Annotated in this window: 83 protein-coding genes, 1 tRNA gene and 1 rRNA gene; 47 read left to right on the top strand and 38 right to left on the bottom strand. The window is 61.0% G+C overall.

Features of this window, described 5'->3' with window-relative positions:
* Positions 1–641: EamA family transporter RarD (rarD, locus tag CBB63_RS07625; RefSeq protein WP_286698720.1), on the top strand; the 641-nt coding region annotated here is incomplete at its 5' end.
* A 56-nt stretch (positions 642–697) separates the two neighbouring features.
* Here rarD and CBB63_RS07620 read toward each other — a convergent pair.
* Entirely contained in the window at positions 698–1,108 is a 411-nt protein-coding gene (locus CBB63_RS07620) for a nuclear transport factor 2 family protein (RefSeq protein WP_037942746.1), read from the bottom strand.
* Positions 1,109–1,167: 59 nt separating this feature from the next.
* Between CBB63_RS07620 and CBB63_RS07615 the strand changes: the two genes are divergently transcribed.
* Positions 1,168–1,815: an RluA family pseudouridine synthase gene (locus tag CBB63_RS07615; RefSeq protein ID WP_005850315.1), complete on the top strand. Its 648-nt coding sequence runs from the start codon at positions 1,168–1,170 to the stop codon at positions 1,813–1,815.
* A 75-nt stretch (positions 1,816–1,890) separates the two neighbouring features.
* Here the strand turns inward: CBB63_RS07615 and CBB63_RS07610 are convergent, their stop codons facing one another.
* Positions 1,891–3,330, bottom strand: a complete 1,440-nt coding sequence (locus tag CBB63_RS07610; RefSeq protein WP_005850313.1) for an aldehyde dehydrogenase family protein — start codon at positions 3,328–3,330, stop codon at positions 1,891–1,893.
* Positions 3,331–3,495: 165 nt separating this feature from the next.
* On the opposite strand from CBB63_RS07610, the gene CBB63_RS07605 reads away from it, so the two are divergent.
* Positions 3,496–4,149, top strand: coding sequence for a peroxiredoxin (locus CBB63_RS07605; protein WP_037942750.1), 654 nt, complete (start codon positions 3,496–3,498; stop codon positions 4,147–4,149).
* Positions 4,150–4,159: 10 nt separating this feature from the next.
* On the opposite strand, the gene CBB63_RS07600 is transcribed toward CBB63_RS07605, so the two are convergent.
* The 11 genes from CBB63_RS07600 to CBB63_RS07550 form a co-directional block, all read right to left on the bottom strand.
* Positions 4,160–4,876, bottom strand: a complete 717-nt coding sequence (locus CBB63_RS07600; protein ID WP_286698719.1) for a glycosyltransferase family 25 protein — start codon at positions 4,874–4,876, stop codon at positions 4,160–4,162.
* 43 nt (positions 4,877–4,919) lie between these two features.
* Positions 4,920–5,720 carry an ABC transporter substrate-binding protein gene (locus CBB63_RS07595; RefSeq protein WP_286698718.1) on the bottom strand — a complete coding sequence of 267 codons (801 nt, stop codon included), beginning with the start codon at positions 5,718–5,720 and terminating at the stop codon, positions 4,920–4,922.
* Positions 5,717–6,433, bottom strand: a complete 717-nt coding sequence (locus CBB63_RS07590; RefSeq protein ID WP_286698717.1) for an ABC transporter ATP-binding protein — start codon at positions 6,431–6,433, stop codon at positions 5,717–5,719. The genes CBB63_RS07595 and CBB63_RS07590 overlap by 4 nt, the downstream gene beginning before the upstream one ends.
* Entirely contained in the window at positions 6,427–7,131 is a 705-nt protein-coding gene (locus CBB63_RS07585; RefSeq protein ID WP_286698716.1) for an ABC transporter permease, read from the bottom strand. Before CBB63_RS07585 ends, CBB63_RS07590 begins: the two co-directional genes overlap by 7 nt.
* 229 nt (positions 7,132–7,360) lie before the next feature.
* Positions 7,361–8,563: a formate dehydrogenase subunit gamma gene (locus CBB63_RS07580; RefSeq protein ID WP_286698715.1), complete on the bottom strand. Its 1,203-nt coding sequence runs from the start codon at positions 8,561–8,563 to the stop codon at positions 7,361–7,363.
* Between the two features lie 86 nt (positions 8,564–8,649).
* Positions 8,650–9,243, bottom strand: a complete 594-nt coding sequence (fdh3B, locus tag CBB63_RS07575; RefSeq protein WP_005850298.1) for a formate dehydrogenase FDH3 subunit beta — start codon at positions 9,241–9,243, stop codon at positions 8,650–8,652.
* 13 nt (positions 9,244–9,256) lie between these two features.
* Positions 9,257–12,235, bottom strand: a complete 2,979-nt coding sequence (locus CBB63_RS07570) for a formate dehydrogenase subunit alpha (protein ID WP_286698714.1) — start codon at positions 12,233–12,235, stop codon at positions 9,257–9,259.
* A gap of 101 nt (positions 12,236–12,336) precedes the next feature.
* The gene (locus CBB63_RS07565; protein ID WP_286698713.1) at positions 12,337–12,525 is read right to left on the bottom strand and encodes a twin-arginine translocation signal domain-containing protein; all 189 of its coding nucleotides are present in this window, start codon (positions 12,523–12,525) and stop codon (positions 12,337–12,339) included.
* Between the two features lie 56 nt (positions 12,526–12,581).
* Positions 12,582–13,190, bottom strand: coding sequence for a TorD/DmsD family molecular chaperone (locus tag CBB63_RS07560; RefSeq protein WP_009825482.1), 609 nt, complete (start codon positions 13,188–13,190; stop codon positions 12,582–12,584).
* Positions 13,187–13,804, bottom strand: a complete 618-nt coding sequence (locus tag CBB63_RS07555; protein ID WP_286698712.1) for a DUF3306 domain-containing protein — start codon at positions 13,802–13,804, stop codon at positions 13,187–13,189. Before CBB63_RS07555 ends, CBB63_RS07560 begins: the two co-directional genes overlap by 4 nt.
* A complete protein-coding gene (locus CBB63_RS07550; protein ID WP_005850288.1) occupies positions 13,801–14,337 on the bottom strand; it encodes a DUF3305 domain-containing protein in 537 nt (178 codons plus the stop codon). Before CBB63_RS07550 ends, CBB63_RS07555 begins: the two co-directional genes overlap by 4 nt.
* A 365-nt stretch (positions 14,338–14,702) precedes the next feature.
* On the opposite strand from CBB63_RS07550, the gene CBB63_RS07545 reads away from it, so the two are divergent.
* The 8 genes from CBB63_RS07545 (at position 14,703) to CBB63_RS07510 (ending at position 28,580) form a co-directional block, all read left to right on the top strand.
* Positions 14,703–16,655 carry a 4Fe-4S binding protein gene (locus CBB63_RS07545; protein WP_286698711.1) on the top strand — a complete coding sequence of 651 codons (1,953 nt, stop codon included), beginning with the start codon at positions 14,703–14,705 and terminating at the stop codon, positions 16,653–16,655.
* A gap of 37 nt (positions 16,656–16,692) precedes the next feature.
* A complete protein-coding gene (locus CBB63_RS07540; RefSeq protein WP_009825478.1) occupies positions 16,693–16,893 on the top strand; it encodes a DUF6494 family protein in 201 nt (66 codons plus the stop codon).
* Positions 16,890–17,957, top strand: a complete 1,068-nt coding sequence (locus CBB63_RS07535) for an Mrp/NBP35 family ATP-binding protein (RefSeq protein ID WP_286698710.1) — start codon at positions 16,890–16,892, stop codon at positions 17,955–17,957. Before CBB63_RS07540 ends, CBB63_RS07535 begins: the two co-directional genes overlap by 4 nt.
* Complete coding sequence (locus CBB63_RS07530; protein ID WP_286698709.1) at positions 17,954–18,655, top strand: biotin/lipoate--protein ligase family protein; 702 nt, start codon at positions 17,954–17,956, stop codon at positions 18,653–18,655. Before CBB63_RS07535 ends, CBB63_RS07530 begins: the two co-directional genes overlap by 4 nt.
* A complete protein-coding gene (locus CBB63_RS07525; RefSeq protein ID WP_286698708.1) occupies positions 18,652–19,170 on the top strand; it encodes a DUF6505 family protein in 519 nt (172 codons plus the stop codon). Before CBB63_RS07530 ends, CBB63_RS07525 begins: the two co-directional genes overlap by 4 nt.
* Before the next feature lie 368 nt (positions 19,171–19,538).
* Positions 19,539–20,051 carry a hypothetical protein gene (locus CBB63_RS07520; RefSeq protein ID WP_005850277.1) on the top strand — a complete coding sequence of 171 codons (513 nt, stop codon included), beginning with the start codon at positions 19,539–19,541 and terminating at the stop codon, positions 20,049–20,051.
* 47 nt (positions 20,052–20,098) lie between these two features.
* Positions 20,099–22,744 carry an NEW3 domain-containing protein gene (locus CBB63_RS07515; RefSeq protein ID WP_286698707.1) on the top strand — a complete coding sequence of 882 codons (2,646 nt, stop codon included), beginning with the start codon at positions 20,099–20,101 and terminating at the stop codon, positions 22,742–22,744.
* A gap of 97 nt (positions 22,745–22,841) precedes the next feature.
* Positions 22,842–28,580, top strand: coding sequence for a hypothetical protein (locus CBB63_RS07510; RefSeq protein WP_286698706.1), 5,739 nt, complete (start codon positions 22,842–22,844; stop codon positions 28,578–28,580).
* Positions 28,581–28,667: 87 nt separating this feature from the next.
* On the opposite strand, the gene pnp is transcribed toward CBB63_RS07510, so the two are convergent.
* The 8 genes from pnp to rbfA form a co-directional block, all read right to left on the bottom strand.
* A complete protein-coding gene (gene pnp, locus CBB63_RS07505; RefSeq protein ID WP_286698705.1) occupies positions 28,668–30,803 on the bottom strand; it encodes a polyribonucleotide nucleotidyltransferase in 2,136 nt (711 codons plus the stop codon).
* A 215-nt stretch (positions 30,804–31,018) separates the two neighbouring features.
* On the bottom strand, positions 31,019–31,492 hold the full coding sequence (locus CBB63_RS07500) for a GNAT family N-acetyltransferase (RefSeq protein WP_286698704.1): 474 nt from the start codon (positions 31,490–31,492) through the stop codon (positions 31,019–31,021).
* Positions 31,493–31,596: 104 nt separating this feature from the next.
* The gene (rpsO, locus tag CBB63_RS07495) at positions 31,597–31,866 is read right to left on the bottom strand and encodes a 30S ribosomal protein S15 (protein ID WP_005850267.1); all 270 of its coding nucleotides are present in this window, start codon (positions 31,864–31,866) and stop codon (positions 31,597–31,599) included.
* A gap of 194 nt (positions 31,867–32,060) precedes the next feature.
* The gene (locus CBB63_RS07490) at positions 32,061–32,984 is read right to left on the bottom strand and encodes a calcium-binding protein (protein WP_502695882.1); all 924 of its coding nucleotides are present in this window, start codon (positions 32,982–32,984) and stop codon (positions 32,061–32,063) included.
* Positions 32,985–33,110: 126 nt separating this feature from the next.
* Complete coding sequence (locus CBB63_RS07485; protein ID WP_286698702.1) at positions 33,111–33,620, bottom strand: DUF1643 domain-containing protein; 510 nt, start codon at positions 33,618–33,620, stop codon at positions 33,111–33,113.
* Positions 33,617–34,534, bottom strand: a complete 918-nt coding sequence (gene truB, locus CBB63_RS07480; RefSeq protein WP_005850261.1) for a tRNA pseudouridine(55) synthase TruB — start codon at positions 34,532–34,534, stop codon at positions 33,617–33,619. Before truB ends, CBB63_RS07485 begins: the two co-directional genes overlap by 4 nt.
* Positions 34,535–34,652: 118 nt before the next feature.
* Entirely contained in the window at positions 34,653–35,399 is a 747-nt protein-coding gene (locus CBB63_RS07475) for a phosphodiester glycosidase family protein (RefSeq protein ID WP_286698701.1), read from the bottom strand.
* The gene (gene rbfA / locus CBB63_RS07470; protein ID WP_037953962.1) at positions 35,396–35,815 is read right to left on the bottom strand and encodes a 30S ribosome-binding factor RbfA; all 420 of its coding nucleotides are present in this window, start codon (positions 35,813–35,815) and stop codon (positions 35,396–35,398) included. Before rbfA ends, CBB63_RS07475 begins: the two co-directional genes overlap by 4 nt.
* A gap of 79 nt (positions 35,816–35,894) precedes the next feature.
* Here rbfA and dapB point away from each other — a divergent pair, with 79 nt between their 5' ends.
* Together dapB and CBB63_RS07460 are read left to right on the top strand one after the other, a co-directional pair.
* Positions 35,895–36,710, top strand: coding sequence for a 4-hydroxy-tetrahydrodipicolinate reductase (gene dapB / locus CBB63_RS07465; protein WP_037953959.1), 816 nt, complete (start codon positions 35,895–35,897; stop codon positions 36,708–36,710).
* A gap of 90 nt (positions 36,711–36,800) precedes the next feature.
* The gene (locus tag CBB63_RS07460) at positions 36,801–37,157 is read left to right on the top strand and encodes a dihydrodipicolinate reductase (protein ID WP_474177419.1); all 357 of its coding nucleotides are present in this window, start codon (positions 36,801–36,803) and stop codon (positions 37,155–37,157) included.
* Between the two features lie 101 nt (positions 37,158–37,258).
* Here the strand turns inward: CBB63_RS07460 and CBB63_RS07455 are convergent, their stop codons facing one another.
* Complete coding sequence (locus tag CBB63_RS07455; RefSeq protein ID WP_197145971.1) at positions 37,259–37,432, bottom strand: DUF1674 domain-containing protein; 174 nt, start codon at positions 37,430–37,432, stop codon at positions 37,259–37,261.
* Between the two features lie 192 nt (positions 37,433–37,624).
* Between CBB63_RS07455 and CBB63_RS07450 the strand changes: the two genes are divergently transcribed.
* The 7 genes from CBB63_RS07450 (at position 37,625) to CBB63_RS07420 (ending at position 46,221) form a co-directional block, all read left to right on the top strand.
* The gene (locus CBB63_RS07450; RefSeq protein ID WP_286698699.1) at positions 37,625–38,896 is read left to right on the top strand and encodes an RsmB/NOP family class I SAM-dependent RNA methyltransferase; all 1,272 of its coding nucleotides are present in this window, start codon (positions 37,625–37,627) and stop codon (positions 38,894–38,896) included.
* 123 nt (positions 38,897–39,019) lie between these two features.
* The gene (locus CBB63_RS07445) at positions 39,020–40,768 is read left to right on the top strand and encodes a heparinase II/III family protein (protein ID WP_286698698.1); all 1,749 of its coding nucleotides are present in this window, start codon (positions 39,020–39,022) and stop codon (positions 40,766–40,768) included.
* A 17-nt stretch (positions 40,769–40,785) separates the two neighbouring features.
* Positions 40,786–42,372, top strand: a complete 1,587-nt coding sequence (gene purH, locus CBB63_RS07440) for a bifunctional phosphoribosylaminoimidazolecarboxamide formyltransferase/IMP cyclohydrolase (protein ID WP_037942799.1) — start codon at positions 40,786–40,788, stop codon at positions 42,370–42,372.
* Positions 42,373–42,390: 18 nt separating this feature from the next.
* Entirely contained in the window at positions 42,391–42,900 is a 510-nt protein-coding gene (gene lspA / locus CBB63_RS07435; RefSeq protein WP_009825463.1) for a signal peptidase II, read from the top strand.
* Between the two features lie 62 nt (positions 42,901–42,962).
* Complete coding sequence (locus CBB63_RS07430) at positions 42,963–43,466, top strand: DUF3035 domain-containing protein (RefSeq protein ID WP_286698697.1); 504 nt, start codon at positions 42,963–42,965, stop codon at positions 43,464–43,466.
* A 92-nt stretch (positions 43,467–43,558) separates the two neighbouring features.
* On the top strand, positions 43,559–44,902 hold the full coding sequence (locus CBB63_RS07425; RefSeq protein ID WP_286698696.1) for a M16 family metallopeptidase: 1,344 nt from the start codon (positions 43,559–43,561) through the stop codon (positions 44,900–44,902).
* A complete protein-coding gene (locus CBB63_RS07420) occupies positions 44,899–46,221 on the top strand; it encodes a M16 family metallopeptidase (protein ID WP_286698695.1) in 1,323 nt (440 codons plus the stop codon). The genes CBB63_RS07425 and CBB63_RS07420 overlap by 4 nt, the downstream gene beginning before the upstream one ends.
* Before the next feature lie 80 nt (positions 46,222–46,301).
* On the opposite strand, the gene CBB63_RS07415 is transcribed toward CBB63_RS07420, so the two are convergent.
* From CBB63_RS07415 to uraH, 3 genes are all read right to left on the bottom strand, one after another.
* Entirely contained in the window at positions 46,302–48,641 is a 2,340-nt protein-coding gene (locus CBB63_RS07415) for an aldehyde dehydrogenase family protein (protein WP_286698694.1), read from the bottom strand.
* A 49-nt stretch (positions 48,642–48,690) separates the two neighbouring features.
* The gene (gene deoC, locus CBB63_RS07410; RefSeq protein WP_286698693.1) at positions 48,691–49,692 is read right to left on the bottom strand and encodes a deoxyribose-phosphate aldolase; all 1,002 of its coding nucleotides are present in this window, start codon (positions 49,690–49,692) and stop codon (positions 48,691–48,693) included.
* Between the two features lie 93 nt (positions 49,693–49,785).
* Positions 49,786–50,145 carry a hydroxyisourate hydrolase gene (gene uraH, locus CBB63_RS07405; protein ID WP_286698692.1) on the bottom strand — a complete coding sequence of 120 codons (360 nt, stop codon included), beginning with the start codon at positions 50,143–50,145 and terminating at the stop codon, positions 49,786–49,788.
* Between the two features lie 603 nt (positions 50,146–50,748).
* On the opposite strand from uraH, the gene puuE reads away from it, so the two are divergent.
* From puuE to CBB63_RS07345, 12 genes are all read left to right on the top strand, one after another.
* Entirely contained in the window at positions 50,749–52,161 is a 1,413-nt protein-coding gene (gene puuE, locus CBB63_RS07400) for an allantoinase PuuE (RefSeq protein ID WP_286698691.1), read from the top strand.
* Positions 52,158–52,973, top strand: a complete 816-nt coding sequence (locus CBB63_RS07395; RefSeq protein ID WP_005850227.1) for a bifunctional allantoicase/(S)-ureidoglycine aminohydrolase — start codon at positions 52,158–52,160, stop codon at positions 52,971–52,973. The genes puuE and CBB63_RS07395 overlap by 4 nt, the downstream gene beginning before the upstream one ends.
* Complete coding sequence (locus CBB63_RS07390; protein WP_286698690.1) at positions 52,970–53,461, top strand: ureidoglycolate lyase; 492 nt, start codon at positions 52,970–52,972, stop codon at positions 53,459–53,461. The genes CBB63_RS07395 and CBB63_RS07390 overlap by 4 nt, the downstream gene beginning before the upstream one ends.
* 59 nt (positions 53,462–53,520) lie before the next feature.
* Positions 53,521–54,963, top strand: a complete 1,443-nt coding sequence (locus tag CBB63_RS07385; RefSeq protein ID WP_005850223.1) for a uracil-xanthine permease family protein — start codon at positions 53,521–53,523, stop codon at positions 54,961–54,963.
* An 11-nt stretch (positions 54,964–54,974) separates the two neighbouring features.
* Complete coding sequence (locus CBB63_RS07380) at positions 54,975–56,198, top strand: urate hydroxylase PuuD (RefSeq protein ID WP_005850221.1); 1,224 nt, start codon at positions 54,975–54,977, stop codon at positions 56,196–56,198.
* 73 nt (positions 56,199–56,271) lie between these two features.
* The gene (mutL, locus tag CBB63_RS07375; protein WP_286698689.1) at positions 56,272–58,179 is read left to right on the top strand and encodes a DNA mismatch repair endonuclease MutL; all 1,908 of its coding nucleotides are present in this window, start codon (positions 56,272–56,274) and stop codon (positions 58,177–58,179) included.
* Positions 58,176–59,417, top strand: coding sequence for a DNA recombination protein RmuC (locus tag CBB63_RS07370; RefSeq protein ID WP_286698688.1), 1,242 nt, complete (start codon positions 58,176–58,178; stop codon positions 59,415–59,417). Before mutL ends, CBB63_RS07370 begins: the two co-directional genes overlap by 4 nt.
* A 143-nt stretch (positions 59,418–59,560) precedes the next feature.
* A complete protein-coding gene (locus CBB63_RS07365) occupies positions 59,561–60,880 on the top strand; it encodes an NAD(P)/FAD-dependent oxidoreductase (RefSeq protein ID WP_286698687.1) in 1,320 nt (439 codons plus the stop codon).
* On the top strand, positions 60,877–61,638 hold the full coding sequence (locus CBB63_RS07360; RefSeq protein WP_286698686.1) for a DUF1365 domain-containing protein: 762 nt from the start codon (positions 60,877–60,879) through the stop codon (positions 61,636–61,638). The genes CBB63_RS07365 and CBB63_RS07360 overlap by 4 nt, the downstream gene beginning before the upstream one ends.
* Positions 61,635–62,876, top strand: coding sequence for an MFS transporter (locus tag CBB63_RS07355; protein ID WP_286698685.1), 1,242 nt, complete (start codon positions 61,635–61,637; stop codon positions 62,874–62,876). Before CBB63_RS07360 ends, CBB63_RS07355 begins: the two co-directional genes overlap by 4 nt.
* Entirely contained in the window at positions 62,873–63,436 is a 564-nt protein-coding gene (locus CBB63_RS07350; RefSeq protein WP_286698684.1) for a DUF3833 family protein, read from the top strand. The genes CBB63_RS07355 and CBB63_RS07350 overlap by 4 nt, the downstream gene beginning before the upstream one ends.
* Positions 63,433–64,164, top strand: coding sequence for an SDR family NAD(P)-dependent oxidoreductase (locus CBB63_RS07345; RefSeq protein ID WP_286698683.1), 732 nt, complete (start codon positions 63,433–63,435; stop codon positions 64,162–64,164). Before CBB63_RS07350 ends, CBB63_RS07345 begins: the two co-directional genes overlap by 4 nt.
* Here the strand turns inward: CBB63_RS07345 and CBB63_RS07340 are convergent.
* From CBB63_RS07340 to CBB63_RS07330, 3 genes are all read right to left on the bottom strand, one after another.
* Positions 64,153–65,256 carry a saccharopine dehydrogenase gene (locus tag CBB63_RS07340; RefSeq protein WP_286698682.1) on the bottom strand — a complete coding sequence of 368 codons (1,104 nt, stop codon included), beginning with the start codon at positions 65,254–65,256 and terminating at the stop codon, positions 64,153–64,155. The two genes, CBB63_RS07345 and CBB63_RS07340, sit on opposite strands and share 12 nt — an antisense overlap.
* The gene (locus CBB63_RS07335) at positions 65,253–65,873 is read right to left on the bottom strand and encodes a glutathione S-transferase family protein (RefSeq protein ID WP_286698681.1); all 621 of its coding nucleotides are present in this window, start codon (positions 65,871–65,873) and stop codon (positions 65,253–65,255) included. The genes CBB63_RS07340 and CBB63_RS07335 overlap by 4 nt, the downstream gene beginning before the upstream one ends.
* Positions 65,874–65,883: 10 nt before the next feature.
* Positions 65,884–66,537 (bottom strand): histidine phosphatase family protein, encoded by a 654-nt coding sequence (locus tag CBB63_RS07330; RefSeq protein ID WP_286698680.1) that lies wholly within the window; start codon positions 66,535–66,537, stop codon positions 65,884–65,886.
* A 210-nt stretch (positions 66,538–66,747) separates the two neighbouring features.
* Here CBB63_RS07330 and fdhF point away from each other — a divergent pair, with 210 nt between their 5' ends.
* Positions 66,748–69,516: a formate dehydrogenase subunit alpha gene (gene fdhF / locus CBB63_RS07325; protein WP_286698679.1), complete on the top strand. Its 2,769-nt coding sequence runs from the start codon at positions 66,748–66,750 to the stop codon at positions 69,514–69,516.
* Positions 69,517–69,518: 2 nt separating this feature from the next.
* The gene (locus CBB63_RS07320; protein ID WP_286698678.1) at positions 69,519–70,724 is read left to right on the top strand and encodes a hydantoinase/carbamoylase family amidase; all 1,206 of its coding nucleotides are present in this window, start codon (positions 69,519–69,521) and stop codon (positions 70,722–70,724) included.
* Here the strand turns inward: CBB63_RS07320 and CBB63_RS07315 are convergent.
* The 4 genes from CBB63_RS07315 to CBB63_RS07300 form a co-directional block, all read right to left on the bottom strand.
* On the bottom strand, positions 70,713–70,940 hold the full coding sequence (locus tag CBB63_RS07315) for a WGR domain-containing protein (RefSeq protein WP_286698677.1): 228 nt from the start codon (positions 70,938–70,940) through the stop codon (positions 70,713–70,715). The genes CBB63_RS07320 and CBB63_RS07315 overlap by 12 nt on opposite strands.
* Positions 70,941–71,046: 106 nt before the next feature.
* Positions 71,047–71,433, bottom strand: a complete 387-nt coding sequence (locus CBB63_RS07310) for a GNAT family N-acetyltransferase (protein WP_502695881.1) — start codon at positions 71,431–71,433, stop codon at positions 71,047–71,049.
* Positions 71,434–71,507: 74 nt separating this feature from the next.
* On the bottom strand, positions 71,508–72,209 hold the full coding sequence (locus CBB63_RS07305; RefSeq protein ID WP_286698675.1) for a response regulator transcription factor: 702 nt from the start codon (positions 72,207–72,209) through the stop codon (positions 71,508–71,510).
* Entirely contained in the window at positions 72,206–74,116 is a 1,911-nt protein-coding gene (locus CBB63_RS07300) for a PAS-domain containing protein (protein ID WP_286698674.1), read from the bottom strand. Before CBB63_RS07300 ends, CBB63_RS07305 begins: the two co-directional genes overlap by 4 nt.
* Before the next feature lie 220 nt (positions 74,117–74,336).
* Between CBB63_RS07300 and CBB63_RS07295 the strand changes: the two genes are divergently transcribed.
* The 8 genes from CBB63_RS07295 to CBB63_RS07260 all read left to right on the top strand — a co-directional run bounded on the left by CBB63_RS07295 (position 74,337) and on the right by CBB63_RS07260 (position 84,752).
* Positions 74,337–76,292, top strand: coding sequence for an AMP-binding protein (locus CBB63_RS07295; protein WP_502695880.1), 1,956 nt, complete (start codon positions 74,337–74,339; stop codon positions 76,290–76,292).
* 85 nt (positions 76,293–76,377) lie between these two features.
* Positions 76,378–77,187, top strand: coding sequence for an ABC transporter ATP-binding protein (locus CBB63_RS07290; RefSeq protein ID WP_286698721.1), 810 nt, complete (start codon positions 76,378–76,380; stop codon positions 77,185–77,187).
* A 35-nt stretch (positions 77,188–77,222) separates the two neighbouring features.
* Positions 77,223–78,212 (top strand): branched-chain amino acid ABC transporter permease, encoded by a 990-nt coding sequence (locus tag CBB63_RS07285; RefSeq protein WP_286698672.1) that lies wholly within the window; start codon positions 77,223–77,225, stop codon positions 78,210–78,212.
* Between the two features lie 75 nt (positions 78,213–78,287).
* On the top strand, positions 78,288–79,364 hold the full coding sequence (locus CBB63_RS07280; RefSeq protein WP_286698671.1) for a branched-chain amino acid ABC transporter permease: 1,077 nt from the start codon (positions 78,288–78,290) through the stop codon (positions 79,362–79,364).
* A 97-nt stretch (positions 79,365–79,461) separates the two neighbouring features.
* Positions 79,462–80,742 carry an ABC transporter substrate-binding protein gene (locus CBB63_RS07275; RefSeq protein WP_286698670.1) on the top strand — a complete coding sequence of 427 codons (1,281 nt, stop codon included), beginning with the start codon at positions 79,462–79,464 and terminating at the stop codon, positions 80,740–80,742.
* A gap of 76 nt (positions 80,743–80,818) precedes the next feature.
* Positions 80,819–81,655 (top strand): ABC transporter ATP-binding protein, encoded by an 837-nt coding sequence (locus CBB63_RS07270; RefSeq protein WP_286698669.1) that lies wholly within the window; start codon positions 80,819–80,821, stop codon positions 81,653–81,655.
* A 63-nt stretch (positions 81,656–81,718) separates the two neighbouring features.
* On the top strand, positions 81,719–82,945 hold the full coding sequence (locus CBB63_RS07265) for a phenylacetate--CoA ligase family protein (RefSeq protein WP_286698668.1): 1,227 nt from the start codon (positions 81,719–81,721) through the stop codon (positions 82,943–82,945).
* 136 nt (positions 82,946–83,081) lie between these two features.
* Complete coding sequence (locus CBB63_RS07260) at positions 83,082–84,752, top strand: ABC transporter permease (RefSeq protein ID WP_286698667.1); 1,671 nt, start codon at positions 83,082–83,084, stop codon at positions 84,750–84,752.
* Between the two features lie 84 nt (positions 84,753–84,836).
* Here CBB63_RS07260 and CBB63_RS07255 read toward each other — a convergent pair whose 3' ends face one another.
* The 4 genes from CBB63_RS07255 to CBB63_RS07240 all read right to left on the bottom strand — a co-directional run bounded on the left by CBB63_RS07255 (position 84,837) and on the right by CBB63_RS07240 (position 87,301).
* The gene (locus CBB63_RS07255; protein WP_286698666.1) at positions 84,837–85,853 is read right to left on the bottom strand and encodes a Fe(3+) ABC transporter substrate-binding protein; all 1,017 of its coding nucleotides are present in this window, start codon (positions 85,851–85,853) and stop codon (positions 84,837–84,839) included.
* Positions 85,854–85,983: 130 nt separating this feature from the next.
* On the bottom strand, positions 85,984–86,850 hold the full coding sequence (gene yghU / locus CBB63_RS07250; RefSeq protein ID WP_009825435.1) for a glutathione-dependent disulfide-bond oxidoreductase: 867 nt from the start codon (positions 86,848–86,850) through the stop codon (positions 85,984–85,986).
* Positions 86,851–87,024: 174 nt separating this feature from the next.
* Positions 87,025–87,150, bottom strand: coding sequence for a type B 50S ribosomal protein L36 (ykgO, locus tag CBB63_RS07245; RefSeq protein WP_005850168.1), 126 nt, complete (start codon positions 87,148–87,150; stop codon positions 87,025–87,027).
* 76 nt (positions 87,151–87,226) lie between these two features.
* Positions 87,227–87,301: transfer RNA gene (locus CBB63_RS07240), tRNA-Val, on the bottom strand.
* Between the two features lie 150 nt (positions 87,302–87,451).
* On the opposite strand from CBB63_RS07240, the gene CBB63_RS07235 reads away from it, so the two are divergent.
* A complete protein-coding gene (locus tag CBB63_RS07235; protein ID WP_005850159.1) occupies positions 87,452–88,312 on the top strand; it encodes an N-formylglutamate amidohydrolase in 861 nt (286 codons plus the stop codon).
* On the opposite strand, the gene CBB63_RS07230 is transcribed toward CBB63_RS07235, so the two are convergent.
* The gene (locus CBB63_RS07230; RefSeq protein WP_286698665.1) at positions 88,313–89,566 is read right to left on the bottom strand and encodes a DNA polymerase IV; all 1,254 of its coding nucleotides are present in this window, start codon (positions 89,564–89,566) and stop codon (positions 88,313–88,315) included.
* Positions 89,567–89,893: 327 nt separating this feature from the next.
* Positions 89,894–90,583, bottom strand: coding sequence for an orotidine-5'-phosphate decarboxylase (gene pyrF, locus CBB63_RS07225; protein ID WP_286698664.1), 690 nt, complete (start codon positions 90,581–90,583; stop codon positions 89,894–89,896).
* Positions 90,584–91,532: 949 nt separating this feature from the next.
* Here pyrF and clpB point away from each other — a divergent pair.
* The 4 genes from clpB to CBB63_RS07200 form a co-directional block, all read left to right on the top strand.
* A complete protein-coding gene (gene clpB / locus CBB63_RS07215; protein WP_286698662.1) occupies positions 91,533–94,148 on the top strand; it encodes an ATP-dependent chaperone ClpB in 2,616 nt (871 codons plus the stop codon).
* A 174-nt stretch (positions 94,149–94,322) separates the two neighbouring features.
* Positions 94,323–95,231, top strand: a complete 909-nt coding sequence (gene msrP, locus CBB63_RS07210) for a protein-methionine-sulfoxide reductase catalytic subunit MsrP (RefSeq protein WP_005850149.1) — start codon at positions 94,323–94,325, stop codon at positions 95,229–95,231.
* Positions 95,232–95,264: 33 nt separating this feature from the next.
* Positions 95,265–95,849: a protein-methionine-sulfoxide reductase heme-binding subunit MsrQ gene (gene msrQ / locus CBB63_RS07205; protein WP_278425053.1), complete on the top strand. Its 585-nt coding sequence runs from the start codon at positions 95,265–95,267 to the stop codon at positions 95,847–95,849.
* Positions 95,850–96,538: 689 nt separating this feature from the next.
* A 16S ribosomal RNA gene (locus CBB63_RS07200) occupies positions 96,539–96,628 on the top strand; the annotation flags it as partial.

Genomic DNA, 96,628 nt, shown 5'->3' with positions numbered 1-96,628 from the left:
CGGTCAACTGGGGTATCTACATCTGGGCGGTGAACTCGGGTCATGCGCTGGACGCGGCCTTGGGGTATTACATCAACCCGTTGTTCAGCATCCTGCTGGGGGCGCTGCTGCTTGGGGAGCGTCTGTCGAGGCTTCAGCTTGCGGCAATCGGGCTGGCGGCCGTCGCTGTCGCGATCCTGACGCTTGATTCCGGTCGCTTTCCTTGGGTCGCGCTGAGCCTGACGCTCACCTTCGGGCTGTATGCGCTGGCGAAAAAGCGGCTGCCGATCGGGCCAAACCAGGGTTTCCTGCTTGAGGTCTTGATCTTGCTCGCCCCCGCGCTGGCCTATCTGGTTTACCTGATCATGACGGGGCAAAACCACTTTGGTCAGGGCGTGCCGTTTAATACGTGGATGCTGGTGGGCTGCGGCGTGGTCACGGCGGTGCCGCTGATCTTTTACGCCAACGGAGCCAAGCGGCTGCGGCTGTCGACCATCGGCATCTTGCAGTATATCGCGCCGACGATGATCTTCCTTTGCGCGGTGCTGGTCTTTGACGAACCCTTTGGGCGGGCGCGCATGATTGCCTTTCCGCTGATCTGGGGTGCGCTGGTGATCTATTCGATCTCGCTGTTCCGGCAGATGCGGCACAAACCGGCGTGACAAGGGGGGAGGAGGGGCGCAGACATGTCGCGCCCCTCGATCCTTATATCATTCGCTCAGGACAGCGCGTCCTTGAAGGCGAGGAAGCTGGGGTCTTTCATCACCCGTGCATTCATCGCCTCGCGTAGGGCTCCGATGGATTTATAGGGGCGCATCACCACCTCGAATTTGGCGATCAGACCGTCGTCACCCAAGGTGATCAGATCGACGCCAACGGCATCCAGATCCCCGATCTTGCACTGGAACTCCAGCGCCCAATCTGTGCCTTCCCCCATGATCCGGCGGTACTTGAAATCGCTAAAGACATTGCCGACATGCCCCAGGACCGCTGCCACAGGGGCGCGGCCGGTCCAGGTCTTGTAATATGTCGGCGGCATGAAGGTGACGTCTTCCGCCAGCAGCGGGGCGATCTTTTCCGAATCCCCCTTGGCGACAACATCAATCATCTTGGTAATAGTAGGATGCATTCCGGGTCCTTTGGTACAGATTGGCTTGAAAACCTACCCTAACTCTGAGACGGACACTTATGGAAACAGAATATAATCCGCCCCAAGATCCGCTGGTTGTCCTGCATGAAGACGCCGAAGTGTTGCTGGTCGACAAGCCCGCGGGCTTGCTGTCGGTGCCGGGCAAGGGGCCGCATCTGGCCGATTGTCTCATCGCGCGGGTGCAGGACGCATTTCCGGACGCGCTGCTGGTGCATCGTCTGGATCGGGACACCTCGGGCGTGATGATCTTTGCGCTGACGCCCCATGCGCAGCGCCATCTGGGATTGCAGTTTGAAAAGCGGATGACGCGCAAGACCTATGTCGCGCGGGTCTGGGGGGTACCGCAGGAAAAGACCGGCACCATCGATCTGCCGCTGATCGTGGATTGGCCGAACCGCCCGCGCCAGATGGTCTGCCATGAAACGGGTAAACCCGCACAAACAGACTGGCGTGTGCTGAAAGACGAAGGCGACACCGCGCGGGTGCGCCTTAGCCCCAAGACAGGGCGCAGCCATCAGCTGCGGGTGCATATGTTGAGCCTCGGCCATCCGATTCTGGGCGATCCGTTTTACGCCACGGGGCCCGCGTTGGCGTATCCGCGCCTGATGCTCCATTCAGAGGAGCTGCGGTTCAACCATCCTCAGGGCGGGCATTCGACCAAGATCCGCGCCAAGGCACCGTTCTAAAGGCCATAGGGCGCAGACGAGAAAGGCCACCCCGCAGGGTGGCCTTGGTGTTTGTGGGGGGTGCCGAAGGACAGCTTATTCAGCGGCCCAACCCGAGACGGCCTTGATCTCGGTAAAGTCCTCGATCCCGTACATGCCACCCTCGCGCCCGTTGCCCGACTGCTTCATGCCGCCAAAGGGCGACCCTGCGGCGCGGCTTTGGCCGTTCATCTCGACCATGCCCGACCGCAGCTGACGCGCCAGACGGTTGCGACGCTCGCCATCTTGCGACTGGACATAGTTGGTCAGGCCGTAAACCGTGTCATTGGCGATCTGGACCGCTTGCTCTTCGCTGTCGAACTTCATGATCGACAGAACCGGCCCAAAGATTTCCTCGCGCGCGATGGTCATGTCGGGGGTCACGTCTGCAAAGACAGTGGGTTTGACAAAGAACCCGCGGTTCAAGCCGTCGGGACGTCCGGTGCCGCCCGCAACCAAACGCGCACCTTCGTCGATACCCTTCTGGATCAGGTCCTGAATCTTGTTGAACTGCGATTCATTGACCACGGGGCCAATGTGACGCCCATCTTCGGAGGCAGGACCAACGGTAACCTGCGACGCCACAGCGCCTGCTTCTTCGACGGCTTTGTCATAGACATCCGACTGCACCAGCATACGGCTGGGGGCGTTACACGACTGGCCGGTGTTGTTCATCATGTGCAGCACGCCGCGTTTGACAGCCTTGTCATCCGCATCGTTGAAGATGATGTTCGCGCCTTTGCCACCCAGTTCAAGGTGGACCTTTTTCAGCGTATCCGCCGCCGCTTTCGAGATCAGCGTGCCCGCGCGGGTGGAGCCGGTGAAGCTGATCATGTCGATGTCTTTATGCGACGACATCTGGCTGCCGACACCGACGCCATCGCCGTTCACAAGGTTGAACACCCCTTTGGGGAAGCCTGCCTCGTCAATCAACTCGGCAAAGATCATCGCGTCCAGCGGGCTTTCCTCGGAAGGTTTCAGCACCATCGTGCAGCCCGATACAATCGCCGCGCCGACCTTGAGCGTGATCTGGTTCATCGGCCAGTTCCACGGCGTGATCAGACCGGCAACGCCCACGGCTTCGCGGATGATCCGGTCATTCGGGGCGTGATCGCCAAGCGGCTGTTCGAATTTGAACTCTTTCGCGGCCTTGATGAAGTTGCTCAGGTGATAAGAGCCGGCACCAACCTGCGACGTGCGGGCCAGATCCATCGGCGCACCCATGGCCGTGCTCATCGCTTTGGCCAGATCCTCGGCGCGGGCCTGATAGACCTCTAGCAGCTTTTCCAGCAGGGCGATGCGTTCCGCCGGAGGCGTCGCCATCCAGCCGGGCAGGGCGGCCTTGGCAGCGGCAACCGCGGCATCGGTATCCGCCTGATCCCCAAGCGAGATGACCGCGCAGGGCTCCTCTGTGGTGGGGTCGATCACGTGATAGTCATTCGGCTTGGCGGGGGATACCCATTCACCGTTGATGTAAAACTCGCGCTTCTCCAGCATGGGAAAACTCCTTTTGTCATGCGGTGCCGGGGACGTTTCCCCCAGCCTGTTGCGCGTACCATGTCACCACATCTGGGGACCCGCAAGTGAGGGGGTGAAACCGGCAGCGCAACGTCCTACATAAGTAGAGAACGACAAACCGAAACCATGAAGCCGGAGAATATTATGTCCTTGCGCATCAACGATACCATCCCCGATCTGACTGTCGAAACCGATCAGGGCACGATCAGCCTGCACGACTGGGTGGGCGACAGCTGGGCGATCCTTTTTTCGCACCCAAAGGATTTCACGCCGGTCTGCACCACCGAATTCGGGGCAGTCGCACAGCTTGCCGACGAATGGGAAAAGCGCGGCACCAAGGTGATGGGCATTTCCGTGGACGGTGTTGAAGAGCACAAGAAATGGAAAGGCGATATCGAGACCTTCGCCGGTGCCAAAGCGGGCTTTCCGATCATCGCGGATAACGACCTGACCGTTGCCAAAGCCTTCGACATGCTGCCCGCCGACGCCTATATGCCCGATGGCCGCACCCCCAACGACAGCGCCACAGTCCGCGCCGTGTTCATCATCGGGCCGGACAAGCAGCTGAAGCTGTCGATGACCTACCCGATGACCGTGGGCCGCAACTTTGCCGAGGTCTTGCGCGCGCTGGACGGGCTGCAAACCTCGACCGGAAAGGGCGTGGCGACACCGGCGAACTGGAATGTCGGCGACGACGTAATCATCCCCGCAACCCTGTCGGACGATGACGCCAAGGCGAAGTTCGGCGACTTCAACAAGATCCTGCCCTACCTGCGCACGACCAAAGCGCCCAGCTAAGCGCGGGATCTCAGGCTTTCTGAGGTCGCAANTTAACCTGCGTGCGATACCACGCCCGCTTNAATTCCCGCATCAGCTTGCCGCTGGTGCGGGTTTTTTGCTGGATGGTTGACCCGCCGATCTGATTGGCGATTTCGCTTAGCCCATTGGGAAGCAGGGCGTGGAGCTTTTGCCCCGTCACCCAATGCATCTGCAGCCATGTATCGACAGGGCGGTCAATCTGGGTCGATCCGTCAAGCAAACGCTGCGCGGCNTCNCGCCCCACCACCTGACAGCAACACTGCAAGCCGATCCGCTTGGGCAGGATCAACGCCATATCGCCGTCNCGCGCCACGACATCTGCGGGCAGCTCTCGCATCTTGGGCGGCAGGCGCAGGTACATATCGGGCGTCATATTCTGGTGGATAAGCTGCAACGCGCGGTCCAGCTCTGGCCGCGACACGGCGAGGTCATCCTCGACAATCATCGCGTAATCCCAGCCCTGATCGACGATCATCTGCCAGCATTTGCGATGGCTTTGAAAGACGCCGATCTCGGCCGGTGTCAGGGCGAAGGGATAGGACGGGCTGTGCAGGTTGCCAGAGTGGGTGCGCACATCTGCGACCTGCGTAGGGTCGCGGCCATTCACCGCTTCGACGACCTGCGCATCGGGCAGATCCTGCAGCAACNGCGCGACATTGGCGTGCCGCGCGGTGCTGGTGGACATATGGATGATCAATGATTTCATACGGNTTGATACCGCGCNTGGNGANGTTCTCAAACCGTTTAAATCACTGCTCGGCGTTAAAGGTGAACAGCTTTTCGCCGTTGATCGTATAGCTGTCGATCAGGTCTTTGGCGCGGTCGCCGACCAGCCAGTCTTCCAACTGGGCCGCGGCNTCTTTGTTTACATGCGCNTGNTTNTCGGGGTTCACCGGAATATAGGCATATTGGTTGAACAGCACCGGATCGCCCGCAAAGAGGATTGCCAGATCGGCCTTGTTGTCAAAGTTCAGCCAGCTTGCNCGGTCGGACATGATATAGGCCCCCATCCCTGCAGCGGTGTTGAGGCTCGCGCCCATGCCCGCGCCNACAGCTTTGTACCATTCACCGAATGTCGCGGGGTCCAGATCAGCACCGGCCCAAAGCGAGAGTTCTTTCTTGTGGGTGCCGCTNTCGTCGCCACGGCTCACGAAAGGNGCCTCGGCNGCTTCGATCTTGNCCAGCGCGTCCTTCGCAGCCTCTGCGTCTTTGATCGCGGCGGGGTCGTCATTTGGGCCGATCAGGACGAAATCATTATACATGATCTCGCGGCGGTGGGTGCCATAGCCGTCGGCGACAAAGGCCTCTTCGGCTTTCTTGGAGTGNACCAGAATGGCATCGACGTCGCCTGCTTCGCCCAAGCGCAAGGCTTGACCGGTGCCGACGATCAGCAGTTGCACGTCAAGGTCGAGATCTTCTTTGATGGCGGGCAGCAGAACGTCGGACAGACCAGAGTTGTTGAAGGACGTGGTGACAGCCATTTTCATGGTGTCCGCCTGCGCAGCCGTGGTGCCAAGTGCGAGAACAAGAGCGGTAATCAAGGATTTCATATCAAAATATCTCCATTCAGGAACGATTTGAATTCCGGGGTCTGCGGGGCGTCAAACGCNTCGGGCGCCGGGCCAGCCTCGTGAATNCGACCTTTAAACAGAAACAATATTTCAGTTGCAAGGCGCCGCGCCTGACCCAGATCATGGGTCGCCATCACGATGCGNGTCCCTGACTGATGGGCAGANTGTAGCAGCGACTCTATATCCTTGACGGAGCGGCCATCNAGATTGGCGCAGGGCTCATCCAGCAGNAGCATNTCGGGGGTGCGGATCAAGGCGCGGGCNAGGGCGAGCTTTTGTTTCTCGCCACCGGACAACCCCGTCGCGGGGCGNTCCAGTGCGGGCGTCAGGCCGATGCGAGCCGCCCAAGCCTCTACCGCTTTGTTCACCTGCGCCTTGGGCTGGCCAAGTATCGCCAGCGGATAGCCCAGATTGGCGCGCACCGACCGGCGCAGCATCACGGGGCTTTGGAAGACATAGGCCTGTCGCATCCGCGCAAGGTCATCGGGCACGGCCCATGTGACCGCGCCCGTCGACAGCCGTTCAAGCCCGTGCAGCGCCTTGAGGAATGTCGTCTTGCCCGCGCCATTGGGGCCNAGCAGGATCGTGAAGCCGGTTTTGCCAAGGGTCAGGTCCACGGGGCCCAGCAATCGCTTGCCGCGGCGGGTGACGCTGACATCGCGCATATGGGCGGGCAGCAGGGGGGTCACCATCTGCCCTCTCTTTCTGTGCGCGACAGGGCGTGGATGATCAGGTTCACACTCAGCGCCAGCGCGATCAGCACAAAGCCCAGNCCAAGCGCCAGTGCGAAATCACCCTTGCCGGTTTCCAGCGCGATGGCGGTGGTCANCACGCGGGTGGCGTGGTCGATGTTGCCGCCCACNATCATGATCGCGCCGACCTCGCCGATGGCNCGGCCAAAGCCTGCCAGCGCCGCNGTCAACAAGGCCCGNCGNCCGTCCGAGATCAGCGTCAGGATGCGCCGCGTCGGGGTGGTGTTCAGCGANATCAGCAGATCGTGGTATTCGGCCCAAAGATCACGCATCGCCTGATGGGTGATAGAGGCGATGAGCGGCGTGATAATGATCACCTGCGCAATGATCATCGCCGTNGGCGTGAACAGCAGCCCCAGCACCCCGAAGGGACCGGCGCGCGACAGCAGCAGATAGACGATCAACCCCACCACGACGGGCGGTAATCCCATGAGTGAGTTCAGCACCGCAATCGCGGTACGGCGGAAGCGGAAACGGCGGATGGCGAGCCATGTGCCGAAGGGCAGCGCGATGGCCGAGGCAATGACCAGCGCCGTNAGGCTGACCTGCAACGACCTGAGCGTAATCTCGATCAGGTCGGGATCGCCGGTNACAACCAGCCAGAACGCAGAAGAAAGGCCCGCCCAGATATCATTCATCGGGCGGGCCGTCGGAGTTTGCTATGCATAGGATGCGGTCTTAGTCGCCCAGCCGGACATTGCGATCAGACGAGGTCTGCTCGGCCGCGGAGAACCCTGCGTTGTCCAACGCAAAGTTCATGCCCGCAGCAAGNATGACCAAGGCGACGATGGCAGTGATAAAAGCTTTCATTCCGTACCTCGTTGATGCGCATTGGCACGCTGGGTGGGGGGCGTTGGGTGCATCATATCACTCTGCCGGCTGCGTGCCAGAGGCAGGTTTACCCTGCTTCGCGACAACTTCNTCGGCCCAGATGCTGTGGTGCTCGCGNGCCCATTCAAGATCGACNTCGCCCGACCCCATCGCCTCGAACGCGCCTTCCATGCCGAGTGTCCCGATATAGATATGCGCGATGATCACCGCCATCAGAACAAAGCTGATAACGGCGTGCCACAGCTGGGCATATTGCATTTCCTCTTGNGGGGTCAGCGTGGCGTCTATTGTGCCAAGNCCCAACAGTTGCGGTACGCCCATGTCATTCAANAGCGCCAGCGTAGGTTCGAACATCGTCAGTTCGAACGGGAAGAGCAGCGAAATACCCGAGACAGAGATCGAGGTGCCCAGAATGATGACGGCCCAGAAGATCAGCTTCTGACCGGCGTTGAACTTCTTGGCGGGGGGGTGACCCTTGCCGAAGATCCCGCCGCCCTTGAGGATCCAGTTGATGTCTGTGCGATCCGGTAGATTGTGGACGATCCACATGACGAACACCATCACCAGCCCCAGCATAAAGGCCCATGACACGTTGTTGTGGATCCACTTGCTCGCGATGGCGAAGGTCGAAAACGCCTCGTGCCCGAACAGCGGGATCAGNAGTTTNCGCCCCGCAAGCGATAGCAGACCGGTGATGGCCAGCAGGATGAACGAGCTTGCGATCAGCCAGTGGCCGAAGCGTTCGATGAATTTGAACCGTTCGATGGTGATACCCGCGCGCCCGTGTTCGATACGGATACGTCCGCGGATCAGATAGAAAATCGCCATCAGCACGACGGTGACACCCAACAGCAGGCTGCCATANGTCAGCAGCGGGCCGTGACGGAAGTTCAGCCACCACATGCCACCGTCCTGCATCAGAACCTTGGCCGCAGGTCCGCGGTTGCTGGCGCGCGCGTCGGGCAGGGCGTCCGCCCGGATCTCGCGCCACAGGTCCGCGTCGGATGCGCNACCAAGCGGTCCNAGGTGAGATTCNGCCGNGGGNGGGTTGCCCTCAAGCGGNAAGGGAAGCTCGGCCCCAAAGGGCACGTCCTCGCCGCGTTGGCGGGCCATGATGTCTTCAAGCGACTGTTGGCCCGGTTGCANGACCGAGGCATCGCCCGAGGTNTCCTGCGCGGCGGANAGACCGGCAAAGGACACAAGAAATATGAGAGGCAGCAGAACGCGCAGCAATGTCATCGGGACCTCCGACAGGATAAAGATAGTTGGCCCGCCAGCAGCAGGTGCCAGCGGGCCAAGGAAAGCATGAATATGCGAAAGGGGGNTTAGCCGCCCTTTTGCTCGTATGCCGTGCCCCAGCCCCACGCGCCCGAGCCAAAGCCGCGCGCGACAACGCGTTCGCGGTAGATGCCCGAGACGACATCGCCGTCACCGGCCAGCAGCGCTTTGGTCGAACACATCTCGGCGCAGATCGGCAGCTTGCCTTCGGCGATCCGGTTGCGGCCGTACTTCTGGAATTCCGCTTCGGAGTGGTTTTCCTCGGGGCCACCGGCGCAGAAGGTACATTTGTCCATCTTGCCACGCGACCCGAAGTTGCCCGCCTGTGGATACTGCGGCGCGCCGAAGGGGCAGGCGTAGAAGCAGTAACCGCAGCCGATGCACAGGTCTTTTGAGTGCAGAACGATGCCGTCGTCGGTCTGGTAGAAGCAGTCTACAGGGCAGACCGCCATACAGGGCGCATCGGAACAATGCATACACGCAACCGAGATCGACCGCTCGCCGGGTTGGCCGTCCTGAATGGTGACGACCTTACGGCGGTTGATGCCCCACGGTACTTCGTGTTCGTTCTTACAGGCCGTGACGCAGGCGTTGCATTCGATGCAGCGTTCGGCGTCGCAGAGAAACTTTGCTCTTGCCATCTTNATAGTCTCCTTACGCTGTCCAGATTTTGCAGAGAGTCGCTTTGGTCTCTTGCATCTGAGTTACTGAGTCATAGCCATATGTTTGCGCGGTGTTGGTGGATTCACCCAGGACGTATGGGTCGGCCCCCTCTGGGTATCTGTCCCGCAAATCAACGCCTTCCATGTGGCCGCCAAAGTGGAATGGCATGAACGCCACGCCGCTTTCGACACGTTCCGTGACCATNGCCATCACCTTGACCTTGCCGCCTTCNGGGCCTTCGACCCAGACATCGGCNCCGTCACGCACNCCCAGATTGTTNGCGTCNCGCGGGTTGATCTCGATGAACATGTCCTGCTGAAGCTCGGCCAACCAGGGGTTGGATCGGGTTTCGTCGCCGCCACCTTCGTATTCNACGAGTCGACCNGAGGTCAGCACGATCGGATAGTCCTTGGAGAAGTCATTCTCCTGGATGGACTTNTACATGGTGGGCAGGCGCCAGAACTTCTTGTCGTCATAGGTCGGGTAGTCGGCGACCAGATCACGACGGTTGGTGTACAGCGGTTCGCGGTGGATTGGCACCGGATCGGGGAAGGTCCAGACCACGGCACGGGCCTTGGCGTTGCCGAAGGGGGCACAGCCATGCTTGATCGCGACACGCTGGATGCCGCCCGACAGGTCGGTCTTCCAGTTCACGCCACCGGTGTCGGCGATATAGTCCGACGGGGTCTCGCCGGTCTGGGATGTTTCACCGACTTCCTCGTCCGGCTTTGCGTTCGCNGGTTGGCCTTCGGGATANCCTGCAACATAGTTGATCACGGCCATCTCTTCGTCGGTNAGATCCTTGTCCCAGCCCAGTTCACGCAGCATGGACATGGTGAACTCGGGGTAGCCGTCCTTGATCTCGGAACCAGCGCTGTAGACGCCTTCGGCCAGCAGGTTGTCACCGTCACGTTCAACACCGAAACGGGCGCGGAAGGTCAGACCGCCTTCAGCAACGGGCAGCGACATATCGTACAGGTTCGCTGTGCCGGGGTGGTTCATCTCGGGGGTGCCCCATGCGGGCCAAGGCATACCATAGAAGTCCCCGTCGGCTGGTCCGCCTTTGGCGCGCAGCGTGGTGCGGTCAAAGGTGTGCTGGTTGGCCATGTGCATCTTCATGCGCTCGGGGCTTTGTGCGGTGTAACCGATGGTCCACATGCCGCGGTTGAACTCGCGGGTCAGGTCCTCGATGTTGGGTTCGTCCCCGTCCAGCGCGATGTTCTTGAACAGACGGTCGCTGAAACCGAACTTGTCCGCGAAGAGCTTGATGATCGTGTGGTCGGGCTTGGATTCGAACAGGGGCTCGACGACCTGATCACGCCACTGCAGCGACCGGTTGGACGCGGTGACAGAGCCGCGGGTTTCGAACTGGGTCGTTGCGGGCAACAGATACAGCCCGTCTTGGCGGTCCTGCATCACGGCGGACACCGTTGGATACGGATCGACAACGACCATCAGGTCGAGTTTCTCCATCGCGGTGACCATTTCCTTTTGACGGGTCTGAGAGTTGGGCGCGTGGCCCCACAGAACCATCGCGCGGGTGTTGTCCGGCTGGTCGATGTTTTCCTTGTCTTCCAGCACGCCGTCAATCCAGCGGCTCACGGGGATACCGGTCAGGTTCATCATCGAGGTGTCGTTGAACGACGCCTTGGAGAAGCGGGATTGCAGCCATTCAAGGTCTTCTTCCCAAACCCGCGCCCAGTGAGCCCATGCCCCTGCGGACAGACCATAGTAGCCCGGCAGCGTATCGGCCAGAACGCCCAGATCTGTGGCACCCTGCACGTTGTCGTGGCCGCGGAAGATGTTTGTGCCGCCGCCTGCGGTGCCCATGTTGCCAAGAGCCAGCTGCAGGATGCAGTACGCGCGGGTGTTGTTGTTGCCGTTGCTGTGCTGCGTGCCGCCCATGCACCAGATCACGGTGCCGGGACGGTTGTTGGCCAGGGTGCGCGCAACGCGTTCAAGCTGCGACGCAGGTGCGCCGGTGACGCGTTCGACTTCTTCGGGTGTCCATTTCGCGACTTCGTCACGGATCTGGTCCATGCCCCAAACGCGGGTGCGGATGAATTCCTTGTCTTCCCACCCGTTCTCGAAGATGTGCCAGAGGATACCCCAGACCAACGCCACGTCCGAACCGGGACGGAAGCGGACATATTCATCCGCGTGGGCCGCCGTACGGGTAAAGCGCGGATCGCACACGATCATCGGCGCGTTGTTCTGCTCTTTCGCTTTCAGCAGGTGCAGCAGCGACACGGGGTGCGCCTCGGCAGGGTTGCCGCCGATGACAAAGATCGCCTGGCTGTTGTGGATGTCGTTGTAGCTGTTGGTCATGGCGCCGTAGCCCCATGTGTTCGCAACGCCCGCAACGGTGGTGGAGTGACAGATACGCGCCTGGTGGTCGACGTTATTGGTGCCCCAATAGGCCGCGAACTTGCGGAACAGATACGCCTGTTCGTTGTTATGCTTGGCCGAGCCGAGCCAGTAGACGGAATCGGGACCGCTTTCTTCGCGGATCACGTTCATCTTGTCGCCGATCTCGTTGATCGCCTGTTCCCAGCTGATCCGGACCCACTGGCCACCCTCTTTTTTCATCGGGTATTTCAAGCGGCGTTCACCGTGGGCGTGTTCGCGTACCGACGCCCCTTTGGCGCAATGCGAGCCAAGGTTGAACGGGCTGTCCCAGCCGGGTTCCTGACCCGTCCAGACGCCGTTCGACACTTCGGCGATGACGGTGCAGCCAACCGAACAGTGGGTGCAGACAGATTTGATCGTCTCTACCGCGCCGCTGACGGCGGTGGCAGCTGACGCTTGTGTGACAGAGCCCGCGGTCGATGCGATCGCCGCAAGGCCGCCGATGGCCAGACCGGATCCACGCAGGAATGCGCGACGGTCAACGGATTTTTCCGCGATGTCGGATAGCATGCCCGCCCGCTGGGGCCGCCGTGCCATCCCGTTGGTCTTTTTCCGAAGCATAATAGTCTCCCTTGATGCCCGCGTGCTCTGACCGTGTGGGTCGGACCGGGGCTGAGTTTCCCTCCCGCGGTGGTTAGGCACGCGGGGTGATGATCACTGAATTAGAAGCGTGTGCTTTCCAGATAGGCGCGGGTGTGCGCGGTATCTTGCATCTTGTCCGATTGCAGATCGACTGGCTGCGCCTCGGCGGCGGTGCCGCTGCTGGCCACGGCAACGGCGGCTGCCGGTGTGGCTGTCCCTGCCAGTTTCAGGAAATTGCGGCGGTTGGTGCCTTTGGTATCCTGGGTCATGGGTTGTACCCCTTTCCTTGGTTATGCGGGGGGAAGCCCCGCCTGATGTGGTGCGGTTATCCCGCCGTCATACGAAATGCTTCGCGTTCAATGTCCATGAAGGCGCTGCCGACTGCGGCAACCCCGGCATATAGGACGGAGTTCTTGGCCCCTTGCAGGTCGGTAAAGAAGTGACCCGCCCAAGGCGCGATGTGTTTGTTGAAAAACGCCCGCTGCGTGGCGTCGCTGGCAGGAGCCCCAAAGCGCCCGACGATCATACCGCCCATCATCTCCATCAGGGATGCGATGTTGTCTTCGGGCTCAAAGACATTCTCGGCGCGGCTGATGCGCTGTGCGGCCATGTCGCTGCGCAGGGCGGCGAGGGGCTTTTCGTTCAGAAAACCGGTCAGGTAGTAGCTGGCATAGGGCAGCAGCTCGCCCCGACCAAGACCAATGAACAGCGCGTTGAATTCGGTTTGCACTTTCTTGGGGGTCATGGCCTTGGCCACGCGCGCAAGCCCGTTGATCGCCTCGCCCAACGGGCTGTCATCGCCGGACAGGCCGGCGGTCTGGTCCAGCAACATCTGATCCGCAGGGCGGGCCAGCATCACGCCAAGGTAATTGTACAGATCGGCGCGCAGGCGATCTTCGGCAGAGACTTGGGTGGCTTGGGCGGCAGCGGTCATGCGCTTTGCTCCTCAAAACGAAAGGCCATGCGGCGCGGGGGCAGGGCTGCGGGTTCTTCCATCGCTGTTTCGGCGACGGGGGGCTCTGCGGGGGTATCGGCTTGGGCCACGGCGACGGCGGGTGCGTCGACCTCTGCCGGAACGATGGACGGGGTCGGCTCTGTTTCAACAGGTGTTTCTGCCGCATCGGTGGCGGTGTCGAGCGCGGCCGCAGCCTTGCGCGCGACATCTTCGATATGACGGCGCAGCCCTTTGCCAACCTCATAGCTTGTAGTGAAATTCGTCACGGCAGAGGCTTGGGTATAGTCGTCAGCGTAGTCGACCAGATCATCCAGACAGGCCAGCGCCGGATCGGACACCCACAGTTTGCGCAGCGCACGGCGGCGCAGGTGCTCGGGGATGGCACGCGCCATAAAGGCCGAGAAATCATCGCCCGCTTTCAGCGTATCAGGGTCGGGCAGATCGAACTCTGCCAGCAGTTCGGCGTCGGATTTTTCCGCCAGCGCGGCCTGATGCTGCGCTTCTGCCTGCTCTGCGGCGGCTTGCTGCGCGGCGGCTTCCTCTGCCTTGACGGCAGCGCGGCGGCGATCCCAGAAGGATGTGTGACGGGTCATTGCGAGGACCCCGAACGCGACGTGCGCGGTGCGCGGTAGACATCGGTCGTCTGCGAGATGCGCGCGTCCCCGATCCCGTCTTGCTTCGGCTCTTGATATTTGTCGCGCCGACGCTTCACAAAGGCTTCTTCTTCGTGGTGCGTGTCGACATAGGCGCTGATCCAGGCATGGACCTGCGGGGTCATCATGACCTTTTCGACGATATCTTCGCCATTGTCGCTGTAATCCTGCGCCTCATAGGGAGAGGCTGTGACCATCACCACCTCAAGCGGGCGGGCAGGGTCGCGGGTTTCGCGGCAGATGACATAAAGACAGGGCACATTCGCGGCGAGCCCGTGCACATAGGCTTCGGTATCGGAGCGGTACAGCGTTAGCGGCACAGTGGTCACGTGATAGTCGGACACCTCGCCTTCGGTACGCAGCAGCTTCCAGTCGGCGGGGTCGGCACCGGGCAGGACACAAACCGCACGCCAAACGACCTTCGCCCATTTCGTCACGCCGGGTGACTTGCGAAGGACTACCCCGACGGGCATCGTTTGCGCTGATTTAAGCGGTGCGTTCAATTTGGTTTCCGATGATGTTTCAGGCGTTTCCGGCCTCATATTGACGTAATCATAACGCGTATCAAAGAGGATTCTAGGGTTGAATCACACAGTTTTGTGATTGCTGCAATGCGGCATTTCCCATGCGTCAGCATTTGCCATATTTGACTGGGGTTTCGGTCTTTCCGACTGTTTTTGTTGGGTAATTCGTGCCGTAGGTGCGAACGGCCCTTTTGCGGGACGCAGGGGCAATTAGGGGTTTGCGGCGGGTCGCGAACACCACTAGCTTGGCGTGCGAGCGCTGACAGCGCCTTGCCGCTTGACCCATCCCATCCGGTGCTGTCCCCGAGGAGATTATGGAAAAGACTTTTCTGCTGTGCGACTGTCTGGGCAGTCAGGATATTGACGCGCCTGCCTTGTCAAAGGCGACGGGTCTGCCGTGCTCCAAGGTCTATAGCTGTCTGTGCACCGACCAGATCGGCACCGCGGCAGAGGCGATGGCCGCGGGCAACACCGTGATCGCGTGCCAGCAGGAACGCCCCCGTTTCGAAGAGCTGGCCGCCGAGATCAACGCAGAGGTGCCCCAGTTCGTCGATATTCGCGATCGCGCCGGCTGGCACGACGATCAGGGCGACGCGACGCCCAAGATGGCCGCCCTGATGGCGGAGCAGCAGCTTGCCGCACCGGCACCACGGGTGATGGACGTCGTGTCTGAGGGCACGTGTCTGATCATGGCCCCGCCCGCTCTCGCGCTTGAGGTGGCAGAGATGGTGGCCGATACGCTTGCGGTGACGGTGCTGTGGCAGGGCGATTATGACGGGGCGGTTGATCCGCGTTTTGACGTGGTCAAAGGCGACCTGCGCAAGGCATCGGGCGCATTGGGCGATTTCAGCCTGACCTTTGACCAGTTGCAGATGTTGATCCCCGGTGGGCGCGGCGCGCCTTCGTTCACCGCGCCGCGGGACGGGGCCAAGTCGCAATGCGATATCATTCTGGATTTGACGGGGAATACATCGCTGTTTCCCGCGCCGCACAAACGTGACGGCTATCTGCGGGCCGATCCGGGCAGCAAGCCCGCCGTGGCAGAAGCCGTGCGCGAGGCCATGCAGATGGTCGGCACCTTTGAAAAGCCGCTTTACGTGCGGCTGAGTGAAAGTCTTTGCGCCCATTCGCGGGCCGGGCAGCCCGCCTGTTCCAACTGTCTGGACCTCTGCCCGACGGGGGCGATCACCTCGGCCGGGGAACATGTGGCGATTGACCCGATGATCTGCGCGGGTTGCGGTAGCTGTTCTGCGGTTTGCCCCTCGGGGGCGATCACCTATGACGCGCCGCCCGTAGATACCCTGTTCCGCCGGTTGTCGACGCTGGCATCGACCTATCGCAAGGCAGGCGGCATCGCGCCGCGCTTGCTGGTGCATGACGACGACCACGGGGCCGAAATGATCCGCCTTTACGCGCGTTTTGGCGCGGGCTTGCCGGTTGATGTCATCCCGCTGGCCGTGGATGCGCTGGCGGGGTTTGGCCATGCAGAAATGCTCGCCGCACTTGGCTGCGGCTTTGTGCATGTGGATGTATTGCTGTCGCCGCGTACAGAGCGTGAGGTGATCGAGGTGCAGGCCGAGATTGCCCGCGCGATCAGCGGCAGCGATACGATCCGTCTCATTGACGTAGCCGACCCCGATGCGCTGGAAACCGCACTGGTCACCGAAACCGCGCAGCCCGCGCATGACACGCTGCTGCCCCTTGGCACCCGCCGTCAGGTCGCACGGCTTGCAGGCAAGACCCTTCAGCCCGAGGCCAAGGTGATCGATCTGCCCGACGCCGCCCCCTATGGCGCGGTGCTGGTGGATACCGATGCCTGCACGCTCTGCCTGTCCTGTGTGTCGCTGTGCCCGTCCGGGGCGCTTGGCGATAACCCCGATCTGCCCCAGCTGCGCTTTCAGGAAGACGCCTGCCTGCAATGCGGGCTATGTGCGAACGTTTGCCCCGAGGATGCGATTACACTAAAGCCGCAGTTGAACCTGACCGCGCAGGCTTTCACCCAAGTGGTGCTGCACGAGGAAGAGCCCTTTGCCTGTATCGAGTGCGGGTCGCTTTTCGGCGTGAAATCCACGGTTGAGAAGATCACCGAAAAGCTGGCAGGAAAACACGCGATGTTCGCCTCCTCTGAGGCGGCGAAGATGATCCAGATGTGCGACAACTGCCGGATCAACGCGCAGTACCACGCGCAGAACAATCCGTTGGCTGGCAAAGAACGCCCGCGTGTGCGCACATCCGAAGACTATTTCAGCAAGCGCAAAGATCACTAAGTGCTGTGCCGATCCACCCAAAGAACAGGAGAAAATCATGAGCGATGATTTCAACATGTCGATGCGCAAGTTCCTCAAGCAGGTCGGTGTGACCTCGCAGCAGGCGATCGAAGAAGCGATGCGCGAAAACGGCGACACCGGCGGCAAGACATTCGAAGCCAAGGTGGTGCTGACCATCGACGGGCTGGACCTTGAACATGTCGTGACTGGCAAGATCCAAGGGCAGTCCGAAGCGTGAGCGTCACCCGTGATGCCGTACTGGCCTGCCTGAAAACCCTGAACGATCCCGTCTCCGGTAAGGATATTGTAGAGCTTGGGCTTGTGAAGGCACTGACCGTCGACGACGGCGCGGTGCGCTTTGTGCTTGAGGTCAACCCGAGCCACGCCGACGCCTACGCCAAGCTGCGCGACGAGGCCGACGCNGCTGTNAAGGCGCTTGAGGGCGTTGCCTCTGTCTCGGCCGTGCTGACGGCCCATTCCAAGCAGGCACCGCCGCCCGACCTGAANNTGGGGCGCAAGTCCGAACCCGCGGGGCCCGAGAAGATCCCCGGCGTGGACCGGATCATCGCTATTGCGTCAGGCAAGGGCGGGGTGGGTAAATCTACCGTTGCCGCGAACCTTGCCTGTGCGCTGGCCGCCGAAGGGCGTCGCGTGGGCATGCTGGATGCCGATGTCTANGGCCCCTCGCAGCCGCGGATGCTGGGCGTTTCCGGGCGGCCTGCGTCCCCCGATGGCAAGACGATCCTGCCCATGCGCAACTTTGGCGTGACGATGATGTCGATCGGGTTGATGACCAATGACGATCAGGCGGTCGTCTGGCGCGGCCCGATGCTGATGGGCGCGTTGCAGCAGATGATGATGCAGGTNCAATGGGGCGCGCTGGATGTGTTGATNGTTGATCTGCCCCCCGGCACCGGCGATGTGCAGATGACGCTGGCGCAAAAGGCCCATGTGGACGGCGCGATCATCGTCAGCACACCGCAGGANGTGGCGCTGCTGGATGCCCGTAAGGGGATCGACATGTTCAACCAGCTGAAGACCCCGATCCTCGGGATGATCGAGAACATGAGCACGCATATCTGCTCTAACTGCGGGCACGAGGAACATGTCTTTGGGCATGGGGGCGTCGCCGCCGAGGCTGAAAAGCTGGGCGTGCCTTTGTTGGCCGAGATTCCGTTGCATCTGGATATCCGTGTCGCGGCTGACGGGGGCGCGCCGATTGTGGTGTCGAAACCCGACAGCACGCAGGCCGAAGGCTTCCGCAAGGTGGCCAAGGCCCTGATCGCGGGCGGGCACGCATGAGCGACAGCCCCGTCTTCCCCCCTTTGTTNACCGGCGCACAGGCGGAGGACCCNTTCGCTCAGGCCTGCGCAGAGGCGCGGCAGGGGTGTGATGCGGGGCTNGTGCTGTATAATCTNGGGCCAAGCGTATTGCAGGCCGCCATCGTCTTTGCGCCCGAGGTGCCGTTGGCCCNNGCGATGNCGATGCTCCCGCTTTGTGCCGTGGGCTTCCAGAACGCGCTTGGCGCGCTCGCCCCGCCAGAGGTGGGGGTGCATCTCGCGTGGAACGGCGATCTGCGTTTGAACGGTGCGATCTGCGGCCAGATGCGGGCGGCGTCGTCTGATACAGANCCTCATCACGTGCCCGACTGGCTGGTCGTTTCGTTTCACGTGAAGCTATTGCCGCAATCCGACACGCCGGGCGAAACGCCGGATNTCACCACACTTTANGGCGAGGGGTGTGCCGAGGTNAGCCCGGTCGANCTGCTAGAGGCCTGGGCGCGGCATATGCTGGTGGCGCTGAACCGCTGGGATGACGAGGGCGCGGGCCCCTTGCANAAGGAATGGACCGGATTGGCCTGGGCCATGGGCGATCAGATCACCTATGGCGATCTGACGGGCGACTTTACCGGTATCGACGAAAACTTTGGCCTGCTGCTGAAAACCGATACGACCACGCATCTTATCCCTCTGACCGACCTGCTGGAGCCANCCCCATGAGCGATCTTTTCCTCGCCCGCGCCATCCACTTTGATGAAAGCGACCGCAATGTGTTCCACGCGCCCGCGCGCACGGGTGAATGGTGCGTCTCTGGCGGGTTCGAATTCTCGAACTGGTCCGAAGGTGATCTGACCGGCAAGGCGCGGCAGGCCTTCGCGAATGGCTGGATGGGCGTAGAGACGTTTGGCCGCGTCACCTTTGTTGCCGTGACCAAAGCCGAACCCTTCGAGGTTGAAGCGATCACCTTGCANCTGATGAAGCATTTCGTCGAGATCTATGGCGCGCCGTCGCCCGAAGCGGCNCGNCCCGTCGCGGAAGAGGAAGTCGCCCAGATGATGGAGCTTTGCGCCGACCANGCGCCAAACACCTTGCTGACCGTCGCACGCGAGCTTTCCGACAGNGGTGTGCGCGAAAGCTATCGNTTCATTGAACCGCAGGATGCGGGAATTGACCAGTTTGCGGTACACGGATCGTTAGACGATGACGATCATGGCGGGCACGGCCATTCTCACTGACAGNTAACTATACGAAACGCCCTGTCCGGCTATCCGGTCGGGGTTTTCCCTGATCNNGGCCCGGATCGGGCCAAACATTCCCCAAAATAAATAGAATCAANGCCCTTTTNCATGAGGGTGACTCGNCTGCTTTGCGCGGCGAGATGCGGGTTTNCGTCTGCAATCACCGCGCGAATTGCGTGTTTCGCCATCGAATTGATAGCGCCGCATATACGGACGGNTAGGGGGCTGCCCAGCAGATCAAAAACCTAGCCCTAAGCGAGAATGCACCCCGAGACATTTCCCCTGATGATGAGTTCAGGACAGCCCAAACACTGGGCCGGTTCATCAAAACCGCCGGCGGTGGTCGGCAACTAGGGGAAAAAATTATGACTTTCAAAACTCAACAAATCGCCCGTGCACTGCTTGCTGGTGTCGCGATTTCTGTCGCCGGCGTGCCGGCTTTTGCTGACGCACTTTCCAGCACATTTTCTTTCCGCATCGTCGAAACCAATGACGGTGGCGAAGAGCAGTTGATCGAGCGGGGCACCGTCCGCCCTGGCGAGGTCATCCAATACCAACTGCAGCACGAGAACACGACTGCAGACGCACTTGCGGGGATCGTTATTGCGGCGCCCGTACCCGAAGGGGTCACCCTGACGCTTGGCGCACAGAGCACATCGATCAAGGCCGTGTTCGAAGTCCAGGCTGATCTCGACCCTGAAAACGATGGCCTTGAATGGTCCACACTTCCCGCCACCCGCATGGTCGCCGGTGCAGATGGCACACTTCAACCAGAACCACTTCCTGAGGATCAGATTGCTGCCGTCCGTTGGACGCTCAGCGAACCTTTGGAGTCAGGCGAAATCGCACTCAACAGCTATCGGGTGCGCGTCAACTGATCGGGGGGAACCTGATCCAATTTACCTAATCTAGATAAATCTAAGGAATGACTAACGTGAAACATCAATCTTTCTTCATGCGCTCTGCAAGCGCGATGGCNGTNACNGCCGCATTTGGCGCAGCNGCTTTGGCCGCCGCACCAGAAGCCGGGTCCGTGATCGGCAACCAAGCGGTTGCGACCTATACGAACCAAGCCGGCGATACCATCACGGTCACGTCGAACACGGTTGAAACGATCGTTCAGCAGGTTGCTGGCGTGACATTGACNTCGGACAACAACGAAACCATCGCACCCGGTGGTAAAGCCTTCCTGCCGCACATTGTTACCAACGAAGGGAACGGCGCAGACTTCTTCGCACTGACCGCAGTAGAGACAGACACAGGCACGCTCGATACCTCTGCCATCGTCTTCTATCCGGATGCGAACATGGATGGTGTCGCGGATAGCGCCACACCGCTGACCGAAACGCCAACATTGGCACCGGGCGAGCAGTTCGGCGTCGTCATCGAAGTCTCTGTCCCCTCGAANGCAACAGGGTCGGACAGCATCACAGTGACCGCAAGGTCTGATCTTGACGGCACANNGACAGCCGTCAACACCGATACGCTAACCATCTCGAACGACGCGATTGTCGANCTGGTCAAGTCCATGGTCGCNGATGCAGCGTCCGGNGGTAACCCCAACATCGTCGATGCCGGCGATACCGTGAGCATCGAGCTGACATATTCCAGCACCGGTCTGGCTGCTGCGAACAACTATACCGTCGATGACATTCTGGACGGTCGCTTGGCCTATGTGCCCGGTTCGGCACGGTGGTCTGACGCCGCGGGTATTCTGGATGACGCCAACGGGTCTTCTTCGGTNGATGCGACCAATGGNTCGGGCGAGACAATCGCCTTTGATACCAACGGCCAGAGCGTCAACTTCAACATCTCGAGCGTCGGTTCCGGCCGCTCCGGTAGTGTGACGTTCCAAGCTGTGATCCTCGACACTGCTGATGCGGGTATCATTGAAAACGTCGCCACACAGGCAATCGATAACGTTGCCTTCCCACCCTCGAACACAGCTTCGATCATTGTGGATGACCAATTCGCGGTCTCCATCGCTGATACAGCCATCGACGGTGCTGGTGCAGCCGATCCAACGACNGCTTCGGCAACAGATGATGACGCGGCAAACAACGATGTCGTGACCGAAACTGGCGACGCGGCCCAGGGTGGCACAGTGAAGCATGAATTCGTGCTGACCAACCGGTCGAACCAGACCGACAGCCTGACGCTTGATGTCAGCAACGTCGACTACCCCGATGGCACAACCTTCCGGTTTGTGGGTGCAGACGGTGTGACACCGATCATCGGTTCCGTCGGTCCGCTTGCTGCGGGTGACAGCGCCAAGGTCACCTTGATCGCAACACTGCCAACAGATGTGNCCCCAACGGCTGCTGCCAACTTCAACGCCACCGTATCCACCACCTCCGATGCCTCGGGTGTTTCCGATACATCGACAGCGACCTTCACCGGTGCGATCCTTGCCTCTGCCGTTGATCTTGAGAACGCAGTCGCAGGCTCCGAAGGCGATGGCCTTGACCCCACCAACNGCGGCGCGCCTTGGGTGAACTATGCCACCGANCCCGGTGCACCGGTCACCTACGACATGGTCGTTGAAAACAACGGTCCGGTATCCGACAGCTACAACCTCTCGCTGGCACAAGCGCTGCCCGCCGGTTGGACCGTCGAATTCCGCTCCGCTGACGGGTCCGCGATCAGCAACACNGGGACCATCCCTGCTGGTGCAAGCGATACCTTCACCGTTGTGGTAACCCCGCCGGCAGATCAGGCACCGGGTGACACATTGGTCGACATCGCGCTGGTGTCCTCTGTCTCGGGCCAAGGCGACCGGATCGTCAACGAAGTGACCGTGAACGAGATCTACAACGTAGAGATCATCGATGACCAGAACGCCCAGGCCTCGCCCGGTGGTATCGTCGACATGGTGCACACCATCACCAACACCGGTAACGTTGCGATCACCGAAGGTGCGATCAACGACACAGGGTTGAACAACTTCTCGGGCGCTTTGTTCTGGGATGCCAACGGCAACGGTGTGATCGACCCTTCCGAGCTGGTGATCGACAACTTTGATGATCTGACGGACGGTGTATCGGCTGGTGTGAACGGGCTTGCCCCCGGTGAAAGCATCTCGGTCATCTACCGTGTGCAAACACCATCGACAGCGACAAGCGGTGTGACCGAAATCGGTACCATCAGCCTTGATCCCTCGCTGAACGGTGGCACAGCGACCGACGCGGATACTGCTGACAACGCAGTAGAAGACCGGATCGTGATCATCTCTGGCGACGTCACGCTGAGCAAGTACCAGTACATCGACGCCAACTGCGACGGCACCGTCGGGACCTTTACCAAGACCCGTCAGGACGTCTCTCCCGGTCAGTGCATCCGCTACAAAGTGGAAGCTGAAAACACCGGCTCCTCTCCCGCTGCAAGCGTCATCATTTCTGATGCCGCCCCTGCCTACACATCGGTAACCAACTGTGGTGGCACATGCAGCGAAACGCTCTTCCCGGCAGGTAGCACCGCCACAGTCACTCCGAGCAATATCTCGAGCGACCACGGCACGGTCCTTCCGGGTGGGTTCGCCACGCTAGAATTCACCGTTCAGGTGGATCAGTAAACGAACCCCAGGTTTCCCCGGAGCACCCTTCCCCCCCTCGCTCCGGGGGAACCACACTTCCTCTCCTCTTAGAAAAGATAGAACAGGGATTGATCAAATGGACCGCACCTTTCACAAAACCGCCCTCCGCATGATGTCGTGTTTCTGGATCGTCGCGCTGGTGATCTCCCTCCTGCCGCACGGCGCCGCTGCCAAGCAGGTACCCGCAGGAACCTTCATCCGGAACGTCGCGCAGACCACCTACTTTAACGAAGCGCTGGGCATCATCGAGACCGTATACTCGAACGCCGTAGACGCCAAAGTAGCCGCAGTGCCTGCGCTGGATGTCAACGGATACTCCGAACTGATGCTGACCCGTGGCGCGATGGCGCAATACTACTTCGAGGTCGCCAACATCGGGAATGTCCCGCTGAACGCCGCCATGACCATGCAGCACCAAGAGGGTGCCGCCATGATGAACGACGCCCGCCTTGTCTATGACGCGAATGCCAATGGTCGCATCGACAATGGCGAAGCCACGATCAGCTCGGGCGCGCCGATGTTCATGGATGTGGGCGACAGCGCTCAGCTCATCTACGAATTCCGCACCTCCTTCTATGCCACTCCCGCCACGCTGATGCAGTCGGTGCTGTCGGTATCCGCCACAAGCACAACAGGCTTCGCGGCCCGTCGCATCCTGAGGGGGGCCGCAGCTGGCAAGACCACCATAATGGGCAGTTCGCTTGAGCTGCAAAAGGAACAATCCGTCCGCGAGATGGAAGACGAAACACAGCTGACCTACACGCTGCGCCTGCGCAACGACTCGGACGGTGAAGTGCTGGCCTATGGTGACGTACACGGTGCCCAGATCCGCATCGACGGGGCCGCCGCCACAGGCGTTCTGCTGCGCGACGAGGTGCCACTGAACGCCCGTTTCCACAGCATCACCGACCCAAGCGGCATGGTTGCGCTGTATCACGCGGCAGGCGATGCGCGTCATGATTACCAGACGGCGCGCCCCGCTGGCGAGGTCGACGCCGTGGCTTTCTTTCACGAGGGCGACTACGAAATCGGTTTTGCCCGTGACCCCGCGTTCACCGTGACCGTGCCCATGAACCTGGGCGACGTAGAGGTCGCCAACACCGCCCGCAGCTTCGTGAAAATGGAAGATCGCACAGTTGATGTAGACTCTAACACAACGGTTTACAGCCGCGATGCTGCCGGGACCGGTGCCCTGCACTTTGAACATCCTGAAACCGCAGCAGACCAACCGCACGCCGTGCCAAACAGCGATACCCGCCTGCGTCTGACCGCCGGAGCATGCAACGAAACGATGTCCGCAGATCGTGCGATGATCACGCTGCGCAGCTTCCTGACCGGCGATGTAGAGCGTGTGACGGCCACGGAAACAGACCCTAACAACGGTGTTTTCCTTACCGCCGCCGTTCCTATGGCGCGGATGGATGTGCCCGTATCCGGCGACAATGTGATCGCGACCACCGACGGTGACCGTCTGATCGCCACTGCCGATTGTGCCGGTGCCGCGCTGCAAGACGAACTGCTGATCACCCCCGGTAACTTCCTGTTCAATGCGCTGACCAACGAGCCGATCGGTGATGTGGCCATCGCGCTGATGGACATGAACAGCGGTGCCGAAATGGCGCGCCGTATGACCGATGCCCGCGGCTTCTTCAGCTTCGGTGACATGCCTGCCGGTGAATACCAGTATGCCGTGATGAACGCCCCCGCATGGGAGGTTCCTTCCGTGCGCGCCGACTTCCCCGGCTTTAACCGTCGCGTTGCGGGGGCCGGTTATATGGCAAGCTTCCGCCACGCCGGTGGGATGCTCGATATCTCGGACATCCCTGCGGACCCACACTATGGTGTGCCGCTGGCGCTGGACAAGCAGGCCGACAAGGACATGGTCGGCGCGGGCGAGTTCGTGGTCTACACCCTGAACTTCACCAACAATATGAACCAGGCGCTGATCGGTGCCGAGATCATGGATCGCCCCGCCTTTGGCAGCCAGCTGGTTGCAGGGTCGGTGACCTTCAACGGCGAGACAATGGAAGACCCTGCCGTCGATGCGTCGGGTGACATGACCTATGACCTGGGCATGCTGGCCCCCCTGTCGAGCCACGAGCTGACCTATGTCATGCAGTTCACCGCAGCCGCCCGCGAAGGCCGCAACGAGAACACCGCGGTTCTGACGGGTCGTCAGGCGGGCACCGGTACCGTGATGCAGTCCCAGACTGCCCGCGCGATGGTCAAACTGAACAACAGCGGTGGCGTATTCGCCCGCGAAGCCACTGTCATCGGGTCGGTCTTTATGGACTGTGACAAAGACGGTATCCGTGGCGACCACACTGAACCAGGCATCCCCGGCGTCCGTATCGTGACCCAAGAGGGTCTGTCGGTTGTGACCGATATGGATGGTAAATACTCCCTTTTCGGTCTGCGCCCCGTGACCCATGCGTTCCTTGTGCAGGACGAAACCCTGCCCGTTGGTACCGAAGTGACCGTAACCCGCACCAACGATCTGCTGCGCGGAGGGTCGCGCCTGATCCCGCTGCGCAAAGGGGAACTGCGCGCCGAGCACTTCGCCGTGCTGGACTGCACCCCCGAAGCGATGGCCGAGGTTGACCAACGTCAGAAGTACTTTGCCGAGCAGCCGCAATCCAACGCGCTGACCGCTGCCGACCTGCCGATTGAAGGCCAGCGTGCGCCGGTACGTTCGGTGCGCAGCGAAGCCGGTGTGGCGACCACCACGCAGCTGACCTCGCGTCTGATGCAGCGTCTGGATGAAAACCGCGCGGCGAACTCCGTCTCTGAAAAAGCGTCTGGCAAGGCACAGCGCCAGTCGCTCGAGATGNTGATCAAAACGCTGGANGATGCACCCGGTTTCGTGGACCTGACCGACGGTCAGACACTGGATCGCCGCACCCAAAGCGTGCGCGTCAAGGGCAAGGGCGATCTGTCGCTGGGCCTGCTGGTGAANGGCCGCGAGCTGAGCAGCGACCGCGTGGGCGAGCGTACAAGCTTCGAGAAGAACAACACGCAGGCACTGGATTTTGTCGCGGTGAAACTGGACGCGGGGCNGAACACCCTGACGCTGGTCGGCCGTGACGGTTTCGGCATCGAACGTGTCCGNGAGGAAATCACCGTGGTTGCCCCCGGCAAGCCCGCCAANTTCGAGGTGATCATGCCCGACACCGCGCCCGCATCGCCGACCGATGTGATCCCGGTTGTGGTGCGTGTGCTGGATGCCCGTGGCATGCCTGTACCTGCCTCCGGTACNGTGACCCTTAGCGCCAAGCTGGCCCTGTGGGACGTGGCCGACATCCGCGAAGGCACCCCCGGCGTGCAGGTCTATCTGGACAACGGNGAGGCCACCTTTGGGCTGATCCCGCCACAGGTTGCAGGCACAGACCGTATCACCATCAGCGGTGCCTTTGGCCGCGCCGAAGAGACCATCACATTCACCCCCGATCTGGACCAGCGCATCATGGTTGGCGTGATCGAAGGGGCCGTGGCCTTGGGCGGNGCGAAGGGTGAGCTGCTNGACGCGGATCGTTTCAGCTCTTTCGAAGACACAACCACCGGTCTGCGGGGTGAAGTGTACCTCAAGGGCGTGATCTCGGGTGATGCGCTGCTGACACTGCGCTATAGCTCGGACCGTGANACCGAAGACCGNCTGTTCCGCGACATCCGTGGCGACGAGTTCTACCCTGTGTATGGNGACAACTCCGAACGTGGCTTCGACGCGCAATCCTCGGAAAACCTGTACGTTAAGGTCGAAAAGGGTCGTTCGTACATCCTTTACGGNGACATCGCGATCGAACCCGAAGCCAGCGCGNTGAAGCTTGACGGCATGCGTCGNGTGGTNACCGGTGCCAANGCCCATTGGGAAAACGACAAGGTCGGCGTGACCCTGTTCGGNGCCCGTACNGCCCAAGAGCAGCGCGTGCAGGAATTCCTCGGGCGTGGTGTGTCCGGCCCCTATGACCTGGATCTGGACGGCTATGTACAAGGCTCCGAGCGGGTTGAACTGCTGGTGCGCGANGAAGAGGGCGGGGATGTCATCTCGACCACGCCGCTGCGCCGCGGCAGCGACTACTTGCTGGACTTCTTTGGCAACTCGATCACTTTTGACGATGCGGTGCGTCAGTTCGACGGTCAGGGCAACCCTGTGTCGGTGCGCGTCACCTACGAAGTCGATGTGGAAGGGGCCGACCGCTACTGGCTCTATGGCGGTGAGGTGAACCTCGCGCTGACCGACCGCACCACCGTTGGCGCACGTATCGTGCATGCCGATGCCGACCGTGGCAANACNGCCCGCGAGCGTCTGCACTCTGCCTATATCCGTCACGAGGGGACGCAGGGTGGCGTGTGGGAAGCCGAGGCTGCGCGCTCCGAAGATGCAAATGGCGTATCGGATACCGCCTACCGTCTGTCCTATGACATCCGCAAGGAAACCGGACACTTCAACTTCGAAATGGTTCACACCGGCGAGAANTTTGNCTCGCGCGGCGGTCTGGCACTGCCCGGCACCACCCGCGCACGTCTGAACTACGGNTTTGAGATCGACGGGACCAGCGACTTTGTTCTTGGTGTGGACTATGTACGTGACCGCACCTCTGACATCGAGCGTCTGACCGTGGATGCTGTCTATGCCAAAGAGTTCAGCACNAACTTCAAAGGCTACATCGGGCTGGAGTATCGTCTGGATCACACCGCAACCTCGAAGAAGGCCCATCCCGGTCTGATCCTTGGCGGCCACTGGACCCCTGCGAACCGCCCCGGCACCGTCATCACCGCAGAGCTGCGTCACCCCTTTGGCGGCTCGGACCGTCCGACAGAGCTGACCCTGGGCATGTACCGAGAGCCCGTGCCCGGCTGGCGTGCCTATAGCGAGGTCGAAATGACCTTTGGCGACGACAGCATGGCCACACACTCCAAGCTGGGTTTCTCTTACGACCTGAATGACTGGCTGCGCGGGAGCACCGATTTCGTCAAAGGTCTGGGATCTTCGGACACCATGTTTACCCANGCGATGATGGGCAAATGGGCCATGAACGGGAACACCAGCTTCAGCTTCGGGATTGAACATTCCCGCAGCATGGAAAGCGACGATCACCGTCTGACCAGCGTTGCCCTTGGCGCGAAGTGGGGGTCCAGCGCGGAAAGCTGGGTGGGCGATGCCGATGCGGACACCACCTTTGAAGACAACGGCAACACCCATTACGCCAGCTTTGGCATCGCGGGTAAGGTCACACCTGACTTCACCGTGCTGGGCCGTACCCGTGTTGCACTGGACAAGCGCGACGGTCGTGACCACCGCCGGATCCGGTCGCGTGCGGGTATCGCCTACCGTCCGGTTCACGATCCACGCCTCGAAGTGCTGGCATGGTACGAGCACCGCATCGAACAGCGCGAGACCAAGTCGGTGACCCATATGTGGTCTGTAGACGCGGCCTATGAAGTAGACGCCGACTTGCGCTTGAACGCGAAATACGCGGGCCAGTCGCAAAAGCTGACCACCCTTGGCGGGTTCTCTGCCCGCGCCACCACCCAACTGGTGCAGGCTGGCTTTAACTACGAGTTCGGCGACAACCGGTTCCAGATCGGCTTGAACGCCGCGCANCTGTGGGACGANCAAGGCAATGCNACCAACGGTATCGGCGCAGAGATCGGGTTTGCCCCCACCAAAGGTGCGCTGGTTGCATTGGGCTATAACCGCGCGATGAACAAATCGGCCCTGCGTAGCGATCTGTATCAGGAAGGTTTCTACCTGCGCTTCAAGCTGCTGCTGGATAACTCGCTCTGGGACCGTCTGGACAGCTTTATGGAAAGCTAAAGCCAAACGGGACNAACCCGTCACGGCACAAAAAAAGCCCCGGCACATAGGCCGGGGCTTTCGTCATTTCANAAGGGGTGGNGAAGCTTACGCTTCGCCGCCTTCNTCTTTCTTGATNTCTTCGCCGGTTTCCTGATCGACAACTTTCATCGACAGGCGCACCTTGCCGCGATCGTCAAAGCCAAGCAGCTTCACTTTCACTTCCTGACCTTCCTTCAGAACATCCGAAGGGTGGTTCAGGCGGCGGTTTTCGATCTGGGATACGTGNACCAGACCGTCGCGCTTGCCAAAGAAGTTCACGAAGGCACCGAAATCAACGATCTTGACGACGGTACCGGTGTAAACCGCACCTTCTTCAGGCTCGGCCACGATGGACCAGATCATGTCATAGGCTTTCTTGATCGAGTCGCCGTTTGGCGATGCGATCTTGATGATGCCTTCGTCGTTGATGTCGACTTTCGCGCCGGACACTTCAACGATCTCGCGGATCACTTTACCGCCGGACCCGATNACTTCACGGATCTTGTCGGTTGGGATCTGCATCGTTTCGATNCGTGGGGCGTGGACAGAGAATTCACCCGCGCCGGAGATGGCTTTGTTCATCTCGCCCAGNATGTGCACACGGCCCGCTTTGGCTTGTGCCANAGCTTTCTCCATGATCTCGGGCGTGATGCCGGCGATCTTGATGTCCATNTGCAGCGACGTGATACCTGCTTCGGTACCGGCTACTTTAAAGTCCATGTCGCCNAGGTGGTCTTCGTCACCCANGATGTCGGACAGGATCGCNTAGGAGCCGTCTTCTTCCAGGATCAGACCCATGGCAACACCCGCGACGGGCGCTTTCAATGGAACGCCTGCGTCCATCATGGACAAGGAGCCACCGCAAACCGACGCCATCGAGCTGGAGCCGTTCGATTCAGTGATCTCGGACACAACGCGGATGGTGTAGGGGAAGTCGGTGGAGGCAGGCAGAACCGCCTGCAANGCACGCCAAGCCAACTTGCCGTGACCGATTTCGCGACGGCCGGGGCCACCGACACGGCCAACTTCACCAACCGAATAGGGCGGGAAGTTATAGTGCAGCATGAAGTTGGATTTGAAGTTGCCGTGCAGCGCATCGATGAACTGTTCGTCATCGCCGGTGCCCAAAGTGGTCACAACCAGACCCTGTGTTTCGCCACGTGTGAACAGCGACGACCCGTGTGTACGGGGCAGGATGCCGGTTTCGGCCACGATGTCGCGGATTTCGTCGGTCTTNCGGCCGTCGATACGCTTACCGGTTTTAACCACGTCNCCACGCAGGATGGACGCTTCGAGGCCTTTCAGAGCGGACCCGAGGTTCGCGTCTTCCAGTTGCTCTTCGGTCAGCGCGGCTTTGATTGTTTCGCGGGCAGCGGCAACAGCGGCGGTGCGCTCTTGCTTGTCGGCGATTGCAAAGGCGGCGCGCATNGCGTCTTCGCCAGCGGCTTTGACAGCAGCGGACAGGTCCGAATAGTCAACCGGCTGGAAGTCAAACGGCTCTTTCGCGGCGTCTTCGGCCAGATCGATGATCAGGTCGATAACAGGCTGGATCTGCTCGTGCGCGAATTTCACCGCACCCAGCATTTCTTCTTCCGACAGCTCATAGGCTTCGGATTCAACCATCATCACGGCTTCTTTGGTGCCGGCAACAACCAGATCAAGACGTTGATCAGGGTTCAGGCGCAGGTCCTGCATGTCGTCGACGGTCGGGTTCAGAACGTAATCGCCATCCTCGAAACCAACGCGGCAGGCACCGATCGGGCCNCGGAACGGCGCGCCGGAAATGGTCAGCGCTGCGGAGGCAGCGATCATGGCGACCATNTCGGGNTCNTTNACCAGATCGTGGCTGAGAACNGTACACATCACCAGAACTTCGTTTTTGAAGCCGGGAACGAACAGCGGNCGGATCGGACGGTCGATCAGACGGGCTGTCAGGGTTTCCTTCTCGGTGGGGCGGGCCTCACGCTTGAAGAAGCCACCCGGTACTTTACCGGCGGCATAGTATTTCTCTTGGTAGTGGACGGTCAGCGGAAAGAAGTCCTGACCGGGTTTTTGCTGGCGTGCAAAGGTGACGTTCGCCATGACGCTGGTTTCGCCCAGTGTCGCAATCACCGAACCGTCTGCCTGACGGGCCACTTTGCCAGTTTCCAGTGTCAGCGTCTCTTCGCCCCACTGCATGGATTTTTTCGTTACATTAAACATCTACGTTTCCTGTTTCGGCCCGGATCGGGCCATTTGCGTAGAGGGCATATTCCCCCTGACTCCGGTATCTTCTTTGTCGGGCGCTGGAGTCCGGGCGCCGGCTTTCAGATTGTGCGGCCATACAGCAGTTTGCCTGCGATGGGAAGGGAAGCGTTGNCCCCTACACGCGGCCCTGNANGCCACAGATTGCAAGCCGNNGCAGAGCNGCAAGGGGGTCAGCCTGACAAGGTCTTGAACATCTTNTAGTTTTGCAAGGTGACNCCGCCTTTGNTGANNATATTGGGNNCCTCGACGGTCCAGCCCATNCGCGTGAAAAACGGCTTTGCCTTTTCGCTGGCAAAGGTCCGAAGACGTCGCACGCCGAATNTGCGGGCACGGTCTTCGATGGCAAAATANACAGTGCGCCCNACGCCNGTGCCCATATGATCGGGGTGCACAAAGGCCAGATCGATCAGCCCCTCGCGGTCAAGGGTCATGAANCCCGCCATACGGTTGTCTATCTCGGCCACGATACCCGCGACACTATCAAACCGCCCTCGCCATGTGGCGGGTGCGGGGACTTTTCCGGCCCAAGCGATGCGTTGTTCGGCCGAATACACATCCGCGGTGCCCTGATGCACCGCAGCAAAGAAAAGCAGCGCGGCTGCATCGGTATCTTGCGGGGTGAGNTCACGCAGGTTGATTGGCATAGGCTNTCCTTNTGGCGAACATCACTNAAGCACAGGGGGAAACGAAAAAAACCGCCCCCTGTTGCCAGGGCGCGGTTTTCATCGTTGTGGCGGTGCAGCGCTGATTAGCGGCGCAGGCCCAAACGTTTGATCAGGTCCTGATAACGCGCGTCATCTTTACCTTTGACATAGTCCAGAAGCTTCCGGCGTGTCGCAACCATTTTCAAAAGGCCACGGCGACCGTGGTTGTCTTTCTTGTGGGTTTTGAAGTGCTCGGTCAGCGTTGCGATGCGCGAGGACAGAATGGCAACCTGTACTTCGGGCGAACCGGTGTCGCCTTCTTTGGTGCCGAATTCTTTCATGACGCGTGCTTTTTCTTCTTGCGTAATCGACATCGGGGTCTCCTTTTCGAAAGGTTAAAGTGATGGCACAGGCCGGGATGTCGTCCAGCACAGGCCCATGGAGTATCACCCGCTGACAGGAATCATCGGGCGATGGGGGCGTATAGGAAAGTTTCGCCCCCTTGGCAAAGGATTAATGCGTCGCGGGGCGCGTTGGCTTCTTTGTCCGGTGAGAGGGCATCGGCGGTTCAGCCGCGCGTTAGCCCCGCAGCGAGGGCCGAGCTGAGGGGGATAAGCGATAGGTCGCCCGGCATCAGCAACTGGTCCGACTGCACCATCGCCACAATCGCACCGTCCATTGATATCAGATGGGAGTGCAGATCCTCCGGATCCGGCGCAACTGCCACTTTGGGCGCTGTCGCGGCTGCATCGCTGTCGTCCCAGACCAGCAGCAGGCTGTCATCTTCTATGTCGAAACTGCGGATATCGACGATGCCATCGGGGCTGACCCAATCACCAAGGATCACATCATCACGCCCTGCGCCCGGGGTCACCGTATCGTTTGATCCCGCAAGGATCACATCATCGCCGCCGCCGCCATTCAGGTAATCCCCTTCGTCAATATCGGTGACGCGCGCATCCTGCCGGTCCGGATCGACAGTGCCGTCAANCGTATCGTTCCCCCATCCACCAAAGAGCGCGTCTTGCCCGCGCCCCCCAATCAGCAGGTCATCGCCCAAACCGCCCATCACGGCGTCATCCCCGCTATCCCCAAATAGCGTATCACCCCCGGCNGAGCCGTTTAGCGTATCGTGGCCCGCGCCGCCNTGCAGGATGTCATCGTCATTATGGCCGGTAAGCCCATCCGCATCCTCGGCCCCCACCAATAGATCATCGCCATCATTGCCATGCAGGTCATCGTTCCCCGCGCCGCCCCTCAAGGTATCATCGCCGCTGTCCCCAAAAACGGTGTCATCGCCATTCCGCGCCTCCACAAGGTCATCACCGCCATAGCCCGCGATCTGATCGCTGCCGCCGGAGCCGATGATCAGGTCGTCACGGGGTGTGCCGGATATCACATCGCCGGCCGGTGCATCATCGTCGGTGGCAGACTCCTCTTCCTCGACCCCGATGTCGATAAAGGCGGCGGCCCCGACGGTGATCAACCCCATTAATCCGGCAAGAAACAGCATGTGCAAACCCGACCCTATTGCCCGCATCACGCGGGGATACAGATGAAACAGCCCCAAAACCCAAGGCCGCATCAGCACCATAGAATCAAGAAAGTTAAGCTTGCCCTAAAGACCCCAGAAAATCGGTTCCTGAGTATATCGGATATATAAAGGATGCTTGGGGTGCCCGTCTTTGGACAGGCCCAAATGGTACACGGGCGTTTGGCTGCGCGATAGCAGTTCTTGCACCTGCGCACCCCGTCCAAGATGTGCGCCATGGGTGCCCCAAGCCGCGATCACCTGATCGGCCCACAAGATACCTTCGTTCAAAATCATATCGTTATCAGGGCCGACGGGGTCTTTGGCCTGACGCATCAGCTTGGGGCTGGTTTCGCGCCAGGCAAAGATATTGGTGACCTGAAACCCCCCGAAGCCCAAGGCGCGGGCACGGCGCTCGCACCGCTCGACAGTTGGGTCGTTTTCAATTTCCGTCGCTTTTGACGGATTTAGCATGACGAACAGCACCCGCTCCGCCTCGGGGTGCCAGACGCGGGTCAGACTATAGCGGTAGTTTTCGCAGTCCGAATAGACAGCTGTCGACGGCGCGTCGCCCTTGGTATGGCTGCGCGTGATCACGCAGAACCGGGCTGGTTGAACACACGCGACGGATGCAATTCGCCCGCCTTGAAACGCCCAACAGCAACGGCGCGGCCCTCAAACGACGCCCAGACCTCGTCGCCATATTCAACGTCATGGGCGATCACCATGCCGGGATTGCCGTTGCGCAGACGGGTGGCCCCTTCCGGCGTGGCTTTCACCTCTGGCAGGTCCTGCAACCCTTGCTCTAACGGCAGCAAATGCGCGTCCAAAGCGTCTGTGCGCGCCATCTCTTCGATCTGCGCCAGCGTCAGCCCTTCAGAGGCCTCGAACGGGCCCGACCAGATGCGGCGCAATTCGCGCACGTGGCCCAGACATCCCAAGGCTTGTCCCAGATCGCGCGCAATCGACCGGACATAGCCGCCCTTGCCGCACACCATCTCCAACGTCACGTGGTCGGCATCGGGGCGGTCCACCAGCAGCAGCTGTTCGACAAAAAGCGGGCGGGCTGCCAGTTCCATCGTTTCACCGTCGCGCGCCAGTTTATAGGCGCGCTGGCCGTCGATTTTCACGGCGGAAAACTGCGGCGGCACCTGCTGAATGTCACCGATAAACTTGCCCAAAGCATCCTTGATCGCGTCGTCATCGGGTCGCAGCTCCGAGGTTGCGATGACCTCGCCCTCGGCATCATCGGTATTTGTCGCGATCCCAAGGCGGACCGTGAACTCATAGGCTTTCATCGCGTCCGTGATAAAGGGAACCGTCTTGGTCGCCTCGCCAAGCGCGATCGCCAGAACGCCGGTGGCCTCGGGGTCAAGGGTGCCCGCATGGCCCGCCTTATTCGCGTTCAGCGCCCAACGGACCTTGTTCACCACGGTCGTAGAGGTCGGGCCAGCGGGCTTGTCCACCACCAACCACCCCGAAATATCCCGTCCCTTGCGCCTGCGTCCCATATCAAATGCCCTTAATTGATTTGCCCGCCTCCTATCAAAGGTCCGGCAAGATTGCCCAGAGACTCTGGCTTCCAAATGGTGAAAAATCCTCGCCGAAGGCAAGAAAACTCTTGTTGCGCTACGGCGCGTCGGGCTTCACGACGCCAATGATAGGGCCAAGCGCGCTAAAGCCCAGGTCATTGCGGCCCAGATCGGGTGCGCGCATCCTCGAGATATTGCCATCAAAATAAAGCGCATTTGGCAGCTTTAGGTGATCCCGGAACAGCAGTGCGAAATCATAGAAATTCACCGTCTCGTTCGAGATGGCAAAAACCGCGCGTTTGCCATCGGCGCTGGTGCCGACGCCGTTGCGGATATAGCGCGAGGCGCCATCCTTCAGAAAGCGCGGATGCATCTTGCCATCGATCACCAACATCGGTCCCGATTGTGTGGCGCTGCGGCAGTCGGGGGCGTCGCGCAGAAAAGCTTTGGTTTCGATCACATCGGCACGCCCGTCGCGCAGGCAGAGCACGCCATTGGGCAGCAGGCCAAAGTTACCGGGGCCGTCGCTGCTGATCACCTGCTGATATTCTTTGCCATTCTCAAGGTAATAGCCCACCGGCGCACGGGTATCGTGATACATGCCCGCGTTCATCGCAAAGCCCAGCTGTGCGCCGCGCTTTTTCAACGCCGTATTCAATGTGTTGAAATACCCATGCGGTTTGCCGTCCGCATCATAGAGGAACAGCTCAAGCCGGTCCTGCGTCAGGTCGACGTGGCACAGGGTATAGCCGGTGCCGTTATAGGTCAGGGTTTCGCAGGTTTCGGCTTGGACGGGCGCGGCGGCCCAGCCCATGAAGCCAAGCGCGGCCCAGAACCGTTTCACGCGTCTTCCGATCCGCGGTCGGGGGCGTCAGCATCGCGGCGCACCACGTCCTGCGCCAGCATCCGGCGCGTTTCGTCCATACGGTCGAACGTTTCGTCCAATTGGAACCGCAGGTCCGGTGCGTATTTCAGGACCAGCTTCTTCGCCATCAACCGGCGGAGCTCGCCCTTGTTGCGCGCAAGCAGCTTAAGCACGTCTTCCTGGCCGTCTCCGCCCAAAGGCAGCACATAGGCCGTCGCGATCTTCAGGTCGGGGGAGGCGCGTACTTCGCCCACGGTGATCGACATCCGGTTCAGCTCAGGGTCGTGGACATCGCCACGCGCCAGAACATCCGATAGGGCGCGACGAATGGTTTCGCCTACGCGAAGCTGCCGTTGCGACGGGCCTGAGCCCTCATGAAACTTGTTCTTTGCCATGCGCTTCATCTAAGGGTTCGCTGAGGTTTTGCCAAGCAGATCACCACGCGCTAAACCGGAACCGAATAAGGAGCATAACATGAGCGATACACCCGGCATAGTGATTACAGGGGCTTCGGGCCGCATGGGCCAGATGTTGATTGGGCAGGTTTCTGCCAGCGACAGGGTGCATCTGGCGGGTGCGGTAGAACGTGCCGGACATGCGTGGGTCGGTCAGGATATCGGCGTTGCTATGGGCGGCACTGCTGTTGGCGTGATCGTGACCGATAACGCGGCAGAGGCGATGCAGGGCGCGCAGGCGGTCATCGATTTCACCGCTCCGGAAGCGACGCTCGCCTTCGCCAAGATCGCGGCCGATGCGGGTGTGGTCCATGTTATCGGCACCACCGGTATGACCGACGCGCAGATTGGCGAGCTGGACGGACCTGCAAAGCAGACGGTGATCGTGCGGGCGGGCAACATGAGCCTGGGCGTTAACCTTTTGACCCAGTTGACCAAACGTGTCGCGGCCGCGCTTGATGAAGACTTTGATATCGAGGTGATAGAGGCGCATCACAACCAGAAGGTCGACGCGCCGTCGGGCACCGCGCTGATGCTGGGCGAAGCCGCCGCGGAAGGGCGCGGGGTTGCGCTGGCGGATGTCTCTGACCGCGGGCGTGACGGGATCACCGGCGCGCGCAAGCGGGGTGACATCGGGTTCACAGCGATCCGCGGGGGCGACATTGTGGGCGAACATGACGTTATGTTCGCCGCCGCGGGCGAGCGAATCATCTTGCGCCACATCGCGTCGGATCGCGCGGTTTTCGCGCGCGGTGCCATCAAAGCTGCCGTTTGGGGGCAGGGCAAACCTGCCGGAGCCTATGATATGCTGGATGTTCTGGGCCTGAACGACTGACGCCACCCGCCGCCCTGTCGCTTAACCGTGGTGAAACTATCTTAACCTCTGGCCCGTATGTTCATGGGAACAATCTGGTTGGAGGGTGTGATGAAAAAACTGACGTTACTGACCTGCGCGGCGTTCTTTGCGCTGACCGGGGCCGCTTGGGCGGAATTCCAGAAACTGGACCGCCAGCGCGATTTCGTTTCGGTGGTGGAGGGTAAAACACTGACCCGCCCGCTGGTCGAATTGCGCGTTACTGAAAGCGGCGGCATATCGGGTACAGGTGCCGTGTGGGATGTGTCGGGCCAATGGGTCTGGAAGGGCGGGTATTTCTGCCGCAGCCTGATCTGGGGCGATGACGACCTTGGCTACAATTGTCAGGAAGTCGCTGTAAACGGTGGAAAAATCCGCTTTACCTCGGATAAGGGGGCAGGGCAGTCAGCGGTCTTTTCGTTGAAATAGCTTCGCCTATGTGCAAGCGCCACAGGGCGCTTGGCCGTAATCTTGATCTGCGCGACGCAGGGTCAGCGCATGGGGGATTCAGCGAATAGGGGGCACGTGTCTTAAAAATCGACAGCGATGCCCTTTTTCTCCCAATCGCCGTAGCGGACNGGCTCNGGNCCGTCGCGGCCACCAAGCTCCGTCGGCAGGTCCAGCGCCTGCGCGGCCTTGCGGCGTTCGGCGGCCTCCGCCAGCGCGCGCTGCGCGGCGGCGGGAAGCTCTTGTACCATCGGCATCGGATCGGGCGTGGGTTCTGGCGGAATATCCGGCCCGGGCTCCGGCATGGGTGTCGGATCATGGGGTGGGCTTGGCATGGGGCGTTTGCCGGCTTCGGTCATACTCTCATCCTCTTGAGGCCACTGTCCCCTTGATATACGCCGGAACCAAGCCCAGACAACCCGGGCACCCCAAAGAAGAAAGCGTATCGCATGTCAGACACCGGCGTTCAGGCCCGCAGAAGTGCGGTGTACCTATTGGATATGATCCTGGGGGAAGAACGTCTGATGTCAGAGCTCTTGTCGGCGGGGGCGTTGGACAAGCTGCCCCCCGATGACCGCGCACGGGCGCAGCGTCTGGCGATGGATACCCTGCGCGGGATGGAACGCGCCGACCGTCTGTTGCAGAAACACCTGTCGAAATACCCGCCGCTGACCGTGCGCAACGCGCTGCGCGTCGGCACGGTCGAACTGTGNCAGGGCGGCGCGGCCCACGGNGTNGTGAATGCGATGGTCGAACTGGTCGCNACGCATAANAAACTCGGGCACCTCAAGGGGCTGACCAATGCCGTTTTGCGCAAAATCGCCGCCGANGGGCCAGAGGCATGGGCGGCCTTGCGCGCGCCGCGCTTGCCAAAATGGCTNCGGGGTCCGCTGACCGAAGCCTGGGGGCCCGACGCGATGACGGGAATCGAGGCCGCGCATTTCGCAGGTGCGCCGCTGGATCTGACCGCGAAACGAGATCCTGAAGGTTTGGCCGCGGCCGTGGGCGGCACCGTCTTGCCCACCGGATCGGTGCGCGTCGCCGATGCGGGGCAGGTCACCACCATGCCCGGTTTTGCCGAAGGCGATTGGTGGGTGCAGGACGCCGCCGCGGCGCTGCCCGTTAAAATCCTTGCGCCACAAAAAGGCGAGGCCGTGCTCGACCTTTGTGCCGCGCCCGGGGGCAAAACCATGCAGCTTGCCGCCGCAGGTGCGCAGGTGACGGCGGTTGATAACTCAAAGCAGCGGATGCAGCGGGTTCGGGAAAACCTTGCACGGGTGCATCTGCCGGCCAAAGTCGTTGTCGTCGATGCGCGCCGGTTCGAGGGGACGTTTGACGCGATTCTGCTGGATGCGCCTTGCTCTGCCACGGGCACGATCCGTCGCCACCCCGATCTGCCCCACGCCAAGGATGGGTCCGAATTCGGTGATCTGATCGAGCTGCAGTCGGAAATGATCGACCATGCGTGGTCCCTTCTCAACCCCGGGGGGCGCTTGATTTTCTGCACCTGCTCCCTGCTGCCCGATGAAGGCGAAGTGCAGGTCGACGAGGCGTTGGAACGTCATGCGGATATGCGGGTCGACCGCGACGCTTTGGCTGTGCCCGGTGTTGATCCCGCGTGGACAACCCAGGAGGGCGGCCTGCGTTTGCGCCCCGATTACTGGCCTGAACTGGGGGGCATGGACGGGTTTTACATCGCCTGCCTGCGCAAGGACGCCTAAAGGCCCAAACTGACGCGAGCGGATTTGCGTCGTCCGCAAAAACCCGTGTCAAAATGCGGTGACTCAGGTGGCAACAGCGGCTAACATCCGCAAAACGCCAGCAGAGCGTACAAGGGCAGCCGCATGACAAGTACCAGCTTCAATGCGCGAAAAACGCGTTTTCTAAACCGGTGGCACGCCCGTGCCGCGACCAAAACGCGTACCCAAGCGAGGGGATTCGTTTCCTCTCCCGAACCGCGCACCATCGGGTCTTTTGCGCGGGGGCGGCAGCTGATCGCGGGCAACCTCCTGTTTTCCGGCAGTCTGATCGAAGCGCCGGACGCGTCAAGTCTGTGGGAAGTCGCCACGCCGGATCAGGATTTCGCGCGTGATCTGCACGGTTTTGCCTGGATGGATGATCTTGCTGCGGTTGGCGACGTGCGCGCCCGCGGCACGGCGCAGCGTTGGCTTTGGGGCTGGATCGACCACTACGGCAAGGGCCGAGGCATCGGCTGGACCCCTGATCTGACCGGCCGGCGGCTGATCCGCTGGATCAACCACGCGCTGTTTGTACTGCGTGGCACCTCGCAAGACGAAAGCGATGTCTTCTATCGCTCGCTGGTCGAACAAACAGATTTCCTGTCGCGCCGCTGGCATGCCGCAGCCCCGGGATTGCCGCGGTTCGAGGCGCTGACCGGGTTAATCTACGCCGGTCTTTCGCTTGAGGGGCAAGAGGCGCGCGCCGATCCGGCGATCAAGGCACTGGCCCGCGAATGCGAGGCGCAGATCGACGCGCAGGGCGGCCTGCCCACCCGCAACCCCGAAGAGCTGTTGCATGCATTTACCCTTCTGACATGGGCCGCCGCCGCGCTAAGCGATGCGGGACGCGGCACGCCAGCTGCGCATATGGAGGCGATCGAACGCATCGCGCCCACCCTGCGCACCCTGCGGCATTCCGACGGCGGGCTGGCGCGGTTTCATGGCGGCGGGCGCGGGGCCGAAGGCTGGCTGGATCACGCGCTGGCCACGGCGAAGATCAAGACGCGCCAGTCGGACGGGCTGTCGATGGGGTATGCGCGCCTGTCCGCAGGGCGCACCAGTGTGATCGTCGACGCCAGCCCGCCCCCCGGCGGGGCCGCATCGTTCAATGCCCATGCCTCTACGCTCGCGTTCGAGCTGACCAGCGGGCGGCGCCCTTTGGTCGTGAACTGCGGGCCGGGCGACTCATTTGGCGCTGATTGGCGGCGGGCGGGGCGTGCGACACCGTCGCATTCCGGCCTGTCGCTTGGCGGCTATTCCAGCGCGCGTCTGGCGGAGCCCGACCGGCACACGGGCGCCGAGGCTTTGATCGAGTGCCCGACCTACGTGCCCGTCGAAATCGGCTCCGTCGGGGATGGCACCCAGTTTCAGGGCGCGCATAATGGCTATGTCGCGGGCTTTGGCCTGACCCATGCCCGCAGCCTGGAACTGACCCACGACGGTCGCGGCCTCGCGGGGGAGGACATGCTGCTCGCGATAGAGCCCGCTGAAAAGCGTGTCTTTGATCGGGAAATGGATGCGGTGAAGCTTGCCGGTATCCCGTTCGAGATTCGTTTCCACCTGCACCCGGATGTGGATGCCACCGTCGATCTGGGCGGGGCGGCAATTTCCATGGCCCAGAAAAGCGGCGAAATCTGGGTGTTCCGTCATGATGGGACGCATAAACTGTCTTTGGAACCAAGCGTTTACCTTGAGCGCAACCGGCTGAAACCCCGCGCGTCGGTGCAAATTCTGCTCAGCGGGCGGGTCGTCGACTATGCCAGCAGGGTCAGGTGGTCCTTGTCCAAAGCGCAGGAAACTGCGATTGGCGTGCGAGATTTATCGCTCGACGATCCATATGATGACCAAGACTGACCAAAGGAACCTCCCCGATGCCTGATCTTCACCCCGTCTCCCGCGCGCTTCTTTCCGTATCTGACAAGACCGGTCTGGTCGAGCTGGGGCAGGCGCTCGCGGCGCATGGGGTCGAATTGCTGAGCACCGGCGGTACCGCCAAGGCGCTGCGCGACGCAGGTCTGACGGTGAAAGATGTGTCCGAGGTCACCGGCTTCCCCGAGATGATGGACGGGCGGGTCAAGACGCTGCACCCCGTCGTGCACGGTGGGTTGCTGGCGCTGCGTGACAACGACGAACACGTCGCGGCGATGGACAAGCATGACATTGGCGCGATCGATCTGGTTGTGGTGAACCTGTATCCCTTTGAAGAAACCGTTGCCAAAGGGGCGGAATATGCCGAGGTGATCGAGAATATCGATATCGGTGGCCCTGCGATGATCCGCTCTGCCGCGAAGAACCACGGTTTTGTGAATGTGATCGTCGATGTGGAAGACTACACGACAGTGATCAACGAACTGTCCGAGAATAACGGGCAGACCACCTATGCGCTGCGCCAGCGTTTGGCGCAGACGGCCTATGCCCGCACGGCGGCCTATGACACGGCTGTCAGCACATGGATGGCCGCGCAGGTCGGGGACACCCCGCGTCGTCGTACCGTGGGCGGCACGCTGGCGCAGACCTTGCGCTACGGCGAGAACCCCCACCAGCAAGCGGCCTTCTACACCGATGGCTCGGCACGTCCCGGTGTTGCTACGGCGACCCAACATCAGGGTAAAGAACTGTCGTATAACAATATCAACGACACCGATGCAGCCTTCGAACTGGTCAGCGAATTCGATCCGGCCAAAGGGCCTGCCTGTGCGATCATCAAACACGCCAACCCCTGCGGCGTGGCGCAAGGCACGTCGATGGTGGATGCCTATACCCGCGCGTTCGACTGCGACCGCACCAGCGCCTTTGGCGGGATTATCGCGCTGAACCAGACGCTTGACGCCGAAACAGCCGAGGCGATCAGCGCGATCTTTACCGAGGTCGTGATCGCGCCGAACGCCACACCCGAAGCGATGGAGATTTTTGGCAAGAAGAAGAACCTGCGCTTGCTGACCACTAACGGCCTGGCCGATCCGGCACAGGCGGCGTTGTCGTTCCGTCAGGTGTCGGGGGGCTATCTGGTGCAGGACAAAGACGTTGGCCGCATCACCATGGATGACCTGAAGGTCGTGACAAAGCGCCAGCCGTCCGATCAAGAGCTGTCGGACCTGATGTTCGCCTGGACCGTCGCGAAACACGTAAAATCCAACGCGATCATCTACGTCAAGGATGGCGCGACCGTGGGCGTCGGTGCCGGCCAGATGAGCCGCGTCGACAGCACGCGTATCGCCGCACGCAAAGCGCAGGATATGGCCGAAGCCATGGGCTTGTCCGCACCGCTGACGCAGGGCTCTGTCGTCGCTTCGGATGCGTTCTTCCCCTTTGCTGACGGGTTGATCACTGCCGCAGAAGCAGGGGCGACGGCGCTTATCCAGCCCGGCGGGTCGATGCGGGATGACGAAGTGATCGCAGCAGCGGATGAGGCCGGGCTTGCCATGGTCTTTACCGGCATGCGCCACTTCCGCCACTAACCACGGAAAGCGGTCGTTATGCGTACTATTTTTTGGGCCGGTTTTGCGGCGTTTCTTGCGGATCAGCTCAGCAAGTATCTTGTCGTGCACATGATGGAGCTTAGCCGTATCCGGTCCATCGACGTATTGCCGCCGCTGATCAACTTTCGCTACGGCGAGAACCGCGGGATCAACTTTGGCCTTTTCGGTGATGGGTCTGACGCAAGTCGTTGGATCCTCATCGGGCTGGCCTGCGCAATCTGTGTGGGCGTGCTGATCTGGGCAAGCCGCCAAACCATGAGCCTTTGGGCCAATATCAGCGCAGGTCTGCTGATCGGGGGGGCGTTGGCCAATGTGGTTGATCGCCTGATCTACGGCTATGTGCTTGATTTCTTGAACATGTCTTGCTGCGGGATCAATAATCCTTTCGTGTTTAACATCGCCGATGTCTTCATTTTTGCGGGCGCTTTGGGGCTGATTTACTTTACCGGCGACACCAAAAAACCGGCGAAAGCCACACCGAAAAAGGCCCAGAAAAAAGGCCAGTGACAATTACCGCGTGACTGCGATATTGGTACAAAGACCTTAACAAGTCCTTAAGGAGATCCGTCATGCGCTTTGTCGCCGCTCTTGTCTTGCTACCGCTTGCCCTTGGGGCCTGCGGCAACACTGGCCTGCGGGACATTCGCAGTACTGCGAAAGGGCCTGACGAATTCATGGTCCAGCCCTCCAAACCCTTGCAGCAGCCTGATAGCTATAACGCGCTGCCCGTACCAACGCCGGGGCAGGCGAACCTGACGGACCGCAACGCGGTTGCCGAAGGGGTTCTGGCCTTTGGCGGCACACCGCAAAGCAATACGGCAGGCATCCCCGCCTCGGATGCCGCGCTGGTGCAACAGGCCAGCCGCATGGGCGTGTCGGCGAACATCCGTCAGGAACTTGCCGAAACCGATGCTGCGTTCCGCAAGCGCAAGGCGCGGTTCACGCAGATCAAGATCGTGCCGACAGATCGCTACGACCAAGCCTACAAACGCCAGATCCTGGATGCCCCCCGCGAGGCCGCGCGCTGGCGCCGGGCCGGTGCACGCACGCCCTCCGCCCCTCCGGCAGAGTGACGCTGGCCGAATTACAATTCTGTTAGGTCCCTTGATCACCCCGTGGGGTGGCGTAAGTAAGAGGTCTCAGGACCCTGCTCAAAGGACCGACCATGATCAGATTACCGGCCCTCGGGGCCCTATTGGCGCTTGCGCTGCCCACCACAGCCGCGCTTGCGCGTGACAACGAAGACGTCACGCATTTCACCTTGGACAACGGGATGGAGGTCGTGGTCGTCGAAGACCACCGCGCCCCCGCTGTGCAGCAGATGGTGTGGTACCGCGCTGGCTCGGCGGACGAACCCAAAGGGTCGTCGGGCGTGGCGCATTTTCTGGAACACCTGCTTTTTAAAGCCACCGACAAGATGNAGTCGGGCGAGTTTTCAGCCACNGTTGCCAAGAATGGCGGGCGCGATAACGCCTTCACCAGTTATGATTATACCGCCTATTTCCAACGGGTTGCTGCAGACCGGCTTGAGCTGATGATGCAGATGGAATCCGACCGGATGAAAAACATCCGCCTGACACCGGAAAACATCGCGACCGAACGGGATGTGATCATCGAAGAACGCAACCAGCGCACCGAAAATGACCCGAGCGCGCTGTTCCGTGAACAGCTTAATGCCGCGCAATACCTCAACCACCGCTACGGCACGCCGATCATCGGATGGATGCACGAGATGCGCGCGCTGGACCTGCAGGATGCGCTGGATTTCTACAAGCTGTATTACTCCCCCAACAACGCGATCCTTGTCGTGTCTGGGGATGTAGAGCCTGAAAACGTTCGCACCNTGGCAGANCANTATTACGGCAAGATCCCCGCCAATCCGGATCTGCCCGACCGATCGAGGACGCAAGAGCCGCCACAGACCGCCGANCGTCGCCTGATCTTTCGCGATGACCGCGTTGCACAGGAATACGTCAGCCGATCCTATCTGGCGCAGGAACGNGATCCCGGCGACCAGAAAACCGCAGCGGCCCTGACCATGNTGGCCGAACTGCTGGGCGGTGGCACTACATCGTATTTCGCCGAAAAACTGCAGTTTGACNCNCCNGTCGCGACCTATTCAGCGGCGTTCTATAGCGGTCAATCGCTGGACGATACGACTTTTAACCTTGTCGTCGTGCCGCAACCGGGCGTGTCCTTGCAGGACGCCGAAGATGCCATGGACGCCGCCATCGCGGGTTTCATGAAAGACGGGGTGGATGCCGAGCAACTTGAACGGATCAAGCAACAGGTCCGTGCCGAACAAATCTATGCCCGCGATAACGCCGACAGCGTCGCCAACCGCTATGGCAGCGCCCTTGCCATCGGGTTGACNGTGCAGGACGTGCAGGANTGGCCGGATGTGCTTGAGGCCGTNACAGCCGAAGACATCATGCAGGCCGCCNAAGATGTGTTTAACCGCGAAGCCTCTGTCACAGGGTGGCTGATGCGCGAAGAGGTGACGGAATGAGACTGTTTTANGCAATCGTCCTGACGGTTCTGGCCGCGCTGCCCGCCCGGGCNGANGTGGACATCCAAGAGGTNACNTCCCCCGGTGGCATCACCGCGTGGCTGGTAGAGGAACNTTCGATCCCCTTCGTCGCACTTGATGTGCGCTTTCGCGGCGGTGCATCGCTGGATGCCCCCGAAAAACGCGGCGCAATCAACCTGATGACGGGCCTGCTGGAAGAGGGGGCCGGTGACATGGACGCACGCGATTTCGCCCGTGCCGCCGAAGGGCTGGCCAGCAGCTTCCGGTTCAGCGTGGATGACGACGCGCTNTCCGTATCCTCGCGGTTTCTCACCGAAAATCAGGACGCGTCGATCGCGCTGTTGAANCAGGCGTTGCAGACGCCCCGGTTTGACCCGGATGCGATTGAACGGGTGCGCGGGCAGGTGCTTTCGGGNATNCGCTCCAGCGCGAAAGACCCGAACGATATCGCGCGNAAAAAGATGGACGAGCTGCTGTATGGCGATCACCCNTACGGCTCGCCGCTCAGCGGGACCGAAGAAACGGTGACCGCTCTGACACGCGATGACCTTGTCGCGGCACATAAGGATGTGCTGGCGCGCGACCGTATCTTCATCGGTGCGGTGGGGGACATCACGCCAGAAGAGCTGGGCCTGATGCTTGACGAACTGTTGGGCGANCTGCCNGAAACCGGTGCACCGCTGCCCCCACAGGCCGAGGTCTCTATCCCGTCGGGCACCACGGTCGTCGATTTCCCGACGCCCCAATCTGTCGCGATTTTTGCGCAAAAGGGCATTTCCCAGAAGGATGATGATTTCTTTGCCGCGACCGTGTTGAACCAAGTGCTTGGCGGNGGNTCGTTTGAAAGCCGTCTGATGACCGAAGTGCGCGAGAANCGCGGGCTGACCTATGGCGTCTATTCCTATCTGGTGCCGATGGATCTGGCTGAAACATGGCAAGGATCGGTCAGTTCGGCGAACGACCGGATCGGGCAGGCGATGGATGTGATCAAGGACGAATGGGCCAAAGCCGCGGCCGAGGGCGTGACCCAGCAAGAGTTGGACGATGCCAAGACCTATATCACAGGCTCCTACCCGCTGCGTTTTGACGGCAACCAGACCATCGCGAGCATCCTTGTGGGGATGCAGATGATCGACCTGCCCATCGACTATATNGCCACGCGCAACGACAAGGTCGAGGCGGTGACGCTGGACGATGTGAAACGTGTTGCCGNCGACCTGCTGGACCCTGACGGGCTGGCCTTTGTTGTTGTCGGCCAACCCGAAGGGATCGAGGCCACGGCGCAGGAAAGCGACTGACCGCTGCCTTCAACACAAGACCGGACACAAAAAAAACGGGCGCTTCTCAGCGCCCGTTTTCGTTTGAGGACATCGGCAGGTTATTCGCCGTAAGGGANCCAGATATTCTTGACCTCGGTCGCGGCGTGCAAGAACGCTTTGCCTTCACCCTCTGCNCCATCCCAGTCGCGGGCCATGCCGTTGTTGACCCATGTGCGCTTCAGGTTTTGCGCGCTGGCCCGCTCCACGGTTTCGCTTTGCGCCTTGTCGCCAAAGCTCCAGACCGCATCCACNTCCATATGCCGCGCCAGTGTTTCGGCAATGTCCTTCTGCGGGCCGGTCAGGATATTCACCACACCCGCCGGCACGTCAGAGGTTTCAAGCACCTGCACGAAATCCGTCGCAGCAAGNGGGAAGGGGCCGCTGGCGGACAAAATGATCCGGTTACCCATCGCAATCGCCGGTGCCATGCAAGAGATCAGCCCCAGCAACGGTGCCTCCGCCGGGCAAAGNGCNCCNATNACGCCCACAGGTTCCTTCATGGCAAGCGCCACGCCGCGGATCGGTACGCCATGCACCTGTCCATCATACTTGTCGGCCCAGGCTGCGTAGGTGAACAGACGTTTGACCGCGAGATCGACCTCGGATTTACCGGTTTTAGCGCCCTGCATCGCATCCAGACGCCGTGCGAATTCATCCCCGCGTGCCGCCAGATTTTCAGCGATATAATAGAGGATCTGCGCGCGCAGATGACCGGTGGTCTTGCTCCACCCCTTTGCGGCATGAGCCGCTTCCACGGCATTGCGCACATCCTTGCGCGACGCGAGCGAGACATGGCCCAGCAGATCGCCGGACTTGCCCCAGACCGGTGCGGAATAGCCGCTGTCGGGGCGGCTTTGCTTGCCGCCGATATAAAGCTTGGCCGTCCGGTCGATCGGGTCCGCTGGCGTGCCGCTGCCGGAAAAGGCCGTGATCTCTTTCAACGGTTTTTGCGTGGTTTTCGGACGGGTATAGGCCGCCAGCCCTTCCCAGCCGCCTTCGCGGCCAAAGCCGCTTTCGCGCACACCGCCAAAGCCCGCCGCCGCATCCATCATATTGGTGCCATTCACCCAGACGATGCCCGATACCAGCTTGGGCGCGATATCCAGCGCGAGGTTGATGTTCTCGGACCAGACCGTCGCCGCCAGCCCGTAGCGGNTGTTATTGGCCAGCTCGACCGCCTCGGCAGGGGNGCGGAANGTGGTGGATACCAGCACGGGGCCAAAGATCTCGTCCTGCATCAANGGATCGGCAGGGTTCATGCCGGTGATCAATGTGGGCGGATAATAGCATCCGGTCGCGGGGATATCGCCCGCGGTAAACACCTCGCCACTGGTGTTGGCGGCGACCATTTCGGTCACGCGCTGCACCTGAACGGGGTCCACCAGCGCGCCCACATCCACGGATTTGTCCAGCGGGTCACCGACCCGCAGCTTCNCCATCCGCGCCCGCAGCTTGGCATAGAACCGATCCGCCACAGGCTCATGCACCAGCAGGCGAGAGCCTGCACAGCAGACCTGTCCCTGATTGAACCAGATCGCGTCGACCAACCCCTCGACGGCTGAATCCAGATCNGCATCGTCGAAAACGATATAGGGCGACTTGCCCCCCAGCTCGAGCGTCAGCGCCTTGCCGCTTCCGGCGGTCGCCTCGCGGATGCGCCGCCCGACAGGGGTCGATCCGGTAAAGGCGATCTTGTCNACCTCAGCCTGCACGATCATCTCGCCCACGGCACCGTCACCGGTAACAATATTCACGACACCCTTGGGCAGGCCNGCCTGCACACAGATATCNGCAAACAGCAGNGCGGTCAGCGACGTATACTCCGCCGGTTTCAATACCACCGTATTCCCCATCGCCAAAGCAGGGGCCACCTTCCACGCCAGCATCAGCAGCGGGAAGTTCCACGGGATGATCTGCCCGCATACGCCAAGCGCTTCTGCGTCGGGTAGCTCGGANTCCATCAANTGGGCCATGCCCGCNTGGTAATAGAAATGCCGCTGCGCCAAGGGCACATCCACATCGCGCGCCTCGCGNATGGGTTTGCCGTTGTCCAGCGTTTCCAGCACGGCGAACAACCGGCTGTGTTTCTGCAGCAACCGCGCCAGGGCATAAAGGAAACGCNCCCGCCCGTGACCGCCCAGCTTGGCCCATTTGGGCTGTGCCTTGCGCGCCGCGGCAACCGCGGTGTCGACCTCTGCCTGGCTGGCCTGCGTCAACGTTGCCAGCACATTGCCANTGGCNGGGNTGCGGCTTTCGAAATCATCCCGCGCCTCGGTGAACGCGCCGTCGATGAAATGCCCGAAACGGCTGCCNTGATCGACCAGCCACGCCAGTGCGTCAGCGGCATTTTCCGGTGCCGTCCCATAGTCCATGGTTTCATAGATTTCGGACACGCTCATGGGTTCACCCTTTTCAAAATACTCAAATCCGACATTGGTTTCACGCGGCTCAGCTGATGGCGTGACGATGGCTTGCGGAATAGCTGCCCGACACATGGTGGTCGAGCTGACGTTCGATGTCGCCCAATAGCGACGAGGCCCCGAAACGGAAGAGGTCGGGCTGCAACCAGCGGTCGCCCAATTCCTCTTTCATCATGGCCAGATAGACCAGCGCGTCCTTCGCCTTCGATATCCCGCCCGCGGGCTTGTAGCCAANGCGAAAGCCGGTGCGGTCGAAATAGTCGCGGATCGCGCGGATCATCACGAGGGTCACGGGCAGGGTCGCATTNACGCTTTCCTTNCCGGTGGAGGTCTTGATGAAGTCAGCACCCGCCATCATGCAGATCAGCGAGGCACGCGCGACNTTGCGCAGGCTGCCCAACTCTCCGGTCGCGAGGATNGCCTTGACATGCGCATCGCCACAAGCGGCNCGGAAGGCNCGCATTTCATCATACAGCGCCTGCCAGTCGCCTGACAGCACATGGCGGCGCGAAATAACGATNTCGATCTCGGCGGCTCCGGCGGCGACGCTCATCTCGATCTCGCGCAGACGCAGCTCGAACGGGGAGAGACCNGCGGGAAATCCTGTCGAGACGGCGGCAATCGGGATGCCTGTGCCCTGCAGTGCTGCTTTGGCGGGGGCGATCATCTCGTGGTAGACACAGACCGCGCCCACGGTGATCTGCGACATGCCAAGCGCGTCCAGCAGCGCGGGCGCAATCGGTTGACGTGCCTTCGCACAAAGCCGCTCGACACGGCGNGCGGTATCATCCCCTGACAGCGTGGTCAGATCGATGCAGCTGACGGCGCGCAGCAGCCACGCGGCCTGATACTCTTTCTTCACGGAACGGCGCGCGGGCAAACCCGCGGCGCGGCGCTCCACCGCAGAGGAGTTCACCTGCACGGCGCGCACCCAATCCATATCCAGCGGCATCCCCGGATTGCGGGGTTCCGTCACCTGTGGCAGGTGGCTTTGGGCCAGTTCGGTCGGGTCATATACATGCGTGGACATGGGCGCTTTCCTGTCTGATCAGACAGGCAATGTGCCACGGGGCAACGGCGCAATGCAAGCATCGCGCCCTCACGTCACATCCGCCAGCGGCGTTCAGCTGCCGCGATAGGTTGAATAGCCGAACGGCGATAGCAAAAGNGGCACGTGATAATGCGCATCCGCATCCGAAATGCCAAAGCGNAGGGGGATCTGGTCNAGGAANCGCGGTGCTTCGGGCTCCGCTCCGATGGCATCAAGATAGGCCCCGGCTTCGAACACCAGCTCGTAGGTGCCAGCCGCAAACTGACCCTTGGGCAAGATCGGCGTGTCGGTGCGACCGTCAGCATTGGTGGTCATCTGCACCAGNTTCATGCGGTTGGCCCCCTCGATCCGGTAAAGCGTGATTTCCAGCCCGCCTGCGGGGCGGCCGCGNGCGGTGTCCAGAACATGCGTCGTCAAATAGCCGTTTGCCATGGGTGGGGTCTTTCCTGATCCGTTGGACCCTTACGATAGGCGGGTGTCGGGCTAGGTCAATGGCGGATTGNTGGGCGGCTTTCTGGGCGCGTCCGCGCTGAAAGAGGCGGTGATTCGGGCGATGGCGAAAAATAATTCGCCTACCGAATCGTTTTTGCTTGAGCCGCGAATCATCCTGCGCCTATATGGTACACAACATTCAATCGGAGGTGTTGCCTGCCAGCGACCCATACAATCCGAGTATGTATTCTGGGGGACAGAATTCTTATGATCGGGCAAGTCGCACGTGGTGCGACGATCATTGGGCAGGGGCCGACAGGACTCGTGTTGCATAGCGCAGCAAGAGCGGCCCCTTCCACTCACTTTCCCGCCCGATATGCCCCCCGCATGTGTTTAAGTTTCAGGCCGGCCAGCGCCTTAGAACTTTCGCTATAAGAGAGCAGGGCCACTCGAGCCGATCTGGCAGCCGGCCGACCTTTCGGGAAGGGTTGGCTGGCTGTACATTGCGAAAAATCAGTGCCAGAAAACCGTTGGTTGACNAAAACAACGGCCCGCAGCGCGCGGTTTCCCCGCGCGCGCAGGCGCTGACCAAAGGACGATCCCATGACACGCTACCCTCGTGATTTTCACGGCTACGGCCCCACACCGCCTGATGCACAATGGCCGGGCGGCGCGCGGATCGCGGTGCAATTCGTGCTGAACTATGAAGAAGGCGGCGAGAACTGTCTGCTTCACGGGGATGCCGCGTCAGAGGCCTTCTTGTCCGAGATCGTCGGGGCCGCCCCTTGGCCGGGGCAACGTCACTGGAACATGGAATCCATCTATGACTACGGCGCGCGGGCGGGCTTTTGGCGGTTGCACCGTCTGTTCACGGGTGCCGAGATCCCTGTTACCGTTTATGGCGTCGCCACCGCCTTGGCGCGGTCCCCGCAGCAGGTAGAGGCGATGACCCAGGCCGATTGGGAAATCGCAAGCCACGGGCTGAAATGGATCGATTACAAGGACCACACCGCCGAGGTCGAAAGCGCCGACATGGACGAGGCGATCCGCCTGCACCGCGAGGTCGTCGGCACAGCGCCGCGTGGCTGGTACACGGGGCGCAGCTCTGTGAACACGGTCGCGCTGGCGTCAGAGACGGGGGCCTTCGACTATATCTCGGATACATACGACGATGATCTGCCCTATTGGATGCAGGTGGCAGGGCGCGATCAGCTGATTATCCCCTATACTCTTGATTGCAACGATATGCGCTTTGCCACGCCGCAGGGCTTTAATTCGGGCGATCAGTTCTATGCCTATCTGCGCGATACCTTCGATGCGCTTTATGCCGAAGGCAGCGCCGGGCAGGCCAAGATGATGTCGGTCGGGCTGCATTGCCGTCTGATCGGGCGACCCGGACGGATACAGGCGCTGAAACGCTTTATCGACTACATCAAAGGGTTCGAAGGCGTCTGGACGCCGCGCCGCATCGACATCGCTGACCATTGGCGAGTCACCCATCCGCCTCAGCCGCGCCTGCGTCTGGACCAGATGGACCGCGCCAGCTTTGTCGCGAAATTCGGTGGGGTGTTCGAACATTCAGCGTGGATCGCCGAACGCGCCTATGACCTTGAACTTGGGCCCGCGCACAACTCTGTCGCGGGGATACATAATGCTTTGGCGCGGATGTTCCGGTCGGCGACGCGGGCGGAACGCTTGGGCGTGCTGACCGCGCACCCCGATCTGGCGGGCAAGCTGGCGGCGGCCAAACGGCTGACGGCTGAAAGCACGCAAGAACAAGCCAGCGCCGGGCTGGACGCCTTGACCGATGCCGAGCGCGCCCGCTTCGAGACGTTGAACAGCCAATACGTCGCGAAACACGGGTTTCCCTTTATCATCGCGGTGAAGGATCACGACAAGGACGGCATCCTGCGCCAGTTCGAGACCCGCATCGCCAACGCAACCGAAGATGAATTTACCACCGCATGCGCACAGGTCGAACGGATCGCACGGCTGCGTTTAGAGGATATGCTATGACCTATGCCTTCCCCCCCGGCGGTCTGCCCGACCAGACTGTCTCTCCTGAAAGCACGGCTGTGTTCACGGACGCCTACGCGGTGATCCCTGCCTCGGTGCAGCGGGACATCGTCACCAGCTTGCTGCCCGGATGGGTAAACACACGCGCGTGGGTACTGGCGCGGCCGCTGACCGGATTTGCCGAAACCTTCGCGCAATACGCGGTAGAGCTTGCCCCCAAGGGTGGCAGCGACACGCCCGAGCCGGACGCGCAGGCGCAAGCGGTCTTGTTCGTGGCCACAGGCCGCGCGCGGTTGACGCTGGACGGGCAGGGGTATGATCTTGTGGCAGGGTCTTACGCCTATATTCCGCCCGCGGCCAAATGGACGCTGTGGAACACCGGCGATACGCCTTGCGGCCTGCACTGGGTGCGCAAGCGCTATGTGCCCGTGGACGGCTTGGATGCGCCGGAGGCATTCGTGACCCATGACGACGAAGTCGCGCCGATCGCCATGCCCGATACTGATGGCGCTTGGGCGACCCAGCGTTTCGCGGACCCAGGCGATCTGCGCCACGACATGCACGTCAATATCGTGACCTTCCAACCGGGCGGGCGCATCCCTTTCGCAGAGACCCATGTGATGGAGCACGGGCTTTACGTCATTCAGGGCACGGCTGATTATTTGCTGAACCGCGACTGGGTGCCGGTTGAAGCGGGCGATTTCATGTGGCTGCGCGCTTTTTGTCCGCAGGCCTGTATCGCAACGGGGCAAGAACCCTTCCGCTATCTGCTGTATAAGGACGTGAACCGCCACATGCCGCTGTCGCTATGAGCCCGCGCGAGATCACTGTGCAGCCCCTGACCGCAGATGCCTTCGCCCCTTTCGGTGAAGTGCTGGACGCGTCGGGCGCGCCGGACCGGATCATCAACGCGGGGCTGTGTGGGCGGCACCATGATCTGGCAAAGCTGGATTTCGGGCCCGACGGTCGCGCGGGCATCAGCATCTTTAACGCGCAGGCCCGTCGTCTGCCGTACCAGTTGGACCTGCTTGAACGGCACCCCGAAGGGTCGCAAGCCTTCCTGCCACTGACAGGCGCGCCGTTTCTTGTGATCGTGGCTCCCGACGAGGGCGATATCCCCGGCACACCGCTGGCGTTCTTGACGGCACCGCATCAAGGCGTGAACTTTCGGCGCGGGACATGGCACGGCGTGCTTACCCCTTTGGCAGAGCCCGGGCTTTTCGCCGTGGTGGACCGCATCGGCACCAGCCCCAACCTTGACGAATACCCGCTGGACCCGCCTTATGTGATCAAGGGGTAAACCCCGCAGATAATCGGACCGCACAAATAGCGGCCAGTGATCAACAAGGGACATTTGATATGACACGCCACGCCATCGGCACGCCGGAACAACTGCGCGACCCCAATTACATGCCGCCGCTGTATCGCGCTATTCCTCTGGGGGTTCAGCACGTGCTGGCGATGTTCGTGTCCAATGTCACCCCCGCCATCATCATCGCGGGCGCGGCGGGCTTTGGGTTCGGGTCGAACTCGCCCGACTTTCCCGAACTGCTGTACCTGATCCAGATGTCGATGCTGTTTGCCGGTGTCGCGACGCTGCTGCAAACGCTGACGCTGGGGCCTGTCGGGGCAGGGCTGCCGATTGTGCAGGGCACGTCTTTCGCGTTCATCCCCATCATGATCCCTCTGGTGGCGGGCAAGGGTGTGGACGGGCTTGCCGCGCTGTTCGGAGGCGTTGTGATCGGCGGTATGTTCCACGCCTTTCTGGGGCTGTTCATCGGCAAGATCCGATTTGCGCTGCCGCCGCTTGTCACGGGGCTGGTGGTCACGATGATCGGCCTGGCGCTGGTCAAGGTGGGGATCCAATACGCTGCCGGTGGTGTGCCCGCGATTGGCACGCCTGCCTATGGCAGCCTGCTGAACTGGTCGGCCGCGCTGGTGGTGATCTTTGTCACATTGGGGATCAAGTTTTTCACCCGCGGGATGCTGTCAATCTCGGCTGTGCTGATCGGCTTGATCGTGGGGTATATCTATGCGCTGGCCGTGGGGATGCTCAGCTTTGGCGACATCAGCGGGTCGTGGTCACGCTCTGCCGCCTTCGCGCTGCCCAATCCGCTGAAATACGGGTTCGAGTTTTCGGCAGCGGCGATCATCGGCTTTTGTCTAATGGCGTTTATCTCGGCGATTGAAACCGTGGGCGACGTTGCCGGGATCACAAAGGGCGGCGCGGGCCGCGAAGCGACCGACCGCGAAATCCAGGGCGCGACCTATGCCGACGGGATCGGGTCCGCCGTCGCCGGTCTTTTTGGGGGGCTGCCCAACACCTCCTTCAGCCAGAACGTCGGCCTGATCGCCATGACAGGCGTGATGAGCCGCCACGTCGTCACCGTCGGCGCGCTGTTCCTGATCCTCTGCGGGCTGGTCCCCAAGGTCGGCGGCGTGATCCGCACCATCCCGATCGAGGTTTTGGGCGGCGGGGTTATCGTGATGTTCGGCATGGTCGTGGCCGCTGGCATGTCGATGTTGTCCGACGTGGACTGGAACCGCCGCAATATGGTGATCTTTGCCATCTCGATCTCGATCGGTCTGGGGCTTCAGCTGGAGCCCGGCGCGGTGCAACACCTGCCCGACACGGCCAAGATCCTGCTGACCAGCGGTCTGCTACCCGCGGCCCTGATTGCTATTGTACTGAACCTGCTTCTGCCCGAAGAACTGGCAGAGGAATCAACCGAGGAAGTCTCGGGCGGGTTGTCAGGCAGTTCTAAGGGTAAACTGCCGCATACACCCAAGACGCTACACTAAGGAGCCACCCCATGTACGATATGGCCGCCATTGGCGCTTGGATCGAGTTTGCCGTTCGCTGGGTGCATGTCATCACGGCCATCGCGTGGATCGGGTCGTCGTTCTACTTTATCGCGCTGGATCTGGGCCTGCACCGCGACCGCAACCTCAAAACCGGCGCGGACGGGGAAGAATGGCAGGTCCACGGCGGCGGGTTCTATCACGTGCAGAAATATCTGGTGGCCCCCGCGCAGATGCCCGACGATCTGATCTGGTTCAAATGGGAAAGCTATTCGACGTGGCTTTCCGGCTTTGCCTTGCTGATCCTGGTCTACTACCTCGGGGCGGAATTCTATCTTGTCGATCCCACTGTCGCGGAACTGGCGAACTGGCAGGCCGTGGGGATTTCCCTGTTGTCGCTTGGCTTTGGTTGGCTGGTCTACGACCAGATCTGCAAAAGCAAATTCGGCGATAACAACACAAGGCTGATGATCGGCCTCTATGTGATCCTTGTGGGGATGGCCTATTTCTATACCTCGGTCTTCTCGGGGCGTGCAGCGTTGCTGCATCTGGGCGCGTTCACCGCGACGATCATGTCGGCGAACGTGTTCTTCATTATCATGCCGAACCAGCGGATCGTGGTGGCCGACCTCAAGGCGGGGCGGGTGCCGGATGCGAAATACGGCAAGATCGCCAAACAGCGCAGCACGCATAATAACTATCTGACCTTGCCGGTCATCTTCCTGATGCTCAGCAACCACTACCCGCTGGCCTTCGCGTCGGAAATGAACTGGCTGATTGCAGCATTGGTGTTTCTGATGGGGGTCACGATCCGCCATTACTTCAACAGCCTGCATGCGCGTCAGGGCAATCCGACGTGGACATGGGCGGTCACCGCGCTGTTGTTCGTCACGATCATGTGGCTGTCGACCGCGCCGATGTTCCGCAGCGTCGAGCCGGAAGAGGCCACCGGCCCCGCACTGCGCTTTGCCCAGGCCGAAGGGTTTGACCGGGTGCATGATATCGTGCGCGGTCGGTGCAGCATGTGTCATGCGGCGGAACCCGCGTGGGACGGGCTGCTTTGGCCGCCGAAATCCATCCGGCTTGAGACAGAACATCAGATCGCCAGCGCGGCCAAACAGATCTATTTGCAAGCGGGTGTGACAGATGCGATGCCCCCCGCCAACTTAAGCCATATGCAGGCCAGCGAACGCGCCGAGATCGTCGCCTGGTTCAATGCAGCCACACAGGATTAACCTCGCCGACGAGCGTTAACCATCCGTATTCGCGGCTTTCAGAATCGCGCGCCTCTATGCTAGGTCTAGCCGCATGGCGCATCCAAACCCCAATATAAGCGAAAATCGCCCGGTGATCCGGCAGCTCGACGACTCGGCAATTAACCGTATCGCCGCCGGAGAGGTCGTTGAACGCCCTGCCTCTGCGGTCAAGGAGCTGGTCGAGAACGCAATTGATGCAGGCGCGCGGCAAATCACGGTGGAATATGCCGATGGTGGCAAGACCCTGATCCGCGTCACCGACGACGGCTGCGGCATCGCCGCGGACGATCTGACGCTGGCGCTGTCCCGGCACGCGACCTCGAAGATCGACGGGACGGACCTGCTGAACATCCACACCTTCGGTTTTCGCGGCGAGGCGCTGCCCTCGCTCGGGGCTGTCGGGCGGCTGACCATTTGCAGCCGTGTTGCCGGACAGGACGGGGCCGAGATTTCAGTCAACGGCGGCGTGACCGGCCCTGTGCGCCCTGCTGCGCTGAATGGTGGTACCGTCGTCACCCTGCGCGATCTCTTCTTTGCCACGCCCGCACGGTTGAAGTTCCTGCGCACCGATCGCGCCGAGGCGCAGGCGATCTCTGACATCATCAAGCGGCTGGCGATGGCGGAACCCTTCGTGCGTTTCACCCTGCGCGATGTGTCCGGCGACGGACCGGGCCGCGAGGTGTTTCGCGCCGAGGCCGAACAGGGCGATATGTTCGCCGCGCTGCACGGGCGTTTGGCGCAAGTGCTNGGGCGCGANTTTGCTGAAAACGCGCTGGCCATCGATGCCGAACGCGAAGGGCTGCACCTGACGGGCTACGCGGCCCTGCCGACCTATTCGCGCGGCTCTGCCGTGACGCAATACCTGTTTGTGAACGGGCGTCCCGTCCGTGACAAGCTGCTGGTGGGGGCGTTGCGCGGGGCCTATTTCGACCTGCTGAGCCGTGACCGCCATCCCGCCGCCGCATTGTTCGTCGATTGCGATCCCAAGCTTGTGGATGTGAACGTCCACCCGGCCAAATCCGAAGTGCGCTTTCGCGATCCCGGACTGGCACGCGGGTTGATCGTATCGGCGCTGCGCCATGCGCTGGCGGATGCGGGGCACCGTGCCTCGACCACCGTGGCGAATGCGACTTTGGGGGCGATGCGCCCCGAACAGCCCGGTGCGCGGGTGTATCAGATGGACCGCCCCTCGCTTGGTGCGCGCAGCGCTGCCTATCAGGCGCAAGCGCCCGAACCCGGCTTTGCCGAAACCGCCGGCATGTGGGGCCGTGTTGAAACGCCCCCCCAGTACGAGGCTGGCGGCGCTGACGTCCAGACCCACGACACTCAGACCCACGACGCACACGATGCACACACTCCCGCCGCCGAACCCGCGCCGGACTTCCCCCTTGGGACCGCGCGGGGACAGGTGCACGAGAATTACATCATCGCACAGACGGCGACGGGCATGGTCATCGTGGACCAGCACGCGGCGCATGAACGACTGGTCTATGAAAAGCTGAAACGCCAGATGGCCGAAAACGGTGTCGCGGCGCAGGCCTTGCTGATCCCCGAGATCGTGGATCTGTCAGCGTCGGACTGCGCGCGGCTGCTTGAGGTCGCGGAAGACCTCGCGCGGTTTGGACTGGGGATCGAACCCTTTGGCGGCAGTGCCATTGCCGTGCGCGAAACGCCCGCGATCCTTGGCACAGTGGACGCCAAGGCGATGGTGCTGGATATCCTTGATGAGCTCGCGGATCAGAACGAAAGCAACACGTTACAGGCCCGGATCGAGGCGATCCTCAGCCGTGTGGCCTGTCACGGTTCCATCCGCTCGGGCCGCTGGATGCGGGGCGAGGAAATGAACGCGCTGCTGCGCGAGATGGAGGCGACGCCCCATTCCGGCCAGTGCAACCACGGCCGCCCCACCTATGTCGAGCTGAAGTTGAGCGATATCGAACGTCTGTTCGGGCGCACATGATCCAGCTTGGCGGTGAAACCTACGCGCTGACAGACCCTGCCATGCTGTTGCTGATTGGCGGCGGGGGCGTGGTCTTGCTCGTGCTGATCCTGCTGGTGATGGCGGTGCGTGCGGCGGGGCGGTCGGCGCGGGTCGCGGCCCCGCTGGCGCGACAGATGCAGATACTGGGCGGCCATGTGCAACAGCTTGGCATGGGGCAGGAACAACTGCGCGGNGGCTTGCAAACCGTGTCGGATACCCAAGCCAATGCACAGGCCCAGATGGTGCAAAGCATCGAGGCCCGCATGGCCCATGTGCAGCAACAAATGCAGGACCGGCTGGCCGAGAACGCGGCCCGCTCTGCCCGGTCCTTGGCAGAGATGCAGGAACGCATGAGCGCGACACTTCACGGTTCCAGCAAGCAGACGACGACCAGCCTGACCCAGCTACAGGAACGGCTGGCCGCGATTGACAAGGCGCAGGACAATATCACCAAACTGTCGGGCGACGTGTTGTCGCTGCAGGATATCCTGAGCAACAAACAGACCCGTGGCGCATTCGGTGAAATCCAGCTGCACGATATCGTCTCTAAGGCGCTGCCAAGTGACAGCTATACGATGCAGGCGACGCTTTCCAACGGCAGGCGCGCGGATTGNCTGATCCACCTGCCGAACCCGCCCGGCCCGATCGTGATCGACAGTAAATTCCCGCTTGAAGCCTACGAAGCCCTGCGCCGTGCCAAGACGGAATACGAGGTCAAGGATGCCGCCCGCGCCATGCGGGTTGCGGTCAAGTCGCATATTCAGGCGATCACCACGAAATACATCATCGAGGGCGAGACCGCGGATGGCGCGCTGATGTTCCTGCCCTCGGAAGCCGTCTATGCCGAGCTGCATGCGAACTTCCCTGAACTCGTCCGCGAAGGCTTTGATGCGCGGGTCTGGATCGTATCNCCGACCACCTGCATGGCAACGCTGAATACGATGCGCGCGATCCTCAAGGATGCGCGGATGCGGGAACAGGCAGGGGCTATCCGCAAAACGCTCAAGATGCTGCACCGCGATGTCGAGATCGTGGTCGAACGTGTTGGCAAGCTGAACACCCATTTCGGGCAGGCCCGCGCTGATCTTGAAGGTTTGGGCACGGCTGCTGAACGCGCGGGTAAACGNGCGGCAAAACTGGATAATTTCGATTTCGAAGAACTGTCAGAGCAGGATANTCGCGTTGTGCCNCTTTCGCGCCCTGACAAACGGCCCTGACGGGCTATCTAAGCGAGGAGCCACGACAAGGGTGTCACAAAAAGTCGTAGTTAGTGTCTGATTAACTGCAACTCCTGTACCGTCCAGCCCGTGTATCCCCGAAACTGCCGATACAAATCTGACAGACTGGAAATTCTCGCCTTATGCCATTTGAAGCCATCGACCCGCCACAGAACCGCTCTTTGGCAGGCCACCGAAAGATTGCCGTCATCGGCGCGGGTATTTCCGGCATGGGGGCGGCGCATATGCTGGGCGACGACCATCAGGTGACCTTGTTCGAAAGCTGCCCCCGTCTGGGNGGNCACGCGCGCACGAAGATGGCGGGCAAGAACGGCGACCAGCCTGTAGATACGGGCTTTATCGTGTTCAACTACGCCAATTATCCCAACCTCGCCGCGCTGTTCAAAGAGCTNGANGTGCCGGTGGTCAAATCCAACATGAGCTTCGGGGCCTCCATCGATGGGGGGCGGTTGGAATACGGGCTGATGACGCTGGATTCGATCTTCGCGCAGCGACGCAATGCGCTGAATCCGAAATTCCTGCGTATGTTGACCGATATCGTGCGGTTCAACAGCACGGCGACCAANCTGGCGCAAGACCGTACGCTGACCATCGCGGGGTTCTTGGACAAGCTNGGCGCGGGTGAATATTTTCGCAAATACTACCTGACGCCGCTGTCGGGCGCGATCTGGTCGACGCCGGTGGACAAGATCATGGATTTCCCNGCCTATTCCATGATCGACTTCTTCGAGAACCACGCCTTGCTGAGCCACACAGGCCAGCACCAGTGGTATACGGTTNAGGGCGGGTCNCAGGAATATGTGAACCGTCTGGGNGCATCGCTGACAGCCAAGGGCGTCGACATTCGCCTTGGCACGCCNGTGCAATCCGTCCGCCGCACGCCCTTGGGCGCAGAGGTGAAAACCCATGGCGCGGAATGGGAAGCGTTTGACGAGGTCGTCTTTGCNAGCCATTCGGATGANACGCTTGCCCTTCTGGCCGACCCAAGCGCGGCAGAGCGTGCGGCCTTGGGNGCGGTGAAATACCAGCCTAACGACGTGGTGCTACATGCCGATGCCTCTGTTATGCCCAAGCTGCGCAAGACCTGGGCCTCGTGGATCTATGCCGAGGATAAGGGGCAGAAGTCCGACCGGATCGACCTGACCTACTGGATGAACTCGCTGCAACCGATCCCGATGGACGACCCGCATTTNGTGACGCTCAATACCAAGCGCCCGATCCGCGAAGAGCTGATCTATGATCAGGTCACCCTGCGCCATCCGGTCTATGATCTGGGCGCGCTGGCCGCACAAGAGCAGGTGCGCGCCTTCAACGGCACGCAGAATACNTGGTTCTGCGGCGCNTGGATGAAGCATGGCTTCCACGAGGACGGGCTCTCTAGCGCTGTTGANGTGGTGCAGGGGCTGCGGGCCAAGGCNAAGGTNGCACTGGCCGCAGAATGAGCGCCNGCGTCGATCATATCCGTGGTGTGACCTATCATGGGCGCAAGGGGGCGGTCGAAAACAGCTTTCGCTATTCGGTCGATTACGTGGTTCTGGATGCAGAGGCATCGCTGCAAACACCAGCGTTGTTCGGGCGCAACCGCGGGGCCGTGACATCGCTGTGGGACGAAGACCACGGCGGAGCCAAAGGCGCGGGTCGCGGGGCCGCGTGGGTGCGCGATGTTCTGGCACAGCACGAAGTCACGGGCGTCGCGCGGATAGAGCTGATGGCGCAACCGCGCGTGCTGGGGCATGTGTTCAACCCTGTCAGTTTTTGGCTGTGCCACCGCGCGGACGAGGCGCTGATCGCCGTGATATCAGAGGTATCGAATACCTTCGGTGACCGGCACAGCTATCTATGCCACCACGATGACCTGCGCCCGATCACGGCCACAGATCATCTGCACGCGACCAAGATTTTCCACGTATCGCCATTTCAGCCGGTCGAAGGGGGATACAGTTTTCGCTTTGATATCCGCGCCGACCGTATTGGTGTCTGGATCGATTATACCCAGTCCGAAGGGGGTTTGATCGCCACCCTGACGGGCCGTCGTGGCCCTCTCACGAACCGGGCAATCCTGTGGTCGCTGCTGCGGCGTCCCTTCGGGGCGCGGCGGGTGTTGGCCTTGATCCACTGGCAGGCGCTAAAGCTGTGGTGGAAAGGCGGCGGCTATCGCCCGCGTCCTGAACCGCCGGTGAAAGACGTGTCGGGCACGTGACCCGTTCGGCGCATCAACTGCCTGCCTATGCGCTGTTTGCGTCGCTTCTGGCGGCGGCGGGGCTGCCGATTTATATTCACGCGCCCAAGTTCTTTGTTGATGAATACGGGGTGTCTCTCGGGGCTTTGGGCACGGTGCTTTTTGCGCTGCGCCTGTTGGATGTGGTGCAGGACCCGTTGCTGGGGCGGCTATCGCAAGCCTTGCGTCACAGGCGCGGCGCGGCTGTCGCCGTCGGTGTCGCCCTGATGGCTGTATCGATGTTTGCCCTGTTCGCAGTACCGCCCTTGCTGCCGCCGCTGTTGTGGTTCGCGCTGACACTGACGGGGGTGTTTTCGGCGTTCAGCTTTCTGACGATCTGCTTTTACGCGCAAGGGGTCTCTAAAGCCGCGCAGTTGCCCGGACGCGGGCATCTGGTGCTGGCGCGCTGGCGCGAGACGGGGGCGTTGCTGGGTGTCTGCGTGGCCTCGGTCCTGCCTGTGATGCTGGGGCTGGTGATGGGGGCCCCGTTTACAGGGTTTGCCATCGGTTTTGCCGCACTTGGTCTGGGCAGCGTCCTTGCCATGCGGGGCGAATGGCGCGGCGCGGATATCGCGGGCCCTACGGGGATGGGTGTGGTCCTGCGCGATCCGATTGCCCGTCGGTTGCTGCTGATCGCGCTGTTCAATGCGGCCCCTGTCGCGGTCACATCTACGTTATTTCTGTTCTACGTCGAAAGCGTGCTGCGTGCCCCGGGGTGGGCGGGGGCGCTGCTGTTGCTCTTCTTTCTTTCGGCTGCTGTGGCCGCCCCGCTATGGGGCAAGCTGGCAGAGCGTTTCAGCCCCAAACCTGTCCTGCTATCCGCAATGGGCTTGGCGATCCTTGTGTTTGCAGGGACTTTGCTGCTGGGGGCGGGGGATGTGGCGTGGTTCGTGCTGGTCTGCATCGCCTCTGGCGCGGTGCTGGGGGCCGACCTGACACTGCTGCCCGCGATGTTCTCCGCGCGGATGGCGGTGGTCGCCCCGCAGGCCGCCGAGGGGTTCGGGCTGTGGTCGCTGGTGTCGAAATTCGCCCTTGCCTTCGCGGCGATAACGCTACTTCCCACCCTGCAGGCGTCCGGCTTTGACAGCGGTACGACGGGCAATGGACCGGTGGCAATCTCGACGCTCATATGGCTCTATGCTGGCGTGCCTTGCGGGCTCAAGCTGTTGGCCATCGGTTTTCTGGCCGCCACGCCGATGCAAAAGGATGATGAAGAATGATGGACATGTTGCAGTTTGCTCTGGGGGCCGCAGTGGTGGCCGCAATCTGGCTGGCGCGGCGGCGGATCACCGATTTCCCTGCGCAAAAGCCGTCGGATTATGCGGATGACTACACCGTATTTGACATGACGAAACATCTGGACGGGGCCATGGTTTGCGAAGGCGTGATCTTTGGCCCCGCGGGGCGGGTCACCAGCAGTTTCGTGGCAGATTTCAACGTGACATGGGACGGCGACACCGCACGTATCGACGAACATTTCGTCTATGACGACAACACGACCCAAGACCGCACATGGACGATCACATTGGGCGAGACGGGGCATTTCACCGCCACCGCNCCGGACGTCAANGGCACGGCCAAGGGNCGCAACGTCGGTGCGACGGTGCAGTCGAAATACACCATCAGGCTGCCCGATGACGTNGGCGGGCACCTGCTGAATACCGTGGACTGGATGTATCTGACCGGCGATGGCACGATCATCAACCGCAGTCAGTTCCGAAAATTNGGGGTGAAGGTGGCCGAATTGGTCGCCACCATCCGCAGAAAGGACGCAGCATGACCGAATGGACAGGAAAACGCTATTGGCTGATCGGGGCGAGCGCCGGACTGGGCGAAGCNCTGGCACATAAGCTGGGCCGACTGGGGGCCGAGGTCATCGTCTCTGCCCGGTCTGAAGACAAGCTGGCGGCGCTGGTCGATGAACTGCCCGTTTCCGCAAGCTACCAGACCATCGACGTGCAGGATATCGACAGCNTCCGNGCGGCNGTCAANGCCGTCGGGCCGGTGGATGGCGTCGTCTATCTGGCGGGGGCCTATTGGCCCTTTGGNGCCAAGGAGTGGGAGCCGGAGCATGCGACCACNATGATCGATGTGAACCTCACCGGGCTGGTGCGCGTGATGGGCGAAGTGGTGCCNGATATGGTCAAGCGCGACGCGGGCCACATCGTGATCACCTCTAGNCTNACGGCCTATCGCGGGCTGCCAAAGTCTATCGGCTATACGGCGTCCAAGGCGGGCACCTTGTCCTTGGCGGAATGTATGCACGCCGACCTGCGCAAGACCGGCGTGAAAGTTCAGGTGATCAATCCTGGTTTCATCCGCACGCAGCTGACCGACAAGAACGACTTCAAGATGCCCTTTTTGATGGAGCCCGAGGCCGCCGCGCAGCAAGTGGTCGAGCANATGAGCGGCAGCAGNTTTAAGAAAAGCTTCCCCTTCGGGTTCTCGCTTTTCTTCCGGCTGGCGCAGTTCCTGCCCGACGGCATCTACTACCGTCTATTCGGGTGAGTTGACCGGGCGNGTGANCCGCCCGATCTGANCGCGTNACACGGCGGCGCTGTGTTCTTNNAACAGCGCANGNGCCCGCGCCCAGACNGGCGAGGCATCTTCCGCCAGTGCCGAGAGCGTCGGCAGCAGCTGCGCGGCGTAGTCTTCAGAGCTTTCCAGCGGCAGCATNGANGGCAGGTTGTCNATCGCGGTGACATCCANAGGTGGGGTGTCATGCACGCGTAANGCGGGCTCTTCCCATGTGGTCGCGCGGTCATANACCGGCACGGGGTTGAAGTCGCTGTCGGGATCGCAGGCGATATCGCCGATCACCCGCAGCGCGCGATCCCTGTCCAGCGCGCTTTTGGGCACGAAAACCGGTGTNTGCGGTCCNGCCAGAATGCAGTTGAAAAACAGCACATGCTGCAAAATCTCGGGGAAGGGGCCGCCGTGGGCNGTCTCCTTCATATCCCATCCGGTGACCTTGATCCCCAGACGGCCGCAAAGATCGGCGGCACCGCTGCCCACCCGACCAAGNGCGCCGATGACCANNGCGTCGGGCGNGNCNAGCCCGTCGATCTCTGCCGCGAGGTCGCGGGTCAGCGCATCGGCGTTNGGATAGGGCGTGATGGGGGCGACAGCNTGCCCACGGGTTTGGGCGGCCCAGCATTTGACGGCCACCGCCGCCCCCGCGAACCCCGCCCAATAGCCAAAGGCGGCGACGCGTCGGCCNGTCTCGTCGGTCAGATACTCAAGGTCNAGCAAGGTGCCGCCGCCCGCCTTGAAACGTTGTAGCAGGATACGCCCCGCCGATTGGCCTTTGTAGGCGTGACCGAACATGATGTGCCGGTGCACCAGCGGTGTGCCGTCCTCTGGCAGTTCCTTCAGGCCAAAGATGATCGCATCGGCAGGCGCGTCGGGCCAGCTGTTCTGTGGCGCGATGGTGCAGCCCGTGGCCGCATAGGCATCGGTCGCGATCACGCGGCTGTCCGAGGCTTCGACGGTGACGCGAAANCCCTGCGCCATCAACGCGGTAACCCCTTCGGGTGTGATGCCGACGCGGGTTTCATTGTCGCGCTGTTCGGCGCGAACCCATAGATGTGGCGCGGTCATAGCATCCCCTTGTCTTTCACCGCTGCCACGCTGGCGCGGGCGGTCATCTGNTGCATGAATGTCGTGATCTTGGGGTAGGCCGCCGTATCCACGCCGTCGCCNTCAAGCCAGTTGCACACGACGAACAGATAGGGATCGGCAAGGCTGAAATCCTCGCCCAACACATAGGGCCCACGCAGGATATCGCTTTCGACAAAATCGGCACAGGCGGCCATGGTTTCGGGCACCTGAGCCGTCATATCCTCGAAGCTGGATTGTTGTTTGGCCCAACGCGATCCGCGCATCTTGTGGGCATGGGCGACATGCATGGTAGAGGCGAGGTAGTACATCGCGCTGCGCATCTGTGCGGCGGCGGTCGGGTCCGTGGGGACCAGCCCGGCTTTGGGCGCAATGGCAGCGACATAGTCCAGCAGCGCNCCGGTNTCGGTCAGGATCGTATCATCCTCNAGCCGNAGCGCAGGCACGCGTCCCTTGGGGTTGATCGCCAGATATTCGGGTTTCGTCTGCTCTGCCGTGGCGAAATCGACGCGCACCGGCTGATAGGGCAGGGCGGCTTCTTCGATGGCAATCGCCACCGCGACAGAGATGGTTCCGGGCGTAAAATATAGCGTAAGCATCGTTTGCCTTTCAGATATGGGTCTGCGCGACACGGCGTGCGGGGGTATCCAGATGGGGCACCGCGTTGAACAGCACCGGCGACCAGTGGCCGCCAATGGGGAACAGCCGGTGCATCGACGTGTGCATGATCGCCAGCGCGATGCGCGACATGGCCGGAATGCCCAGCCCCATCGCCTGCGCCATCACCATCGAGATNAGCCCCCCAGAGGTCACGACCAGCGCCGGCCCGTCCCCGTCCGANATCTCTGATAGCACAGATTTGATGCGCCCTTCGAAATTGGCGTAGCTCTCGGGCGGGTTTTCGAGCCTGTCGCTTTTCCACGTCTCGAACACCAGCGGCAGGTGGTTGGTGAACCCGCCCTGTTCCGTGGGGAAAGGGATGCCGTGCTGCTGCTCCATCATGGTGGCGAGGGTGAAATACTCAAGCTCGTTCAGCCGCGCGTCGCGTATCGGTTCAAGCCCGGTGTTCATCCCNTCTGCCGTCTCNATATGGCGGCGCAGCGTGCCGGTATANAGCCGCGTGTGGTGNNTTTCGGACTGGCGCAGGTGGTCGCCCAGCCACGCGGCCTGTTCGTGGCCAAGCGGGCTTAGCTTGTCATAGCTGATTTCGTCCTTGGCCTGNGAATTTGCCTGACCGTGACGGATGAGGGTAATGTGGGACATAGCGCGCCTTTTTCTGTTGCGCCATTGATAGGCAAGCCATGCGCGGGTGGAAAGCCTGCCNGCCNCTCGCATGTCGATTTTTTGCAAGCGGCCCCCCGNGTCGCGTATCGGAAACGCCGGTGGCGCAAAAACGGGGCAGGGTGTCGGGAATATGACTGCCGTCGCATNCGTGCCCTGCCTATACTGCGGGGCGGTACAGGAGGGTTCCCCATGGCGGATAAGGTAAAATTCACGCTCGACGGCGAAGAGGTTGAGGCCGACACCGGGCTGACCATCTGGGAGATCGCCAATGGGCGCGGTCTGAAAATCCCGCATCTGTGTTTCACGCCCGAGCCGGGGTATCGCCCCGATGGCAACTGCCGTGCCTGTATGGTCGAGATTGAAGGCGAACGCGTGCTGGCCGCCTCCTGCCTGCGCGAACCGAGCGACGGTATGGTCGTCACCACCAACAACGCGCGCGCCGAAAATGCCCGCAAGATGGTGATGGAACTGCTGGTCACCGATCAGCCCGCCCCCGAAGTTGCCCACGATAAATCCAGCCACCTGTGGGACATGGCCGCGATGGAAGGTATCTCGGAAAGCCGCTTCCCCAAGCTGGAAGAGGGGCGCATCCCGTTGCTCGACGACAGCCATGTGGCGATGCGTGTGAACCTTGATGCCTGTATCCAGTGCAACCTGTGTGTGCGCGCCTGCCGCGAGGTGCAGGTCAATGATGTGATCGGGATGGCCGGTCGCGGGCATGACAGCTATCCGGTGTTCGACATGGCCGACCCGATGGGCGCGTCCTCTTGTGTGGCGTGCGGTGAATGTGTGCAGGCCTGCCCCACGGGGGCGCTGATGCCCGCCACGGTGGTCGATGACGCGCAGGTTGGGGACAGCGCCGATTTCGATAGCGAAGTCGACAGCATCTGCCCGTTCTGCGGTGTGGGCTGTCAGGTGTCGCTGAAGGTCAAGGACGGCAAGATCAAATACGTCGAGGGCATCAACGGTCCCGCGAACGAAGGGCGGCTTTGCGTCAAGGGGCGCTTTGGTTTTGACTATATCCACCATCCCCATCGTCTGACCAAACCGCTGATCCGCCGCGACGACGCCCCTGCCAAGGGGTTGAATGTCGATCCCGGAAATTGGCAAACCCACTTCCGCGAAGCCACCTGGAACGAAGCGCTGGAGTTTGCTGCGCAGGGCATGAAAAAGATCGGCGGCACTGGTGTTGCGGGCTTTGGGTCGGCTAAATGCACGAACGAGGAAGCCTATCTTTTCCAAAAGATCATCCGGCAGGGATTTGGCCACAACAACGTCGATCACTGCACCCGTCTGTGCCATGCCTCGTCGGTGGCCGCGCTGATGGAGAATGTCGGTTCGGGTGCCGTCACCGCGACCTTCAACCAGATCGAAAACGCCGATGTTGCGATTGTGATCGGCGCGAACCCGACCGAAAACCACCCCGTCGCGGCGACCTTCTTCAAGCAGTTCGCCAAGCGCGGCGGCAAGCTGATCGTGATGGACCCGCGCGGTCAGGCGCTGAAGCGGCACGCGTCGCATATGCTGCAATTCCGCCCCGGCACCGATGTGTCGATGCTGAACGCGATCATGCATGTGATCGTCGAGGAAAAGCTTTACGATCAGCAGTATATCGAAGCCTACACCGAAAACTGGGAGATCGAGAAAGCCCACCTGAAAACCTTCACCCCTGAAAAGATGTCCAAGATCTGCGGCATCGACGCGGAGGTGCTGCGCGATGTGGCGCGGACCTTTGCGGGGGCGAATGCGGCGATGATTTTCTGGGGCATGGGCATTTCGCAGCACATCCACGGCACCGATAATTCGCGCTGCCTGATCTCGCTTGCGCTGATGACGGGGCAGATCGGGCGGCCCGGCGCGGGGCTGCATCCGTTGCGGGGGCAGAACAACGTGCAGGGCGCGTCTGACGCGGGGCTGATCCCGATGTTCCTGCCCGATTACCAGTCGGTGTCCGATGATGGCGTCCGCTCTGCCTTTACCGAGGTGTGGCAAAGCAGCGATTTCAGCGACAAGAAGGGCCTCACCGTGACCGAGATTATGGACGCGGTGCATGACGGGGATATTCGCAGCCTCTATGTGCTGGGTGAAAATCCGGCGATGTCGGACCCCGATGTGGAACACGCCCGCGATGCGCTGGCCAAGCTCGATCATCTGGTGGTGCAGGATATCTTCCTGACCGAGACCGCGAATTTTGCCGATGTGATCCTGCCCGCCAGCGCCTTTGCCGAGAAATCCGGCACGGTGACCAATACCAACCGACAGGTGCAGATGGGCCGCCCCGCGGTGTCACCGCCCGGCGATGCGAAAGAGGATTGGTGGATCGAGGTGGAACTGGCCAAACGTCTGGGGCTGGGCTGGACCTATACCGACCCGAGCGAGGTTTTCGCCGAGATGAAGCTGAATATGTCGTCGCTCAATAACATCACTTGGGACCGGTTGGAGAGCGAAGGGGCGGTGACCTACCCATCCACCAGCCCCACCGATCCGGGGCAGGCGATTGTCTTTGCCGATGGCTTCCCCCGACAGGACGGACGCGCGCGGTTTACCCCCGCCAGCATCATCGCGCCTGACGACGCGCCGGATGACGACTATCCGATGATCCTGACCACGGGCCGGCAGCTTGAACATTGGCACACGGGGTCGATGACGCGGCGGTCCTATGTGCTTGATGGGCTTGAGCCCGAGGCGAACTGTTCGCTCCACCCGTCTACCTTACGCAAGTTGGGGGTAGAGCCGGGGGGCTATATCCGGCTCACGACCAAGCGCGGGTCGATCGAACTGATGGCCCGCGAAGACCGCGCCGTGTCGCCCGATATGGTGTTCCTGCCCTTTGCCTATGTCGAAGCGGCGGCAAATATCCTGACAAATCCAGCGGTTGACCCTTATGGCAAAATCCCCGAGTTTAAATTCTCGGCCGTGAAAGTAGAGGCCGCAACAGCCCCCCAACTCGCGGAGTAACCATGCAGATCAACCCCGACCGCTTTCTCGCCGACCTTCACAAATTGCGTTCGTTTGGCGCAGCGGGGGTGGGCAAAGGGGTGATCCGCCCGGCCTATAGCGACGCCGATGTCACCGCGCGGGACTGGCTGGCCGATCAGATGCGCGATGCCGGACTGCGGGTNGANATGGACCAGATGGGCAATCTTTTCGGCTTGGCNGANGGGCCGTCGCTNTTGATGGGGTCACATTCCGATAGCCAGCCCGAAGGCGGATGGCTNGACGGCGCGCTTGGCGTGATTGCCGCGCTCGAGGTCGCCCGCGCCGCAGCCGAGGCGGGCGGCCCCGCGATCTCTGTCGTGTCGTTNCAGGATGAAGAGGGGCGNTTTGGCGTCACCACGGGCAGNGCCGTTTGGGGCGGGCATCTGGATCAGGNCGCCGCCGATGCGCTGACCGATCATGCGGGCGTGACCCTTGGCGACGCGCGTCAGGCCGTGGCGCATCTNGTCACGGGCGAGGTGTCGCCCGATCTGTTCACCGGCTTTGTCGAGTTGCATATCGAACAGGGGCCGACGCTGGATACNAGNGGCGAACAGATTGGNGTGGTCACCGATATCGTCGGCATCCGCGANATGAAGATCACCTTTGACGGGCAGCAGAACCANGCGGGCACCACACCGATGCANCTGCGNCGNGATGCGTTTCAGGCGGTCTCTGCCTTCAATGCCGCGTTGANCGANCGGCTGCGCAATGTCGTCACACCGCAGACTGTCTGGACCATCGGCCATGTCACGCTGCACCCAAATGCATCCTCTATCGTGCCGGGGCGTGCGGTGTTTTCGATGCAGTGGCGCGACGCGGATGCGGACCGTCTGGGCCGGATGGANCAGATCATCCGCGACACCGCCACCGAGATCGCGGCGCAGCAGGGGCTGGCGGTCAGCTTTGGCACAATGCTGGGGCTGGAACCTGTCGCGATGGACCCGACCCTGCGCACCGCGCTGGAAGCNGGCGCGGAAGAGGTCGCGCCGGGCAACTGGCGCAAGATGCCGTCNGGNGCGCTGCATGACGCGACCAATGTGTCGCGCAAGATGCCGGTGGCNATGCTGTTTGTGCCGTCGATCGGGGGGCTGTCCCATACNTTCGAGGAAGACACGNCCGAGGCCGATCTGNTGGCCGGNGTTCAGGTGCTTGCCCGCGCNGTGACGCGGCTGGGGTCAGTGACGTAGATAGCCGCGACGCTCGGCCCGTGTGCGATAGCGGTCCGCCATTTTTGACGCCTCGCGCAGGTTGCCGAAACACTGGATCACCGCTTTGGGCTGGCCACCTGCGACGCCCCATTCGCGCAGGACAGANACTTCGCTGAACAGGTTCATCGCGATTTCGACGCGATAGAACAGCCGTCTNTGGGCGGGGTTGGTCCTGTACAGCAAGCATTCGATCATNGGTAGAATCTAGCGGGCCAAGGGGCAGGCGCGCAATAAAAAACGGCAGCGCCCGAGGCAGAAAAGACAGCGTTGCCATCTGTGGCGGCAGGTGGCAACGCGTCGCTCAGGCGACGGTTTTGCGNAGGGTGATGCTGGTGGGGCGGTCAAACCCCGCNTGCGCTNTGCGGGCATATTCGTGAAAGCCGANCGCGCGAAAGGTGGCGTGGTTGTCCAACAGCTCCACCCGCGTTTGCAGNTCCAGCTGGCCAAGGTGCAGGGCACGGGCGCGGCTCTCGGCGTGGGTGATCAGATGGNGTGCCAGCCCCAGTCGCTGNTGGCTGGGGGCGACGCAGANCTTGCCCAGATAAAGAACCGCGGGTTTCACGCTCAGCACCACACACGCCACGGGTGGCGCNCCGATCACCCAGATTTCATCCCTATCCGCNGTGGCTTGCAGCGATGGCAAAGTGGTTTGACCAAGCGAGCTTGGCGGGTCAATGCGCCCCTCCATATAGGCAAAGCAGTCGCGCATCAGATGGAGCACGTCGCCCAGATGGGGGCTGCCACCGCTGATGCGACGGGGGGTCAGCTCCATGTGACGTCGCCNAGAAAGATGTAGCCCGCGCCATAGATCGTCTTGATCAACTGCGGGTTTTTGGGGTCTTCGCGCAGTTTGGTCCGCAGCCGCGAAATCCGCACGTCCATNGCCCTGTCAAAGCTTTCAGAGGCGACGCCGCCAAGGCTCGACTGCATCTGCGCGCGGCTGAGCAGACGTTTGGGCGCNTCCAGAAACAGGCGCAGCACCTCCCCCTCCGCGTGGGAGAAGGGGGTTTCGACGCCGCTTTCATCCTCAAGCGCGTAGCGGTCGAAATGNGCCTTCCACCCGCTGAACGCGGCGACGGTGCCGGCTTGCGGCGTGGGTTTGGCGCTGCGCAGACGGGCGCGGATACGGGCGACGACCTCTGCCGGATCAAAGGGCTTGATGATGTAGTCATCCGCGCCAAGTTCCAGCCCCGTGACGCGGTCCTGCACCTGTGCGCGGCCCGAGATGATGATCACGATGGCCCCTTGTTCCAGCGCCAGACGATGCACCAGCGTCAGCCCGTCTGAATCCGGCAGGGACAGGTCCACCAGACAGACATCGGGGGTGTGGGTCGCCAAGGCGGCCTCGAACGCGCGGGCGCGGCTGAACGACAGCGTGTCAAAGCCCGCTTCCTCTAAAGCGTCGGCGAGAAGCGTGCGGATTTCGGGTTCATCGTCCAGAATGGTGACGAGGGGGCGGGTCATTGGGCGGCACTCTCTTTCGGGGCAATCAGCGCGGTCAGATCCGCAATCTCGAAGGGTTTGCGCANNACGGGGGCAAGGGTTTGCGCCTCNAGAAACTGGGCATCATCGGGCGGGAGCGAGGTCATCAATACCAGCGGCGGCGCATCGGCGGGTAGGCGTTTGGCAAGGTCCAGCCCCGTCGCCTCGCCCATAAGCTGGATGTCGGACAGGATCAGCGCGATGTCGGGCAGATCGGCCAGCAGGGCGGTGGCTTCATCCGCGCTGGCAGCTTCGATCACGGAATGGCCCAGCCCCATCAACATGTCTCGCACCAGCGCGCGCAGGTCATCGGCGTCTTCGACCAGCAGGACCAGTCCGGTGGTGGCAGCCACGGCGGGGCGGTAGGGCAGCCGCATGGTCACCTGCGCGCCATGGGCCGTATTGCCAAGGCGCAGATCGCCCCCNGCCGATTTCACCATGTCATAGACCATCGGCAGCCCCAGCCCCGANCCTTCGGCCCCTTTGGTCGTAAAAAACGGATCAAACCCGTGTTCCAGCGCCGAGGGCGAAAATCCGGGGCCGGTATCGCGCAAGACCCATTCGATCCATGTGTCATGGACCTGTCGTANTTCAAGCGAGATCGCCCCCGCNGCNCCNCAGGCATCGCGGGCGTTCAGGATCAGGTTCAGCAGCCCGTCCTGCACCAGCCCGCTGTCCAGCAGCACGGGGGTGTCACCCATCTGGTTGTCGATGCTTAGCGTCATGCCCTTGGGCAGGGTGGGGCGCGCGATCAGAGTCAGATCTTCAAGCAGCCGCGGGATATGGGTCGCAGTCGGACGCAGCGTGCGCGCGCCCGTCATATCGGCAATAGAGCTGAGCAACGTGCCGCCCCGGCGCGCCGCGGCAAGGGTGCCTTCGATGAGGGGGGCGGCCTCTGCCGGTTGGCCGTCCAACCGCCCCAGCCGGGACTGTAGGCCAAGGATGATCGTCAGCAGGTTGGAAAAATCATGCGCCAGCCCCGAGATCACCTGCGCCGCGATCTCGCGTCGTCGGGTCTGCTGCAGGGCGACACGGTTCTGGGTTTCCTCGGTCACATCCATCGACAGGATATAGACCCCGCCGTTTGTGTCGGGGGTGAAGGCGCCGCGGATGCGCCGGGCGCTCATCTCGTCCGTGAATTCGATCACCGACGGCTTTCCGGCAAAGGCTTGGGTGAGCGAGGGGGCAATAGAATCGTAGGCCTGCTCACCCAGAACCTCTGCGATATGGCGGCCGATCAGATCCGCGCGCCGCCCCGGCATGACAGAGGCCAACCGCCGATTTGAATAGGTGTAACAGGCGTTTGCATCCACATGGGCGATATGGGCCGGCATCATTTCTGTGGTCAGCCGCGTGCGGGCTTCGGACAGGGTGAGCTGGCGTTTTGCCTCTTCCAGCGCGGTGTTCATCGCGGCAAGTTCGCGGTTGGTGGCTGACAGTTCTTCGGCGTGGGCCAGCACCTGCCCCGACAGCGCATCAGACCGGGCGCGCAGCAGTNCCTCTTGCTGNTTGGTGCGGGTGATGTCGGTGTAGACGGTGACCCAGCCGCCTTGGGGCAGGGGGGAGCCTTCGACCGAGATGGTGCGGCCATTGGCGCGGGTACGTTCCATATAATGGGGTTCAAACGCGCGAGCCTGTTCCACCCTTTCGGCCACGAAATGCGCCACGTCGTCCACGTCNCCGTATTCACCCAACTGTGCCAGCAGGGTGATCGTTTCCTGAAAGCTCGCACCGGGGGTGACCAGCGCTTTGGGGAGGTCGAACATCTGCTGGAACGGTGCATTACACAGCACCAGCCGCAAATCCGCGTCATAGATCGTCAGCGCTTGCGCGATCAGGTTCAGCCCCGCAGCGGTCATGAGTTTTGTCTGGTGATCGTCGATCTGCATGCNNCCTCCCCCCGCGGCAGACTGCACCATCCCCACAGCGCCGCCAAGCGCAACCTTGGGAAATCACGCCTGTTACAATTCGTTAGAATTGAGAAATCATTAGGTAAAAGTTGACGCAGAGCATCAGGTCAACATCATGGTGTGACATCAGAATCGCACCAGCGATCGACCTGCCGAAAAAGAGCAGGGTTTGGGAGGAAGACATTTGGCTCACACGCTCGTGAGCGCCGACGGACCGCAATCGGTTCCGGCGCTGCTGCATCGTAATGCAAAGCAATTTGCGAACGCGCCTGCGTATCGCGAAAAGGAATATGGCATCTGGCAAAGCTGGACGTGGGCACAGACCCGCGACGAGGTCGAGGCNCTTGCGNTTGGCCTGCTGGAGCTTGGCGCGAACGAGGGTGANTTTATCGCCATCATCGGCCGCAACCGTCCCTATCTCTATTGGGCCATGATGGCCGCAGAGATGGTCGGTGCCGTGCCTGTGCCGCTTTACCAGGACGCTAACGCCGAAGAGATGGCCTATGTGCTGGATCATTGTGGCGCGCGTTTTGTGGTCGCCGGTGATCAGGAACAGGTCGACAAGGTGCTGGACGTTCAGGATCAGCTGACNCAGTTCGAGCGTATGATCTATCTTGATCCACGCGGANTGCGCAAATACGACCACGCCGCGCTGGACCAGTATAGCGCCGTCCAGGACATGGGNCGCAAGGCACGCGACAAGNACATCAAAGAGCTTGAGGCGCGTCAGGCCAAGCTGGATTACGACAGCACGGGCGTCATGCTTTACACCTCTGGCACCACGGGCAAGCCCAAAGGTGTGGTGCTGAGCAACCGCAATATTATCGAGACGGCCAAATCCTCTTCCGCTTTCGACAAGCTGCGTCAGACGGACGATATTCTGGCCTATCTGCCGATGGCCTGGGTGGGGGATTTCATCTTTTCCGTCGGGCAGGCGCTTTGGACAGGCTTCTGCACGAACTGCCCTGAAAGCGCGGACACGATGCATGTGGATCTGCGCGANATCGGCCCGACCTATTATTTCGCCCCNCCGCGCGTGTTCGAAACCCAGCTGACATCGGTGATGATCCGGATGGAGGACGCGAGCCGNTTCAAAAAGTGGCTGTTCGACAAATTCATGGCCCATGCNCGCAAGGTGGGCCCCGCCATTCTGGACGGTAAATCCGTAGGCGCAATGGACCGTGCGAAATACGCCTTGGGCGAGCTGATGATCTATGGTCCCCTGAAAAACACGCTCGGCCTCAGCCGCGTGCGCGTCGGCTATACCGCGGGCGAGGCGATCGGGCCNGAGATTTTCGATTTCTACCGCTCGCTCGGGATCAACCTGAAACAGCTTTATGGCCAGACCGAAGCCACNGTCTTNATCACCGCGCAGCCCGATGGCGAAGTGCGCAGTGACACGGTCGGCGTGACCTGCCCCGGCGTGGAGCTGAAGATCGCCGAGAACGGCGAAGTCTTCTACCGCAGCCCCGGCGTTTTTGTGGAGTATTACAAGAACCCCGAAAGCACCGCCGATACCAAGGATGCCGAAGGCTGGGTCGCGACAGGCGACGCGGGCTTTATCGAGGAAGGCACCGGGCATCTGCGCATTATCGACCGCGCCAAAGACGTTGGCAAAATGGCCGATGGCAGCCTGTTCGCGCCGAAATACGTGGAAAACAAGCTGAAGTTCTTCCCCAACATCCTTGAAGCGGTGGTATTCGGCAACGGACGCGACGAATGCACCGCCTTTATCAATATCGACCTGACCGCGGTCGGAAACTGGGCGGAGCGCAACAACATCGGCTATGCGTCCTATCAGGAACTGGCGCGGCATCCGCAGGTGATGGACACGATCCAGAGCCATGTGGAAGAGGTCAACGCCTCTATCGCAGAAGACGAAATGCTGTCGGGCTGTCAGGTGCATCGCTTTGTTGTGCTGCACAAGGAACTTGATGCCGANGACGGAGAGTTGACGCGCACGCGCAAAGTCCGTCGCAAGGTCATCGGCGAGAAGTTCGACGATATCATCACCGCGCTCTACGACGGGTCGCCCTCTGTCAGCACGGTNACNGAAGTGACCTATGAAGACGGGCGCAAGGGGTCGATCTCGGCCACGCTGGAGGTGCGCGANGCCAAGGTGTTCGCAGACACCCGCAAGATGGCCGCGCAATGAGCATGACATCAGGCGGAGCATGCGGGCGCTGCGGTTGCGCAGTGGATTTTAAGACCATTTGGAAGGGGGCTGCGGCGTGAAAGATATGACCGACGGCTATGTCACAGCAGATGGGCGCCAGATTGGCCCCGTTGTGATGGAAATGAAAAACATCACCCTGCGGTTCGGTGGGGTGGAGGCGATCAAGGATATCTCTTTCGACATCCGTCAGGGCGAGATCCGCGCGATCATCGGGCCGAATGGCGCGGGCAAATCATCNATGCTGAACGTGATCAGCGGGTTCTATGTNCCGCAGGAAGGCGAGGTCTGGTACAAGGGNNGCCGCCGTCCGNCGATGAAACCCTTTGAGGTGGCGCAGCAGGGGATCGCACGCACNTTCCAGAACATCGCCCTGTTCGAAGGGATGTCGGTGCTGGACAACGTCATGACGGGGCGTTTGACCAATATGAAGACCGGCATGTTCTGGCAGTCGATCTGGAAGGGCAANGCGGAGCGCGAAGAGACCGCGAACCGCGAAGTCGCCGAAAAGATCATCGATTTCCTTGAGATTCAGGCGATCCGCAAGACGCCCGTGTCGCGTCTGTCCTACGGCTTGAAGAAACGGGTCGAACTGGCCCGCGCGCTGGCCGCCGAGCCGTCGATCCTGCTGCTGGATGAACCGATGGCGGGCATGAACGTCGAGGAAAAAGAGGACATGAGCCGCTTTATTCTGGATGTGAACGATGAATTCGGCACGACGATTGCCCTGATCGAACACGATATGGGCGTTGTGATGGACCTGAGCGACCGTGTGGTNGTGATGGATTACGGCAAGAAGATCGGCGACGGCACCCCGAGCGAGGTGCGCAACAACCAAGACGTGATCGACGCATATCTGGGGGTTGCCCATGACTGATTTTGCCACTGGTTTTGCGATGGGGAGGGTCTGATATGCCTGAGCAACTGGCCTTTACAATCGAGGTGTTCCTGAACGGGCTGATGGCGGGGGTGCTGTATGCACTGGTCGCCCTGGGGTTTGTTCTGATCTACAAAGCCTCGGGTATTTTTAACTATGCCCAAGGGGTTATGGCGCTGTTTGCGGCCCTGACNCTGGCNGGGATCATCGATGGGCAGGTGCCGTTTAGCCACCTGATCAACGCGATCCTGGGCACGGATATTCACCATTTCGGCTGGCACGTGCCGGCGTTCCTCGCGATTTTGCTGACGATGGTGGTGATGATCGGGCTGGCCTATGCGGTGCAGCGGTTGGTCTTCCGCCATCTGGTCGGGCAAGAGCCGATCATCCTCTTCATGGCGACCATCGGTCTGGCCTATTTCCTGGAAGGGGTGGGCGANCTGATGTGGGGGTCNGNCATCAAGTCTATGGANGTGGGGCTGCCGCAGGGGNTGAACACCTGGATCGACGACACCACCTTTAACGCCTTTGGNTACGGGTTCTTTATCGATAATCTGGATATCGTGGCCAGCATCATNGCCGCGTTGCTGGTGATCGGCTTNGTGATGTTCGCGCANTACACCAAACAGGGCCGCGCCATGCGGGCTGTGGCNGACGACCACCAAGCGGCTTTGTCTGTNGGCGTGTCACTGAACTTTATCTGGATCCTCGTATGGTCGCTGGCGGGCTTTGTCGCCCTTGTCGCGGGCATCATGTGGGGCACGAAATCGGGGGTCCAATTCTCGCTCTCGCTGATCGCGCTGAAGGCGTTGCCGGTGCTGATGCTGGGGGGGTTCACCTCTATCCCCGGTGCTATCGTGGGCGGCTTGATNATCGGTGTGGGGGAGAAGCTGTTCGAATTCCTGATCGGTGCGCCTTTCCTTGGCGGTGCGACAGAGAACTGGTTCGCCTACATGCTGGCGCTGATCTTTCTGGTGTTCCGTCCGCAGGGCTTGTTCGGGGAGAAGATCATTGAACGTGTGTAGTTTTGGCAACTCCCTGACCGGGGCTTTGCCCCGGAACCCAGGATTTAAAACCATTTGGAACGGGGNGAGCATCTGATGTTCTATCGTGAAGCCGGGGATTTCAGCGCCTCATACGAAGAAGACAGCCAGACGTTTCCGATCAAGTTCGACCGGTATCGCTATTATCTGGTGTTGTTCATCGCCNTNGCNGTGATCCCGTTTGTGATCAATGACTATTGGGTGAACTCGCTGTTCCTGCCGTTCCTGATCTANGCCATNGCGGCGATCGGGCTGAACATTCTGGTGGGCTATTGCGGGCAGGTGAGCTTGGGGACCGGTGGCTTTATGGCCGTGGGGGCCTATGCCTGCTACAAATTCATGACCGCCTTTCCTGACGTGAGCATGCTGGTGCATGTGTTGCTGTCGGGGTTGGTGACCGCCGGTGTCGGCGTGTTNTTCGGNCTGCCATCGCTGCGGATCAANGGGTTCTATCTGGCCGTGGCAACGCTGGCGGCGCAGTTCTTTCTGGTCTGGCTCTTCAACCGTGTGCCGTGGTTCTACAACTACTCTGCCTCGGGCCAGATCAGCGCGCCGGAGCGGACATTCTTCGGGATCGAGATCACCGGACCGAATACGCAGGCCTGGGCGACCTATCTGTTCTGCCTGATGTTCGTGATCTTCAGCGCCTATGTGGCACGCAACCTGACCCGTGGGTCGGTGGGGCGCAAATGGATGGCGATCCGTGATATGGACATCGCGGCTGAGATCATCGGGGTAAACCCGCTGCGGGCGAAACTGACGGCCTTTGCGGTCAGCTCTTTCTTCATCGGCATCTCNGGGGCGCTGTTCTTTGCGGTCTATCTGGGGGCGGTCGAAGTGGGCGAGGCCTTTGGCATCCAGAAATCGTTCCTTGTGCTCTTTATGATCATCATCGGCGGGCTGGGATCGATCTTTGGCAGCTTTGCCGGGGCNGCGTTCCTTGTGCTCTTGCCGGTTGCGTTGAAAATCGTGGGCGTGGACTGGTTCGGTTGGCCGACGGATATCGTGGCGCATCTGCAGCTTGTGATCGTGGGCGGGTTGATCATCATCTTCCTGATCGCGGAACCGCATGGGNTGGCCCAGTTGTGGCGCGTCGCCAAGGAAAAACTGAGATTGTGGCCCTTCCCGCACTAGGGAAGGACGCATGGCCGGGGGGAGGAGACCCAAGGCCGAAGAAGAGACGACCGGGACAACCCGGCAAGATCGGATACATCCAAGGGAGGAAACACCGATGAAACTGAAGATGACTACGTTGGCGCTTGGCGCTGCTCTGGCTGCGGGCCCCGCAATGGCAGAGCTTGTATTCCCGTCGCTCAGCTATCGCACGGGCCCTTATGCGGCAAACGGGATTCCCTTTGCCGACGGCTATGCGGATTACTTCACGCTGCTGAACGAACGTGATGGCGGTATCGGTGGCGAACCGATCCGGATGATCGAATGTGAAACCGGCTATAACACCGAAAAGGGTGTGGAATGCTATGAAAGCACCAAGGGCGAAGGCGCGCTGGTCTATCAACCGCTGTCCACCGGCATCACCTATCAGCTGATCCCCAAAGCGACGGCAGATGGCATCCCTGTCCACTCNATGGGGTATGGCCGGACATCGGCCAAAGACGGGTCGGTGTTCAAGAATATCTTCAACTACCCCACCAACTACTGGGACGGCGCTTCGGTCGCGATCAAGCACCTGCTGGATCTGAACGGTGGCAGCCTTGAAGGTAAGAAGATCGCGCTGGTCTATCACAACTCTGCCTACGGCAAAGAGCCGATCCGCACCCTGGAAGAGCTGGGCAAAAAGCACGGGTTCGAACTGTCCTTGCTGCCCGTTGACCACCCCGGTCAGGAACAGAAATCCCAGTGGTTGCAGATCCGTCGTGAAAAGCCGGACAATGTGATCATGTACGGTTGGGGTGTGATGAACCAGGTCGCCGTGCAGGAAGCCGCGAACATCCGCTATCCGATGGATCAGTTCATCGGCATCTGGTGGTCCGGTTCCGAGAACGACGTGCGTCCAGCGGGTGACAAAGCCAATGGCTACAAGGCGCTGACGTTCCACAACGTGGGCGATGACTTCCCCGTGTTCGACGACATCCAGAAGTATGTNGTTGATACNGGCAAGGCCGCAGGNGCGGGCGACCAGATCGGGACCGCTTTGTATAACCGTGGCCTTTACGCCGCGATGCTGGCTGCCGAAGCTGCCAAAACGGCGCAGGGTATCCATGACACCAAGGCGCTGACACCGGCGCAGATGCGCGACGGCATGGAAGCACTGGAAATCACCGAAGCCAAGATGGCGGATCTGGGTCTGCCGAACTTTGGGCCAGAGTTCACGGTGTCTTGTGAAAACCACGGCGGNAACGGCTATGGTGCTGTGGCGCAGTGGGATGCTGCTGCCGACNGCTGGAGCCTGATCACCGACTACATCCAGTCGGACCAAGACGTGCTGGCCCCGCTGATNACCGAAGATGCGCANGCCTTTGCCGCGGAATCCGGTATCGAACCCAGCTGCTAAGCGCAGCCCTTGAACAGGGGCGCGGCGGCATTGTTGCCGCGCCCGACCCCCACGCCACCTAGTGAAAGAGACACCCATGCTGGATGCCACCCCAACGCCCGACGCGCAGGTCGAGACCCTTCTTGAGGTCAATAATATCGAGGTGATCTATAACTCGGTCATTCTGGTGCTGAAGGGCGTGAGCCTGAAGGTGCCCAAGGGCGGTATCACGGCCCTGTTGGGCGGNAATGGCGCGGGCAAGACCACGACGCTCAAGGCGATTTCCAACCTGCTGCATTCCGAACGGGGNGAGGTCACCAAAGGGTCGATCAAATANCGCAATGATCCGGTGCACAAGCTCGACCCNGCAGAGATGGTGAAACGTGGTGTCGTGCAGGTGATGGAGGGGCGGCATTGCTTTGAGCACCTGACCATCGAAGAGAACCTGCTGACCGGTGCCTATACCCGCAGNGACGGCAAGGCGGCGATCGCGCGGGATCTGGAAATGGTGTACGACTATTTCCCACGGCTGCGCGAACGGCGCAAATCGCAAGCGGGCTATACCTCGGGCGGGGAACAGCAGATGTGCGCCATTGGTCGCGCCCTGATGTCGCGCCCTGAAACGATCCTGCTGGACGAGCCATCGATGGGTCTTGCGCCGCAGTTGGTCGAACAGATTTTCGAGATCGTCAAATCGGTGAATGAAAACGAAGGCGTGACCTTCTTGCTGGCCGAACAGAACACCAACGTCGCCCTGCGCTTTGCGCATTACGGCTATATTCTGGAATCCGGTCGCGTCGTGATGGACGGCCCTGCAGCCGACCTGCGCGAGAACCAGGACGTCAAGGAATTCTACCTNGGCATGTCGGACGAGGGGCGCAAATCCTTCCGCGATGTCCGCAGCTATCGGCGCCGCAAACGCTGGCTCAGCTGATCCAGCGCACGGCCCACAAGTTTTCCATTTCCTGACCACCCAGATNAATTGCGAGTAAGCGACATGGCACAGACGTCCTATTTTGACAGCCTAGAGACCCGCAGCCCCGAGACACGGGCGGCCGATCTTGCCCGGACCTTGCCCGCGCAGATCGCACGGGCGCAGGCGCTGCCGGGCTATGCCGGATCGTTGGACGGGGTCGCGCCAGACACGATCACCAATGTCGAGGCGCTGGCCGCGCTGCCGGTTCTGCGCAAATCCGAGATCGGGAAACAGCAGGCGCAGTCAGCCCCCTTTGGCGGTTTCACCACCAAACCCGCCCATGCGTTTACCCATATCTTCCAGTCTCCCGGCCCGATCTATGAACCCTCCTCCGACGCGCCGGACTGGTGGCGTATGGGGCGGTTCCTGCATGCGGTGGGGATTGGTGAGGGCGACATCGTCCAGAACTGTTTTGGCTATCACCTGACACCTGCGGGCATGATCTTTGAATCCGGGGCGCGGGCTGTGGGGGCNGCGGTGCTGCCGGCGGGCACCGGGCAGACCGAACTGCAGGTCATCGCCGCGCGCGATATCGGCACGACCGCCTATGCCGGCACGCCGGATTACCTCAAGATCATTCTCGAAAAAGCGGATGAGATGGGGGTGACCCTTGGCATCACCAANGCGGCNGTNGGCGGGGGNGCGCTGTTCCCGTCCTTGCGCGACTATTATNCAGAGCGGGGGATCACCTGTTTGCAAAGCTATGCAACGGCGGATCTGGGCAACATCGCCTACGAAAGCCCCGCCGCCGAAGGCATGATCGTGGACGAGAATGTAATCGTCGAGATCGTGACCCCCGGCACCGGCACCCCCGTCGCTCCGGGCGAGGTGGGCGAGGTNGTCGTGACCACCTTGAACCCCGACTATCCGCTGATCCGTTTCGCCACNGGCGACCTGAGCGCCGTNCTGCCGGGGGCGTCTCCTTGCGGNCGGACCAATATGCGCATCAAGGGCTGGATGGGCCGTGCGGATCAGACCACCAAAATCAAGGGCATGTTCGTACGCCCCGAACAGGTCGCGGCGCTTGTCGCGCATCACCCCGAGGTCACGAAGGCCCGCGTGGTGGCAAGCCGNGCGAATGAACAGGACGTCATGACNGTGCATCTTGAGACGACGGGTGATGACGCGGACAGCTACGGTGCCTCTGTTGCCGCGCTTCTCAAGCTGAAGGGCAAGGTCGTGCTGGCCGCGCCGGGCAGCCTGCCCAACGACGGANTGGTGATCGAAGACCAGCGNAGCTATGACTGACCCGTGCTGAAGGCACGCATTATGGCACCGGAGATTCAGGCACAAAGGCAGGATCACGCCTTTGCACCTGCGCGCAGCGCTACAATTTTCAGTCATCCCGCTGGTATTTCCGACTGAATTAGTCGAAACCGATCGCATGACGACACAGGATATCAATACAAGCCCCGCCGCCGTGAAAAGATCGCGGGATGGCGTGCGTTTGCTGGCGGGGGNTGCGGTCGCGATTGCGGCGACCTGTGCCTTGCCGATGGTGGCCGTTTTGCTGGCCGCGCTGGTNGGGGGCACCGATACNGTGCGCCACCTGATCGATACGGTGCTGCTGGGGTACGCGGGCACNACCCTTCTGCTGGTCGCAATGGTGGCCACGGGNACCTTTGCCTTGGGCGTGGGGACCGCGTGGCTGGTNACCATGACCCGCTTCCCCGGTGCCCGNATGCTNGAAATCGCGCTGGTGCTGCCGCTGGCTTTTCCCGCCTATGTGCTGGCCTATGCCTACACGCATATCCTTGACCACCCCGGAATCGTGCAAACGGTGCTGCGTGACGTCACGGGCTGGGGTCCGCGCGACTACTGGTTCCCGGAAATCCGNTCCCTTGGGGGCGCGGCCTTGATGCTGGTGCTGGTGCTTTATCCCTACGTCTACCTCTTGGCGCGCGCCGCGTTCTTGCAGCAATCCGCCACGACGTTTCTGGCAGCACGTGCCTTGGGTAGCAGTGCCTGGGCGGCCTTCTTCAAGGTGAGCCTGCCGCTGGCCCGACCGGCGATTGCCGCAGGTGTTCTGNTGACCGTCATGGAGACNATCGCCGATTTCGGCACNGTCGCCTATTTCAGTGTGCAGACCTTTGCGACAGGGATCTACACCAGCTGGTTTTCCCTGTTCGACCGCGCTGGTGCGGCNCAGCTTGCACTNTGTTTGCTNAGTTTTGCGCTGCTGCTCGCGATGCTGGAGCGTATCCAGCGCGGCAAGGCGCAATACCACGATCCGGCGCGTCGTGCCGTGGCGATGCCGCCCGCGCAGCTNAANGGNTGGCAGGCCGCCGCCGCGATGCTGGCCTGCGGTATTCCCGTTATCTTTGGGGCGATCCTGCCGGTGATCGTGCTGATCTGGATGGGCATCGGGTCAGAGCAAGACCTGCTGAGCCCGCGCTATCTGGGCTTCATCCGCAACTCTGCCACGCTGGCGGGGGTGGCGGCGGTGCTGACCGTGGCCGCTGCAGTCTGCGTGGGGTTCTTCCAGCGGTTGCGTCCGGGCAAGCTGTCGTTCGGTGCAGGCTATATCGCGCGGTTGGGCTATGCGGTGCCGGGCGGGGTGATTGCCGTGGGGCTGATGGTGCCCTTTGCGACCTTTGATAACCAGCTTGATGCCTGGATGCGCAGCACCTTCGACATATCGACCGGGCTGCTGGTCACCGGGTCGATCTGGCTNCTNGTCGCCGCCTATATGGTNCGCTTCCTTGCGGCGGCTCTGGGGGCGTATGAGGGNGGGCAGGCGATGGTGCATGCCAATATGGACTCTGCCGCACGGTCATTGGGGGAAACCCCTGTGGGCACGCTGCGCCGTGTGCATCTACCGATCCTGTCGCCAAGCCTGCTGACCGCGCTGCTGATNGTTTTCGTCGATGTGATGAAAGAGCTGCCTGCAACGCTGATCATGCGGCCATTCAACTACGACACGCTGGCNGTACAGGCCTACCGGCTGGCAAGCGACGAGCGGCTGGACGGGGCGGCGGTGCCNAGCCTTGTGATCGTGGCAATGGGGTTGCTGCCCGTGATCCTGATTTGCCGTCAGGTCGGTCGGCAGAAATAAACATTTCCCTTTGCGCATGAAAAAACCGCACCGGCCAGGGGCCGATGCGGTTCAATGTCGTGTCTCTGCCGTGGCGAGCTGGGATTATTCCCAGCCAACCGCGTTAAAGATTTTCTGTGCTGTGGGGATGTTCTTGGCCACTTCGGACAGGTTCACTTCGTCTGCTTTGAATTCGCCCAGCTTCTCGACCGATTCCGCAAGCTCTACACCTTCGACGGCGGGGAATTCGTCGTTCCCTGCAGAGAAGTAGGCCTGCGCGCTGTCGGAGGATAGATACTCGAGGAACTTGACCGCATTGTCACGGTTTGGCGCATTGGCTGCAACACCGGCACCCGACAGGTTCATGTGCGCGCCGTTGCCTTCCTGGTCGGGGAACACCAGACCGATTTTATCCAGATCGGCGCTCAGCCCGTCTACCTCGGTGCGGATGGCACGGGCAAAGTAGTAGGAGTTCGAGACGGAGATTTCGCATTCGCCCGATACCAGACCGCGCAGCTGGTCGGTGTCACCGCCCTGTGGTGCACGTGCCATGTTGTTCACAACGCCCTGTGCCCATTCGGTGGCTTTCTCTTCGCCGTAGTGCGTGACCAACGCCGCCAGCAGGGTCTGGTTGTAGGAGTTGGTGGAGGAACGGATGCAGACCTGACCTTCATAGGCAGGATCGGCAAGATCCAGATAGTTCTGCGGTGGGTTGTCTACAGCGTCCTTGCTGTAAAAGATGATCCGCGCGCGCTGCGAAAAGCCGAACCAGTCGTTGTCAGCGTCTTGCAGGTTGCTGGGGATACGCTCTTCGAGGATGTCGCTATCAACGGATTGCAGCAGGCCCATTTCCTTGGCGCGGCTCAGGCGGCTGGTGTCGACGGTGATCAGAACGTCCGCGGGGGAGTTCGCACCCTCGGCTTCCATACGCGCCAGCAGCTCGTCTGCTTTGCCTTCGATGCGGTTGATGGTGATGCCGGTCTGCTCGGTAAAGTCGGAATACAGACGTTCGTCTGTGTCGTAGTGACGCGAGGAGTAGAGGTTCAGCTGCCCTTCGGCCATTGCTGGCATCGCAACTGTGGCCATCAAGGCGGCCGTGAAAGCGGATTTCGTCAGAGTCATCAGGTGACCTCCATCTGTGTAAAACTTATAAAAAGAGTAAGAAACAGATTTGAGGGCTGATATCAAGGAATACTTGAGTGAATTAATAGGACAAGCGTCTTGCCGCGTGGGGGCGGCAAGACGCGCGGGATCAGTCGCCGATTTTGTCCTGAGTCTTTGTATCAAAATCGCTGGCATCGTGCCGTTCGTGGAGCTGCATTTCGGGTTCACCGAAGGGTCGGTTGACCATGCGACCACGTGTAACGGCAGGGCGCGCGTCGATCTTCTTGGCCCATTTCATCAGGTTTTCGTAGGAATCGACATTCAGGAACTCTGCTGCGTCATAGAGACGGCCCAGAACCAGCTGCCCGTACCATGCCCAGATCGCCATATCCGCGATCGAATATTCGCCCGCCATATATTCGTTATCGGCAAGGTGACGATCAAGCACGTCAAGCTGGCGCTTGGTCTCCATCGCGAAACGGTCGATGCAGTACTTAATTTTGACCGGCGCATAGGCGTAGAAATGGCCAAAGCCGCCGCCAAGATAGGGCGCGCTGCCCATTTGCCAGAACAGCCACGACATACATTCGGTGCGCTGGCTTGGGTCTTTGGGGATGAATGCGCCGAATTTCTCGGCCAGATGCAGCATGATCGATCCGGATTCAAACAGGCGCTGTGGCGCGTCGCCGGACCGGTCCATCATCGCGGGAATTTTGGAGTTCGGGTTGATGTCGACAAAGCCGGATCCGAATTGATCCCCTTCGCCGATGTTGATCAGCCACGCGTCATACTCGGCACCCTTGTGCCCGGCGGCCAGTAGTTCTTCCAGAAGCACGGTGACTTTGACGCCATTGGGCGTCGCGAGGGAGTAAAGCTGATAGGGATGTTTGCCGACCGGCAGCTCTTTGTCTGCGGTGGGGCCTGCGATGGGGCGGTTGATATTGGCGAATTTACCGCCATTGCCGGGTTCCCACTCCCATACGGCGGGCGGGGTGTAGTCGGGCAGATCGGTCATGAGATCCCTTTCAGTTCGTCTGATGAAGTCTGAGGAGAACCTAAGCGGTATTGGGGGGATCGCAAGAGGTCAGCACAGATTGGCTGGGGTAGGGGGGGGAGGCGCGATTGACGGCGGCCCAAACGAAAAAAGCCGCCCCCGAAGGAGCGGCCTTTCATCAGATGCGCGCGAAGCTTAACCCTGACGGGCTTTGAAACGGCGCTGCGTTTTGTTGATTACGTAAACGCGGCCTTTGCGACGCACAACGCGGCAGTCACGGTGCCGGTTCTTGAGCGAGCGGAGCGAATTGCGAACCTTCATGGTCGTTCTCCTGTGTCGTGGCGCGGGCCAGCGCCGGGTTGCGGGCAGTTCAGCGAATGCTGAACCATGAATTAGGTGGTGGGCGATACTGGGATCGAACCAGTGACCCCTTCGATGTCAACGAAGTGCTCTACCGCTGAGCTAATCACCCCCTATGTAGCACGAAACTTGCACCCCAAACCAAATCGGGGCGCGAGATATTCGCGCCGGTAGCGGGGTCTATAAATAGAGTCGGAGGCATGATCAAGGGGTTTTGGCTTTGTAAAAACATGCGCTATGATCATTCTTGAAAGGTGCAACAATGCCACACATCGCCTACGAAGTCGTTCGCCCCGATCAAGCCCGTTCCTGCGCGGTGTTTGCATCCCCTCATTCGGGGCGGAATTACAGCTTTTCCTTCCTGCGGTCTACGGTGTTGGACGGGCATAGCATACGCTCGTCAGAGGACGCGTTTGTTGACCTTTTGTTTAATTCTGCCCCCCATTTCGGGGCCCCGTTTCTGATGGCGGGGGCCCCCCGTGCGTTCCTTGATCTGAACCGGTCCCGAGACGAGCTTGACCCGGCCCTGATCGAAGGGGTTCGGCGGCAGGCGCATAACCCGCGGGTTGCCTCCGGATTGGGGGTTATTCCGCGTGTCGTGGCGAACGGGCGGTCGATTTATCAGGGCAAATTAACGCTTGATGAAGCCCGTGCGCGAATCGCCACCTATTGGGTGCCGTACCACGATATGTTGCAAAGCCTGCTGAACGACGCGCGTGCGGATCACGGGCAGGCGATCTTGGTGGATTGCCATTCGATGCCGCATGAGGCGATGGATGGCGTCGCGCGTATGGGGCTGAAACGGCCTGAAGTGGTCTTGGGTGACCGGTTCGGCGCGGCAGCCAGCAGCGATGTTGTGGATCAGATAGAGGCCGCTTTCGTCAAGGCAGGGTTCACGGTCACACGGAACACGCCGTTTGCGGGGGCCTATATCACCCAAGCTTACGGTCGTCCGGCACGGGGGCAGCATGCGGTGCAGGTCGAATTGGACCGGTCGCTGTATATGAACGAATCTCTGGTGCGCCCCAACGGCGATTTCGAGGATGTGCAAAAAGCGCTTCGCGGCGTTGTGGCAGAGATTGCGCGGATCCGTCCAGAAAGCCTCGCCCTCGCGGCGGAGTGATTAGCGCAGCGCACGCCCCTTGACGATTGCCTTGTCCCCGAACCGGTTGCGGATGGCATCTGTTGCCCGCTCTGCCTGACCCCGGCGGGCGGCATCCGGGTCCAGCAGGTCGCCCGCCATGTCGGCCCCATCAGCGGCGCTAAGATCCGAAATGCCACACCCGAGCAGCCGGAAAGGCCCCGGTTCACCAAGCTGGTCAAACAGCCCGCGCGCTGTGCGGTAGATGCGGTCGGCCAGTTGCGTCGGGTCATACAGCGACACCCGCCGCGTGATCAGCGAGAAATCGGCCCGTTTGAGCTTGAGCACGACAACGCGGCCGGCAAGGTCTTTGGCCTTGGCGCGGTCCGCCACCTTTTGCGCCATGCGCCACAGATGCCCGTCCAGCAGGTCAGGGTCGGAGGTGTCCTCGTTAAAGGTGGTTTCGTTGCTGATGGACTTCATCGGTTCGTGCGCGGAAACACGGCGGTTGTCTTGGCCGCGTGCCAGATGCCACAGGCGATCGCCCATACTGCCGAAACGCGCGATCAGGTCGGTCCTTTCCCATCGCAGCAGGTCCGCGAAGGTCTGGATGCCGGCCTTGTTCAGGGATCCAAGCGTTGCCGCGCCCACGCCCCAGATCATGCTCACCGGTTTGTCGTTCAGAAACCTCTGTGTTTCCTCTTTTCCGATCACTGAAAACCCGTGCGGCTTATCAAGGTCAGAGGCGACCTTGGCCANAAACTTGTTGTGTGACAGCCCGATTGATCCGGTNAGCCCCAGTTCGACCTTCATNCGACGCACNAGTCGCGCAAGCATCACGGCAGGGGGNGCCCCGTGNAGCTTGGTNGTGCCGGTCATGTCCAGAAACGCCTCGTCCAGNGANANCGGCTGCAGGGCGGGGGTGAGCTCTTCCATCATGGCGCGGATCGCGCGGGAGGCTTCGACATATGCATCCATGCGNGGCTTGATGATGATCGCTTCGGGGCAGAGTTTCAGCGCCTGGAACATCGGCATGGCNGACCGGACCCCTTTGATCCGCGCGATATAGCAGGCGGTCGACACGACCCCNCGNCGTCCGCCCCCGATGATCACGGGCTTGCCATTCAGCGCCGGATTGTCGCGTTTCTCCACGGATGCGTAGAAGGCATCGCAATCCATATGGGCGATGGAAAGGTCGAATAATTCGGGGTGTGACGAGATACGCGGGCTGCCGCAGGCAGAGCACCGGCGCGCGGGCGCGATTTCGGACAGGCAGTCTCGGCAGAGGGCGGGCATGGCGGTCAGNTAGGGTTAAGGGCTGGTTAACGCAAGTCTACCCGATCACGCGCGGCTTCGCCATGCACATACGTGCNGCGNCGNNTNGAAGGGNGAAAANCGNATGCGAGGTGGGGCAAAGAAAGACCCCCGCCTGAAGCGGGGGGAGGTGACGGGCTTCAGGAAGAACCAGCCCGTCGGGGAGTATCACCAAAGTAAGGTTGCCATATGAATGTCATAAAACATACACGGAACTTCCAGTTGCTGGCAGCCAGTTCANGTTTGTTACCGATTTATCACATAGGCGAAAATGCGCTATTTGTTGGGTTTCGCGCATTTCGGCTGCGTTCAGGGCAGCTCTGCCAGCACCGCGCGGGCGGCGGCGGCGGGGTCTTCGGCCTGCCAGATCGGGCGNCCAACNACGATGTGATCCGCCCCNTCCAAGATCGCCTGACCCGGTGTTGCAACGCGTTTCTGGTCGCCAAGGGCCGCCCCGCTTGGTCGCACGCCGGGGGTGACGATCAGCTTGCCGTTGGCCTCGGGTAGGGCACGGATCAGGGCCGCCTCTTGCGGGGAAGCGATGACGCCGTCAGCACCAGCCTCCAGCGCGCGNCCGGCGCGGGTCTGGACCAGATCGGGNATATCGCCCGACTGGATCATCGCCGCGTCCAGATCGTTNCGGTCCAGNGATGTCAGGATGGTCACCGCCAAAATCTTGGTGCGGGATCCNGCGGCCCCTTCCATCGCGGCGCGGACAACATGGGGGTCACCGTGCACGGTCAGAAAATCGAGGTCGAACTGCGCAAGCCCGCGCACCGCTGCTTCGACTGTCGCGCTGATATCGAACAGTTTCNTGTCCAGAAAAATGCGTTTGCCGNGTTCCTGGATCAGCTCGTTCGCAAGNGCCAGGCCGCCGCCCGTCAACATGCCCAGACCAATNTTATAAAAGCTCACCGCGTCGCCCAGCTTTTGGGTCAGTTCAAGGCCGGCAACAGCGTGGGGGACATCAAGGGCAACGATCAGGCGGTCATCTGACATGGGGCGGGCTCCGAAGTGATGAGATTTGGCAAACGCCGGAGGCTTACGGTGTTCNACCTGACATGTCTATGAAAACAGGGGGCACGCAAAGAAAAAGGCCCGGGCAGCGCAATCGCTGTCCGGGCGAGTGTCAGAGACGTGCAGGCAGGCAGTTGTCTCTGGATTGGGCGGGACACGCGCCGGGACGGGCGCGCAGGCAGTTCCGCCGAAACTGTAAATCAGGCGGCGCGAAGGCCGGGAAGGTTGGCGACATGGCGCAACCAGGCTTTTGGNTCGAACCGAGGACGGCCNCTGCGTTGTGCGGGCTTCTGGGCGCGGATCTCGGAATACATGCCGCCGCGGCTCGTATGGCGACGCTNGGCTTGTTTGGTCAGGCCTTTGGCAGCTTGATCAAAGGACATCGTCATCGGCGCGTTGATGGCGCAGGCATATTTGCGGGACCGATCGCCATCGTGGANGGTGACCAAAGCTTCAAAGCATTGCTCTGCCGCGTTGTAGATAACGTCGTTCATCTGAATCTGGCGCGTCTGCATGTTCGTACCTCAAGAATTTGTTGTACTGGTTAAAGTCGGCTCGATTTGTTTTCGTTCATCTGCCAGTACAACGTATGTGTGACTAAATGGTTCCACTGGGGNGCATCCGTCATGTGGATAAATATAAATTTTCGCCTAAAATCAGTCAATTAACATTTTTGTAATTATTTCTTGCCATGAGCGGCAAATTGCGAAACTGCATTTTTCTTGTGGGATTCCAATGTGTTCGCAATGTGGCGAAATTCCACCAGTCTGATAAATAATCTTAAAAGGTGTATGTTTTTTGTTGACGCNTTTGTGAGGCGACNCTCTTGAATCCCTTCCTTCTGTCCCCAAATTCTATCCCGAGGATCACGCCATGATGTGCTGCAAAGCNGGCATCTTCTTTGTGGTCGCTTTAAGAAAAGGAGAAGCTCATGGACTTGAGCAAGTTCACAGAACGGTCGCGCGGCTTTATTCAGGCTGCGCAAACAATCGCGACGCGTGAAAGCCACCAACGGCTGACGCCGGAGCATTTATTGAAAGCACTGCTGGATGACGACCAAGGGCTGGCGAGCAATCTGATTGCTGCTGCCGGTGGNGATCCTGCACGTGTGACTGAAACCCTNACGCTGTCTTTGGGCAAGCTGCCCAAGGTGTCGGGCGACGCCGCGCAGGTATACCTTGATAATGCCACCGCAAAGGTGCTGGCCGAAGCAGAGACGCTGGCCAAAAAGGCGGGCGACAGCTTTGTGCCGGTCGAACGCGTGCTGATGGCACTTGCGATGGTGAAATCCGGTGCGAAAACCGCGCTGGATGCGGGCAAGGTCACCGCACAGGGGTTGAACGCCGCCATTAATGATATCCGGAAAGGGCGCACGGCTGATACGGCCAGTGCGGAAGACGGGTATGAGGCGCTCAAGAAGTACAGCCTTGATCTGACGGAACGTGCCCGCGANGGCAAAATCGACCCGATCATCGGTCGGGACGAGGAAATTCGTCGCGCCATGCAGGTGTTGAGCCGCCGCACCAAGAACAACCCGGTGCTGATCGGTGAGCCCGGCGTGGGTAAAACCGCGATTGCCGAGGGGCTCGCCCTGCGGATCGTGGATGGCGATGTGCCCGAATCCCTGCGCAACAAACGTTTGCTGGCGCTGGACATGGGCGCGCTGATTGCTGGCGCNAAGTATCGTGGCGAGTTTGAAGAACGGTTGAAAGCNGTCCTGACCGAGGTCACCGAAGCCGCGGGCGAGGTNATCCTGTTCATTGACGAGATGCACACGCTGGTGGGCGCCGGTAAGGCGGACGGCGCGATGGACGCGGCCAACCTCATNAAACCGGCTTTGGCGCGGGGTGAATTGCACTGCGTTGGTGCGACGACCTTGGACGAATACCGTAAGTATGTCGAAAAAGACGCAGCACTTGCCCGTCGGTTCCAGCCTGTGATGGTCAGCGAACCTACGGTCGAGGATACGGTGTCGATCCTGCGAGGCATTAAGGAGAAGTACGAGCTGCACCANGGTGTGCGGATCAGCGACTCTGCCCTTGTGGCGGCGGCGACCCTGTCGCATCGCTATATCACGGANCGTTTCCTGCCCGACAAGGCAATCGACCTTGTGGACGAGGCCGCGAGCCGTCTGCGGATGGAAGTCGACAGCAAACCGGAAGAGCTGGATGCGCTGGACCGTCAGATCATGCAGCTTCAGATCGAAGCCGAGGCGTTGAAGAAAGAGGACGACGCTGCCAGCAAGGACCGCNTGGACAAGTTGGAGAAAGAGCTGGGGGATCTGCAGGAAAAGGCCGATGCCATGACNGCGCAGTGGCAGGGCGAACGTGATCGCCTTGAGGGCGCGCGCGAGCTGAAAGAGCAGCTGGACCGTGCCCGCGCCGANCTTGAGATCGCCAAGCGNGAAGGCAACCTCGCCAAAGCGGGGGAGCTTTCCTATGGCGTGATCCCGCAGCTTGAACGCAAACTGGGCGAGGCCGAAGAGAACGAAGCCGACGTCATGGTCGAAGAGGCNGTGCGCCCGGACCAGATCGCCAGCGTCGTCGAACGTTGGACGGGTATCCCCGCGGGNCGTATGCTGGAAGGCGAGCGGGACAAGTTGCTGCGCATGGANGACCAGTTGCACAACCGTGTCATTGGTCAGAACCTCGCCGTCAAAGCTGTGTCGAACGCGGTGCGCCGTGCGCGTGCCGGCCTGAACGACGAGGCCCGCCCCTTGGGCAGCTTCCTGTTCCTCGGGCCGACTNGTGTCGGTAANACCGAGCTGACCAAGGCCGTCGCCGAATTCCTGTTCGACGACGAGAACGCGATGGTGCGGATCGACATGTCTGAGTTCATGGAGAAACATGCCGTGGCCCGTCTGATCGGCGCGCCTCCCGGGTATGTTGGCTATGACGAAGGTGGCGTATTGACCGAAGCNGTGCGGCGCAGACCCTATCAGGTCGTGCTGTTCGACGAGGTCGAGAAGGCGCACCCCGACGTGTTCAACGTGTTGCTGCAGGTCTTGGATGATGGTGTGCTGACGGATGGTCAGGGCCGTAAGGTCGACTTCAAGCAGACGCTGATCGTGCTGACCAGCAACCTTGGGGCGCAAGCGCTGAGCCAGTTGCCCGAAGGGGGNGACATGGCGCAGGCGAAACGGGATGTGATGGATGCGGTGCGGGCTCACTTCCGCCCCGAGTTCCTGAACCGACTGGATGAAACGGTGATCTTTGACCGCTTGGCACGTGCCGACATGGCGGGGATCGTCGACATTCAGGTGAACCGTCTGCTGAAGCGTCTCGCCGGTCGCAAGATCGGGTTGGAGCTGGACGAAGGCGCGCGCAAGTGGCTCGCCGACGAGGGCTATGATCCGGTGTTCGGGGCGCGGCCGCTGAAGCGGGTGATCCAGCGTGCATTACAGGACCCGCTGGCCGAGATGATCTTGGCCGGTGACGTGCTGGATGGGGATCTTATCCCCGTGCACGCTGGTGCCGAAGGGCTGATCATTGGCGACCGCGTGGCCGCCAGCAACCGCGCCAAACCGGACGAAGCGACCGTCCACTAGGTACATAGTATATAGTGTGGTGATGTGATCGGGCAGGGCCGGGGGAAACCTCGGCCCTGTTCGCATGTGTTGCCCTGACATTCCGGTGTGTCTGCTGAAATGTAGCGGATTGCATTTGGTGGGCGCGACAACCCGCAGTAGGCTACCCATGTATTTTGGTAAGGAGCGCCTGTTATGGCCTATCGCTGGATCAACACACTCACGGATAAAGACGTCACCCCGCATGCTGCATTTATGAACCGACGTCAGATCATGGGGGGCGCTTTGGCGGGGATCGGGTTGGCCGGTATCGCGGGGCGCACCTCTGCCGCGCCCGAGGGGTTAGAGCCGAACAGTTATGAAGATATCACCAGCTACAATAACTACTATGAATTCGGCACCGGCAAGGACGACCCCGCCAGATACGCGGACCGTCTGACGATTGAACCCTGGACGGTGCAGATTGACGGTCTGGTCGACAAGCCCGGTGCCTATGGGTTCGACGACATCATGCAACAGATGACGATCGAAGAGCGTATCTATCGTTTTCGCTGTGTCGAGGCGTGGTCAATGGTGGTCCCGTGGAACGGGTTCGAACTGGCGGACCTGCTGAATATGGCCGGTGTGCAGTCCGGCGCGAAATACGTCTCCTTCGAGACTGCGCTGCGTCCTGATGAAATGCCCGGCGTCGCCTATAACGTGCTCGACTGGCCCTACGTCGAAGGGTTGCGTCTGGACGAAGCGATGCACCCGCTGACGATTATGGCCACCGGCATCTATGGCAAGGACATCCCGAAACAGAACGGCGCACCGCTGCGGTTGGTCGTGCCGTGGAAATATGGCTACAAGTCGATCAAATCCGTGGTGCGGATCACCCTCACGGATACTCAGCCCCCGACCAGTTGGAACAAGGCGAATGCAGGGGAATACGGCTTCTATAGTAATGTGAACCCCGAGGTCGATCACCCCCGTTGGTCGCAGGCCAGCGAAAGGGTCATCGGTGGCGGTCTTTTCTCCAAGCGGATTCCCACGCTGATGTTCAACGGGTACGAGGCCGAGGTCGCAGAGCTCTATGCCGGTATGGACCTGAGCAAGGATATCTAAACCCGTGTCCTCTATAGAAGTGAGCAGGGCGGTATGATCGACCGCCTGAATACCATCGCGCGACGTGTTCCCACATGGGTCGTATATATAGTGGGGCTTTTGCCAATCCCGTGGTTGCTGTTTCAGGCGCAGACCGGCGGGCTGGGGGCGGAGCCGATCAAGGCGTTGGAAAAAGAGCTGGGGTTGCTGGCCTTGCAACTGTTGATCGCCGGGTTGGCGATCACGCCCGCGCGGCGCTACCTTCGGCTGAACTTGATCAAGTTTCGCCGCGCCCTGGGATTGCTCGCCTTTATATATGTCTCGCTGCACCTGTTGGTATGGCTGGTGCTGGATGTCGGGATCCTGTCGCAGATCTGGGCCGACATTCTGAAGCGCCCGTATATCACGATCGGCATGGCGGGTTTTGCCTGCCTTGTCCCCTTGGCGGCCACATCGAACAACTTCTCGATCCGCAAGCTGGGGGCCACGTGGCGCAAGCTGCACCGGTTAACCTATCTGGCTGCAATTCTGGCTGGGGTGCACTTCATCTGGCTGGTCAAAGGTTTCCAGATCGAACCTCTCCTCTATATGGCGGCGATTCTGGCTTTGCTGCTGCTCCGACTCCCCAAACGGCGCTGATTCCGAATCCGGGCGGCGGCGCGGGCCGGGGATTGTGCCGGATTCGGACCGGGGGAGGTGAAACAATCCACATTATCGCTGCGAGTCTGTGGATAACCCGCGCGGGCGTAAGTGATGCGGGGCAATGACGTGTTAGCGTGCGAAATAAAGCTGCGCAAAACACGGGCCCCGCGGAATTTTCAAAAATCAAACCGTTGTTTTTATAGGAAAATTCGGAAAGTAGCGAAAAACTGTCATAATCTGAAAAAAGGGGTTGCGGGTATTTGGAACAAACTCTAGAACGCCCCTTACCGGAGACGCAGACACGCAGACACGCAGACACGGGGCGCTAGACGGGGACGACGGGTTACGGTTCGGGTCTTATGTAGCGGGAAAATTCTGGGGTAATTGAGGCGGGGCGCGCTGAAAGTTTACGGCGCATCTTGGTTTCTTTTGTCTCGACGCTCTTTGAAATTGATAGATATCTGAAGAGATATGTGGGCGGTTTGGTTCATTCGATGGATCAACGTCTGTATATCGCGCTCTTAGGCTTCGGCCGATGATAGAGTGTCAGCTTCACTGTTTGGACGGCTTTCGGTTGCTTTGGTAACTTTAAGCACTTCAAACGGAGAAAACGCCTGTATCATTCAGTAAGTGATGCAGGTTTGATGTGCAGAGGTTCGACGTCAAGGATACGCAGTAATGCGTTTCAACTTGAGAGTTTGATCCTGGCTCAGAACGAACGCTGGCGGCAGGCCTAACACATGCAAGTCGAGCGCACCTTCGGGTGAGCGGCGGAC

It is taken from the genome of Sulfitobacter sp. TMED3, assembly GCF_002167505.1.
Taxonomy (GTDB): domain Bacteria; phylum Pseudomonadota; class Alphaproteobacteria; order Rhodobacterales; family Rhodobacteraceae; genus Sulfitobacter; species Sulfitobacter pontiacus.
The sequence above is the reverse complement of the archived record's forward strand: the minus strand, read 5'-3'. Positions and strand labels throughout refer to the sequence as shown.

Coding starts and splice junctions, on each gene's coding strand:
- CBB63_RS07545 (WP_286698711.1), top strand. CDS start 14,703: ATGGAAAAGACTTTTCTGCTGTGCGACTGTCTGGGCAGTCAGGATATT.
- rpsO (WP_005850267.1), bottom strand. CDS start 31,866: ATGTCGATTACGCAAGAAGAAAAAGCACGCGTCATGAAAGAATTCGGC.
- msrQ (WP_278425053.1), top strand. CDS start 95,265: ATGATCGACCGCCTGAATACCATCGCGCGACGTGTTCCCACATGGGTC.
- CBB63_RS07385 (WP_005850223.1), top strand. CDS start 53,521: ATGACACGCCACGCCATCGGCACGCCGGAACAACTGCGCGACCCCAAT.
- puuE (WP_286698691.1), top strand. CDS start 50,749: ATGACACGCTACCCTCGTGATTTTCACGGCTACGGCCCCACACCGCCT.
- CBB63_RS07620 (WP_037942746.1), bottom strand. CDS start 1,108: ATGCATCCTACTATTACCAAGATGATTGATGTTGTCGCCAAGGGGGAT.
- CBB63_RS07390 (WP_286698690.1), top strand. CDS start 52,970: ATGAGCCCGCGCGAGATCACTGTGCAGCCCCTGACCGCAGATGCCTTC.
- CBB63_RS07520 (WP_005850277.1), top strand. CDS start 19,539: ATGACTTTCAAAACTCAACAAATCGCCCGTGCACTGCTTGCTGGTGTC.
- CBB63_RS07610 (WP_005850313.1), bottom strand. CDS start 3,330: ATGCTGGAGAAGCGCGAGTTTTACATCAACGGTGAATGGGTATCCCCC.
- ykgO (WP_005850168.1), bottom strand. CDS start 87,150: ATGAAGGTTCGCAATTCGCTCCGCTCGCTCAAGAACCGGCACCGTGAC.
- msrP (WP_005850149.1), top strand. CDS start 94,323: ATGGCCTATCGCTGGATCAACACACTCACGGATAAAGACGTCACCCCG.
- CBB63_RS07380 (WP_005850221.1), top strand. CDS start 54,975: ATGTACGATATGGCCGCCATTGGCGCTTGGATCGAGTTTGCCGTTCGC.
- dapB (WP_037953959.1), top strand. CDS start 35,895: ATGAGCGATACACCCGGCATAGTGATTACAGGGGCTTCGGGCCGCATG.
- rbfA (WP_037953962.1), bottom strand. CDS start 35,815: ATGGCAAAGAACAAGTTTCATGAGGGCTCAGGCCCGTCGCAACGGCAG.
- yghU (WP_009825435.1), bottom strand. CDS start 86,850: ATGACCGATCTGCCCGACTACACCCCGCCCGCCGTATGGGAGTGGGAA.
- purH (WP_037942799.1), top strand. CDS start 40,786: ATGCCTGATCTTCACCCCGTCTCCCGCGCGCTTCTTTCCGTATCTGAC.
- CBB63_RS07565 (WP_286698713.1), bottom strand. CDS start 12,525: ATGACCCAGGATACCAAAGGCACCAACCGCCGCAATTTCCTGAAACTG.
- fdhF (WP_286698679.1), top strand. CDS start 66,748: ATGGCGGATAAGGTAAAATTCACGCTCGACGGCGAAGAGGTTGAGGCC.
- CBB63_RS07255 (WP_286698666.1), bottom strand. CDS start 85,853: ATGACTCTGACGAAATCCGCTTTCACGGCCGCCTTGATGGCCACAGTT.
- CBB63_RS07430 (WP_286698697.1), top strand. CDS start 42,963: ATGCGCTTTGTCGCCGCTCTTGTCTTGCTACCGCTTGCCCTTGGGGCC.
- CBB63_RS07560 (WP_009825482.1), bottom strand. CDS start 13,190: ATGACCGCTGCCGCCCAAGCCACCCAAGTCTCTGCCGAAGATCGCCTG.
- CBB63_RS07445 (WP_286698698.1), top strand. CDS start 39,020: ATGACAAGTACCAGCTTCAATGCGCGAAAAACGCGTTTTCTAAACCGG.
- CBB63_RS07615 (WP_005850315.1), top strand. CDS start 1,168: ATGGAAACAGAATATAATCCGCCCCAAGATCCGCTGGTTGTCCTGCAT.
- CBB63_RS07605 (WP_037942750.1), top strand. CDS start 3,496: ATGTCCTTGCGCATCAACGATACCATCCCCGATCTGACTGTCGAAACC.
- CBB63_RS07395 (WP_005850227.1), top strand. CDS start 52,158: ATGACCTATGCCTTCCCCCCCGGCGGTCTGCCCGACCAGACTGTCTCT.
- CBB63_RS07235 (WP_005850159.1), top strand. CDS start 87,452: ATGCCACACATCGCCTACGAAGTCGTTCGCCCCGATCAAGCCCGTTCC.
- truB (WP_005850261.1), bottom strand. CDS start 34,534: ATGGGACGCAGGCGCAAGGGACGGGATATTTCGGGGTGGTTGGTGGTG.
- CBB63_RS07460 (WP_474177419.1), top strand. CDS start 36,801: ATGAAAAAACTGACGTTACTGACCTGCGCGGCGTTCTTTGCGCTGACC.
- CBB63_RS07540 (WP_009825478.1), top strand. CDS start 16,693: ATGAGCGATGATTTCAACATGTCGATGCGCAAGTTCCTCAAGCAGGTC.
- CBB63_RS07550 (WP_005850288.1), bottom strand. CDS start 14,337: ATGCCCGTCGGGGTAGTCCTTCGCAAGTCACCCGGCGTGACGAAATGG.
- fdh3B (WP_005850298.1), bottom strand. CDS start 9,243: ATGGCAAGAGCAAAGTTTCTCTGCGACGCCGAACGCTGCATCGAATGC.
- lspA (WP_009825463.1), top strand. CDS start 42,391: ATGCGTACTATTTTTTGGGCCGGTTTTGCGGCGTTTCTTGCGGATCAG.
- CBB63_RS07555 (WP_286698712.1), bottom strand. CDS start 13,804: ATGACCCGTCACACATCCTTCTGGGATCGCCGCCGCGCTGCCGTCAAG.